Source organism: Saccharopolyspora elongata (genome assembly GCF_004348985.1).
Lineage (GTDB): Bacteria > Actinomycetota > Actinomycetes > Mycobacteriales > Pseudonocardiaceae > Saccharopolyspora > Saccharopolyspora elongata.
Window position 1 is genome coordinate 1 of the sequence record NZ_SMKW01000036.1, and the last position, 96,612, is coordinate 96,612.

The 96,612-nt window shown below is 70.4% G+C and carries 91 protein-coding genes, 2 tRNA genes and 1 riboswitch; of the genes, 34 read left to right on the forward strand and 59 right to left on the reverse strand.

Annotated elements, in window-relative coordinates:
- Positions 1–83 precede the first annotated feature (83 nt).
- Entirely contained in the window at positions 84–1,130 is a 1,047-nt protein-coding gene (locus tag E1288_RS25005) for an NAD(P)H-dependent flavin oxidoreductase (RefSeq protein WP_132489089.1), read from the reverse strand.
- Between the two features lie 187 nt (positions 1,131–1,317).
- Here E1288_RS25005 and E1288_RS25010 point away from each other — a divergent pair, with 187 nt between their 5' ends.
- Entirely contained in the window at positions 1,318–1,947 is a 630-nt protein-coding gene (locus tag E1288_RS25010; protein WP_132489091.1) for a GNAT family N-acetyltransferase, read from the forward strand.
- Positions 1,948–1,965: 18 nt separating this feature from the next.
- Here the strand turns inward: E1288_RS25010 and E1288_RS25015 are convergent, their stop codons facing one another.
- The 3 genes from E1288_RS25015 to aceA form a co-directional block, all read right to left on the reverse strand.
- Positions 1,966–2,526, reverse strand: a complete 561-nt coding sequence (locus E1288_RS25015) for a Uma2 family endonuclease (protein ID WP_132489093.1) — start codon at positions 2,524–2,526, stop codon at positions 1,966–1,968.
- A 208-nt stretch (positions 2,527–2,734) separates the two neighbouring features.
- Complete coding sequence (locus tag E1288_RS25020) at positions 2,735–3,301, reverse strand: Uma2 family endonuclease (RefSeq protein WP_132489095.1); 567 nt, start codon at positions 3,299–3,301, stop codon at positions 2,735–2,737.
- Between the two features lie 271 nt (positions 3,302–3,572).
- The gene (gene aceA / locus E1288_RS25025) at positions 3,573–4,889 is read right to left on the reverse strand and encodes an isocitrate lyase (protein WP_207954545.1); all 1,317 of its coding nucleotides are present in this window, start codon (positions 4,887–4,889) and stop codon (positions 3,573–3,575) included.
- 115 nt (positions 4,890–5,004) lie between these two features.
- Between aceA and E1288_RS25030 the strand changes: the two genes are divergently transcribed.
- Positions 5,005–6,471, forward strand: coding sequence for a helix-turn-helix transcriptional regulator (locus tag E1288_RS25030; RefSeq protein ID WP_132489099.1), 1,467 nt, complete (start codon positions 5,005–5,007; stop codon positions 6,469–6,471).
- Positions 6,472–6,564: 93 nt separating this feature from the next.
- On the forward strand, positions 6,565–7,632 hold the full coding sequence (locus E1288_RS25035; protein ID WP_132489101.1) for an isocitrate/isopropylmalate dehydrogenase family protein: 1,068 nt from the start codon (positions 6,565–6,567) through the stop codon (positions 7,630–7,632).
- Positions 7,633–7,702: 70 nt separating this feature from the next.
- Here E1288_RS25035 and E1288_RS25040 read toward each other — a convergent pair whose 3' ends face one another.
- Complete coding sequence (locus E1288_RS25040; RefSeq protein WP_132489103.1) at positions 7,703–8,830, reverse strand: aminotransferase; 1,128 nt, start codon at positions 8,828–8,830, stop codon at positions 7,703–7,705.
- A 97-nt stretch (positions 8,831–8,927) separates the two neighbouring features.
- Between E1288_RS25040 and E1288_RS25045 the strand changes: the two genes are divergently transcribed.
- Complete coding sequence (locus tag E1288_RS25045) at positions 8,928–9,503, forward strand: helix-turn-helix domain-containing protein (RefSeq protein ID WP_165968242.1); 576 nt, start codon at positions 8,928–8,930, stop codon at positions 9,501–9,503.
- 215 nt (positions 9,504–9,718) lie between these two features.
- Here the strand turns inward: E1288_RS25045 and E1288_RS25050 are convergent, their stop codons facing one another.
- Positions 9,719–10,318, reverse strand: coding sequence for a TetR/AcrR family transcriptional regulator (locus tag E1288_RS25050; protein WP_132489107.1), 600 nt, complete (start codon positions 10,316–10,318; stop codon positions 9,719–9,721).
- A 75-nt stretch (positions 10,319–10,393) separates the two neighbouring features.
- Between E1288_RS25050 and zapE the strand changes: the two genes are divergently transcribed.
- Entirely contained in the window at positions 10,394–11,446 is a 1,053-nt protein-coding gene (gene zapE, locus E1288_RS25055) for a cell division protein ZapE (RefSeq protein ID WP_235883784.1), read from the forward strand.
- Positions 11,447–11,458: 12 nt separating this feature from the next.
- Here the strand turns inward: zapE and E1288_RS25060 are convergent, their stop codons facing one another.
- Positions 11,459–11,854, reverse strand: a complete 396-nt coding sequence (locus E1288_RS25060) for a winged helix-turn-helix transcriptional regulator (RefSeq protein ID WP_235883785.1) — start codon at positions 11,852–11,854, stop codon at positions 11,459–11,461.
- A gap of 98 nt (positions 11,855–11,952) precedes the next feature.
- Here E1288_RS25060 and E1288_RS25065 point away from each other — a divergent pair, with 98 nt between their 5' ends.
- Both E1288_RS25065 and E1288_RS25070 read left to right on the forward strand, forming a co-directional pair.
- Entirely contained in the window at positions 11,953–12,777 is an 825-nt protein-coding gene (locus tag E1288_RS25065; RefSeq protein ID WP_132489109.1) for an NAD(P)H-binding protein, read from the forward strand.
- Between the two features lie 40 nt (positions 12,778–12,817).
- Positions 12,818–13,681: a haloalkane dehalogenase gene (locus E1288_RS25070; protein ID WP_132489111.1), complete on the forward strand. Its 864-nt coding sequence runs from the start codon at positions 12,818–12,820 to the stop codon at positions 13,679–13,681.
- Positions 13,682–13,734: 53 nt separating this feature from the next.
- Here E1288_RS25070 and lepA read toward each other — a convergent pair whose 3' ends face one another.
- The gene (lepA, locus tag E1288_RS25075; protein ID WP_132489113.1) at positions 13,735–15,585 is read right to left on the reverse strand and encodes a translation elongation factor 4; all 1,851 of its coding nucleotides are present in this window, start codon (positions 15,583–15,585) and stop codon (positions 13,735–13,737) included.
- Positions 15,586–15,714: 129 nt separating this feature from the next.
- Between lepA and E1288_RS25080 the strand changes: the two genes are divergently transcribed.
- Positions 15,715–16,299, forward strand: coding sequence for a class I SAM-dependent methyltransferase (locus E1288_RS25080; RefSeq protein ID WP_132489115.1), 585 nt, complete (start codon positions 15,715–15,717; stop codon positions 16,297–16,299).
- A 22-nt stretch (positions 16,300–16,321) separates the two neighbouring features.
- On the opposite strand, the gene E1288_RS25085 is transcribed toward E1288_RS25080, so the two are convergent.
- From E1288_RS25085 to E1288_RS25095, 3 genes are all read right to left on the reverse strand, one after another.
- Positions 16,322–16,711, reverse strand: a complete 390-nt coding sequence (locus E1288_RS25085; RefSeq protein ID WP_132489117.1) for a VOC family protein — start codon at positions 16,709–16,711, stop codon at positions 16,322–16,324.
- Between the two features lie 50 nt (positions 16,712–16,761).
- Positions 16,762–17,625, reverse strand: a complete 864-nt coding sequence (locus E1288_RS25090; protein ID WP_132489119.1) for an EamA family transporter — start codon at positions 17,623–17,625, stop codon at positions 16,762–16,764.
- Between the two features lie 207 nt (positions 17,626–17,832).
- Positions 17,833–18,639 (reverse strand): TSUP family transporter, encoded by an 807-nt coding sequence (locus E1288_RS25095; protein ID WP_132489121.1) that lies wholly within the window; start codon positions 18,637–18,639, stop codon positions 17,833–17,835.
- 208 nt (positions 18,640–18,847) lie between these two features.
- Between E1288_RS25095 and rpsT the strand changes: the two genes are divergently transcribed.
- Positions 18,848–19,108 (forward strand): 30S ribosomal protein S20, encoded by a 261-nt coding sequence (rpsT, locus tag E1288_RS25100; RefSeq protein WP_093271622.1) that lies wholly within the window; start codon positions 18,848–18,850, stop codon positions 19,106–19,108.
- Positions 19,109–19,179: 71 nt separating this feature from the next.
- Here rpsT and holA read toward each other — a convergent pair whose 3' ends face one another.
- Positions 19,180–20,166 (reverse strand): DNA polymerase III subunit delta, encoded by a 987-nt coding sequence (gene holA, locus E1288_RS25105; protein WP_132489123.1) that lies wholly within the window; start codon positions 20,164–20,166, stop codon positions 19,180–19,182.
- 96 nt (positions 20,167–20,262) lie between these two features.
- Positions 20,263–20,395: riboswitch (SAM riboswitch) on the forward strand.
- Between the two features lie 12 nt (positions 20,396–20,407).
- On the opposite strand from holA, the gene thrC reads away from it, so the two are divergent.
- On the forward strand, positions 20,408–21,676 hold the full coding sequence (gene thrC / locus E1288_RS25110) for a threonine synthase (protein WP_132489125.1): 1,269 nt from the start codon (positions 20,408–20,410) through the stop codon (positions 21,674–21,676).
- A 102-nt stretch (positions 21,677–21,778) separates the two neighbouring features.
- On the opposite strand, the gene E1288_RS25115 is transcribed toward thrC, so the two are convergent.
- The 10 genes from E1288_RS25115 to E1288_RS25160 form a co-directional block, all read right to left on the reverse strand.
- On the reverse strand, positions 21,779–24,130 hold the full coding sequence (locus E1288_RS25115; RefSeq protein WP_207954546.1) for a ComEC/Rec2 family competence protein: 2,352 nt from the start codon (positions 24,128–24,130) through the stop codon (positions 21,779–21,781).
- Positions 24,127–24,690 carry a ComEA family DNA-binding protein gene (locus E1288_RS25120; protein ID WP_132489127.1) on the reverse strand — a complete coding sequence of 188 codons (564 nt, stop codon included), beginning with the start codon at positions 24,688–24,690 and terminating at the stop codon, positions 24,127–24,129. Before E1288_RS25120 ends, E1288_RS25115 begins: the two co-directional genes overlap by 4 nt.
- 339 nt (positions 24,691–25,029) lie before the next feature.
- Positions 25,030–25,887 carry a DegV family protein gene (locus E1288_RS25125; protein WP_132489129.1) on the reverse strand — a complete coding sequence of 286 codons (858 nt, stop codon included), beginning with the start codon at positions 25,885–25,887 and terminating at the stop codon, positions 25,030–25,032.
- A 34-nt stretch (positions 25,888–25,921) separates the two neighbouring features.
- Positions 25,922–26,536 carry a histidine phosphatase family protein gene (locus tag E1288_RS25130; protein WP_132489131.1) on the reverse strand — a complete coding sequence of 205 codons (615 nt, stop codon included), beginning with the start codon at positions 26,534–26,536 and terminating at the stop codon, positions 25,922–25,924.
- Positions 26,533–26,931: a ribosome silencing factor gene (gene rsfS, locus E1288_RS25135; RefSeq protein ID WP_132489133.1), complete on the reverse strand. Its 399-nt coding sequence runs from the start codon at positions 26,929–26,931 to the stop codon at positions 26,533–26,535. The genes E1288_RS25130 and rsfS overlap by 4 nt, the downstream gene beginning before the upstream one ends.
- Before the next feature lie 192 nt (positions 26,932–27,123).
- Positions 27,124–27,747, reverse strand: coding sequence for a nicotinate-nucleotide adenylyltransferase (gene nadD, locus E1288_RS25140; RefSeq protein WP_132489135.1), 624 nt, complete (start codon positions 27,745–27,747; stop codon positions 27,124–27,126).
- Positions 27,748–28,033: 286 nt separating this feature from the next.
- On the reverse strand, positions 28,034–28,255 hold the full coding sequence (locus E1288_RS25145; protein ID WP_132489137.1) for a ferredoxin: 222 nt from the start codon (positions 28,253–28,255) through the stop codon (positions 28,034–28,036).
- Positions 28,256–28,283: 28 nt separating this feature from the next.
- A complete protein-coding gene (locus E1288_RS25150) occupies positions 28,284–29,489 on the reverse strand; it encodes a cytochrome P450 (protein WP_132489139.1) in 1,206 nt (401 codons plus the stop codon).
- Positions 29,490–29,570: 81 nt separating this feature from the next.
- On the reverse strand, positions 29,571–30,155 hold the full coding sequence (locus tag E1288_RS25155; protein ID WP_132489141.1) for a TetR/AcrR family transcriptional regulator: 585 nt from the start codon (positions 30,153–30,155) through the stop codon (positions 29,571–29,573).
- Positions 30,156–30,157: 2 nt separating this feature from the next.
- Positions 30,158–31,498, reverse strand: a complete 1,341-nt coding sequence (locus E1288_RS25160; protein ID WP_132489143.1) for a glutamate-5-semialdehyde dehydrogenase — start codon at positions 31,496–31,498, stop codon at positions 30,158–30,160.
- Positions 31,499–31,587: 89 nt separating this feature from the next.
- On the opposite strand from E1288_RS25160, the gene E1288_RS25165 reads away from it, so the two are divergent.
- The gene (locus tag E1288_RS25165) at positions 31,588–33,708 is read left to right on the forward strand and encodes a RecQ family ATP-dependent DNA helicase (RefSeq protein WP_132489145.1); all 2,121 of its coding nucleotides are present in this window, start codon (positions 31,588–31,590) and stop codon (positions 33,706–33,708) included.
- Positions 33,709–33,801: 93 nt separating this feature from the next.
- Here E1288_RS25165 and E1288_RS25170 read toward each other — a convergent pair whose 3' ends face one another.
- From E1288_RS25170 to E1288_RS25180, 3 genes are all read right to left on the reverse strand, one after another.
- The gene (locus E1288_RS25170) at positions 33,802–35,442 is read right to left on the reverse strand and encodes a DUF885 domain-containing protein (RefSeq protein WP_235883786.1); all 1,641 of its coding nucleotides are present in this window, start codon (positions 35,440–35,442) and stop codon (positions 33,802–33,804) included.
- Positions 35,443–35,599: 157 nt separating this feature from the next.
- Complete coding sequence (locus E1288_RS25175; protein ID WP_132489149.1) at positions 35,600–35,797, reverse strand: DUF397 domain-containing protein; 198 nt, start codon at positions 35,795–35,797, stop codon at positions 35,600–35,602.
- Entirely contained in the window at positions 35,794–36,645 is an 852-nt protein-coding gene (locus tag E1288_RS25180; RefSeq protein WP_132489151.1) for a helix-turn-helix domain-containing protein, read from the reverse strand. Before E1288_RS25180 ends, E1288_RS25175 begins: the two co-directional genes overlap by 4 nt.
- Positions 36,646–36,899: 254 nt before the next feature.
- Between E1288_RS25180 and E1288_RS25185 the strand changes: the two genes are divergently transcribed.
- The gene (locus tag E1288_RS25185) at positions 36,900–37,139 is read left to right on the forward strand and encodes a zinc finger protein (RefSeq protein ID WP_132489153.1); all 240 of its coding nucleotides are present in this window, start codon (positions 36,900–36,902) and stop codon (positions 37,137–37,139) included.
- A gap of 117 nt (positions 37,140–37,256) precedes the next feature.
- On the forward strand, positions 37,257–38,534 hold the full coding sequence (locus E1288_RS25190; RefSeq protein WP_132489155.1) for an MFS transporter: 1,278 nt from the start codon (positions 37,257–37,259) through the stop codon (positions 38,532–38,534).
- A 64-nt stretch (positions 38,535–38,598) separates the two neighbouring features.
- Here the strand turns inward: E1288_RS25190 and proB are convergent, their stop codons facing one another.
- From proB to rplU, 4 genes are all read right to left on the reverse strand, one after another.
- The gene (gene proB, locus E1288_RS25195) at positions 38,599–39,720 is read right to left on the reverse strand and encodes a glutamate 5-kinase (RefSeq protein ID WP_132489157.1); all 1,122 of its coding nucleotides are present in this window, start codon (positions 39,718–39,720) and stop codon (positions 38,599–38,601) included.
- Complete coding sequence (gene obgE / locus E1288_RS25200; protein WP_132489241.1) at positions 39,717–41,204, reverse strand: GTPase ObgE; 1,488 nt, start codon at positions 41,202–41,204, stop codon at positions 39,717–39,719. Before obgE ends, proB begins: the two co-directional genes overlap by 4 nt.
- A 203-nt stretch (positions 41,205–41,407) precedes the next feature.
- Entirely contained in the window at positions 41,408–41,665 is a 258-nt protein-coding gene (gene rpmA / locus E1288_RS25205) for a 50S ribosomal protein L27 (protein WP_132489159.1), read from the reverse strand.
- A gap of 14 nt (positions 41,666–41,679) precedes the next feature.
- Entirely contained in the window at positions 41,680–41,988 is a 309-nt protein-coding gene (gene rplU, locus E1288_RS25210; RefSeq protein ID WP_093278869.1) for a 50S ribosomal protein L21, read from the reverse strand.
- Positions 41,989–42,405: 417 nt separating this feature from the next.
- On the opposite strand from rplU, the gene E1288_RS25215 reads away from it, so the two are divergent.
- The 4 genes from E1288_RS25215 to E1288_RS25230 all read left to right on the forward strand — a co-directional run bounded on the left by E1288_RS25215 (position 42,406) and on the right by E1288_RS25230 (position 49,389).
- Complete coding sequence (locus tag E1288_RS25215; protein ID WP_207954547.1) at positions 42,406–44,106, forward strand: hypothetical protein; 1,701 nt, start codon at positions 42,406–42,408, stop codon at positions 44,104–44,106.
- Complete coding sequence (locus tag E1288_RS25220) at positions 44,103–45,080, forward strand: glycosyltransferase family 2 protein (protein WP_132489163.1); 978 nt, start codon at positions 44,103–44,105, stop codon at positions 45,078–45,080. Before E1288_RS25215 ends, E1288_RS25220 begins: the two co-directional genes overlap by 4 nt.
- 219 nt (positions 45,081–45,299) lie before the next feature.
- Complete coding sequence (locus E1288_RS25225) at positions 45,300–48,569, forward strand: arabinosyltransferase domain-containing protein (protein ID WP_456320509.1); 3,270 nt, start codon at positions 45,300–45,302, stop codon at positions 48,567–48,569.
- Between the two features lie 88 nt (positions 48,570–48,657).
- A complete protein-coding gene (locus E1288_RS25230) occupies positions 48,658–49,389 on the forward strand; it encodes a helix-turn-helix transcriptional regulator (protein ID WP_132489167.1) in 732 nt (243 codons plus the stop codon).
- Between the two features lie 288 nt (positions 49,390–49,677).
- On the opposite strand, the gene E1288_RS25235 is transcribed toward E1288_RS25230, so the two are convergent.
- From E1288_RS25235 to E1288_RS25285, 11 genes are all read right to left on the reverse strand, one after another.
- Complete coding sequence (locus E1288_RS25235) at positions 49,678–51,183, reverse strand: carboxylesterase/lipase family protein (protein WP_132489169.1); 1,506 nt, start codon at positions 51,181–51,183, stop codon at positions 49,678–49,680.
- A 22-nt stretch (positions 51,184–51,205) separates the two neighbouring features.
- Positions 51,206–51,814, reverse strand: a complete 609-nt coding sequence (locus E1288_RS25240; RefSeq protein ID WP_132489170.1) for a TetR/AcrR family transcriptional regulator — start codon at positions 51,812–51,814, stop codon at positions 51,206–51,208.
- Between the two features lie 44 nt (positions 51,815–51,858).
- Positions 51,859–52,767 carry a hypothetical protein gene (locus E1288_RS25245; RefSeq protein ID WP_132489172.1) on the reverse strand — a complete coding sequence of 303 codons (909 nt, stop codon included), beginning with the start codon at positions 52,765–52,767 and terminating at the stop codon, positions 51,859–51,861.
- Between the two features lie 91 nt (positions 52,768–52,858).
- Positions 52,859–55,843: a translation initiation factor IF-2 N-terminal domain-containing protein gene (locus tag E1288_RS25250; protein ID WP_132489174.1), complete on the reverse strand. Its 2,985-nt coding sequence runs from the start codon at positions 55,841–55,843 to the stop codon at positions 52,859–52,861.
- 167 nt (positions 55,844–56,010) lie between these two features.
- Entirely contained in the window at positions 56,011–56,805 is a 795-nt protein-coding gene (locus tag E1288_RS25255; protein WP_132489176.1) for a TIGR03936 family radical SAM-associated protein, read from the reverse strand.
- Positions 56,806–57,068: 263 nt separating this feature from the next.
- Positions 57,069–59,030: a TIGR03960 family B12-binding radical SAM protein gene (locus E1288_RS25260; protein ID WP_132489178.1), complete on the reverse strand. Its 1,962-nt coding sequence runs from the start codon at positions 59,028–59,030 to the stop codon at positions 57,069–57,071.
- A gap of 98 nt (positions 59,031–59,128) precedes the next feature.
- Complete coding sequence (locus E1288_RS25265; RefSeq protein WP_132489180.1) at positions 59,129–59,662, reverse strand: GNAT family N-acetyltransferase; 534 nt, start codon at positions 59,660–59,662, stop codon at positions 59,129–59,131.
- A gap of 5 nt (positions 59,663–59,667) precedes the next feature.
- The gene (ndk, locus tag E1288_RS25270; protein WP_101376463.1) at positions 59,668–60,078 is read right to left on the reverse strand and encodes a nucleoside-diphosphate kinase; all 411 of its coding nucleotides are present in this window, start codon (positions 60,076–60,078) and stop codon (positions 59,668–59,670) included.
- A 104-nt stretch (positions 60,079–60,182) separates the two neighbouring features.
- Entirely contained in the window at positions 60,183–60,617 is a 435-nt protein-coding gene (locus E1288_RS25275) for a type II toxin-antitoxin system VapC family toxin (protein WP_132489181.1), read from the reverse strand.
- Entirely contained in the window at positions 60,607–60,834 is a 228-nt protein-coding gene (locus tag E1288_RS25280) for an AbrB/MazE/SpoVT family DNA-binding domain-containing protein (protein ID WP_132489183.1), read from the reverse strand. The genes E1288_RS25275 and E1288_RS25280 overlap by 11 nt, the downstream gene beginning before the upstream one ends.
- A 60-nt stretch (positions 60,835–60,894) precedes the next feature.
- Positions 60,895–62,433: an alkaline phosphatase D family protein gene (locus tag E1288_RS25285; protein ID WP_132489185.1), complete on the reverse strand. Its 1,539-nt coding sequence runs from the start codon at positions 62,431–62,433 to the stop codon at positions 60,895–60,897.
- A 209-nt stretch (positions 62,434–62,642) separates the two neighbouring features.
- Between E1288_RS25285 and E1288_RS25290 the strand changes: the two genes are divergently transcribed.
- A complete protein-coding gene (locus tag E1288_RS25290; protein ID WP_132489187.1) occupies positions 62,643–63,743 on the forward strand; it encodes a zinc-binding dehydrogenase in 1,101 nt (366 codons plus the stop codon).
- A gap of 18 nt (positions 63,744–63,761) precedes the next feature.
- On the opposite strand, the gene E1288_RS25295 is transcribed toward E1288_RS25290, so the two are convergent.
- The 4 genes from E1288_RS25295 to folC are packed head-to-tail and all read right to left on the reverse strand — an operon-like array spanning position 63,762 to position 66,336.
- Positions 63,762–64,166 carry a type II toxin-antitoxin system VapC family toxin gene (locus E1288_RS25295; protein WP_132489189.1) on the reverse strand — a complete coding sequence of 135 codons (405 nt, stop codon included), beginning with the start codon at positions 64,164–64,166 and terminating at the stop codon, positions 63,762–63,764.
- A 21-nt stretch (positions 64,167–64,187) separates the two neighbouring features.
- Positions 64,188–64,433 carry a ribbon-helix-helix protein, CopG family gene (locus E1288_RS25300; protein WP_165968243.1) on the reverse strand — a complete coding sequence of 82 codons (246 nt, stop codon included), beginning with the start codon at positions 64,431–64,433 and terminating at the stop codon, positions 64,188–64,190.
- Positions 64,434–64,489: 56 nt separating this feature from the next.
- The gene (locus E1288_RS25305; protein WP_207954548.1) at positions 64,490–64,972 is read right to left on the reverse strand and encodes a DUF4233 domain-containing protein; all 483 of its coding nucleotides are present in this window, start codon (positions 64,970–64,972) and stop codon (positions 64,490–64,492) included.
- Positions 64,969–66,336, reverse strand: a complete 1,368-nt coding sequence (gene folC, locus E1288_RS25310; protein WP_132489193.1) for a bifunctional tetrahydrofolate synthase/dihydrofolate synthase — start codon at positions 66,334–66,336, stop codon at positions 64,969–64,971. Before folC ends, E1288_RS25305 begins: the two co-directional genes overlap by 4 nt.
- Positions 66,337–66,669: 333 nt before the next feature.
- Here folC and E1288_RS48960 point away from each other — a divergent pair, with 333 nt between their 5' ends.
- The gene (locus E1288_RS48960; RefSeq protein ID WP_235883788.1) at positions 66,670–66,864 is read left to right on the forward strand and encodes an SIP domain-containing protein; all 195 of its coding nucleotides are present in this window, start codon (positions 66,670–66,672) and stop codon (positions 66,862–66,864) included.
- 114 nt (positions 66,865–66,978) lie between these two features.
- Here the strand turns inward: E1288_RS48960 and E1288_RS25320 are convergent, their stop codons facing one another.
- On the reverse strand, positions 66,979–69,606 hold the full coding sequence (locus E1288_RS25320; RefSeq protein ID WP_132489195.1) for a valine--tRNA ligase: 2,628 nt from the start codon (positions 69,604–69,606) through the stop codon (positions 66,979–66,981).
- A 126-nt stretch (positions 69,607–69,732) separates the two neighbouring features.
- On the opposite strand from E1288_RS25320, the gene E1288_RS25325 reads away from it, so the two are divergent.
- Positions 69,733–72,030 carry an FdhF/YdeP family oxidoreductase gene (locus tag E1288_RS25325; RefSeq protein ID WP_132489197.1) on the forward strand — a complete coding sequence of 766 codons (2,298 nt, stop codon included), beginning with the start codon at positions 69,733–69,735 and terminating at the stop codon, positions 72,028–72,030.
- A gap of 45 nt (positions 72,031–72,075) precedes the next feature.
- Here the strand turns inward: E1288_RS25325 and E1288_RS25330 are convergent, their stop codons facing one another.
- The 3 genes from E1288_RS25330 to E1288_RS25340 form a co-directional block, all read right to left on the reverse strand.
- Positions 72,076–72,681: a YwqG family protein gene (locus E1288_RS25330; RefSeq protein WP_132489199.1), complete on the reverse strand. Its 606-nt coding sequence runs from the start codon at positions 72,679–72,681 to the stop codon at positions 72,076–72,078.
- A gap of 94 nt (positions 72,682–72,775) precedes the next feature.
- Positions 72,776–73,561, reverse strand: a complete 786-nt coding sequence (locus tag E1288_RS25335; RefSeq protein ID WP_132489201.1) for an SDR family NAD(P)-dependent oxidoreductase — start codon at positions 73,559–73,561, stop codon at positions 72,776–72,778.
- Positions 73,562–73,570: 9 nt separating this feature from the next.
- Entirely contained in the window at positions 73,571–74,629 is a 1,059-nt protein-coding gene (locus E1288_RS25340) for an SDR family oxidoreductase (protein ID WP_132489245.1), read from the reverse strand.
- 71 nt (positions 74,630–74,700) lie between these two features.
- Here E1288_RS25340 and E1288_RS25345 point away from each other — a divergent pair, with 71 nt between their 5' ends.
- Positions 74,701–75,627 carry a LysR family transcriptional regulator gene (locus E1288_RS25345; RefSeq protein ID WP_132489203.1) on the forward strand — a complete coding sequence of 309 codons (927 nt, stop codon included), beginning with the start codon at positions 74,701–74,703 and terminating at the stop codon, positions 75,625–75,627.
- A 106-nt stretch (positions 75,628–75,733) separates the two neighbouring features.
- Here the strand turns inward: E1288_RS25345 and E1288_RS50720 are convergent, their stop codons facing one another.
- Together E1288_RS50720 and E1288_RS25350 are read right to left on the reverse strand one after the other, a co-directional pair.
- Positions 75,734–75,841, reverse strand: a complete 108-nt coding sequence (locus E1288_RS50720) for an MFS transporter small subunit (RefSeq protein ID WP_456320510.1) — start codon at positions 75,839–75,841, stop codon at positions 75,734–75,736.
- Positions 75,838–77,175: an OFA family MFS transporter gene (locus E1288_RS25350; protein ID WP_132489205.1), complete on the reverse strand. Its 1,338-nt coding sequence runs from the start codon at positions 77,173–77,175 to the stop codon at positions 75,838–75,840. The genes E1288_RS50720 and E1288_RS25350 overlap by 4 nt, the downstream gene beginning before the upstream one ends.
- A gap of 105 nt (positions 77,176–77,280) precedes the next feature.
- Here E1288_RS25350 and fdhD point away from each other — a divergent pair, with 105 nt between their 5' ends.
- Both fdhD and E1288_RS25360 read left to right on the forward strand, forming a co-directional pair.
- Positions 77,281–78,117 carry a formate dehydrogenase accessory sulfurtransferase FdhD gene (gene fdhD / locus E1288_RS25355; RefSeq protein WP_132489207.1) on the forward strand — a complete coding sequence of 279 codons (837 nt, stop codon included), beginning with the start codon at positions 77,281–77,283 and terminating at the stop codon, positions 78,115–78,117.
- Between the two features lie 74 nt (positions 78,118–78,191).
- Positions 78,192–79,067, forward strand: a complete 876-nt coding sequence (locus E1288_RS25360; RefSeq protein WP_132489209.1) for an alpha/beta hydrolase — start codon at positions 78,192–78,194, stop codon at positions 79,065–79,067.
- Between the two features lie 7 nt (positions 79,068–79,074).
- Here E1288_RS25360 and E1288_RS25365 read toward each other — a convergent pair whose 3' ends face one another.
- From E1288_RS25365 to tig, 5 genes are all read right to left on the reverse strand, one after another.
- Positions 79,075–79,713: an RBBP9/YdeN family alpha/beta hydrolase gene (locus E1288_RS25365; RefSeq protein WP_132489211.1), complete on the reverse strand. Its 639-nt coding sequence runs from the start codon at positions 79,711–79,713 to the stop codon at positions 79,075–79,077.
- Positions 79,714–79,874: 161 nt separating this feature from the next.
- On the reverse strand, positions 79,875–81,155 hold the full coding sequence (gene clpX, locus E1288_RS25370; protein ID WP_132489213.1) for an ATP-dependent Clp protease ATP-binding subunit ClpX: 1,281 nt from the start codon (positions 81,153–81,155) through the stop codon (positions 79,875–79,877).
- Positions 81,156–81,385: 230 nt separating this feature from the next.
- The gene (locus E1288_RS25375; RefSeq protein ID WP_132489215.1) at positions 81,386–82,018 is read right to left on the reverse strand and encodes an ATP-dependent Clp protease proteolytic subunit; all 633 of its coding nucleotides are present in this window, start codon (positions 82,016–82,018) and stop codon (positions 81,386–81,388) included.
- 40 nt (positions 82,019–82,058) lie between these two features.
- Positions 82,059–82,685 carry an ATP-dependent Clp protease proteolytic subunit gene (locus tag E1288_RS25380; protein ID WP_132489217.1) on the reverse strand — a complete coding sequence of 209 codons (627 nt, stop codon included), beginning with the start codon at positions 82,683–82,685 and terminating at the stop codon, positions 82,059–82,061.
- A 241-nt stretch (positions 82,686–82,926) separates the two neighbouring features.
- A complete protein-coding gene (gene tig / locus E1288_RS25385) occupies positions 82,927–84,291 on the reverse strand; it encodes a trigger factor (protein ID WP_132489219.1) in 1,365 nt (454 codons plus the stop codon).
- A 191-nt stretch (positions 84,292–84,482) separates the two neighbouring features.
- Between tig and E1288_RS25390 the strand changes: the two genes are divergently transcribed.
- Together E1288_RS25390 and E1288_RS47150 are read left to right on the forward strand one after the other, a co-directional pair.
- Positions 84,483–85,439, forward strand: coding sequence for a sucrase ferredoxin (locus E1288_RS25390; RefSeq protein WP_132489221.1), 957 nt, complete (start codon positions 84,483–84,485; stop codon positions 85,437–85,439).
- Positions 85,418–85,558 (forward strand): hypothetical protein, encoded by a 141-nt coding sequence (locus tag E1288_RS47150; RefSeq protein ID WP_165968244.1) that lies wholly within the window; start codon positions 85,418–85,420, stop codon positions 85,556–85,558. The genes E1288_RS25390 and E1288_RS47150 overlap by 22 nt, the downstream gene beginning before the upstream one ends.
- Positions 85,559–85,726: 168 nt before the next feature.
- Here E1288_RS47150 and E1288_RS25395 read toward each other — a convergent pair.
- A tRNA-Pro gene (locus tag E1288_RS25395) sits at positions 85,727–85,800 on the reverse strand.
- Between the two features lie 114 nt (positions 85,801–85,914).
- On the opposite strand from E1288_RS25395, the gene E1288_RS25400 reads away from it, so the two are divergent.
- From E1288_RS25400 to E1288_RS25425, 5 genes are all read left to right on the forward strand, one after another.
- Positions 85,915–85,985, forward strand: a tRNA-Gly gene (locus E1288_RS25400).
- Between the two features lie 755 nt (positions 85,986–86,740).
- A complete protein-coding gene (locus E1288_RS25410) occupies positions 86,741–88,210 on the forward strand; it encodes an MDR family MFS transporter (RefSeq protein ID WP_132489223.1) in 1,470 nt (489 codons plus the stop codon).
- A gap of 55 nt (positions 88,211–88,265) precedes the next feature.
- Entirely contained in the window at positions 88,266–88,892 is a 627-nt protein-coding gene (locus E1288_RS25415) for a 2'-5' RNA ligase family protein (RefSeq protein ID WP_132489247.1), read from the forward strand.
- 46 nt (positions 88,893–88,938) lie between these two features.
- Complete coding sequence (locus tag E1288_RS25420; RefSeq protein ID WP_132489225.1) at positions 88,939–90,153, forward strand: GNAT family N-acetyltransferase; 1,215 nt, start codon at positions 88,939–88,941, stop codon at positions 90,151–90,153.
- Between the two features lie 67 nt (positions 90,154–90,220).
- A complete protein-coding gene (locus tag E1288_RS25425) occupies positions 90,221–90,976 on the forward strand; it encodes a hypothetical protein (protein ID WP_132489227.1) in 756 nt (251 codons plus the stop codon).
- A gap of 97 nt (positions 90,977–91,073) precedes the next feature.
- Here the strand turns inward: E1288_RS25425 and E1288_RS25430 are convergent, their stop codons facing one another.
- Genes E1288_RS25430 through E1288_RS25440 form a run of 3 tightly spaced genes read right to left on the reverse strand, consistent with a single transcriptional unit; the run spans position 91,074 to position 92,706 of the window.
- Positions 91,074–91,883, reverse strand: coding sequence for an Fpg/Nei family DNA glycosylase (locus tag E1288_RS25430; RefSeq protein WP_132489229.1), 810 nt, complete (start codon positions 91,881–91,883; stop codon positions 91,074–91,076).
- Between the two features lie 18 nt (positions 91,884–91,901).
- Positions 91,902–92,231, reverse strand: a complete 330-nt coding sequence (locus tag E1288_RS25435; protein WP_207954549.1) for a hypothetical protein — start codon at positions 92,229–92,231, stop codon at positions 91,902–91,904.
- Between the two features lie 4 nt (positions 92,232–92,235).
- Positions 92,236–92,706, reverse strand: a complete 471-nt coding sequence (locus E1288_RS25440; protein ID WP_093275003.1) for a ribose-5-phosphate isomerase — start codon at positions 92,704–92,706, stop codon at positions 92,236–92,238.
- 108 nt (positions 92,707–92,814) lie between these two features.
- On the opposite strand from E1288_RS25440, the gene E1288_RS25445 reads away from it, so the two are divergent.
- The 4 genes from E1288_RS25445 to E1288_RS47155 form a co-directional block, all read left to right on the forward strand.
- Positions 92,815–93,447, forward strand: a complete 633-nt coding sequence (locus E1288_RS25445) for a 2-phosphosulfolactate phosphatase (protein WP_165968246.1) — start codon at positions 92,815–92,817, stop codon at positions 93,445–93,447.
- A gap of 191 nt (positions 93,448–93,638) precedes the next feature.
- Entirely contained in the window at positions 93,639–94,211 is a 573-nt protein-coding gene (locus tag E1288_RS25450) for a YbaB/EbfC family nucleoid-associated protein (RefSeq protein WP_235883789.1), read from the forward strand.
- 20 nt (positions 94,212–94,231) lie between these two features.
- Positions 94,232–94,543, forward strand: coding sequence for an ESX-1 secretion-associated protein (locus E1288_RS25455; protein ID WP_132489233.1), 312 nt, complete (start codon positions 94,232–94,234; stop codon positions 94,541–94,543).
- Positions 94,543–96,612, forward strand: a 2,070-nt coding sequence (locus E1288_RS47155) for a WXG100-like domain-containing protein (RefSeq protein ID WP_456320511.1), incomplete at its 3' end; no start/stop codon positions are given. The genes E1288_RS25455 and E1288_RS47155, both read left to right, overlap by 1 nt.

Consider the following 96,612-nt stretch of genomic DNA (forward strand, 5'->3'; position numbering starts at 1 on the left):
CCACCCCACCCTCCCATTGCTGCCGCGCGGCAGTGTTCGGTTGATCGCGCCCGGTTGTCGGGCGGGCGCGATCAGCGCTGGGGTCACAGCCGGGCGCTGGCCTGCTGCAGTGCCTGGCGGGCCTCATCGGTCAGGCGGCGCACCAGTTCCGCTGCGGGCAGCGGGCGTGTTTGCGCGTAGGTTTGCCCCGCCCACAACGACATCAGCTCCGCGTCGCCGGCCTTGCCCGCGGCACCTCGCATCGGTTTCGTCAGGTTGTTCAGCTGCGGGTACGCCGCCGGGGCGTCACCGTTGTCGGCCAGGAACCGGTTCACCAGCCCCCGCGCCGGGCGGCCGCTGAACGCGCGCGTCAGCGCGGTTTCCCGTTGTCCCGCCGCGATTTCGGCGCGCTGCGTCGGCTGCGCACCCGCCTCGTCGCACACCAGGAACGCAGTGCCCAGCTGCGCCGCCACCGCTCCCGCGGCCAGCACCGCCGCGACATCCGCGCCGTGCACCAGGCCACCCGCCGCGATGATCGGCAGGTCGACCTCGGCCTGGATCAGCCGGATCGCCGCCAGCAGGCCGAACAGCTGCCCGCCGCCCGGTAGCGCCGGATCGTCGTTGAACACCGCGCGATGTCCGCCGGCCTCCATGCCCTGCACGCACAGCATGTCCGCTCCCACGTCCGCGGCAGCGCGCGCCTCCTGCGGCGTCGTGACCGTGACCACGACCTCGGAGCCCACCTCGTGCAGGCGTTCCACAATGGACCGTTCGGGCAGCCCGAAGGTGAAGGACACGACGGGGATGCGCTCGGCGATCACCACCTCCAGCTTGGCCGGGTAGTTGTCGTCGTCCCAGCTCGGCGAGCCCGCCTCGGCCCCGTGCCGCGCGGCCGCCGCCGCCACCCGCGCCGGGTAGTCGGCGAGATCGGGATCCCGACGCTCGGCCGGGACGAAGAGGTTCACCCCGAACGGCTCCGACGTGAGCGCGCGCAACGCCGCGATCTGAGCGGTCAGCGCATCCGCCGACAGGTACCCCGCAGCCAGGAAACCGAGGCCGCCCTCGGCGCTCACGGCCGCGGCCAGTTCCGGCGTGGAGGCACCACCCGCCATCGGCGCGGCGATCAGGGGAATTCGTCGCTCTGCGATCATGTTTCGACGGTAGTCCCGCCCTCACCAAGAGCGCATCAGAGCATCGCGCACACCACAGCGCCGACCGCGCCGGACCGCCGTCCCGAAGCCGCAGGCTCAACCTTGCGTGATCCGGCACTCTTTCAACGGCATTTCTCCTTTCGTTTGGGCATAACGGAGTTGAGGAGCTGATCGGAAAGGCACCCCCATGCGAACCACCACGCGCGACGGCCTCGCGCTCCGCGCCGCCAGCAGTGCAGACACCCCGGCGCTGGCCGAATTGCTCAGCGCGTCATACCGCGACGAGCCCCGGATGGCAGCGCTGCTGCCGCTCGAAGCGCAGCGAGAAACGAAGCTCCGCGCACTGTTCTCCCTTCTGCTGAACCAAGATCACCTCGATCACGGCACCGAGATCGCCGAACTGGACGGGCACTCGCACGCCGTCGCGGTGTGGGACCGGCCGGGCAGCCAAGCCGCGCCGCTCGGCCGACGCCTCATTCACCTCCCGGCGCTGCTGTCGGTGTTCCGCTGGCGGCTTCCCGAGACCGCAAGGGCGATCCAGACGTTCAACGCCACCGACAGCCACCGGCCCGACGAACCGCACTGGCACCTGGCCGCCATCGGCACCACACCGGACGCCCGCGGTCGCGGCCTCGGCAGCGCCCTGCTGAAATCCGGGCTGGCGCGTGCCGACGCCCACGACACCCCGGTCTACCTGGAAGCCACGGCGCACGCCGCGGTCGACCGCTTCGAGCGGTTCGGGTTCCGCGTGATCCACGAGTACCCGGTCGCCGGTGGCCTCACCGTTTACGGCATGTGGCGCCCGGTGACCCGCTGACCTGCGAAGACCGTTCCGTCAGGGCCGCAACCCGGCGACCAGGTCGACCGGGGCGAACCGGACCGGGAATGGTCGTTCCGGCTCGAACAGCTCGTCGCCGACCACTCGCGCCACCCGCTGGTAGTCGCTGCCGCCGACCAGCTCCCAGGCAGTCACCGACGGCACCTCGAGATCCGGATCGACCAGCCAGAAGTGCTGGGTGCCCAGCCTGGCGTGGGCGGCCTTGCGCAGGCTGATGTCGTTCAACCGGCTGCTCGGCGACGCGACCTCCACCGCCAGCACCGGTGCGGCCCGCAGGTTCCGCATCGTCAGGTCGGCGTAGCGCGCGACCAGGACGTCCGGCCGCAACTCGGTCCACAGGTCCTGACGCACCGCGAACGGCGCGGACAGCACCCGGTATTCGGGCGGACTAGCCCGGTGCAGCTGGACGAACAGCGCCCCGAGCGCCGCCTGGTGCGGCCAGCCCGGCACCGAGCCCACCAGCAGCTCGCCGTCGACGAGTTCGTACCGGCGACCGTCCTCCGGGAAAGCCTCCAGGTCCTGGACCGTGAACCGCCGCCCGCCAAGATCGATAGACATCACGTGCTCCCTCCGCTCGTGCGCCCCGAGGTTTCGGGGTCTCGCATATAAAGAGGAGCGAAGGGCCCGTACAGATACAGTCGGCGCCGATGATCACCGGATCGGGTTGTGGTCGATCATCAACAGGATCCCGCACGAGTAAGCTCTCGCCGTGCAGTGGGCGAAAACCCGATGCCCGGCCATTCGCCCACTCGCAGCCGCGGCCCCGTCAGGGACGCAAGCCGGCAACCAGGTCGGCCGGGGAGAACTTGACCTCGAACGGCCGCATCGGGTGGAAGATCTCGTCGCCGACCACGTGCGTGGGCTGCTGGTACTCGTCGCCGTCGAGCTCCCACGCGGTTAGCGTCGGCGCCTCCGAATCCGGGTCGACCAGCCAGAAGTGCGGAGTACCCAGCCGGGCGTAGGCGGCCTTCTTCAGATTCGCGTCCTTCAGCCGGCTGCTCGGTGACATGACCTCCACCGCCAGCACCGGTGCGGCGGGCAGGTTCTTCATGGTCAGGTCACCGTAGCGGGCGACCAGGACATCGGGCTGCAGCTCGTTGAAGACGTCGTGCCGCACCGCGAACGGCGCCGCCAACACCCGGTATTCCGGCGTGCACGCCTGCCGCAATCGGACAGCCAGTTCTAGAGCCGCTTCCTGGTGCGCCCAACCAGGTGCCGGGCTCACGATGAGCTCCCCGTCGATGAGCTCGTACCGGCGGCCGTCATCGGGCATCTCCTCCAGGTCGTGGACCGTGAAGGGACGTCCGCCTGCATCGATCGGCATGACAGTCATGGTCCCTCCTCTCTGTCGTCGTGTCCAAGGAACGAGCCCCGCTGCGTGCAGGGCTTCCAACAGAAAGAGGAGCGAAGGGCCTGTACAGATACAGCCGGCGCCGATGATCGCCGGATCGGGCAAAAAAAGTGGGCGGGAACCCGACGCCTGGGTTCCCGCCCACTCGCACCATCGCGATTTTCCGACACCCCGCCACAGGGCCGCTGGTGCGTCTGGGGCGTGGTCGGCGCGCTGCCCGCGCGCCGACCACGGATTCAATTGGTCAGCTGGATCAGTGGAACTGGGCGGTCTCGGTCGAACCGGCCAGCGCGGTGGTCGAGGAGTCCGGGCTCACCGCGGTGCTGATCAGGTCGAAGTAGCCGGTGCCCGCCTCGCGCTGGTGACGGGTGGCGGTGTAGCCGCGGGACTCCGAGGCGAACTCGCGCTCCTGCAGGTCCACATAGGACGTCATGCCGTCCGCCGCGTAGCCCTTGGCCAGGTCGAACATGCTGTAGTTCAGCGCGTGGAAGCCGGCCAGCGTGATGAACTGGAACTTGTAGCCCATGTGGCCGAGTTCGCGCTGGAACTTGGCGATGGTGCTGTCGTCCAGGTTCTTCCGCCAGTTGAACGACGGCGAGCAGTTGTAGGCCAGCATCTGCTCCGGGTACTTGTCCTTGACGGCCTCGGCGAACCGGCGGGCGACCTCCAGGTCCGGGGTGGAGGTCTCCATCCAGATCAGGTCCGAGTGCGGCGCGTAGGCCAGGGCGCGGGTGATGCACGGCTCGATGCCGTTGCGCACCTTGTAGAAGCCCTCCGGGGTGCGCTCCCCGGTGACGTACTGCTGGTCGCGCTCGTCGATGTCGCTGGTCAGCAGCGTCGCGGCCTGCGCGTCGGTGCGGGCGATGACCAGGCTGGGGACGCCGGCGACGTCGGCCGCCAGGCGCGCGGCGTTGAGCGTCTTGACGTGCTGGCCGGTGGGGATGAGCACCTTGCCGCCGAGGTGGCCGCACTTCTTCTCGGAGGCCAGCTGGTCCTCCCAGTGCACGCCCGCGGCGCCGGCCGCGATCATGCCCTTCATCAGCTCGTAGGCGTTGAGCACGCCGCCGAAACCGGCCTCGGCGTCGGCGACGATCGGCGCCAGCCAGTGGATGTCCTCGCTCTCACCGCCGGCGCCCTGCGGGTCCAGGGCCTCGGACCAGTTGATCTGGTCGGCGCGCTTGAGGGCGTTGTTGATCCGCCGCACGACCGACGGGACGGAGTTGGCCGGGTACAGGCTCTGGTCCGGGTAGGTCTCGCCGGCCAGGTTGGCGTCCGCGGCGACCTGCCAGCCGGACAGGTAGATGGCCTGCAGACCGGCGCGGACCTGCTGGACCGCCTGGTTGCCGGTCAGCGCGCCGAGCGAGTTGACGTAGTCGGTCTCGTTCAGCAGCTTCCACAGCCGCTCGCTGCCCTGCCGGGCGAGGGTGTGCTCCTCGCGCACGGAACCGCGGAGGCGGATGACCGTTTCGGCCGAATGCGTGCGCTCGATGCCCTTCCAACGCGGGTTGGTGTCCCAGTCGCGCTGGAGTTCTTCGGTTGCCTGCTTCGCCTGCTCGCGGATGCTCATCATGTTCCCCTTCCGGGATTGCCCTGCGGCTCGTTGATCCCAGTCTTGGCCCTGATCCAGCGAAACACGACCAGAATTCCGGGGTAATTTTTGAATTTTTTCTGCTAACATCAACGCCATGACGGAGTTCGCCACTGAAGAAGACCGCAATTTTTCAACAGAACACGACCTTCTGGTCTTCGGTCAGCGGCTGCGGCACTTGCGGCGCGCGGCCGGGCTCACCCTCGTCGAGCTGGGCGAGCGGGTCGGGCGCGCGCCGTCGCAGCTGTCGTTGCTGGAGAACGGCCACCGCGAGCCGAAGCTGTCGCTGCTGCGCTCGCTGGCCGATGCGCTGGGCACCTCCGTCGACGAACTGCTGTCGAAGAAGCCGCCGAACCGGCGCGCCGAGCTGGAGATCGCCGTGGAGAAGGCCCAGCTCGACCCGCTCTACCAGCGGCTCGGCGTGCCGCCGCTGAAGGTCGGCAAGCGCGTCCCCACCGAAGCGCTGGAACACGTCCTCGCGCTCTACGAAGAGCTCAAGCGCCGCGAGACGAAGCAGGTCGCCACGCCCGAAGAAGCCCGCAAGGCCAACGCCGAGCTGCGCGGCATGATGCGCGAGCACGGCAACTACTTCCCCGAGATCGAGAAGACCGCCGCCGGCATCCTCGACAAGGTCGGCTACCACGGCGGCCCGCTGTCGGAGGGGCTGATCCAGTCGATCGCCACGCACCTCGGCTACGGGCTGCGGTTCGTCACCGACCTGCCCCGCTCGGTGCGCTCGGTGACCGACCTGAAGAACCGGCGGATCTTCCTGCGCCGCGAATCGCTGGGCATGCACAGCCCGCGGACGATCCTGCTGCAGACCCTCGGCCACCTCAGCCTCGGCCACCGGCAGCCCCGCGACTTCGCAGACTTCCTGCGGCAGCGCGTGGAGGCGAACTACTTCGCCGCCGCGGTCCTGGTCCCGGAGCAGACGGCGGTGCCGTTCCTGCAGGACGCGAAGGCCGAGCGCGACCTCGCCGTGGAAGACCTGCGCGACGTGTTCTCGGTGTCCTACGAGATGGCCGCGCACCGCTTCACCAACCTCGCCACCCAGTACCTCGACCTCGTCTGCCACTTCGTGCGCAACGACGAGACCGGCATCATCTACAAGGCGTACGAGAACGACGGACTGGTCTTCCCCAGCGACCCGACCGGCGCCATCGAGGGGCAGCGGATGTGCCGGTACTGGGCGGGGCGGCAGGTGTTCGCCTCCTCGGACCGCTACTCGACCTACTACCAGTACACCGACAAGCCCGGTGCCACGCACTGGTGCGTCGCGCACGTCGACCCCAGCCGCGGGCGGGACTTCGCGATCACCCTCGGCGTGCCCTACACGGAGTCTCGGTGGTTCCGGGGCCGGGACACCAACAACCACTCCAAGTCGAAGTGCCCGAATGGCGAATGCTGCCAGCGCCCGCCGTCGGATCTCGCGAGCCGGTGGGAAGGCATGGTGTGGCCGTCGGCGCGGGCGCACTCGCACGTGCTCGCCGCGCTGCCGTCGGACACCTTCCCCGGCGTGGACGAGGCCGACGTGTACGCGTTCGTGGAGGCGCACCAGGGCTGATCGTCAGTCCGATGCGGACAGTCTTTTCCACGTTGCCGCGCGGCGATAACGGCTCGACCGCGCGGCACCGGGCACACGATCCGAAGGAGGAGCATGGGCTCCCGGCCGCAGTTCTCGATCGCCCTGATCCCCGGTGACGGCATCGGCCCCGAACTCGTCGAAAGCGCCGTCGAGGTGCTCCGGGCCGCCTCCGCCGACCTGCACTTCACCACCGAAGACGGCGGCGCCGGAACCTTCCGCCGCACCGGAACCGCCTTGAGTCCGGAGGTGCTGCACCGGATCCGCAACACCTACGACGGTGTCCTCAAGGGCCCGGTCGGGTTGCCCGATGTCCGCCATCCTGACGGCACCGAGGCCGGAATCCTCGGCGGGATCCTGCGCGGCGGGCTCGACACCTACGCCAACGTCCGCCCGATCACCCTGCTCCCCGGAGCTGCCACCCCGCTGCGCAGCGCCGAATCGGGCATCGACTACGTCATCGTGCGCGAGAACACCGAGGGGCTCTACCTCTCACGCGGGCGCGGCGTCGGCAACGACCGCGCCGTCGCCGACCAGCTGCTCATGACCCGGGAAGGCACCGAACGCGTCGTCCGCTTCGCATTCGAGCTCGCGCGCCGGAGAGATGGCGCGCCCGCCGACCGCGTCCGTCGCGTGACCTGCGTGGACAAGAGCAACGTGCTGCGCAGCTTCGCCTTCTTCCGGGCGATCTTCGACGAGATCGCCGACGAATACCCCGACATCGAACGGGACTACCGCTACGCCGACGCCGCCGGGCACGACCTCGTCGCCGATCCCGGGCACTTCGACGTGCTCGTCATGGAGAACTTCCTCGGCGACATCCTCAGCGACGTCGGAGCGGCGACCGTCGGCGGACTCGGCATGTGCCCGTCCGGGAACATCGGCGACCACGCCGCCTACTTCGAACCCATCCACGGCAGCGCCCCCTCGATCGCGGGGCAGGACAAGGCGAACCCGACCTCGCAGATCCTCGCGGCCGCTCTCATGCTGGAACACCTCGGGGACCGGTCGACCGCGGTGCGCATCAAGGACGCCGTCGCCCGGGCATACCGCCAGGGCGGCGTCCGGCTGCTCCCCGACGGCTGCCCCGAGGGCGGGACCGAAGCCGCCACCCGGGCTGTCATCGACGCCCTCGACGGCTGAGCCACCGCCACCTCCACGTGCCGGCACCGGGCCCTCGTTCCCCGGCTGCCCTGGCCATGAGTGAACGTGGTCATTCCTGGGCGAGTTGGTCGAGGTACTGGCCGACCAGGTGCAGGCCGGAACGCAGGGTCTGGGCGTCGTCGGCGAAGCCGATGCGTGCCGTGTGCTCGATGTCGAACGCGGCACCGGGGGTGAACATGACGCCGGTGTGCTCCAGCAGGCGGGTGCAGAACTCGTAGGAGCCGACGGGTGCGTCGTAGCGCAGCAGTGCGGTGGTGCCCGAGGCGGGTTTGACGTAACTGACGTCGTCGCGGCTGCTGACCCACTCGTCGAGGATGGCGAGATTGGTGCGGGTGATGTGGCGGGAGCGCGCCAGGATCGCTTCCTTGTTCTCCAAGGCGACGCAGGCCAGGAGGTCGTCGAGGCGCCCGACGCTGATCGTGGTGTAGTCCCGGTGGGTGGCGACCGCTCGCAACAGCCCGGTGGGGCCGACGATCCAGCCCAGGCGCAGCCCCGCCAGGGAGAAGGTCTTCGACATGCTTCCGGTGGAGATGCCGCGCTCGTACAGGTCGGCGATCGAGGTGGTGAACCCGTTGCCGTCTTGGTCGACGCCTCGGTAGACCTCGTCGCACAGCACCCACGCTCCGGCGCGCTCGGCGATCTTGGCGATGCGGTCCAAGCCGGTTTCGTCGATGAGGGCGCCGGTGGGGTTGTTGGGGTTGTTGACGGCGATGAGCTTGGTGTCCGAGGTGACCAGGCCGTCGATCTCGTCCAGATCGGGCAGCCATCCGTTCTCCTCGCGCAGCGGCAGGTGGTCGACGCGGGCGCCGTAGCTGCCGGGGATGGAGTAGTGCTGCTGGTAGGTCGGGACCACGGCCACGACGTGGTCGCCCGGGTCGACGAGGGTGGCGTGCACGAGCGCGTTCGCGCCGATCGCCCCGTGGGTGATCAGGACGTTTTCCGGGCACTGGGCCGCGTACAGGCCCGCGACGAGGCGGCGCAGGCTCGGGCTGCCTGGGATCGGCCCGTAGGTGAGCGGGGTGGCGTCCAGTTCGGCCAGCACTTCCTCGCGTCGGCCGGACAGGTCCAGCAGCTCGCCGGTGGTGAGCGAGCTGACGCATGTCTCAGCCAGGTTGTAGCGGCAGGTCTCCTCGTATTCGTTCATCCACTGCTCGACTGCGAACTCGCGGATCTTCACCTGGGCCGCCCCTTCGTCGTGTTGCCAACTCGCACGATGAGCAACATATTGCTCATTCGAGGCTCAGGCAAGGCGCGTGTGCACTATGCTGCTCATCGTGAGCAGCGAGGTCGATGTCGGCAGCAATGCCGCGCCCCAGTTCGTCACGCGCATCGGTGGGCGCATCCGGGAGCTGCGCAAACAGCGCGGCTGGACCGTGCAGCAGCTCGCCGAGGCCAGCACGGTCAGCCGGCGAATGCTCACCCAGATCGAACTCGGCCAGGCCAACCCCAGCCTCGCTACCGTCGACCGCGTCGCACGCGCCCTGGACACCGACTTCGCCGCCCTGGCCCTGCCCGATGGCGACGCGGCGGGCGTGGAGACCGAAGGAACCCTGGTGTGGCAAGCCCCGGGAGGCAGTGCCGCGCTCCTGCTCGGCGCGACGCTGGACCCGCGGGCCGAACTCTGGCGCTGGACCCTCGCTCCCGGGGAACGCTACGACGCCGAGCCCGACCGGCCCGGCGCGCAGGAGATCCACCACGTCCTCGCCGGGCGCCTGACCCTCGCGCTGGAAACCGGACCCCGGACGCTGGGGCCTGGGCAGAGCGCCGTCATCGCCAGCGACCAGCAGTACGCCTACCTCAACGACGAGTCCGAACCCGTCGTCTTCATGCGGGTCGTCACCGGCGCCTGATCGAAAGGGCCTCGGAATCCGTGCCGCAGCGCCCCGCATTCGGCAAACCGTTGCAAGACCCGAGCTCTCGCGCTGTCACCAGCCGCAATGACGAACCCGCGATTCCCGAAGGCAGCCGCGTCCTTTCCCTCATGTGGGACTGAAGTCGCGCTAACTCGCTGCCGACCAGAACCGATCCGCGATCGAGCAATGCGAAGCTCCAATGTGGACGATCTTCAGCCGCCGAGCACGCCGCGCAGGTATGCCTGCACCACCTGCGAAAGCTCCTCGATGCTGGCCGTGCTGCCGGGCTCCGGGGCATCCAGTGACCGGCTGCCGATGACCCGGTCGAACACCAGCCCCTCGCACAGGCTGACCAGACCGGCGGCGGCGAACTCCGGATCGGATGCCCCCAAGGCGATCAGCAGCTCGGCGGCCAGCGGACGGGAGAACGCCGCCCGCGCGAGCGGCTCGTGCAGCTCCGCGGCCGCGGCCACCTCCGCCACGAGCGCATACCGGGCGATCGTGTCGCTTCGGCGGGGCCCGAGCATCCGGTCCAGCTGGACCGCGATCCCGTCGGCCGCGCCGCGAACATCCGGCGCCTGATCTGAGCGCGGACCCATGATCGCGTCGAAATCCGCCCTCGCCCGCGCCGCCAACCGCGCCACCGCGGCCTCCAGCAGTGCCCGCCTCGTCCGCATGTAGTACGACGTCGATCCTCGCGGCAACTCCAGCCGGGAGTCGACGGCCAGGTGCGTCAACGCGCGAACGCCCTGCTCCGCGACGATCTCGATCGCCGCATCCGCGATGCGCGTTCGGCGGTCCTGCTCACACATCGCCCAACCTCCCCGACACCACCCGTACTCTACAGCCATAGAGCCTCTACGTTTGCAGAGTCGCGGGGAGGGAAGTTGATCCACCGAGTCGGATCACCCGGAACACTGCGTGCACGCTTCGACCTGGCGGCCGCGCAGCAAGGCTTCGAACTCGACGAAGCACAACGACCGGTCGCCGACGAGCTCGCCGCGCTCGGCGCCGAACTGCCGAAGCACTTCCACCGGCCGCGCGGGCTCTACCTGCACGGGCCGGTGGGGCGCGGCAAGAGCTTCCTGGTGAACACGTTCTTCGCCGAAGCACCCGTCCGCGGCAAACTGCGCGTGCACTTCCACGACTTCTTCGACCGGCTGCACCGCACCGCCGCCCGGCACCGCTCGTCGAGCGGATCGAGCGCGGTGGACGCGGCGGTGGCCGAGCTGCTCGACGGATGCCGGCTGGTGTGCTTCGACGAGTTCCACGTGCACGATCCCGGCGACGCGGGGCTGATCACCCACCTGCTGCGCGCCCTGCACGCACGCCGCGTCACGCTCGTGACCACGTCGAACTACCCGCCGGACGGGCTGCTGCCCAACCCGCTGTACCACCACCTGTTCCTGCCCGCCATCGAGCTCATCGAGGCACACCAGGAAGTCATCGCGCTCGCGGGCCCCACCGACTACCGGACCACCAACCGGCAAGGGCGCTTCGCCGAAGGCACCTGGCAATGGCCGGGGAGCGAATGCCCGCCGCCGGGCGGCGAGGAGCAGAGCACGCTGCTCATCAACGGACGGAACCTCCGCGCACTGGCCGTGCGGAGCCGGCTGGCGTGGTTCGACTTCCACGAGCTCTGCGCGACGCCCACCTCGACGCGCGACTACCTCGCCCTCGCCGAGCGGTTCGACACCTGGGTGATCAGCGGCATGCCCAGGCTCGCCGACTGCGGACCGGACGCCCGTCAGCGCTTCGCCAACGTCGTGGACGTGTTGTGCGACAAGGACATCACCACGCACGTGCTGGCCGATCACAGCATCGCCGGAACGCTGGCGGACGGCACCGACGTCGCACGCACCGCCAGCCGACTCGCCCTGCTCAGGCCGATCCCGCTCAGCCAAGCGGCAAGCGACGCCGCCGTTCCCGCGAGGTCGTAGCCAGCCCTCGGATCACGCGCGGATCTGCTTCCTGGCGTCGTAGTCCTGGCGGGCCCGTTCGACCTCGTCCAGGTTGACCGACCATTCCGCGAGCGCGGCGAAAAGCGGCGCCAGGCTGCGCCCGAGTTCGCTGATCTCGTACTCCACCCGGGGCGGGACCTCGGCGTAGTAGCAGCGCACGACGAGACCATCCCGCTCCAGGGCGCGGAGCCGCTGGGTCAGCACCTTGGGAGTGATCAAGGTGATCCGGCGTTGCAGTTCCACGAACCGCTGCCGGCCGTACTCGTGGAGCGCCCACAGGATCGGCGTGGTCCACCGGCTGAAGACGATGTCGACCACCGGCGCGATCGGGCAGGCGTTCTCCGGAGCGACCTCTCCGCCACCACGCAGTCGTGTGTCCTCCCGCACATTTCCCCCTCTCGCCCAATACTTTCCTCTAGGTACCTACTAGCCCTTCGATAGTAGCTTCGCCGGGTCAACGCAGGAACTCGGAAACGGAGCACGAAATGATCGTGGTGACCGGAGCGACCGGGAACGTCGGGCGACCGCTGGTGCAGTCCCTCGTCGCAGCGGGCGAGGAAGTGACGGCGGTGTCCCGCCGGATCTCCGCCCAGGACGTGCCGGCGGGCGTGCGGCACCAACAGGCCGACCTGGCGGATCTGGCGAAGCTCGAAGCCGCCGTCGATGGGGCCACTGCCCTTTTCCTGCTGACCTCCGGCGATTTCGCCGGAGCCGGTGGCAGCCTCAACACCGTCCTGGAAGTCGCGCGGGCCGGCGGAGTTCGGCGGGTCGTCCTGCTGTCCTCGCAGGGCGTCAGCACCGGGCACCACTCGCCGGTGTTCGAGGACGCGGTCAAGCGGTCGGGCCTGGAATGGACCTTGCTGCGGCCGGGGAACTTCGCCTCCAACGCCTTCCAGTGGGCCGAAACGGTCCGCGCGCAGCGAGCGATCGCCGCACCGTTCGGCGATGTCGGACTGCCCGCCGTCCACCCGGCCGACATCGCCGAGATCGCTGCCATCGCACTGTGCGATGGCCGCCACGCCGGCCACTCATACGCCCTGACCGGGCCGGCGCCGATCACTCCCCGGCAGCAAGCCGCGGCGATCGGCGAGGCGTTGGGCGAGCCGGTGCGGTTCGTCGAGCAGACCCGGGCGGAAGCCAAAGCCCGGATGATCCGCTCCATGCCCGAACCGGTCGTCGACAGCACCCTCGACATCCTGGGCACGCCGGGCGTCCTGCAGCAGGTCAGCCCCGACGTCGAGCGGCTCCTCGGCCGGCCTGCCCGCACCTTCGCGGAGTGGGCGGCGAACAACATCGCGGCCTTCGAGTGACCGCGACCAACACGATCTGAACCGCCACGGAGACAACACCTTGCCTGTCGCACGCGTTCTCGACTCGACCATGTTCTACCGGGAGACCGGCACCGGTGTGCCGATCGTCTTCCTGCACGGCAACCCCACCTCGTCATACCTGTGGCGGCGAGTCCTGCCGGCCGTGGGCGATCCCGGTCGGCGGCTGGCGCCGGACCTCATCGGCATGGGCGACTCGGGCAAGCCCGGCATCGACTACACCTTCGACGACCACGCCCGCTACCTGGACGCGTGGTTCGATGCGCTGGACCTCGACGCCGTCGTCCTAATCGGACACGATTGGGGCGGCGCGCTGGCATTCGACTGGGCCGCGCGCCATCCCGGCCGGGTCCGGGGCGTCGCGTTCACCGAGACGATCGTGAAACCGATGTCCTGGCAGGAGTTCCCGGCGGCGGGCCGTGACCTCTTCCGCTCGTTCAAGACCCCGGGCGTCGGCGAGGAGATGGTTCTGGACGGCGACCTCTTCGACGGGCTGCAGGGCACCGTCGCCACCCGGCTCGACGCCGAGACCCTCGATGCCTACCGCAAGCCCTACGCCACTCGCGACAGCCGCCTGCCGTTGCTGCGCTGGACGCGCGCGATGCCGCTGGGCGGGGAACCCACCGACGTCACCGCCAGGGTCCGCGACTACGACGAGTGGCTGGCGACCAGCGCCGACGTGCCCAAGTTGATGCTCACCTTCGAACCCGGACCAGGAACGATGATGACCCCGCAGCTCATCGACTGGTGCGCGACGAACATCGCCAACCTGGACATCGCCCACCGCGAACTCGTCGCCGGTCACCACACCCCGGAGGACCACCCCGAAGCGATCGCCACCGCAATCGCGTCCTGGCTGGACGAACACGACCTGCGGACGGCATAGCAGGCGCCCCCCCCGGTGACGGCACTCCGATCGCCGGCACCGGGGGCCGCGCGCTACTTCTTGCCCTTGGCCTTGTCGTCCTTGGCCTCGTCGGTGGACAGCGCCGCCACGAAGGCTTCCTGCGGGACCTCGACGCGGCCGATGGTCTTCATCCGCTTCTTGCCTTCCTTCTGCTTCTCCAGCAGCTTGCGCTTCCGGCTGATGTCACCGCCGTAGCACTTGGCGAGCACGTCCTTGCGGATCGCGCGGATCGTCTCGCGGGCGATGATCCGCGACCCGATCGCCGCCTGGATCGGCACCTCGAACTGCTGCCGCGGGATCAGCTCGCGCAGCTTCGATGCCATCTTCGTGCCGTAGGCGTAGGCGGCGTCGCGGTGCACGATCGCGCTGAACGCGTCCACCGGCTCGCCCTGCAGCAGGATGTCGACCTTTACGAGGTTCGACGCCTGCATGCCCGACTCCTCGTAGTCCATCGAGGCATAACCGCGGGTCCGCGACTTCAGCTGGTCGAAGAAGTCGAACACGATCTCCGCGAGCGGCAGCGAGTAGCGCAGCTCGACCCGGCTCTCCGACAGGTAGTCCATCCCGGACAGCTGCCCGCGCCGGCTCTGGCACAGCTCCATGATCGTGCCCACGAACTCCGACGGCGCGATGATCGTGCACTTGGCGACCGGCTCCAGGACGTCCTTGATCTTGCCCTCGGGCCAGTCGGACGGGTTGGTCACCACCAGCTCCGACCCGTCCTCCATCTCCACGTGGTAGACCACGTTCGGCGCCGTGGAGATCAGGTTCAGGTTGAACTCGCGCTCCAGCCGGTCCCGGGTGATCTCCAGGTGCAGCAGGCCGAGGAAACCGCAGCGGAACCCGAAGCCCAGCGCCCCGGAGGTCTCCGGCTCGTAGGTCAGGGCGGCGTCGTTGAGCTGCAGCTTGTCCAGCGCCTCGCGCAGCAGCGGGTAGTCCGTGCCGTCCACCGGGTAGAGCCCGGAGTACACCATCGGCTTCGGCTCGCGGTAGCCGCTGAGCGGCTGCTCCGCGCCCTTGCGCTCGGCGGTGATCGTGTCACCGACCTTGGACTGTCGGACGTCCTTCACCCCGGTGATCAGGTAGCCGACCTCGCCGACGCCGAGGCCCCCCGACGGCTTCGGCTCCGGCGAGATGATGCCGACTTCCAGCAGCTCGTGGGTCGCGCCGGTGGACATCATCCGGATCCGCTGCCGCGGGGTGATCTTGCCGTCGACCACCCGGATGTAGGTCACCACGCCGCGGTAGGTGTCGTAGACCGAGTCGAAGATCATCGCGCGCGGCGGCGCGTCGGAGACGCCCTGGGGCGCCGGGATCTGCCGCACCACCTCGTCGAGCACCGACCCGACGCCCTCACCGGTCTTGGCCGACACCCGCAGCACGTCCTCCGGCTCGCAGCCGATGATGTGCGCCAGCTCGGCGGCGTACTTGTCGGGCTCGGCGGCCGGCAGGTCGATCTTGTTGAGCACGGGGATGATCTGCAGGTCGTGCTCCATCGCGAGGTACAGGTTCGCCAGCGTCTGCGCCTCGATGCCCTGCGCGGCGTCGACCAGCAGCACCGCGCCCTCGCAGGCCGCCAGCGACCGGCTGACCTCGTAGGTGAAGTCGACGTGACCGGGGGTGTCGATCATGTGCAGCACGTGGTCGACGCCGTCGGAGGTCCACGGCAGGCGCACGTTCTGCGCCTTGATCGTGATGCCGCGCTCCCGCTCGATGTCCATCCGGTCGAGGTACTGCGCCCGGTACGCGCGCTCCTCCAGCACACCGGTCAGCTGCAGCATGCGATCGGCCAGCGTCGACTTGCCGTGGTCGATGTGCGCGATGATGCAGAAGTTCCGGATTCGCTCCGGGGGCGTGAACGTGGTGTCGGCGAAACTGCTCACTCAGTGTTCCTCGCGGATGTCGACTGGTGCGGGGTTCACCCCATCGTCCCATGACACGCCTGGTACTCGGCGTCCAACTCCGGGTCATCCCCGATGCGAGCACCGGCTCCGGGCTGCTGAGCTGGTCCTATGGGTCATTTCGCCGGTTTCGTCCTGGATCGTGCGTTCGGTCACCCGCGCGGTCTGCTGGGTGCCGCGGGCGGCGCGCTGATGGCGCGCGGCAACGCGGCGGCCGAGCGCCAGGTGGTGCGGTTGGCCAAGCTGACCGGCGCGGAAGATGTCCTGGTGATCGGGCCCGGGCCCGGCGTGGGACTGCGGGCGGCGGGCGAGCGGGCGGCGCGGGTGGTCGCGGTCGAGCCGTCGGCGCCCATGCGGCAGGCATCCTGCCGCCGGTGCGCGGAGCTGCCCAACGTCGCCGTCGGGGACGGCACCGCCGAAGCGACCGGGCAGCCGGACGCCGCGTTCGACGTGGTGCTGAGCGTGAACAACGTCCAGCTGTGGCCGGATCGCGCCGCAGCGCTCGCCGAACTGCACCGCGTGCTCCGGCCCGGCGGTGTCCTGCTGCTGTCGACCCACGAGCGCTGGCTGCCCGGCGGCCGGGCCGGTCTCCACACCGACGTCCAGGCCGCGGGCTTCGCCGACGTTCAGACCTGGGCCTGGCAACCGGACCACGGCACCACCCAGGCCCAAACCCGGGCCATCCGGCCGGAATAGGGCCGCCGACGGGTGCCGGCGATCACTCCGGAGCGGGATCGCGGGAGTCGGTCCGGATCGGGTGGTCGGCCGGGATTTCGACCAGCACGATGCGCATCCCGTCCGGATCGGCCACCCAGCCCTCATCGAGGCCCCACGGCTGCCGCGCCGGCTCCGCCAGGACCGTCACGCCACGGCCCCGGAGCCGCTCGAACTCCGCCCGCACGTCCCGCACCTGCAACCAGAGCACCTGATCCGGGCTCGGACCCGGCCCGCCCGTGCCGGAGATCTCCAGAAAACCCTGCCCCAGGAAGAAAACCGTGCCACCGGGGAACTCCCGCGAGACGGCCAGCCCGAGCACATCGCGGTAGAACCGCAACGACCGCTGCCAATCCCGCGGCCGGAGGATCAATCGGCTGTTCAAGACCTCCATGCCCCGTTTCTACCCGTGCGGACCGGCGTCCGCCGAGCAAGCCGAGGTCATCAGGCGATACCGAGGAGCACCACGCCGGCCAGGACCACCACGGCACCCGTCATCCGGCGCGTCGGCTGGGCTTCGCCCAGGAGCCGCCAGGCCAGCAGGCCCGCCAGGACGATGCTCAGCTCCCGGGCCGGGGCCACCAGGCTCACCGGGGCGAGCTGCATCGCGAACAGGACGAGGATGTACGCCAGCGGCGACAGCAACGCCACCGCCAGGATCTCGCGGCGGTGCTCCCGCCACGTGCGTGCGATCTGGGTCCGCCGGGTCGCCGCGTACGGGCTGAGCATCACCGAGCGGGCGAGGTTGCTCGTCCAGTCGAACACCAGCGGAGACAGCGCCAGGCCTGTCACCGCGTGCGCGTCCCACACCGTGTAGATCGCGATCAGCGAGCCGGTCAGCAGGCCGAAACCGACGCCCGCCAGGCTCGCTCCAGAACGCGGCACCCCGTCGGACAGGCCGATCACGAAAACCCCGGCGACCACCAGCAGCCCGCCGAGCACCCCGAGCCAGCCCGGGCGCTCCCCCAGCACCAACACCGCGATGATCATCGCTAGCATCGGGCCCGTGCCGCGGGCCAGCGGGTACACCACCGACATATCGCCGACCGCGTAGCCGCGCTGCAGCAGCAGGAAGTACGCCAGGTGCACGACCGCGCTGACCAGCACGCCCAGCAGCCAGTCGCCCAGCACGGGCATCCCGGTCCAGAACAGCGATGCCGCCGCCACCGGCAGGTACAGCACGGCGCTGCACGTCGCGGTCAGCCACACGAACCCGGCACCGGCCGACCCGGCGCGCTTGGCGAAGAAGTTCCACCCCGCGTGCGCGAACGCAGCGGTGACGACGAGAAGAATGGCGGCCAGGCCCATGGGAACCCTCTCCGTGCCACGCGGGCGCGCGGCATCCGGGTTCCTCCAGGCTTTTGTCCCGTCAGATGTGCGACCGCATTCCTTCCGCGATCGCCGGTGCCGCTCGGACCGGTCCCCCGCGCTCCTAGTTGTGGTGACCTGCAGCGGAGCGGGAGCGGAACCCTAGGCACAACCAGGAGTTGATATTACCCCGTCCGATTCCCGCGTCTACACGCCGGCGGCGAGCTTCCAGCCGAGGCTGATGACGAGCCCGACGACCACCGTCAGGAAAACCCGCCGCACGAAACCGGATCCGCGCTTCGCGGCGACCATCGCGCCCAGGACGCTGCCCGCCATGTTGCTCGCGGCCATCACCAGCGCCAAGCCCCACAGCACCTTTCCCGCCGGGATGAAGAACGCGAGCGCGCCGATGTTCGTGGCGACGTTGACGACCTTCGCCGTCGCCGATGCCGTGACGAACGCGAAACCGACCAGGCCGACGAGCAGGAACACCAGGAACGAGCCGGTGCCGGGCCCCGCGATGCCGTCCCAGAAGCCGATCAGGGCGCCGCCGGCGAGCATCACGAGCAGCTGCGCGCGCCGCTCGAAGCGCGGCGCATCGGACGAACCCAGCTCGGGCTTGCGCCAGGTGTAGATGCCGACGACGGCCAACGCGACCAGCACGATGACGTTGAGGACCTGCGACGGGAGCGCATCGGCCAGGACAGCTCCGCCCAGCGACCCGAGCAGGGCGACGATCGCCATCGACAGCGCGGCCTGCCAGTCGATCGGCGTCCGCTTCGCGTAGGTCCGGGCGGCGGCCGTGGTCCCGGCGATCGCCGCCACCTTGTTGGTGGCCAGCGAGTAGATCACCTCGCCGCCGGGCAGGAGCAGCAGCATCGCGGGCAGCTGGATCAGGCCGCCACCGCCCACGATGGCGTCGACCGCCCCGGCCAGGAATGCGGCGCAGCAGAGGAACAACAGCCCGGCCAGGGAAAGTTCCGCGAATCCGGGCCAGTTCAACGCATCGAGCACGAAGAGTGACCCTATGGTCCGCAGGCGCGGGATCCGAGCCGATGTGACCGCCGTCGCCCGGTCCCGCCCGCCACCTTCGACGCAGGTGACCGCTGTTAACATGGACGACCGTGCCGTGCGGCATTCCGCCGTGGAGGAAATCTGCCCTGGGGCAGCGCCGACAACAGTGCGGCACGATCGATTCAACAGACTGAGAAGAGGCGCCACAGTGGCCAACATCAAGTCCCAGATGAAGCGGATCAAGACCAACGAGCTGGCCCGGCAGCGGAACAAGGCCGTGAAGTCCGCGGTCAAGACCGCCATCCGCAAGTTCCGCGAGGCCGCTGACGCCGGCGAGAAGGACAAGGCCATCGAGCTGCAGCAGGCCGCCAGCCGCGCGCTGGACAAGGCCGCCAGCAAGGGCGTCATCCACAAGAACCAGGCCGCGAACAAGAAGTCCGCGCTGGCGCAGCGCGCCAACCAGCTCTGAGCTGAGGCCGAGCTTCCGGCCCCCTTCCCGCCACGGGGAGGGGGCCGTTTGCGTTCACGGGAAAGCGCGGGTCACGAACGCTGGTTGCGGAGCTCCACGAGCCGGAGGACGGTTCGCTCAAGGGCGTAGGTGGCGTCGGCGGCCATGCCCTTGACCCCGGCGTTGACCTCCGCGACCGCCTGCAGCGCCTGCGCGAGGCTCGACGCGTTCCAGCCACGGGACTGCGCCAGCGCCTTCTTCACCTTCCACGCGGGCATGCCGAGCTCGCCCGCGAGCCGGAACGGGTCGTTCCGGCCGCCTGCGGCGGCGACCCGGCCGATAGTGCGCACCGAATCGGCGAGGGCATCGGCGATCAGCACGTGCGGAACGCCGAGCTGCACGGCCCACCGCAGGGCCTCCAGCGCCGCCGCCCGATCACCGGTCACCGCCTTCTCCGCGACCGCGAACCCGGTCACCTCCGCGCGCCCGCGGTGGTAGCGGCGCACCGCCGTCTCGTCGACCTTGCCGCCGGTGTCGGCGACCAGCTGCGTCGCCGCGGCCGACAGCTCGCGCAGGTCCGAACCTACCGATTCGATCAGCGCGGCCACGCCGGCCGCATCGGTCTTCCCGCCGGCCCGGCGCACCTCGTCGCGGACGAACGCCTCTCGCTCGGCGGGCTTGGTGATCTTGTTGCACTCGGTGACGCGCGCGCCGAGTTTGCGCAGCGCATTGGGCAGTTCCTTGGCGTGCTTCGACCGGCCGCCGCCGGTGTGCACGACGACGAGCGTGACCCCGTCCGCCGGCTGCCGGGCGTACGTCAGCAGCGCTTCGGCGATCTCCTTGCCCGCGTCCTGCGCGGACTCCACGGCCAGCACCCGGCCCTCGGCGAACAACGACGGGCTGAGCAGCTCCGCCAACTCCGGAGGAGTGAGTTCGCTCACCTTCACGCGGCGCAGCTCGGCCTCCGGGTCCACGGCGCGGGCGGCTCCGACGGCCGCCCACAGCGCGCGTTCCACCAGCAGTTCTTCGTCGCCGATAACCAGATGCAGCGGATCGGGGACCACGGCCGGTGCACTCATACACGCATCGTCGCACGCACCCGCGACGGTCCCGCCATCTGGATCGTGCTGGCCAGAACCCGGCGCGGTCCACTAGCGTTGCCGGCACAACCGAATAGCTCATCCAGAGGGGCAGAGGGAACGGCCCGATGAAGCCCCGGCAACCGTTCGTCAGCGAATCGTGATTTCACCCGCGAGGTCTCTGACGAAAGCGGTGCCAATTCCGACCCGTCCGCGGGACAGATGAGGAGAGGACCTCGCGATGACTGCTGCCGCCCATGCCCAGAATTCGGCGAAGAAGACCTACGACCTGGGCAATGCCGTCGAACTGGTGTCCAAGGAAGAGGGCCACCGGCAGCCGCTGGCCCCGGAATTCGTCTCCTTGGAAGACTTCTCCCCGCTCGAGGTCGCGTACGACTTCGGCCGGATCCGCCGCGAGGACATCGAGGCCGGCCCGCGTTCCATCTGGCGCTACAAGCAGCTGCTCCCGGTTCCCTCCAACGTCGAGGAGCACCCGAACACCGACCCGGGCTGTACCCGGCTGATCCGGGCCGACAACCTCGCGAAGGCGTTGGGCGTCAAGCGGATCTGGATCAAGGACGACACCGGCAACCCCACCCACTCCTTCAAGGACCGCGTCGTCGCGGTGGCGCTGGCCGCCGCACGCGAATTCGGCTTCAAGGTGCTGGCCTGCCCCTCCACCGGCAACCTCGCCAACGCGGTGGCCGCAGCCGCGGCCCGCGCCGGCTGGGACTCGGTGGTGCTGGTGCCCAAGACCCTGGAGCGCGCCAAGATCCTGATGAGCGCGGTCTACGACGGTTCGCTGCTGGCCGTCGACGGCAACTACGACGACGTGAACCGGTTGGCCACCGAACTCGCCGCCGAGCACGAGGACTGGGCGTTCGTCAACGTCAACGTGCGGCCCTACTACTCCGAAGGCTCGAAGACGCTGGCCTTCGAGGTCGCCGAGCAGCTCGGCTGGCGCATCCCCGAGCAGATCGTGGTGCCGATCGCCTCCGGCTCGCAGCTGACCAAGGTCTACAAGGGATTCAACGAGCTCGGCCAGGTCGGTCTGGTGGAGCCGAGCCCGGTGCGGATCTTCGGCGCGCAGGCCACCGGCTGCTCCCCGGTGTCGACGGCGTACAAGAACGGCCACGACGTGGTCCAGCCGGTGCGGCCGGACACCATCGCCCGGTCGCTGGCCATCGGCGCTCCCGCCGACGGCCCCTACGTGCTCGACATCGTGCGCAAGACCGGCGGCGCCATCGAGGACGTCACCGACGACGAGGTCCGCGACGGCATCCGGCTGCTGGCGCGCACCGAGGGCATCTTCGCCGAGACGGCCGGTGGGGTCACCGTGGCCACGGCGAAGAAGCTCATCGAGGCGGGCAAGATCGACCCGGATGCCGAGACCGTGCTGCTGATCACCGGTGATGGCCTGAAGACCCTGGACGCGGTGCAGGACCAGATCGGCCCGAAGGCCACCGTCGCGCCGACCACCGAAGCGGTCAACCAGGCGCTCGGCCTCTGAGCCGACCCGGCGACCTGATTCGAGGGCGCGGCGTCACCGCACGGCGGTGGCGCCGCGCTTTCGTCCACAAGGGACGAACACGGGTGCTCGGGTCGCCTCGTCCTACGACTCGCCTGCGCGCAGCGGGTCGCCCCGGGCTACGTAGCGGGGGCCCTGCGGGCCGGGCAGGATCGCGATATCTCCTTCCTGGTCGGTGCGCAGCACTTTCGTGCCCGCACGGATGAGGTTGTCGACGATGAACGGGCTGGGGTGCCCGTAGGTGTTGCCGGCGCCGACGCTGATCACGGCCAGCCTCGGGCGCACTGCTTGCAGGAAACGCGGTGCGGTGTAACGGGATCCGTGGTGCGGGACCTTGAGCACATCGGCCCGGAGATCCGCACCGGAGGACACCAGCCGCCCCTGCCCGGGCAGTTCGACGTCGCCGGTGAGCAGGACCCGACCGGCCGGGGTGGTCGCCAGCAGCACGATCGACGCGTCGTTGGCGTCGTCGGCCGACTGCGTGCGGGCCAGCACCGGGTCCGGGCCGAGAACGTCCAGGACCAGCCCCGGCCAGGCCGCGCGCTGACCGGACAGCAGCGGCACGACCGGAACCCGGTGCGCGCGGGCATCCCTCGCGACGTCGTCCATCGCCCACGCCGGCTGCCGCAGCGGGCCGATCGCGACCGCGTCGACGGGGATCTTCCCCATCAGCGCGGCCAGCCCGCTCACGTGATCGGCGTGCAGGTGGGTGAGCACCGCCAGCGGGATCCGGCGAATCCCGAGCCTCCGCAGGCATTCCGCGGCCCGTTGCGGATCCGGCCCGGTGTCGACCACCACCGCCTCGTTCGGGCGGCCGGTGGCCAGCACCAGCCCATCGCCTTGGCCGACGTCGCAGGCGACCACGCTCCAGCCCGGCACCGGCCAGCCCGGCAGCACGGTGCGCACCGGCACCACGACCAGCACCACGAGCAACAGCCCCACCGCGACCACCAGGCGAATCCGCTTGCCGCGCAAGGCGATCAGCCCGACCGCCGCGATCACCGCGAGCGCGATCCCGCCGACGGTGCCCGATGGCCAGTCGAACGCCGCGCCGGGAACCGCTGCGGCCCGCTCGGCGACCAGGATGATCCACTCCAGCTCCGGCGCCGCCAGCCGGCCGAACACGCCGGCCGACCAGGCCGATACCGGCGCCACCACGGTGGCCAGGACGCCGAACACCGTCGCCGGTGCGACGACGGGCCCGGCCAGCATGTTCGCCGGCACCGCCACCAGGCTGACCTCGCCGGAGAGCGCCGCGATCAGCGGAGCCGTGACGACGTGCGCCGCCAGCGGCACGGCGATCGCCTCCGCCAACCCGATGGGCACTCCCCTCACCCGCAGCGCCAATGACCACACCGGTGCCAGCAGCACCAGCCCGGCAGTGGCCGCGACCGACAACGCGAATCCTGCGCTCGTTGCCAGGTCTGGCAGGAGCAGCAGCAAGCCGATCACGCTCGCGGACAGCGCCGGCAACGCCGACCGCTGCCTGCCCAGCACCAATGCGAGCAACGTGATCGCGCCCATCACCGCCGCGCGCAACACGCTCGGTTCCGGTCCGGCCAGGACGACGAACCCGACGAGCGCCCCGCCCGCACCCACGGCCGACATGACCGGCCCCGCGCCGACCAGGTGCAGCAGCACCAGCACCGCGCCGCACACGATCGCTAGGTTGGCGCCCGAAACCGCCGTCAGGTGGGACAGCCCGGCGGTCTCGAAGTTCTGCTCCACCTCCGGCGGCAGCCGCCCGGTGTCGCCGACCACCAGCCCCGGCAGCAGCCCCGCGGCGGCCGGGCCGAGCACGTCGGCCGAGACCCGCCGCAGGCCGTCCCGCAAGTCCTCCGCGACACGCTGCCAGCCCGGCGCGGCCACGACGTCGGCCGGTGGGCCGAACACCTGGAAAGCCGCGACCGTGAGCTCGCCGGCACGCGGCGGGGAGACCTTGCCGGTCGCCGTAACCTGTTGCCCGGCAATGAGGTTCCGCCACTGCTCAGTCGGGACCAGCAGCACCACCGATCCGTCTGCCAGCACCCGACGCCCGGCCAACTCGCCTGCCTGCAACTCGGCGCGGACCAGCGATCTGTCCGCCGCTCGCCGGGCTCCGAAGGACGCACCGCGCAACGGAGCCGGCGCGCTCGTCAGCGTGACTCGCAGCGTCGCCCGTTCGCCGTGTCCGGCGGCCAGCCGCACCGGATGGTGCTCAACCGCGTGGACGCGAACCGCGATCCCGGTGGCGGCAACGCCCGCCAGCAGCAGGACCACGAGAGCACCCCTGGCGACCGGCCGGGCGCGTACCGCCTTCCACACCAGTGGCGCGGCCAGCAGGGCGAGCAACGCCACGACCGCGGCCGGAGCCCAACCCGCCAGCAATCCGGTCAACGTCACGGCCCAGACCGCGAGCGCGGTCGGGACCAGGCGCAGGTCGAGTCTCGCGATCACACCCGCACCACCTCCCGCAGCCGGTCGAACCGGGTTTCGCCGATCCCGCCGACCTCCTTCAGCTGCTCCACCGAGTCGAAGCGGCCGTGTTCGGCCCGCCACTGCACGATCCGCTTGGCGGTGACCTCGCCGATGCCTGGTAGTTCATCGAGTTCGTCCTCCGTCGCGATGTTCAGGTCGACCTTTCCGTCGCCGCCGGGTTGTCCGGGCTGCGGCGCCCCCGGCACGGCGACGTAGAGCTGCTCGCCATCGGTCAGTCGGCGAGCCAGGTTGAGACCCGTCAGGTCCGTGTCCGGCAGCGGACCACCGGCCGACGCGACGGCGTCGGCCACCCGGGCGCCGGGCGGCACGGTGACCAGGCCCGGGCGAGCCACCCGGCCGACGACGCTGACGACGAGCTCCGGCGGCGCCGCCGTCGCGACCGGGGCCGGCGGCGGCACGATCGGCGGCGGCGCGGGTTCCGCCGTGGGCTGACCGGACCACGTCGCGGCCACGATGCAGACCAGCACCACCAAGGACACCAGGGCGAGCGCGAGCACACCGATTCGACCGGGGTCCACTCTGGACCTCAGCAGGGGCTCTGGTAGCCATCTCTCGGCCAGCCGCCGCCAAGGCGAGCCGGATCCGGTATCCGGTGGCGGCGCCGAGTAGTTCGGACCGGCGCGCTCCGCCGGATCATCACGGGACGCATGCCGCCGAAGGGTCTGCAGCCTGCTTCGCGGATCTAGTTCCTCGAATTCGTCTGCTCTGGAACGAAAACTCCGGATGTCAAACATGCGGTCGACGGTAGAGCAGACGAAAGTCGTTCCGCAGCTTTATTTTTCGCGGATAAGACCACTGTGGATCAGATCAGCGATGGATTCAGCTCGAAGGTGTGGAATCCGCCAGTCGAAAGGTTTTCAGGCGTCCGAACGCCACCCGTTCGGGAGCACCACGACACCCACCGCGCCCGGTCCGATGTGCGCGCCGATCACCGCGCCCACCTCCGAAACGACGCAATCCACCGAGTCACCGAGCTCGGCGCGGATCTGACCGGCGAGCCGCTCGGCGCGCTCCGGCGCGGCCAGGTGGTGCACCGCGATCGCGGCCCGAGAACCCGCCGCGCGCAACGAAATCTCCAGCAACCGGGCCATCGCCCGGGTGGTCGTGCGCACCTTCTCCAACGCGTCGATGCGACCGTCGTGCACGTGCAACAGCGGCTTTATGGCCAACGCGGTGCCCAACACCGCCGCAGCGGTCCCGATCCGCCCACCACGCCGCAGGTATTCCAAGGTCTGCACGGAGAACAACGTCGTCGTGCGCTCGGCGGTCGAAACCGCGACGCGCTCCACCTCGGTCAGCACAGCACCCGACTTCGCCGCCTCGGCGGCCGCGAGCACCGAAAAACCCAGCCCCATGGCGGTGGACCGGGAATCGACGACCCGGACCCGCTCGGGATCGACCTCGCGAGCGGCCAGCCGCGCCGCGTCCCAGGTGCCCGACAGCTGCCGCGACAGGTGCACCGCCACCACGCCGTCGGCACCGCCGTCCAACGCGTCCTGATAGGCCTGCGCCAGTTCCTGCGGCGTCGCACCGGCAGTGGTGACCCGGTGCTTGCGGTCGAAAGCGCGCGCGAGATCGCCGGGACCGAAATCCGACTCGTCGACCGCGGCGGCCCCATCCACGCTGACGTGCAACGGAACGGTCCGCACCGCGTACTGCGCGGCGTATCCCGCCGGCAGGTACGCCGTCGAATCGGTGACGACTGCAATGGGCACGCCGCAACCCTACGACGTCACGGGCAGAACGCGATCAGCCCTCGACCCCGGCGTTGAAGGCGACCAGCCGCCAGCGGCCGTCATCGCCGCCGCGCCGCTTCAGCACGACCCAGTGGCAGTTGCCGATACCGCCCAGACCCGGCCACAGGTCCAGCGGCAGGCCGACCAGCTTGGCGGTCAGCGCGGTGATCAGCCCGCCATGGGCGCACAGCAACGCGGAGCCTCGCGGCCGGCCGTCGAGCTCCTCGACGACCTCCAGCGCGCGCTCGGCCACCTCGACGCGGGACTCGCCGCCCGGCGGCGCCCACGTCGGGTCGGCCCGCCACGTGCTCAAAGCCCCAGGCCAGCCCCGCTCGACCTCCGCGACGCTGAGCCCCTGCCACTCCCCGAGGTGCGTCTCGCGCAGCCGCTTGTCCAGCCGCACCGAAGCCCCGCTGACCTCGGCGAACGCGGCCGCCGTCGTGCGGGCCCGGTTCAGGTCGGAGCTGAGCGCGGTGTCCGGGGCGAACCGGGCGATCGCCGGCGCCGCGCGCCGGGCCTGCTCCTGGCCGGTCTCGGTCAGCGAGCTGTCGAGATGCCCCTGCATGCGGCCCGTGGCGTTGTAGTCGGTCTCCCCGTGCCGCCAGAGCACCAGCTGGTCGAGGCTCACGCTTCGGCGTCCGGCGAGTCCGCCTCGGCGGGCGCGTTCTGGTCCTCGAACTCGATCCGCGGGCAGTCCTTCCACAGCCGTTCCAGCTGGTAGAAGGCGCGCTCGTCGGAGTGCTGGACGTGCACCACGACGTCGACGAAGTCCAGCAGGACCCACCGGCCCTCGCGCGCGCCTTCGCGGCGCACCGGCTTGGACCCGGCGGCGCGCAGCTTCTCCTCGACCGCGTCGACGATCGCTTCGACGTGCCGCTCGTTGGGCGCGGATGCGATCAGGAAGCAGTCGGTGATGACCAGCTGCTCGGAGACATCGAGCAGGACCACGTCGGTGGCCTTCTTGTCCGCCGCGGCCTGCGCCGCGATCAGAGCCAGCCGTCGGGCGTTCTCGGTGGCTGCCACGTCACTCCTCTCGGGTGGGTCAGGTGTGCGACCCACGCCGGGTAGAGGATAGCCAGCCCGCCCCACACCAGGCCGAACCCGTCTCCACGGCCACCGGGCCGCGACATCCGTCACGCCCGAAGCGCGCCACTTCCGGGAACACCAGAAGTCCCACCTGGTCAAACAGGCGCGGGAACCGGAGCTCACCGCCGGTCAGGACGGCGACGCCGGTCCCCACTCGGTTCCGGAGTCGTCCCGGTACAGGCCTCGCTTGGTGATGTACTGCACGATTCCGTCCGGGACCAGGTACCAGACCGGCAGGCCCGCCCGGACCCGGTCCCGGCAGCCGGTCGACGAGATCGCCATCGCCGGGATCTCCACCAGCGACACCGCCCCCGCGGGCAGGTGGGCGCCGTTGAGCGAGTAGCCGGGCCGGGTCACGCCGATGAAGTGCGCCAGGTCGAAGAGCTCTTCGACCCGGTGCCAGGACAGGATCTGCTCCAGCGCGTCCGCACCGGTGATGAAGTACAGCTCCGCGTCCGGGAACTGCTGGTGCAGATCCGTGAGGGTGTCCGCGGTGTAGGTCGGGCCGCTTCGGTCGATGTCGACGCGGCTGACCAGGAATCGCGGGTTGGACGCGGTGGCGATCACCGTCATCAGGTAGCGGTCCTCGGCGGGGCTGACCACCTCGTGGCTCTTCTGCCAAGGCTGGCCGGTGGGCACGAAGACGACCAGTTCCAGGCCGAACTGGGCCTGCACCTCGCTGGCCGCGACCAGGTGTCCGTGATGAATGGGATCGAAGGTGCCACCCATGACCCCGATCCTGCGACGAGACATAGCTGCCAAGCCTAGGAAGTCGACGTCCTGCGGTGGTCGGCGGGGCGTGCGTCGTACATCACCCCGGCTGTGGGGCCCGGCTCGCACTCCCCTGCGAACCGGGCCTCACGCCACGCCGACCGTGGAGCCCGGCCCACGCTCCCCCCTGAGCCGGGCCCCACGGCCCTGCACGACCCTCGGCGGCTGGGGGCCCACCTCGGGTCGCCGGCGCTGCCGTTTCTCAGGCGCGCACCGGTGTGACGCGCGGACCCGGGCACCCATGACGCGGACACGAATGTGTCCTACGTCACTCTTCCGGGGCTACTACGTCGCCGGTCTCGGCGTCCTTGACCAGGATCGCCTCCACGGGGCAGGACTCCGCCGCGTCGACCACCTGATCGGCCGGGTCCACCGCCGCGTTCCTGGCGCAGCCGTATCCGTCCACCAGCTCGAAGTGATCAGGCGCGACACCGGCGCACATGCCGGAACCGATGCAGGTGTCCGCATCGACCTCGATCGTCCAGCTCATTGCCCACCTCTTCCAGTTATGAGGGAGATCACTCGACACCTTGCCACGTCAGCACCATCCGCTGGGGCCCCCGGACGAGCATTCCGCTCTTCCACTCGACGTCTGCCGCGGACGTCGCGAACCGCAGCCCCGGCAGCCGGGTCAGCAGCGTGCGCAGCGCGACCTGCAGCTCCAGCCGCGCGAGCTGGGCGCCGAGGCAGTGGTGCGGGCCGTGCCCGAAGCCGAGGTGCGTCGCCTCCCGGCGGGTCAGGTCGAGCTGCTCGGGATCGCTGAACACCGCCTCGTCGCGGTTCGCGGCTGACGCGCTGACCATGACCGGCTCGCCGGCCCGCACCAGCACGCCGCCCAGCTCCACGTCCTCGGTGGCGTATCGCGGGAAGCCGGCGCCGACGCCGAGCGGCACGTAGCGCATCAGCTCCTCGACGGCCTGCGGCACCGCGTCGAGGTCCGCGCGCAGCTCGGCGAGCTGCTCCGGGTGCGTCAGCAGCACGTAGACGAAGTTCGGGATCTGGGTCGCGGTGGTCTCGTGACCGGCCACCAGGATCCCCGCCGCCAGCCGGACGAGTTCGTCCTCGGACAGCTTGTCCTGCTCGTCGCGGGCCGCGATCAACGCGCTGAGCAGGTCGTCGGCGGGTTCCTCGCGGCGTTGGGCGATCAGCCCGGCGATGTAGCCGAACATCTTGTCGATGTAGTCGGTCACCTGCTCCGGGGTGAGCTTCGTGGTGGACAGGAACGCGTCCGACCACACCCGGAAGTCCCCGCGGTCGGCGTAGGGCACGCCGAGCAGTTCGCAGATGACGGTGATCGGCAGCGGCAGCGCGAATTCCTCGACGAGGTCGGTGGGGCCGCCTCGTTCGATCATCCGGTCCACCAGGCCGTCGGCGATCTCCTGGGTCCGCGGCCGCAGCTGTTCCACGCGACGCGCGGTGAAGGCCTTCGCCACCAGCTTGCGGAGGCGGGTGTGGTCCGGCGGGTCCATGCTGAGCAGTCCGCCTTGCGGGCTGTTCGGCCGCAGCCTCGGCTCGTCGTGGTCGAGTGCGGCGGCGCGGCTGAAGCGCGGGTCGCCCAGCACGATCTTGGTGTCTTCGTATCGGGTCGCGAGCCAAGCCGTCTCGCCGTAGGGCAGCTGGACCCGGGTCAGCGGTTCCTGCTCGCGCAGGCGGGCGTAGATGGGATCCAGGTTCAGCTTGTCGGCCGCGCTGAAGGGATAGGTCCTCGGCTCCGTGGTGGTCATGCACAGCTCCCGGTGGACGTGATGTAAGCAGGCGCTTACATCATCACCGTACGCGGGCCCCGGCGCAGGTGCACGCCTTGATCACCTTTCGTCCGGAAGGTCCGTTCGTTCCAGCAGAACGGAAATCCCGCGCGCCACGTGCCGCGCGACCGCGTCGGGGTCGGCGTCCGCCAACGGGGACTTGCCCAGCACCGAGCGGACCATGCCGATCCCGAACAGCCACGCCAGCACCAGATCCGCGCGCAGCTCGGCGTCCGGCGCGTCCGTGAGCTCCGCCAGGCGGGCCGCGTAACGCGCGCCCAGCTCCTCGCGCAGCACGTGCGCGGCGCGCTCGTCGCTGTAGGAGCGCAACATCGCCGCGATCGGATGCTCAGGACCGCTGAGCTGGTCCGCTGACAAGAGGTTGCCGAGGATCCGCAGCGGCAGCTCCTCCGGCGGCTGCGCTTCGAGCAGCCGGGTGCTGTCGTGGCTGAGCACCGCAGCGAAGAGCTCCTGCTTCGAGCCGAAGTAGCGGAACAGCAGGGCCTGGTTCACCCCCGCCCGCGCCGCCACGTCGCGCACCGTGGTCGCGTTGAAGCCGCGCTCGGCGAACAGCGCCGACGCGGCCTGCAACAACGCGTCCTTGGTGGCGGCCGAGTCACGTTTGCGGCGCGGCGCCTGGGTCAAGGTCAGCTCCCCGGGCAGGAACTGGTGCTCGACGGGGCGGAGCCCGGCCGCACGTGCCCGTCGCCGAAGGCCAGCCACTTCGTGGACGTCAGCTCCGGCAGGCCCATCGGCCCGCGGGCGTGCAGCTTCTGGGTGGAGATGCCGATCTCGGCACCCATCCCGAACTCGGCGCCGTCGGTGAACGCGGTGGAGGCGTTGACCATCACCGCCGCGGCGTCCACCTGGACGGTGAACTGCCGGGCCGCGCGGACGTCGCTGGTCACGATGGCCTCGGTGTGCCCGGAGCCGTGGGCGCGGATGTGCTCGACGGCGTCGGGCAGCGAGTCGACCACCGCCGCCGCGATGTCCAGCGACAGGAACTCGGTGTCCCAGTCCTCGTCGGTCGCCACGACCACGTTGGAGCCGCCGACGGCGACGACGCGCTCATCGCCGTGCACCGTCACGCCCGCGCCGTGCAGCCCGGCGAGCGCCCGGGGCAGGAACTCCTCGGCGATGTCCTTGTGCACCAGCACGGTTTCGGCCGCGTTGCACACGCTCGGGCGCCGGGCCTTGGAGTTGAGCAGGATCCGCAGCGCGGTGTCGATGTCCGCGGTCGCGTCGACGTACACGTGGCAGTTACCGACGCCGGTCTCGATCGCGGGCACCGTGGCGTTCTCCACGACGGCGGAGATCAGCCCGGCTCCGCCGCGCGGGATCACCACGTCCACCAGTCCCCGCGCGGTGATCAAGTGCTGCACGGACGCCCGGTCGTGGCACGGCAGGAGCTGCACGGCGTCGGCAGGCAGGCCGCGCTCGCGGACCACGTCGGCGAGGATCGACACCAGCACGGTGTTGGAGTGCTCCGCCGAGGACGAGCCCCTCAGCAGCACCGCGTTGCCCGCCTTCAGCGTCAGGCCCGCGGCGTCCACGGTGACGTTGGGACGACCCTCGTAGACGATCCCGACCACGCCGAGCGGCACCCGGACCTGCTGCAGCTGCAACCCGTTGGGCAGCACGCTGCCGCGCACCACCTCGCCCACCGGGTCCGGCAGGCCGGCGACCGTGCGCAGCCCGTCGGCCATCGCCTCGACGCGCTCGGGGCTCAGGCTCAGCCTGTCGATCAGGCTCTCCGGCATCCCGGACTCGCGGCCCGCGGCGACGTCCCGGTCGTTGGCGGCGAGGATCTCCGGCGTCCGCCGCACCAGCTCGTCGGCCATCGCGTGCAGCAACGCGTCCTTGTCGCCCCGGGTGGCCTGCGCCAGCTCGGCCGCCGCCCGCTTGGCGCGCTGCGCCGCGTCGCGAACCTGCTCCCGCAGCTCGTCGCCGGACACCTTGCCTGTGATCGTGGACTCGGTGGTGGTCACCCGCCCAGACTAGTCCGTTCGGGCATCGTCCCGACATCGGATTTCACCCCGGACGTGCGACGTCGTGGGCATCGGGTAGGAATCGGTGCGTGGACGAAAACGCGCTGCGCGAACTCGCCGACGACCGACTCCGCGCGCTGGCCGGCCCCGACGCCGCGCTGCGCGAGGACCAGTGGAGCGCCATCCGCGCCCTGGTGCTGGAACGCCGCCGCGCGCTGGTGGTGCAGCGCACCGGGTGGGGGAAGTCCGCCGTCTACTTCATCGCCACCGCGCTGCTGCGCGAGCTCGGCGAGGGTCCGACGGTGATCGTTTCGCCGCTGCTCGCGCTGATGCGCAACCAGGTCGACGCGGCCGCGGCCGCCGGGGTGCACGCCGCCACGATCAACTCCGCGAACCCCGACGAGTGGGCCGACATCGAGGAGCAGGTCGCCGCCGGCGAGGTGGACGTGCTGCTGGTCAGCCCGGAGCGGCTGAACAACCCCGACTTCCGCGACACGATCCTGCCCGAGCTCACGCAGACCGCGGGCCTGCTGGTGGTGGACGAGGCGCACTGCATCTCCGACTGGGGCCACGACTTCCGCCCGGACTACCGGCGGCTGCGGACGCTGCTCACGGAGCTGCCGGAGGGCGTCCCGGTGCTGGCGACCACGGCCACCGCGAACGACCGAGTCGTGCAGGACGTCTCCGACCAGCTCGGTGTCGGCGGCGAGTACACCGACCCGCAGGAAACGCTGGTGCTGCGCGGCACGCTGGACCGGGAGAGCCTGCGGCTGGGCGTCGTCCGGTTGCCCTCGGCGGAGGCGCGGCTGGGGTGGCTGGCGAGCCACCTGAAGGAGCTGCCCGGCTCCGGCATCATCTACACGCTGACCGTGGCGGCAACCGATGAGATCGCCGCCTACCTGCGCGATCAGGGCTACGAGGTGGCGTCCTACTCGGGTCGCACCGACCCCGCCGAGCGGCAGCAGGCCGAGGCTGACCTGCTGGCGAACCGGGTCAAGGCGCTGGTCGCGACCTCGGCGCTGGGCATGGGTTTCGACAAGCCCGACCTCGGGTTCGTGGTCCACCTGGGCGCGCCGTCCTCGCCGATCGCCTACTACCAGCAGATCGGCCGCGCCGGTCGCGGCGTGCAGCGGGCCGAGGTGCTGCTGCTGCCCGGGCCGGAGGACCGCGACATCTGGAGCTACTTCGCGTCGCTGGCGTTCCCGCCGGAGCCGACGGTGCGCGCGGTGCTCGACGCGCTGGCGCAGCACGAGCGCATGTCGACGGCCGCGCTGGAACCGCACGTCGAGCTGGGGCGCACCCGGCTTGAGATGGTGCTGAAGGTGCTGGACGTCGACGGGGCCGTCCGCCGGGTGAAGGGCGGCTGGGAGGCCACCGGAGAGCCGTGGCACTACGACGCCGAGCGCTACGCCCGCATCGCCGCGGAGCGGAAGTCCGAGCAGCAGGCGATGCTCGACTACCTCGGCACGTCGTCGTGCCGCATGGAGTTCCTCCGGCGGCAGCTCGACGATCCAGCGGCCGAACCCTGCGGCCGCTGCGACAACTGCACCGGCTCCGGCTATTCCGGGGACGTCGACGACCAGGCCGTGGAGCAGGCCGGGGAGCGCCTGCGGCGGCCCGGCGTGGAGGTTTCGCCGCGCAAGATGTGGCCGAGCGGCATGGACTCGCTGGGCGTCCCGGCCGCCGGCAAGCTGACCGCCGGGGAGCAGGCCACCACGGGCCGGGCGATCGGGCGGCTCACCGACATCGGCTGGGGCAACCGGCTGCGCGAACTGCTCGCCACCGGCGCGCCCGACCAGGAACTTCCGGACGACCTGTTCCAGGCCGGGATCAAGGTGCTGGCCGCGTGGGAATGGGCGCAGCGCCCGGTGGGCGTGGTCGCGCTCGGTTCGCGGACGCGCCCCCAGCTGGTGCGCAGCCTGGCGGAGCGGATCGCCACGATCGGGCGGCTGCCGCTGCTCGGCGAGGTGCTGACGAACCCGAACACGACGCCCCGGCGGGCCACGAACAGCGCGCAGCGGGTGGCTTCGCTGTGGCAGCAGTTCAAGGTGCCCGAGGAACTCTCCGCCAAGCTGTCCACACTGGACGGGCCGGTGCTGCTGATGGACGACTACGCCGACACCGGCTGGACCGTCACCGTCGTCAGCCGCCTGCTCCGCCAGGCGGGCGCCCCCGCGGTCCTCCCCTTCACCCTCGCCACCACTTCGTGAGCGGATCCAGACGCTGAGCCGCTGCTCAAGACCCGTGCGTACTTTGTGTTGCCACAGCAGCACAAAGTACGCACGGGCGGGCAGTCCTGCGCTTCATCCCCGCGCTCGCACCCATCCGGCGATGACCTCGTCCAGGACCGGCAACGGCAGCGGGCCGTTGCCGATGACCACGTCGTGGAACGCTCTGAGGTCGAATGCCGGACCCAGCTGCGCTTCGGCCCTGGCGCGCAGCCGCTGGATCTCCAGACGGCCGACCAGATAGGACAGCGCCTGCCCCGGATTTTCGATGTACCGGTCGGTTTCCGACTGGATCTCGACCTCCGGCATCACCGTGTTCGCCCGCAGGAAGTCCACCACCTGCCGACGACTCCAGCCGAAGGCGTGCAGCCCGGTGTCCACCACCAGCCGAGCCGCGCGCATCGAATCCATCGCGAGCATGCCCAGCCGGGCGATGTCGTCGGAGTACAGACCGGCCTCGTCGGCGAACCGCTCCGCGTACAGGCCCCAGCCCTCCATGAACGCGTTGATCCACGCGGCCCGCCGGATTAGCGGCACCCCGGTCAGCTCCTGCGCGAGGGTGATTTGGAAGTGGTGCCCCGGAACGGCTTCGTGGAACGCCGTCGCCTCGGCCAGGAACCGGGGGCGCTCCTCGGCGCGGTAGGTGTTGGCGTAGTAGATCCCCGGCCTGGAGCCGTCCAGCGGCGCCGGGAGGTACGCGGCCGCGGTCGCACTCGCCTCACGGTCCGCCGGGACGGCTTCCACCCTGCACCGCTGCGACGGCTGCCGCCCGAACCACTTCGGCGCCGCCTCTTCGGCGCGGCCGATCGCCGCCTGGGCCGCCCCGAGCAGCTCGGCGGCGTCATGCCAGCGCAACGCCGGATCGGTGCGCATCCGCTGCTGCACCTCGGCGGCGGTTCGCAGGCCGAATTCCCGCGAACCGATTTCCGCGTATTCCTCGGCAAGTCCTTCGATCGCCGCGAGCCCGGCGCGGTGCAGGTCCTCCGGGGTCCAGTCGACCGTGGTGTGCATCCGGGCCAGTGCCGCGTAAGTCTCCGCCCCGCCCGGCAGCCAGCACAGCCCCGGCCGGTCGTCGGGCCGGCCGTGCGGCTGGATCTCGGCGTGCAGGACGTTGCGGTACGCGGCGAACGCCGGCCGGACCGCGTTGGCGAGCAGTCGATCCCGCTCGTCGGCGCTGCGCAACGGGGCCTGCCGTAACGGATCGCTTTCCGGAGCCGACAGGTAAGCGTCGAGGTGCGCGACCGCATCCCGGACGCGGTGCGCGACCGGCGTCCGCCCCGCCGCCACGCCGTGGCGGTGCCGATCCGCCGCTTTGGCAAGGAAATCGGGGATCGCGGCAAGCCGGGTCAGGAAGTCCTGTTCCTGCTGCGGCCCGGACGGCCGCACTGCGGGCAGGAGTTCGAGCAGCTTGGCGATCGGCGAGACCAGCAGGTCGTGCATGGTGTGTTCGACCAGCCGCGCGCCGAGCCGCGTCGCGACCGCCTCGGCCTGCTGCACCACCACACCGCGGGTGATCCGGTCTTCGGGCGGCGGATCGAGCGAGCGGGCCGCGGCGGCGATGCGCAGCGCGCGCTCCCGGATCGCGGACTCCGCGGACTCGTCGAGATCGCCCAGTCGGTGGTCGATTCCCGGTATTCCCTGCAGGAGTTCGTTCAGCGGATCCTCATCCGCCAGGATCTCGATCAGCTCGTCGGCGAGCTCGCGCGCGGTGTTCACCGGACCAGTCTGCCTGATGCGGCAACGCATTCGGCGAATTCGGCCAACGGGTGCAATTCACCCGAAGTAGGTCATGAAAAGGTACGAAGGCGAACGAAATGCGGAAAACCGGCTCGGTGCCCTCGAACCGACGCCGAGGGCACCGCAGGAATCGACGTCAGGAATCGAATCGTCCGGCGCGCACCCCGGCGACGAACGATCTCCATTGACCGCCCGAAACCGCGAAGTACCCCGCAGCCCGGTTCTTCGAATCCCGGACGGCCGCGCCGTCACCGAAGCGGCCGACCTCGACGCAGTCGCTCACCTGCGCCGACCGGCTCGACTTCCGCCAACCAACCGGCTGTGCCGTAGTCACGCAATGGCCTCCATCTCGTTCGCACACTTGGCGATGAACCCGATCGATTCGTCGTGATCCATCGCGAACGAGAGCAGGGTAGTGATCGCGTCCAGGTATTCCTGCGCTAGTCCGGGGTTGTACAGAAAGGCAGCGGATCGGTAGTGCTCCAAGTGGACGATCGGCTGCGCCTTCGGGAATTCGAACACCACGAACGGGCCGACGTGACCGGGATGCCAGGACGTCGAACCGCTCGCCACGACGCGGACTTCGATGTTGGACCATTCCGCCAGTTCCGCGACCTTGCGGAGCTGGTCGGCCATCACGGCGTGCCCACCGATCGGTTCCCGCAGCGCGTGTTCGCTGATGATCGCCGTCAGGTGCGGGCCGTTGCGCGCGGAGAGGATCTCCCGGCGGCCGACGCGCATCAGCACCAGCTTCTCCACCTCGCCGACCGGCCTGCCGCGCATCACGGCACGCGCGTAGTCGGAGGTCTGCAGCAGGCCGGGAACCAGCCCGGTGGCCACATTGGTGATGCGGGTGGCGGTGCGCTCGAACTCGATCAGCGCGGTCAGCTCCTGCCGCACGCCGGCGCGATCCGCGGTGAGCCAGTTCGGCACGTCGGCGTCGCGCGCCATCTCGACGAGTCGATCACGTTCGGTAGCCGAAACTCCCAGCGCCGTCACGAACGCGGCCACCACTTCCGGCGGCGGCACGGACTTGCCCGTCTCGTACCGCATCAGCTTGACGTGATTGGTGTCGAGCTCCTGTGCCAGCGCGCGGAGGCTCTTGCCGACCAGTTCCCGGGCTTCGCGCAGCTCAGCCCCGAGCGCACGGGCTTTCGGCGTGCCGCCAGTGGTACGGGTCATGAAACATAGCGAAACAGAATTCGGGTCTGGTAACTACTACCTGTTCAGGTAATTGGCCAGCCGTTTCAGTACCACCAGAATGGTACGTGCGACGACGACGTCCGATCAGGAAGGCACCGGCCAGTCTCGCAGCCGCCCGGCTCGTCCTCGGTGTCCAGCACCGCGATCCCGGCGGCGTCGTACCCCCGGAACCGGCTGCCGGACGCGACAAGCGGCGGACGCCTCAGTCGAGTTGGAACAGGCGGTGATCTTGCATGCCTCACCCGTTTCGCTGGCAACCCGGCGATGGGCAGCGCCACGCCACGCAGAAACCCCGGCCCCGTGGCGGTTTTCCGGTGGACGCGCAGGTCGAGACGCTGTGCGGCAGGGAGATCACCGTGGACAACTCCGACGTCGCATGGCTGTGGACGACGTGCCCGGAGTGCAACCGGTTCGCGCACGAGCTGACCGGTACTCCGATCGCGCCCTGTAGTCCAGGTCCTCCCACAGGGTGAATTGGGATCTTCCGTACGGGCGACCCAGACCGTACTGTGTCGTCACCCGTACGAAGCCCGGAGAACAACAGCACATCTCCGGCGCACGGGCGTCCTGCCACGACACCGGAGGATGCGATGGCGCACGAAGCGGCGACGGCCGAGGATTCCCGACTACCCATCCGAACCCTGGTCGCCGCCAGCATCGGCAACGCGGTCGAGTGGTACGACTGGACCATCTACACCGCCTTCAGCGTCTACTTCGCCGCGGCGTTCTTCCCCGGTGAGCTCGCGCTGATCAACACACTGGCCACGTTCGCGCTGGCCTTCTTCTTCCGCCCGCTCGGCGGCTGGCTGCTCGGGCGGTTCGCCGACCTCCGGGGCCGCAAGACGGCGATGCTGGTGACCATCTCGCTGATGGCCGGTGGCTCGCTGATCATCGGCCTGCTGCCGACATTCGAGTCGATCGGCTGGGCCGCGGCGATCCTGCTGGTCCTGGCGCGCATCGGGCAGGGCCTCTCGCTCGGCGGCGAGGTGTCCAACGCATCGGCCTACCTGGCGGAGATCGCCCCGGCCGCCAAGCGCGGCCGCTACTCGGCGTTCTTCTACATCTCGACCGGCTCCGCGCTGCTCGTCGCCTCGCTGCTCGGCTACGCGCTGACGGCGCTGCTCACCGAGGAGCAGCTCACCGACTTCGGCTGGCGGATCCCGTTCCTGATCGGCGGCGTGCTCGGGCTGCTGGGCATCTGGTTGCGCCGCACGCTCGAGGAGACCGAGCAGTTCGAGGACAACCGCGCCAAGGCCAAGGCGCTGAAGAATCCGCTGTGGATGACGCTCAAGTACCACCCCAAGGCGGTCGGCCAGCTGGTGGGCTTCAGCATGCTGTCCACGCTCTGCTACTACACGTTCTTCAGCGCGCTGACGCCGTTCGCGGTGAAGACCCGGCACGCTGATGCCACCGACGTGTTCCTAGCGCTGTCGATCGCCACCGCGCTGTTCATCGCGCTGCAGTACCCGATGGGCGCGCTGTCGGACCGCATCGGGCGAAAGCCGCAGCTGCTGGTGTGGTCGGCGGCGATCGCGGTCCTCATCGTGCCGCTGTCCACATTGGTCCGTCCCGGGCTGGGCGGCCTGCTCGTGGTGTTCTGCGTGGGAATCGCGTTGTACACCGCGATGACCTCGATCGCTCCGGCGATCATGTCGGAGCTGTTCCCGACCGAGCTGCGCGGCCTGGGCATCGGCGCCTGGTACAACCTCACCGTCGCGATCTTCGGCGGCACCGCGCCGCTGGTGATCCAGACGCTGGCGCGCTACGAGCTGTCGACGATGTTCTTCTGGTACATCGCAATCGCCTCGGCGATCGCGTTCTTCGTGATCCGCACACTGCCCGAGACCAAGGGCACCGAGCTCCGCTGATCTCGGCCCGGACGACGAAGGGCACCTCCGGTCGGAGGTGCCCTTCACTTCGGGGAAATCGTCCTCAGCGGAGCGGGACGAGGTCGTCGGCGTGGACCACCTCTCGGCGTTGTTCCGCCGGCAGCTCGTGCGTCGAGCGGCCGATCAGGTCCGGCAGTTCAGCCGCGTCGTAGGCGACCACGCCGCGGCCCACGACCTTGCCCGCCGGGTTGACCAGCTCGACCACGTCGCCACCGTCGAACGCGCCCTCCACCGCCGTGATGCCCGCCGCCAGCAGGGAACGGCGGCGCTTGACGACCGCCGCCACCGCACCGTCGTCCAGCCACAGCCGGCCGTTGGCCCCGGCCGCGTGCGCCAGCCAGAAGCGGCGCGCCGAGAGCCTGCTGCCGGTCGCCGCGAAAGCGGTGCCGACATCGGCCGGGCCGAGCGCGCGCTCGGCCAGCGCGGCGGAGGTCAGCAGCACCGGAATCCCCGAGGAGCAGGCGACCCTCGCCGCCTCCACCTTCGACGCCATGCCACCGGTGCCTAGCCCGGACGCGCCGGTGCGGCCGGCGTGCACGCCCGCCATGTCCGCGTCGCCGTTGACCTCCCGGATGGCAGAAGCGTCGCCGCGGCGCGGATCGCCGTCGTACAGGGCATCCACATCGGACAGCAGGACCAGCGCGTCGGCGCCCACCAGGTGCGACACCAGCGCGGCCAGCCGGTCGTTGTCGCCGAAGCGGATCTCGTGCGTCGCGACCGTGTCGTTCTCGTTGACCACCGGTACCGCGCCGAGGCCGAGCAGCCGGTCCAAGGTGCGCTGCGCATTGCGGTAGTGACCGCGGCGCACCACGTCGTCCGCGGTCAGCAGCACCTGCCCGACCGTCAGGTCGTAGCGCGAGAAGGACTCCGCGTACGCGTGCGCCAAGGCCTGCTGGCCGACGCTCGCCGCCGCCTGCTGGGTCGCGAGGTCCTTCGGCCTGCGGCTCAACCCCAGCGGCGCGATGCCCGCCGCGATCGCTCCCGACGACACCAGCACCACGTGACCGCCGGCGGCGACCCGCCGGGCCACGGTGTCGACCAGCGTCGCCAGCCGCTCCGCGTCCAGGCCGCCCTTCGTGGTGGTCAGCGACGACGACCCGACCTTCACCACGACGCGCTGCGCCGCGGCGACCGCCTTCCTGGTCGCCGAGAGCTGATCGCTCACCGGCCGTCCTCCTCGACGTACTGGCCGAACTCGTCCAGCGCGCTGCGGCGCGCCTTCTTCGCCGCCTTGCGGTCGGACGCCGAGATCCGGTCGTCGTGGTCGATGCGCAGGTCGGTGCCCCGTCGGCCGAGCACGCCCGCCACGCCGGCCGGCGTGGACGGCTCCCAGTCGAAGGTCATGTTGCCGATGGTCACCTGGCTGCCGGGCTTCGCGCCCCGCTTGGCCAGGGCCTCCTCGACGCCGAGCTTCGCCAGCCGGTCGGCGAGGAAGCCGATCGCCTCGGTGTTGCCGAAGTCGGTCTGCCGCACCCACCGCTCCGGCTTCTCGCCGCGCACCACGAACGCGTCCTCGAACTGGGGATCGGGTTCGACAGTGAAGTTGCCTGCGTCGACGGCCGCGGGCCGGACCACCACTCGCGCCGGCTCCGGCGGCGGCAGCTGCGCGCGGTAGCGCTCGACCTCGGCGGCCATCGCGAAGCTCAGCTCGCGCAGCCCTTCGCGGGACGCGGTGGACACCTCGAACACCGGCCAGCCGCGCGCCTCCAGGTCCGCCTTGACCAGCTCGGCCAGTTCGCGGGCCTCCGGCACGTCCATCTTGTTGAGGACGACCATCCGCGGGCGGGACTCCAGGTCCTGGCCGCCCTGCTCGGCCTTCAGCGCCGGGGTGTACTGCGCCAGCTCGTTCTCCAGCGCGTCCACATCGGACAGCGGATCGCGGCCGGGTTCGAGCGTGGCGCAGTCCACCACGTGCACCAGGACCGCGCAGCGCTCGATGTGGCGCAGGAAATCCAGGCCCAGGCCGCGGCCCTCGCTGGCGCCCGGGATCAGCCCCGGCACGTCCGCCACGGTGAACACCGTCTCGCCCGCGGTGACCACGCCGAGGTTGGGCACCAGCGTGGTGAACGGGTAGTCGGCGATCTTCGGCCGCGCCGCGGACAGCACCGAGATCAGCGACGACTTGCCGGCCGACGGGAATCCGACGAGGCCGACGTCGGCGACCGACTTCAGCTCCAGCACCAGGTCGAACTGCTCCCCCGCCTCACCGAGGAGCGCGAAGCCGGGCGCCTTGCGCGCCTTGGACGCCAGCGCGGCGTTGCCCAGCCCACCGCGGCCGCCCGCGGCGGCGACGAAGGTGGTGCCGACGCCGACGAGGTCCGCCAGCACCTCGCCGTCCTCGGTCATCACCACGGTGCCGTCCGGGACCGACAGGACGAGGTCGCCGCCCTGCGCGCCGTTGCGCATGCTGCCCTGGCCCGGCTTGCCGTTGGCCGCGCGGGCGTTCGGGCGGTAGTGGAAGTCGAGCAGGGTGTGCACGTTGGGATCCACGACGAGCTGGACGTCGCCGCCCTTGCCGCCGTTGCCGCCGTCCGGCCCGCCCAGCGGCTTGAACTTCTCCCGGTGCACCGAGGCGCAGCCATGCCCGCCGTCGCCTGCCGCGACGTGGATGGTCACGCGGTCAACGAACCGCGACACGAATGCCTCCAGGAAACTCCGGCCGAGCCCGGCCCGGCGTAAAACTGTCTGGGGCGCCTCGCACGTGAACGCGCACGTCACCCACCTCGATGGTGCCGCGCGAGACGCGTTGCTGCCGGGAGGCGTGACCACCCGCACAACGAAAACGACGAGGGGCGGGCCGGACTAGCCGGACCCGCCCCTCGTCGGGAACTACTTCGCAGCCGAGAGCCGGATCAGGCCTCGGCCGGCAGCACGCTGACGGCCTTGCGGCCGCGGTAACGTCCGAACTCGACGGTACCGGCGGACAGCGCGAACAGGGTGTCGTCGTTGCCTCGGCCAACGTTCAGGCCGGGGTGGAACTTGGTGCCCCGCTGACGGATCAGGATCTCGCCGGCCTTGACGACCTGGCCGCCGTAGCGCTTCACCCCGAGGTACTTGGGGTTAGAGTCGCGGCCGTTCCGAGAGCTGGATGCGCCCTTCTTGTGTGCCATGACTACTCAGGTCCTCACTTCGTGATGCCGGTGACCTCAACGCGGGTCAGCTTCTGACGGTGACCCTGGCGCTTGTGGTAGCCGGTCTTGTTCTTGAACTTGTGGATGCGGATCTTGGGGCCCTTGGTCTGCTCGACCAGCTTGCCGGTCACCGACACCTTGGCCAGCGCGTCGGCGTCGGTCGTGACATCAGAGCCATCGACGACCAGAAGCGCCGGGAAACTGACCTCGGAGCCCAGCTCGCCCTCGAGCTTCTCGACCTCGACGACGTCCCCGACAGCCACCTTGTACTGCTTGCCGCCGGTCTTGACGATCGCGTACATGAGTCGGAAGTCTCCTGCTGCTCGGTTTCGCTACTTCACCAGGTCTGCGGCGGACGTCCACCTCGACCGCGTGGGACGAGGATTCCTACCACGCCGCCGGTGCAGCGCCTCGGTGGGTTCCTGTCTCGGCAGCCGAGCCGCACGGGCGATCGCATTCGAAACAGGCGTTTTATCTCTCCGCCCGTCCGGCGGCGAGAAGTTCTCACCCATCATACAGACCGCTTTCCGGACCCCGATCGACCGGGGGCGTACCGCGGGAGGAACCGGCCACGAGGGCCGATGACGAGCGAGCCGCGACAGCGTACGACCGCCGGAACCGCGTGGTCAAATCCAGCCACGGTCGCCGTCTGATCTGCCAGGCTCTGACCTGCGCTTGCTACGGTGAGGCGCTATTGATCGGAACTGGGGAAACAAAGCGTGACTGACATCGCATCGGAGACCGACCCGGGCGAGCGCGCCACCCCCGAAGCCCCCATTCCAGGCCCGGTGCGGCGGTTCGGCCCCGTGCTGCTCGGCCTGTCGGCGATCGTCCCGCCGCTGATGATGCTTCGGGAAGTGCTGCGCTACCCGCAGATGCACTTCTACGACTACTGGTGGGTCCTGCTCGACCTCACCGACGACGACGGCTCGTTGCGCCCGGAGGCGCTGTTCGGGTTCCGCAACGAGCACCCGTTCGTGCTGCCCAGCCTGCTGTTCTGGCTCAGCGCCCGGTTCGGGCACGGCCTCAACCAGCCGCTCGGGCTGGTGATCATCGCGTTCGGGGTCGCCAGCGTCCTGCTGGTGTGGGCGATGCTGCCGAAGTCGCTGAACCCGTGGCAGCGGGCCGGGCTGGTGGCGGCCGCCGCCACGCTGGTGTTCAACCCGCACGGCATCCACAACTACGTGCGCTCGATGAGCGGGGCGTCCTGGATCCTCGCGCTGATGCTGGTGCTCGCCGCGCTGCTGGCGATGCAGCGCGAACACCGGGTGCTCGCGATCGTGTTCGGGCTGCTGGCGTCGATCAGCTACGGCACGTCGTTCGCGGTGTGGCCGGCGCTGGCGCTGGTGGCGTGGCTGCGCGGGGACCGCCGCCGCTGGGTCGCGACGCCGCTGGTGGTCGGGTTCCTCGTGGTGGCCTCGTGGCTGGTGCTGCGCGGCCCGCAGGGCGGTGGCGGCGCTTCGCCGACCGACGATCCGGCGCAGGCGCTGCTCGCCGGGCTGAGCATGCTCGGCATGGTGTGGACCGGCACCGAGCCGTCGATCGCGCTGATCGCGGGCGTGGCGGGCCTGGCCGTACTCGTGCTGCACGTCCGGCAGACACGCGAGGAGTTCCGCAGCGCCGCGCCGTGGTGGGGGCTGGCGGTCTACGCGGCCGGCTGCGCGGTGATGATCTCCGGCTCGCGGGCCGCGTTCGGCGAGGCCGCCGGGCTGCAGAGCCGGTACAACAGCATGACCGCCGCGCTGTGGATCGCGGTGCTGGTGATCGTGGTCGCCTGGCCGCGCTGGCCGAAGGTCCGCACCGTCGCCGTGGCGGGCACGGTGCTGGCCACCGTCGCACTCGGCGCTCCCATGGCGCAGAGCGTGCGCTCCGATGCGCCGAACCAGAACCTGCTCGCCATCGCCGCGCGCATCGGCCACCCCGACGCGTTCGAGGACCGGTTCCCCGAGCCGGACCGCCTGCTGCCGCGGCTGCAGGCGCTCGGGCACTACCCGTTCTCCGGCGAGTTCACGCTCGGCTGCCCCGACGGCCTGGAGATCGGCGACCGGGTCAGCACCGCGGACTGGCGGACGCCCAGCGACGGCGCGCTGCGCGAGCCGCGCCCGGACGGCCGCGACGTGGTGCTCAACGTGGAGACCGACCAGATCCAGGGCGGGGCCCGGATGCTCAAGGGCTGGGCGATCTCCGGCATCGAGCGGGCCGACTGCGTCGCCGTGCTCGACCAGACCGGCACGGTCATCGGCGGCGGCGTGGTCGACATCCCGCGCTCGGACGCGGAAGCCCAGACGCCCGGCATCGAGATCGGCCTGGGCTTCGAGGCGGTCGCCCCCGCGCAGCCCGGGCCGGTGCGCGTCGCCTTCCACTTCCCCGACGGCTGGTGGATCCGGCCCCTCACGGAAAGCCCGCAGGTCAAGTCATGACGGAAGCCGCACCGGAAGTCGAGGTCTCGCTGCTGGCCCCGGCCAAGAACGAACGGGAGAACCTGCCCCGGCTGTTCGCCGAGATCCGCGACGCTATGCAGCAGCAGCCCCGGAGCTGGGAGCTGCTGGTCGTCGACGACGGCAGCACCGACGACAGCTGGCAGGTGATCGCCGAGCAGGCGCGGCAGGATTCCCGGTTCCGCGGCATCCGGTTGCGGCGCAACTTCGGCAAGGCCGCGGCGCTGGCCGCGGGCGTCGCCGAGGTCCGCGGGCGGTTATTGGTGACGCTGGACGCCGACCTGCAGGACGACCCCGCCGAGATCCCGCGCCTGCTCGACGAGCTCGACGACGGGGCCGACCTGGTCGGCGGCCACAAGGCGCAGCGGCAGGACCCGCTGGGCAAGCGGCTGCCGTCGAAGGTGTTCAACTGGGTCACCGGGCTGATCACCGGCCTGAAGCTCGCGGACCACAACTGCGGGCTGAAGGCCGCGCGCACCGAGGTCTACCGGCGCGTGCCGCTGTACGGGGAGCTGCACCGCTACATCCCGGCGCTGGCGCACCAGCTGGGCTACCGGGTGCGCGAGCTGGCCGTGCACCACCGGCCGCGGGTGCACGGCAAGTCCAACTACGGGTTCGAACGGTACGTGCGCGGCGCGCTGGACCTGCTCACGGTCGTCGCGCTCACCCGCTACGGGCGGCGCCCGGCGCACCTCTTCGGCGGGCTGGGGCTGCTGGCCGGGACGATCGGCACGCTGATCCTGCTCTACCTGACCGGGGTGTGGGTGTTCACCGAGCAGTCGATCGGCACCCGTCCGCTGCTGACGCTGGGCATCCTGCTGGAGATTTTCGCTGTGCAGATGATCTCCGTGGGCCTGCTCGCGGAGCTGGTGCTGCACCGGACCGGGCGGGACCGGGATGTGGATGTGCTGGTGGCCGATCAGACGACGACCGAAAACCCGGCGCAGTCCGCCTGATCGTGTTCGGGTCGCTGTGCGGACTCGTTTCCGGAACTGTTTCGCGCGGCGGGGGCGCTCGCGGAGGCGGACCAAGCCGCAGCGTCGCTCCAACAACGAATGCCGCGCGCCGCCGCGGCAAGACCGACGCTATTGCACCCCAGCACACCCACCCGCTACGACCAGGCAGAACGCGCGGCACCGCGGGCATGCAAATGCGGTCCGGCGGACGCGCGAGGGGTGCGCACAAGTGCGGGCGATCAGCGCCCGTATGGTCTCCACGTGCACCCAGGGTCGGCGAAAAAACTTCGGCTGTACGCCTCGCTGCTCGGGCTCGTCGGCACCGTGCTGGCGTTGCTCGTGCCCTTCCTACCTGTCAATCACGATGTGGTGACATTACGGTGGCCAACCGCTGAAGGCACCAGATCGGTGTCCGCTCCGTTGGTCGCCTACTCACCGCTGTGGCTCGACACGAAGGTGCCGTGCGCGGCCGCGCGCAGCCTGGACGCGCGCACCGCGGGGCCGGCGATCCTGCTGAGCACCAATCCGCCGTCCTCGGACTACGGCAGGCTGACCGGGCTGACGCTGCAGGTCGACGAGGGCCAGGCCGCTCTGTTCTCCAAGGGGCGGCAGATCAGTACGGTGCAGCTGCCCGCCGGCGCGTGCTCGATCGACGTGCGCGCGGACGCCGATGGCACCACCGCGAGCATCGACGGGCAGGCGTGGGCGCGCATTCTCGGCGATCAGCGCCCGCAGCTGACCGGCATCTACTCGTCGCTGGACAACGCCGTGGACGACGTGCGCGGGCTGTCCTTCGAGGCGCGCGTCGACAACCGGTTCAGCAGCTACGCGACGCCGCTCAAGCTCGTGGTGATCGCCCTAGCCGTGGCCGCGTTCATCGGTTCGGTGCTCTGCCTGCGGAAGCTGGACACGCGCGCCGGCCGTCGCGCGCCGCGGCTGGCCCCGCTGCGCTGGTGGAAGCCGACGTTCCGCGACGTCTCGGTGTTCGGCGCGCTGGGCCTGTGGTGGCTGATCGGCGCGATGACGTCCGACGACGGTTACGTGCTGAGCATGGTGCGGTCGGCCGAGAGCGCCGGGTACGTCAGCAACTACTACCGCTGGTTCGCCAACCCCGAGTCGCCGTTCGGCTGGTTCTACGAGTTCTACGCGCTGTGGGTGCAGATCTCGACGGCGACGCCGTGGGTGCGGCTGCCCGCGCTGCTGATGGGCATCGTCAGCTGGTTGCTGATCAGCCGCGAGGTGCTGCCGAGACTTGGCCAGCAGGTGCGGCGCAGCAACGCCGCAGGCTGGGCCGCCGCCGCGGTGTTCCTGGCGTTCTGGCTGCCCTACAACAACGGGCTCCGGGCCGAGCCGGTCGTGGTGCTGTTCTCGCTGCTGGCGCTGTGCGCCGTCGAGCGCGCCGTGGCGACCGGCCGGCTGATGCCCGCCGCGCTGGGCCTGGTCGGCGCCGCCCTATCGGTGGGCGTCAACCCGCACGGCCTCGTCGCGGTGCTGCCCTACATCGCCGCGATCAAGCCGCTGTACCGGCTGGTCCGCAAGCGGGCCCAGGATTTCGGCTGGTTGCCGGTGCTGGCGCCGATCTCCGCTTCCGGGTTCGTGATCCTGACGCTGGTGTTCTACGACCAGACCTGGCAGTCGGTCATGGACGCGATGGAGCTCAAGACCACCTTCGGCCCGAACGGCCGCTGGTACGAGGAGCTCAACCGCTACAGCCTGCTGTTCAGCCAGAGCCCGGACGGCTCGCTGACCCGACGGTTCCCGGTGCTGCTGGTGATCCTCTGCCTGGCCACCTGCGCCGTGGTGCTGCTGCGGCGCGGCCGCATCCGCGGTGCCGGGCTCGGCCCGAGCCGGCGGCTGCTCGCGGTCACCGCGATGTGCTTCGCGGTGCTCGCCCTGACCCCGACCAAGCACACCCACCACTTCGGCATCTTCGCCGCCTTCGGCGGTGCCCTGGCGGCGCTGACCGCGCTGGCCACCAGCACCACCGTGCTGCGCTCCCGCCGCAACCGGGCCGCCTTCGTCGCCGGTCTGATGGTGATCCTGGCGTTCGCCTCCACCGGGCCGAACGCCTGGTGGTACGTCTCGGGCTGGGGCGTTCCGTGGTTCGACAAGCCGCCGTCGATCAGCGGGCACAACTTCAGCACGCTGTTCCTGGTGTTCGCCGCGATAGCGGGCGTGATCGCGCTGATCGAGCACCTGCGCATCGACGAGAACAACCCGAAGATCGTCGACGAGCGCTGGGACAGCCCGGAGAAGCGCAGCCGCGCCCTGCGGCTGGGCACCGCACCGTTGTCGCTGCTCTGCGCGCTGATGGTGTTCGGCGAGCTCGCCGCGTTCGGCAAGGCCATCCAGGAGCGCGGCGACAGCTACAGCCTGTCCACGGACAACGTCAAGCAGCTCACCGGCACCAGCTGCGGGTTGTCGGACTACATCGGGGTCGAGACCGATCCGCAGGCCAGCGTCCTGCCGGTGGCGCCCGACCAGCCCTCGGTGGTCGCGCCGACCCGGGACCCGGCGGTGCCGGTGCCGCCGCGCCGTCTGGCCGGCCGGGAAACCGCCGAGCAGTACCTGCAGCCCAAGCAGGTGGGCTTCACCCGGCCCGGCGTGCCCGCCAGCGACGGCGTCGACTCGGATGCGCCGAGCTGGAAGCCGCCGCACCAGTTCGGCGGCGACAACGCGCCGGCCTGGGGCAGTTTCGACGAGGCCGGCACCAACACCGGCGAACTGCGCACTCCCTGGTACGACATCCCGGATTCGGCCCGCAACGGCGAGGTGCCGATGGCGGTGAGCCTGGCGGGCGCGGAGACCGGCGCGAACTTCGTGGTCCTCGAATTCGGCAAGGACACCGATCGGGGCTTCGAGATCACCGGCCGCTACACCGTGGAGCAGGGCCCGCCGCCCGGGTGGCGGGATCACCGCTACATGCTCGGCGCCGAGGCCGAGGGCGCGACGAAGATGCGGCTGATCGCCGTCGACCAGGCGCTGGGCCGGGAAGGCTGGATCGCGGTGACCGCGCCGCGGGTGCCGAAGCTGACGAACATGACCGAGGTCATCGGGAACAGCGCGACGTTCGTCGAGTGGCCGGCCGCGCTGGTGCACCCGTGCCTGCGGATTTCCGGTCTGTACAACGGGATCGCGGAGATGCCGCAGTTCCGGGTGTCGGCCGGCGAGGAGGTCCGGGACGTCGGTGAGGGCTGGTCGTCGCCGGACGCCGGCGGGCCGTTCGGCTGGCTGACGATCGCGTCCAGCGTCCGCGAGCTGCCGACCTACCTGCGCAACGATCCGCAGCAGGACTGGGGTTCGTTGTACGTGGTGCACCCGTACGACGCGGATGCGCTGCCCGCGCAGGCGGCGATCGAGGTGCATTCGGAGACCCACTGGGGCACCTGGTCGCCCGGCCCGCTGACGCAGGCCCTGGAGCTGCCGGGCGACATGCCCAGCTCCGACGACCGCACGGACATCCCGACGTTCGACGACAAGCAGGACTGACCCGGGCAGCAGGGCCCCGCCGACCGAACGAGCCGGTCGGCGGGGCCCTTCGCGTTCCGGTGTTGGGGTCGATGGGCATCATGGGGTCGTGAGCCGGTATCGGGAGCGGCCGCCGGTCGGCGCGCTGACCGGGGCGATCGCCTGCGTGTGGACGCACGGGGCGGACGCGGACTGCCACGTGCAGCGGGTGGTCCCGGACGGCTGCGTGGACCTGATCTGGATGGGCGATCGCCTCGACGTGGTCGGGCCGGACACCTCCGCCCGGCTCGCGGAGCTGCCGCCGGGGAGCCGCATCACCGGGATCCGGGCCAGGCCCGGCGCCGCCCGGCTGCTGCTGGGCGACATTCCGCCCACCGAGCTGCGCGATCTGCAGGTCGACGGCCTGGACTGCTGGGGCGCCTCGATCCGGTACGCAGTGGACAGGATCAGCGAGGCGCCGGAGCAGGCGGGGCGGGTTCTCGAGGAGTTCGCCTGCTCCCGGTTGTCGGAGTACCGGCCCGATCCGGCGCTCGCGGCCGTCGTCGCGGCCCTGGACTCGCCTGCCCCGCTCGCGGTTCCGGCTCTCGCCGACACCCTCGGGTTGTCCGAGCGCCAGCTGCGGCGACGCGTCACCGCCGCCGTCGGCTACGGCCCGCAGACCCTCGCCGCGGTGCTCCGCTTCCAGCGGGCGGCGCGGCGCGGCACCGGCCCTGGCGGGCTCGCGGAGCTCGCCCACGTCACCGGCTACGCCGACCAGGCGCACCTCACGCGCGAATTCCGCCGCCTGGCCGGCGTGACCCCGGGTCGGTACTTCAGCCCGCTTCCGCACAACCACCCGTGAGTACTTCTGGTCGCTGTAGAGCCTGTTTCCGAACTTGCTCTGCGTGGCGGTGCGGGTAGCGGAACCTCAGAGGCCTTCTCGCTGTGGGATCCCCGACTCATGAATGCCAATTCACCACGTCGGGGCTGTCCTCGCGAGAAGACCCCTGAGAACCCGCAGCGGTGCAAGCTGCGTAGGTGGGCTAAGCGGCTTCGCCGCTTCAAATACAAACCCCGCGCTACCACACCTCACACCACGACATCCAAAACAGCCTCTATAGCAACCAAAAGTAGACACGGCACGGGACGATCAGCCTCGGTCGGCCAGAGCCCTCCAGAACTCCAGGCGGTGCTCGGCGGCGAAGCCGGTCCCGGCAATCTGGTCCGGGTGCAACGACTGCACTCGCGGCTCGGCGGCCGAGAACCGCGGCCAGCCGGGCAGATCCGGCCCGTTGGGGTCGCCGCTGCGCGCGAAGTTCGCCCAGTAGCGGTTCATCGTCGCCGCCAGCCGCCGCTGCGCGTCGTTCAGCGGCGCCGGCTCGCCGAGGTCGAACTGGTAGGGCACCTCGGCGGAGTGGTGGGCGCCCGGCGGGAATCCAGGCGGGAACGGCACGACCGGCGGCGCGTCGCGGTCGGCGAACTCGTAGACGTAGGTGGCGGTGTCCACGCTCAGGGCGTGCGCGAAATCCCACACCGAGCGCGCCCACGCGCAGTCGCCGACCACGTCCGCCCACGCCACGCTCGGCGTCGGGTACGCCCCGGCGGGGTACTGCTGCGCGACGTCGTCCGCCGCGGCGTCGAAGGCCTCGACGAGCAGCTTGTCGTAGCCGTCGGCCGTGATCGGCTGACCGGCTGCGTCCCAGAACAGCGCCGTGAACAGCCGGGCCTCGTCCCGGGTTCCGCCGGTGAGGACCGGGACCCGGTGGAACCGCCCGGCGGGCAGCGCCTGCGTCGGTGATTCCGGCAGCACCGCACCGCCGAACGCCGGCCTGCTGAACACCGACGACACGTTGACCAGCTGCTCGACCGAAACGCGGCGCAGCTGCTCGATCGCCGGCCCCTGCCCTGGCCGCACCCAGCCGAGCTCGCCGACCAGGTGCTCGGCCAGGGCTTCGAGTTCCACTGTGGACAACCACATCGTCGGCAGGTCCGGCGAGCCCGGCGCCCAGCCGTTGGCCGGGGCCTGCAGCAGCGCGAAGCCGCTCTGCACGATCGCCCGGTGGAACAGCCCGGCCGAGCCGGGCGCTACCAGGTGCGCGCTGACGTTGAGCCCGCCGTAGGACTCGCCGAACAGCGTCACGTTGCCCGGGTCTCCGCCGAACTCGCCGATGTTGCGCTGCACCCAGCGCAGCACCGCCTGCTGGTCTTCGAGGCCGAAACCGCCGCCTCCCGCCAGGCCCGGGTAGCCGAAGTTGCCGAAGATGCCCAGCCGCGAATTCGGCGTGACCACGACGACGTCCTCGGCGGTGGCGAGCCGGTGAGCGTCGAAGATCTCGCCCTCGCCATTGGCCCCGCCGCCGCCGTGCAGCCACACCATCACCGGCTTGCGGCCGCCGCTACGGGGCGCGGTCACGTTCAGGAACAGGCAGTCCTCGTCCAGGCTCGCGATGTCGGCGAAGTCCTGCGGGAGCTGCGGGCACGGGTTTCCCGGCTCGGTCGCGTCCCGCACGTCCGGCCACGGCTCGACGGGCTGCGGCGAGCTCCAGCGCAGCTCGCCGACCGGCGGCGCGGCGTAGGGAATCCCCTGGAAGAGCCGGTGCTCCTCGAAGGTCAGGCCGCGCACGCGACCCGAGTCCAGCTCCACGATGTCTTCCACGGCACCTCCGTGCGTTGCCGGCTCACCCGGACCGGGTGGCCAGGTCGAACATGGTCGCGAGCTCGCGGGCGTAGCGGTCGGCGTCGGCGTCGGGTTCCACCCCGAGGCGCAGTGCGACGCCGTCCAGCGCGTGGCGCAGCGCCACGGCCATCACGTGCGGGTCGAAGTCCCGGAACTCCCCCGTCAGCTGGCCGGCGCGGAGCATTTCCCGCAAGCCTTCGAGTTCCCGCCGGTGCGGCAGCGCCGCGTCGTCGCCGCGCTCGTTCAGGAAGATCTCGGTGAGCGCCCGGATCTTCCGGTGGTGCGCGCGGTAGAAGTCCACACTGGACTCGATGAACGCCCGGAGCCGGCCGCGCGCCGTGCCCGCAGCCTCGATGCGCTCCCCCACCAGCTCCTCGGCCGCCGCGTAGACGTCGGTGACCACCTGCTGCATCAGCTCGGCCTTGCTCCGGAAGTGGTAGGAGATCATCCCCGTGCTGCTCAGGCCCGCCCGCTTGGCGATCTGCCCGAACGACGCGCGCGAGTATCCGAGCTCGACGATCGTGTCGATGGCGGCCTCGACGATCTGCGCCCGCCGGCCCCGCTCGGTAAACGACCGTCCTTGCTCACCTGAGCCGGAATTTGCTCGCATGAGCAAAACCTAGCACAGGCGAGCAAGAATGGGAGCGCCGCGGATCAGACTTGGTCGTAGGCGCGGAGGGTGCACAGGGCATCGATGGCCACCCGCGGCCGCCCCTCCAGGCGGGTGCCGGGCGCCCACGCGCGCCACCGGATCGGCCAGCCGCCGTCGTCCTCCTGCAAGGCCGCGAGGTGGTCGAGCCCGCGGGCCATCTCGTCGTCGGAGAACCACGAACGTGCCAGGCTCGTCGGCTCCGGCGCGTAGTCCCAGACGCAGTGCAGCTCGCCGGGCGCGTAGCCGGGAGGCACCTGAGCCCGTTCGGGATGCTGCGGATCGAGCAGCACGAACCCCTTCTCCCGCACGAGCGCGCCCAGCTTCCCGGCCGCGGCACGTGCCCGATCGCGATCCGGCACGTGGTCGAGGAACGACACCGCGGCCTGCACCTCGTAGGGGTGGCTCTCGGTCAGCTCCTCGATCCGCCGCCAGCAGAACTCGGTGGCCCCGGTCAGCCACGGGTGCTCGATCCGGTTCTTGTGCAGCAGGGCCGCGAGCAGGCCGGTGGAGAGCAGGTTCCCCTCGGGCTCCTCGACGATCGGAATCCACGGCGCGTGCGGGTAGTCCCGCAGCCGCGTGTCGCCTCCAGGCACGCCGCCGTCCGGGCGCGTGATCGACATCAGGTAGTCGCAGACCCGCGCCACCGCGGCCCCGTCGCAGGCCCCGACCTCGTCGAGGATCATCAGCGCTGTGAAGGTCTGCAGCGGCTGGCTGAGCGGGCCGCGCGAGTCGGGCTCCAAGGCGTAGCCGTAGCCGCCGTCCGCGCAGCGGTAGGCGTCGAGCGCGGCCAGCACCCCGTCGGCGCTTCCTCCGGCGAACAAGAACTCGAAACGGCGTTGTTCCAGCACGCGCGCGGTCAGCCAGACGAACCGCTCGACGGCGGCCACGCGCTCTTCGGTGCATCGAATCATGCACCGAAGATAAGAAGAATGGCCGAGCCGTTCTTGAACGAATCGGCCATTCCGCGAATTTCTCTGCCTTCGGTGGCAGCCCCGGACGGGGCTACTCCACGGGCGGCCCCGCCGGGCGGGACGCGGACCGGCGAACCCGCCGCACTGGAGCGGCCGGAGCGACGCTCGGCAGGCCGTTCTGGGCGGCCTCCTGCGGCTCGGCCGGCTTGCTGACCACCAGCGGCGTCGCCGCCGCGCCGGCGCTGCCGGCGGCCCGCGTCGCCTTGCGCCGCGGGCGACCGTTCGCCGCTGCCGGCTTCGCCTCGGGCTCGACCGCCTTCGGCTCGACGACCGGCTTCGCCGCCTCCGCCTTCGGCTCGACGACGGGCTCCGGCTTCGGCGCCGCCGGCTCGGCCTTCGCCGCCGGCTTCGGCTCGGCCTTCACGGCCTCGACGGGCTCCGGCTTGGTCTCTTCGGCCTTGACGGCCTCCGCCTTCGGCTCCTCGGCCTTGGCACGCTCGACCTTGGGCTCTTCGACCTTCGGCGCCTCGACCTTGGGCTCTTCGGCCTTCGGTGCCTCAACCTTGGGCGCCTCGACCTTCGGCTCTTCAACCTTCGGCGCCTCGGTCTTGGGTGCCTCTGCCTTGGCCTCGGTGCGAGTCTCCTGCTGGGCGGGCTGCTCGTGCTCGTGCTGCTTGCCCCGCTGCCGGTTCCGCCGGGCACCGTTGTTGCCGCTCGGCTGCCCGTTCGGGTGCGTGACCGGTTCGGTCGAGACGAGCAGGCCGCGGCCGCGGCAGTGCTCGCAGGTGCTGCTGTAGGCCTCCAGCAGGCCGGTGCCGACCCGCTTGCGGGTCATCTGCACCAGGCCCAGCGAGGTCACCTCGGCGACCTGGTGGCGGGTGCGGTCCCGGCCCAGGCACTCGGTGAGGCGGCGCAGCACCAGGTCGCGGTTCGACTCCAGCACCATGTCGATGAAGTCGATGACGATGATGCCGCCGATGTCGCGCAACCGGAGCTGCCGGACGATCTCCTCGGCCGCCTCCAGGTTGTTGCGGGTGACCGTCTCCTCCAGGTTGCCCCCGGAGCCGGTGAACTTACCGGTGTTGACGTCGATCACCGTCATGGCTTCGGTGCGGTCGATCACCAGGTAGCCGCCGGAGGGCAGCCAGACCTTGCGGTCCAGGGCCTTGGCGATCTGCTCGTTGATCCGCTGCTCGGTGAACACGTCGTTCTTGCCGACGTGCTTGGACAGCCGCTGCGCCAGGTCCGGCGCGACGTGCTTGACGTAGGCGTCGATGGTGTCCCAGGCGTCGTTGCCCTGGACCGTCATGGCCGAGAAGTCCTCGGTGAACAGGTCGCGGACGACCTTGATCAGCAGGTCCGGCTCCTCGTAGAGCAGCTGCGGGGCCTGCGCGCCCGGGGTCTCGGCCTTCTCCTTGATGACCTCCCACTGCGCCTGCAGGCGCCGCACGTCGCGGTCCAGCGCCTCTTCGCTGGTGCCCTCGGACGCGGTGCGGATGATCACCCCGGCGTTGTCCGGCACGATCCGCTTGAGGATCTCCTTGAGCCGCTTGCGCTCGGTGTCCGGCAGCTTGCGGCTGATGCCGGTCGCGCCGCCGCCCGGCACGTACACCAGGAATCGGCCGGGCAGGCTGATCTGGGTGGTCAGGCGCGCGCCCTTGTGGCCGACCGGGTCCTTGGTGACCTGCACCAGGACGCTGTCACCGGTCTGCAGGGCCTGCTCGATGCGGCGGGCCTTGCCGGCCAGCCCGGCGGCGTCCCAGTCCACCTCACCGGCGTAGAGCACCGCGTTGCGGCCGCGGCCGATGTCGACGAACGCCGCCTCCATGCTGGGCAGCACGTTCTGCACGCGCCCGAGGTAGACGTTGCCGACCAGCGAGCCGGAGCCCGACGAGGTCACGAAGTTCTCGACGAGGACGTTGTCCTCGAGCACCGCGATCTGCGTCTGGTCGCCGTTCTGCCGGACGACCATCTTGCGGTCCACCGACTCCCGGCGGGCCAGGAACTCGGACTCGGAGAGCACCGGGGCCCGGCGGCGACCGGCCTCGCGGCCGTCCCGGCGGCGCTGCCGCTTGGCCTCCAGGCGCGTCGAGCCCTTGACCGCGCGCACCTCGTCGTCGCTGCTGTCCTGGCGGGTCTCCGCGGCCGGCTCGCGCACGTGCACGACGGTGTTCGGCGGGTCGTCCTCGCGGGCGCTGCTCTCGTCGTCCGAGGAGCCCTTGCGGCGACGGCGGCGACGGCGACGGCGGTTGGAGTCGCCCGAGCCGTCAGCCTCGGCCGACTGCTCCTCGGCGGCTTCCTCCGCGGCCGGTTCGGCGGCCTCGGCGGCGGTCTCCTCGGCGGTTTCGGTCTCTTCCTCGCCCGACTCGGACTCGGCACCACGACCACGGCCACGGCCCCGGCGGCCGCGACGACGACGGCGCCGACCAGCGGGCTCGCTCTCGTCGTCGGTCTCGGCGGCGGTCTCGGCGGGCTGCTCGGCCTCGGTCGCCTCGGGCTCCTGGCTCGCCTCCACCGGCTCCGGCTCGGCCTTCGGCACCTGCCGCGACTCGGGCTGGGGCGCGAGGAACATCGCCTCCGGCGCCGGCGCGGCGAACAGAGGCGTCAGCCCCGGTGCCGCGGGCGTGCCGGCGGCGGTCCCGGCACCGGCGGACGCGAAGTCCGCCGCCGGCACCGCGGGCTCGACAGCGGGCTGCGCCTCGGCCGCGGGCTGCGTCTCAGCTGCCGGCTGCGGCTCCGGCTCGGCCTGGGCTGCGGCTTCCGCCGGGGCCTCTGCCTGGGGTTCCGGCTCGGTCTGCTCCGGCTCGGCCGCGCTCTCCGACTCCGCCACCATCTCGGGGTGCAGGGCCTGCACCACCTGCAGGGCGACGTCGCGGGTGATGTTCGACTGGGCGCTGCGAACCGATTCGCCGATCGATTCCAGCGTCGTGATGATCTCCCGGCTGCTGGCGCCCAGCAGCTTGGCCAGTGCGTGCACCCGGAGCTTGGCGGGCAGCTCGATCGTGCCCTGCTCGTCGCGGGTAGGTGTGGGCGATTGCCCGCTGGGGCTTCCAGCGGGCGTATCCATGTTCAACATCCAGCTCCTCCGCCCCCGGGCGCGTCCGGGTGGACGCGGCCGCACAGAGGCATGTGCGATCTTCGGTCTCCGCCGCCCGCAGGCGACGGCAATTCTGGTGTTCCCTCCGCCCCGGGCCCTTCAGGCCGGGAAGTCACACGGCGGGTCGACGACGTCCGCGCCGCCCGTCACCCCGCCGCGGGCTCTCCCGCCGGAATCCGGCCGCCGCCTGAGGCCCGGGCCAACGGGTCGACAATCCCTCCCCCGTCGTCGAGCCGACCCTGCTCCAGCCGGGTCGCTCTCGCGACGGCCGACGGTGCCAGACCGGCGACGACACGCAGGGCGCTCAGTACGTCGTCGGGTCGTACGACCGGTGTTGTCTGCCGCACGACCGTTACAAGTATCCCATACGGTTCGGATGCCTTCGGCCAATCGTCCACCTGGGCGGTCGACGCGGAATTTTGATCACTCTCCGCGACGACCGGTCGGCCGTCCTGCACCTCCGCGCTGACCAGCGCGGCCCGCGCATCGATGGTGCGGCGACCGTCCTTGGTCATCCGCTCCACCAGCGCGGTGTCGGCCGCCATCAGCGCCGTTGCGGCGTCGCGCAGCTCGGCGACGTCCGTGCCGGGGAGATCGATCCGCCATCGGCTCACCTGCAGCCGGTCCGCGAGCGGACCCGGCTCGGCCTCGACCGCGTCGAGCACGTCGATCCCGTCCGGCAGCGCGGCGTTGAGCTCGGCGGACAGCGTCGCCGGGTCGAGCCGCTCGACGAGCTGGAGCTCGACGTACTCGGCCACGCTGGACACGCCGGTGGGCACCGCACCGGCCCAGGACACCTTCGGGTGCGGGCTGAAGCCCTGGGAATACGCCATCGGTACCCCAGCCCTCCGCAGCGCGCGTTCGAAGGTGCGCGCCACATCGCGGTGCGAGGTGAAGCGCAGCCGCCCCCGTTTGGCGTAACGCAGGCGCAGCTTCTGCACCGGTGGCGCCGAGGGATTGGGGTGATCTCGCCGACTCAGGATGCCCTCCCCGACCAATGATCGTCATCGGCGGTCCTCGTCGACCGCTCCGATGTCGATGCTTGCGTGCTCAACCGCCGTGTGACAACACCTGCGGTTCATATTTCGAAGGACCGTACCCCGGCCACCACCCCGGTACCGAGCCTCCGCCGGGATGTGCGAGGTTGCGGCCAGAACTTCGCACACCCCGCATTAGAGTCCCTTGACCAGGGAAAATGTGGGGATTAGCCGTTGAAGACCGGGTTGCGAACCGGGGAGCCCTGCCCGACCGGAGAGATCGGCAGCAACTTCCGCCCGGTCGGACCGACCTCGATGTCGGTGCCCATCGTCGGGCACACGCCGCAGTCGAAGCACGGCGTCCACCGGCAGTCGTCCTGCTCGCGGGCGTCCAGCGCGTCCTGCCAGTCGGCCCACAACCACTCCTTGTCCAGCCCGGAGTCGAGGTGGTCCCACGGCAGCACTTCTGTCTCGCCGCGCTCGCGGGTGGTGAACCAGTGCACGTCCACGCCCAGCGGTTCGAGCTCGGCGGCGGCGCAGGACATCCAGCGCTCGAACGAGAAGTACTCGTTCCAGCCGTCGAACCGGCCGCCCTCGCGCCACACCCGCTCGATGACCCGGCCGATCCGGCGGTCACCGCGCGACAGCAGTCCCTCGACCATCGTCGGCTTGCCGTCGTGGTAGCGCATGCCGATGTTGCGGCCCAGGCTGCGGTCGGTGTTGATCTCCTGGCGCAGCTTGCGCAGCCGCTCGTCGATGGTGTCCGGATCGCACTGCGACGCCCACTGGAACGGGGTGTGCGGCTTCGGCACGAAACCGCCGATCGAGATCGTGCAGCGGATGTCCTTGCGGCCCGAGACCTCCCGGCCGGCCCGGATGACCTGCTTGGCCATCTCGGCGATCTGCAGCACGTCCTCGTCGGTCTCGGTCGGCAGCCCGCACATGAAGTACAGCTTGACCTGTCGCCAGCCGTTGGCGAACGCGGCGGAGACGGTGCGGATGAGGTCCTCCTCCGACACCATCTTGTTGATCACCCGCCGGATCCGCTCGCTGCCGCCTTCCGGCGCGAACGTCAGGCCCGAGCGGCGGCCGTTGCGGGACAGCTCGTTGGCCAGGTCGATGTTGAAGGCGTCCACCCGGGTCGACGGCAGCGACAGCCCGGTGTTGGTGCCCTCGTAGCGGTCCGCCAGACCCTTGGTGATCTCGGCGATCTCGGAGTGGTCGGCCGAGCTCAGCGACAGCAGGCCGACCTCTTCGAAACCGGTGGCCTCCAGCCCACGCTGCACCATCTCGCCGATGCCCTCGATGGACCGCTCCCGCACCGGCCGGGTGATCATCCCGGCCTGGCAGAACCGGCAGCCGCGGGTGCAGCCGCGGAAGATCTCCACGCTCATCCGCTCGTGCACGCTCTCGGCCAGCGGCACCAGCGGCTTCTTCGGGTACGGCCAGTCGTCGAGCTCCATGGTCGTCCGCTTGAAGACGCGGTACGGCACCCGGTCGCGGTTCGGCACGACCTCGGAGATCGCGCCGTCGGGGCCGTAGGTGACGTCGTAGAACTGCGGCACGTACACGCCGCCGGACTCGGCCAGCCGGAGCAGCAGCTCCTCGCGGCCGCCCGGCCGCCCCTCGGCCTTCCAGCGCCGGATGGCCTCGGTGATCTCCAGGACCGCTTCCTCGCCGTCGCCGAGCACCGCGGCGTCCAGGAAGTCGGCGATCGGCTCGGGGTTGAACGCCGCGTGCCCGCCGGCCAGCACGATCGGGTGATCATCGGTGCGATCGACCGCGTGCAGCGGGATGCCCGCGAGGGCGAGCGCGCCGAGCATGTTGGTGTAGCCGAGTTCGGTGGCGAAGCTGAGGCCCAGCACGTCGAACGCGCCGACCGGCCGGTGGCTGTCCACGGTGAACTGCGGGATGTCGTGCTCCCGCATCAGCTCCTCGAGGTCCGGCCACACCGCGTAGGTGCGTTCGGCGAGCACGTCCGGCTGCTCGTTGAGGATCTCGTAGAGGATCTGCACGCCCTGGTTGGGCAGCCCGACCTCGTAGGCGTCGGGGTACATCAGGCACCACCGGATGGCGGCGTCGTCCCACGCCTTCGCCGTCGCGTTGAGCTCCCCACCCACGTACTGCACGGGTTTGGAGACGCGCGGCAACAGCGGTTCCAACCTGTCGAAAACGGACTCAACACGCACGCGACCAGGGTAGAGGTCCGCCCCGAATCGGGAGACCGGGGGCGATTTCAATGGAAATCGGACCTCCGACTTCCATTGAAATCGCGCAACACCGGTGCTCAGACGTCTCGGGTGAACCAGATTTCGTCGCGGTCGTCGCCGGTGGCGACCCGCACCGCGCCCGGCCAGCGGCCGCGTTCGACCCAGCCGTTGGCCTCGTAGAAGCGCTCCAGGTCGTGCCCGCTTCGGGTGACCAGATCCAGCTTCTCCAGGCCGATCGCCCGCGCCTGCACCAGCACGGCGTCGAGCAGCCGCTTGCCCCAGCCCTGGCGCTGCAGGGCGGGGTCGACGGCGAGCCAGGCGAGCTCACCGGTGTGCCTGCGCACCGGCAGCTGACGCTGCCGCAGCACCCCGAGCCCGACCAGCACGTCCTGCCGGCCGATGGTGATCAGGTGCGCCCGCTCGGCCTGGACGTCCTCGACCAGCGCGGCGGCCGCCGCGCGCAGCCGCTCGACCGGGTCGGTCGGGCTGAAGCCGACCGCGCCGCCTGCGGCGGTGACCCGCTCCCACAGGTCGGCGAGCCCGTCCACCAGGCCCGGGTGCGAGGCGTCGACCCGGTGCGGCCCGGTCACGTCGACGCCGGTTCCGGTCACTGCGCTCAGATCTCCGGGAACCACAGCTTGAGCTCGCGCTCGGCGGACTCGACCGAGTCGGAGCCGTGCACGAGGTTGTACTGGACCTCCAGGCCGAAGTCGCCGCGGATGCTGCCCGGCGCGGCCTTGTCGACCGGGTCGGTGCCGCCGGCCAGCTGGCGGAACGCCGAAATCGCGCGCGGCCCCTCGACGCACGCTGCCACGACCGGGCCGGAGGTGATGAACTCGATCAGGCTGCCGAAGAACGGCTTGCCGTCGTGCTCGGCGTAGTGCTGCTCGGCGAGCTGGCGGTCGACGTTCTTCAGCTCCAGCGCGACCAGCTTCAGGCCCTTGCGCTCGATGCGGCTGATCACCTCGCCGACCAGGCCACGCTCGACGCCGTCGGGCTTGACCAGGACCAGGGTGCGCTCGCTCACGGTTGTTTCTCCTTCGCTGACTGCGGCGCCGGATGTGGACACGCGCCGCGCCGGATTTGTCCGCCAGGGTATCGATGCAGGTGACACCCCTGGCGCGGGGGCTTTCACTCCTCCGGCGAGATCAGCTGCACGGTCGGGAAATAGGTGCGGTACCGGCGCGCATCACGGGTCAGGAGCCGGAGCCGACTCACCGCCGCGTGCGCACCGATGTAGAAGTCGGGCAACGGCGACGGCTTCTCACCTCCTCGTCGGCGGTAGTCCTGGAAGCACTTTCCTGCCAGGAACGCCGCCGACCACGGCAGAGGCACTCGAACGTAGAGGTCGTCCGGGAGCACGGCGTCGAGCTCGTCCAGCGTCGAATACCCGACCGAGACCTCGGAATAGACGATCGGGTTGATCACGACAGCGCCGTGCTCGCCCACGTCCTTCAGTTTCTGTTCAGACCACTCTGCCCACTGCGGATCCTTGGTGATCACGTCGAGAAAGACGTTGGAATCGACCAGCGTGACGGGCGGGCGAGCCGCCGACTCACTCGCCACGGGTCAGCTCCATGATCTCGTCGGTCGTCATCTCACCGTGCCCGCTGCCGCGCAGCAGATCGACCATCCGTTGCCCACGGCTGGGCACCGAATGCGCGCGCGTCAGGACTAACGCATTCCCCTCCAATCTGATCTCGATCTGATCGCCCGGCCGGAGCCCCAGTTCTCGGCGCAGGTCGATCGGGATGGTCACCTGTCCCTTCTCCGTCAGCTTCATGGAAGTAAGAATACGGCTTTTCCTACTTCTACTGCTACGGAATAACTCGATCGTGGCTGGTCAGCGCTGCGGGTCGAGGGTCTTGGCCCAGAGGGAGCGGCCGGACTGGTCGCGGAGGTCCACGGTGAGCCGCCCCGTGCGGCCGTCGATGTTGACCTCGCCGAAGTGCTGGAAGCCCTCCAGCGGGGACGCGCCCTGGCGGGTCGGGGCGTTGACGAACACCTGCTCCGGACCGAAGGTCGGGTCGAGCTTGTTCGGCCCGAACGCGCCGGCGTGCAGCGGGCCGGAGACGAACTCCCAGAACGGGTCGAACCCGGCGAAGGACGCGCGCTCCGGCACGTAGTGGATCGCCGCCGTGTAGTGCACGTCGGCGGTCAGCCAGACGGTGTTGCGGACCGAGCGGCGGCTGATCTCCTGCAGCACCCAGGCCAGCTCCGCCTCGCGCCCGTTGGGCGCCCCAGGCAGGCCGTTGGCCACGGCCTCGATCTTGTCGCCGTCCGGCACGACGATGCCGATCGGCATGTCCGAGGCGATCACCTTCCAGGTCGCGCGGGACCGGGCGAGCTCGTCGACGAGCCAGCGCGCCTGGCGGGCGCCGAGGATCCGCTCCGGCGTGGTGCCCGCCGAGTTCGGGTCGCGGTAGCTGCGCATGTCGAGCACGAACACGTCCAGCAGCGGGCCGTGCGAGACCTTCCGGTACACCCGGCCGTCCACCGCGTCCTGGCGGCGGACGGGCTGCCACTCGTGGAAGGCCTGGAACGCCCGCGCGGCGAGCACGTCGACGCGCTTCTCGGTGTACTGGTCGAGGTCCAGGATCTCGCCCGGGTACCAGTTGTTGGTGACCTCGTGGTCGTCCCACTGCACGAGCTGCGGGACCTGCGCGGCGAAGCGCCGCACGTTCTCGTCGAGCAGGTTGTAGGCGAACTGCCCGCGGTATTCGGCCAGGGTCTCGGCGACCTTGGACTTCTCCTGGGTCACGACGTTGCGCCACACCCGGCCGTCGGGCAGCGTGACGGACTCCTTCAACGGACCGTCGGAGTACACGGTGTCGCCGCTGTGCAGGAAGAAGTCCGGGTTGCGGGCGGCCATCGCGTGGTAGATCGTCATGCCGCCGACGTCCCGGTTGATGCCCCAGCCCTGCCCCACGACGTCGCCGGACCACAGGAAGCGCACGTCCCGCCGGTTGCGCGGCACGGTGCGGAAGGTGCCGGTCAGCGCCTCGCTCTCGACGCGGCCGTCCAGGTCCTCGGCGATCACGCGGTAGTACGCCTGCTGCCCCGGCGGCAGCCCGCCCAGCCGGACCTCGCCGGTGCCGTCGGTCTCCGGGGTCAGGACCGGACCTGGGATCCGCCGCGCGCCGCGGAAGTCGGCGTGCCGGGAGACCTCCACGAACATCCGCGACGGCCGGTCGGCGCGGGTCCACACCACGGCCCCGTCCGGGCGCGGGTCCCCGAGCTGCACGCCGTGGGTCAGCACCGGGCGACCGCCGCTCGCGAACGCGGGCGCACCGGACAGGAACAGGCCGGTGGCGGCGAGGCCGGTGGCGGCGGCGCCGCGGAGCAGGGCGCGCCGGTTCAGCTGGGCAGGTTCGGGAGTCATGCCGCCGGTTCTATCCGTGGCAGGAGGCTGGTGGATCACCGCTGGTCGACGCGCAGGTGAAGAGTTCGTGCCGGGCGACCGCAAGCGCACGGGCGGTGCCGGGCCGATCATCGGCGGCGCGGGTTTCCCACGTTCGCGCCTGGTGCCCGGCGGGCCGGCGCGATAGCTTCACGGGCAAACCGACTGGCCGGTCTGACTTGGAGGTCCGGATGCGCGCCGCCGTGCACACCGCCGCGAACCAGCCGATGCGGATCGAGGAACTCGCCGATCCCCGGCCGAAGGCCGGCGAGGTCGCCATCGACGTGCGGTCCTGCGGGGCCTGCCACACGGATCTGCACGTGCTCAAGGGAGAACTGCCGTTCCCGACGCCGACGGTGCTCGGGCACGAGGTGGCCGGCGTGATCGCCGAGCTCGGGCCGGACGTCACCGGGCTCGAGGTGGGCGACCGGGTGGTGACCAGCTTCATCATGCCGTGCGGCCAGTGCGAGCAGTGCGCGCGCGGCAACGAGGAGATCTGCCGGAAGTTCTTCGAGTTCAACCGCGGCAAGGGACGGCTCTACGACGACGAGACCCGGCTGTTCCGGCCGGACGGCGAGCCGGTCTGGATGTACTCGATGGGCGGCCTGGCGGAACGCTGCGTCACGCCTGCGACCTCGGTCTACCGCGTGCCGGACGGCGTGGAGCTCAGCGACGTCGCTTCGGTGGGCTGCTCGACGATGACCGCGTACGGCGCGCTGCGCCACGCGGCGAACGTGCAGGTCGGTGACACCGTGGCGGTGGTCGCGGCGGGTGGCGTCGGCTCGGCGCTGATCCAGCTGGCGGCGGTGTTCGGCGCTTCGATGATCATCGCGGTGGACATCAGCGAGGAGAAGCTGGCCGGGGCGCGGAAGCTGGGCGCGACGCACGTGGTCAACTCCGCCGAGGCGGACGCGCCCGCGGCGATCCGCGAGCTGACCGGCGGGCGCGGCGTGGACGTCGCCTTCGAGGCGCTGGGCGCGGTGCCCACCTTCGACATCGCGCGCGACTCGGTCGTCGAAGGCGGCCAGGTCGTGGTGGTCGGCATCGCCGCCCGGGGCACGACCGCGGAGTTCGACCTGGCGACCATCGCCCGGCGGAAGCTGCAGATCAAGGGCTCCTACGGCGCGAAGCCGCGGCGCGACATGCCGGTGCTGCTCGACCTGGTGGCCCGCGGCCTGCTCCGCCCGCAGGACGCGATCAGCCGCCACTACCCGTTCGAGCAGGTCCAGGACGCCTACGACGCCCTGAAGCGCGGCGAAACCGTCGGCCGAGCCGTCATCGACATCGGCTGACGAGTCCAGCCCTCGGGCCTAGTCCAGGGGATGCCTCCAGCGCAGTCCCGGGTAGCGCGCGAAGCCCCGGTCCGCGGTGATCCACTCGCAACCGCGCTCGATCGCGATCGCCGCGAGATATGCATCCGGGACCAGATTGCCCTTCGCGTCCGCCTTGCGGCAGAGCTCGGTGAAGATCTCCCAATGGCGCGGACCCGGTTCGACCTGCACGAATGCGGGCGACGTACGAATCGCGGCGATGATCTCCAACGCTTGCTCCGGCGCCAAGGGCCGGTTCCAGATCTTGTGGTTGGTGATGATCCGCAGGTAGCCGCTGAACACCAGCGCTGGAATGCCGACCGGAGCGGGCCCTTGCAGGGCATCCTCAAGCCAAACGCGGTACTTCTCGTGGTCCGGCAGGGCCGCGTTCTGAGCGTTGAGCAGGAACGTTGACGCCGCAAGCGATCACTCGCCGCGCTCCATGAACTCCAGCAGGGTGGCGTTGTCGTTCACATCGACGCCCGGCTTCGGTTCACCCAGGCCGAATGTCGGCAGCCGAAACCGCCCCTTCGGGGCGCCTTCCTGCGCACGCCGCAGCTCGCCCATCCGGACGTCGTCTTCGATCAGAGCGCTCACCGTGGTGTGCTGGCGTGCGGCACGCAGCTTTAACCGGGCGAGCAACTGATCATCAATCGTGATGGTCGTCCGCATGCACCGAAGCATGTCGCGGTTGCACCCGGATGCACCACCCTCGATCAGGTGGAATGTCAGTCGGTCTGCTCGGGCGGGTAGCCCGGCGGGTGGCCGAGCTGGTCGTAGAGCTGGCCTTCGCGCATGCGCCGGGCGACGTCGTGGCGCAGGTACAGCATGTAGGCCCAGACCGCGGCGAACACCGCGCCCATGATCCCGACCGCCGGGTGCACGAAGAAGCAGAGCACCATCGCGACCTGCAGGGCCAGCGCGACGCCGAGGCCCCACGGGCGGCGCTGCACGAACGCCGCCGCCAGCATCAGCACCGACAGCACCGCCACGATGGTGAAGCCGATGCTGGAGACGCCGCTGCCGAGCTTCCAGACCACCGGCAGCGCGAGCATGAACGCGATGAACTCCAGCACCAGCGTGCCCGCCATGATCCCGCGCAGGCCCTTCCACGGGTCGCGCACGCCGGGCGGCGCCTCGGGCAGGCCCTTGTCCGGTTCGGGATTCGGCTGATCGGTCACGACGGCTCCAGTGTCTTGCGGTTCGCTCACGCGGGCTCCTTGCCGAACAGGGCGCGCGCCTCGCCGGCGGTCACCACGGACCCGGTGATCACGACGCCGCCCCCGGAAACCGATTCGCCGGGCTCATCGGTCTCCTCGGCCAGCTGGATCGCGGTCTCCACCGCGTTGTCCAGCCTGGGCTCCACCACGATCCGGTCCGGACCGAAGATGTCCTTGGCCACGCCCGCCAGCTCGTCCGGGTCCATCGCCCGCGGCGAGGAGTTCGTGGTCAAAACGATCTCCTCGACCACCGGTTCCAGCTCGGTGAGGATGCCGCGCGCGTCCTTGTCGCCGAGCACGGCGACCACCGCGACCAGCTTGCGGAAGGAGAACTCGGAGCTGAGCGCGTCGGCGAGGGCTCGTGCGCCGTGCGGGTTGTGGGCCGCGTCGACCAGCACCGTCGGCGCCGCGCGGACCCGCTCCAGGCGCCCGGGCGTCACGACGTTCGCGAACGCTTCGCGGACCCGCTCGACGTCGAGCTGCCGGTCGGCACCGGCACCGAAGAACGCTTCGACCGCCGCCAGCGCCAACACGGCGTTGCGCGCCTGGTGTTCTCCGTGCAACGGCAGGAAGATCTCGTCGTACACACCGCCCAGGCCCTGCAGCCGGAGCAGCTGACCGCCGACGGCGACGGTCCGCGAGAGGACCCCGAACTCCTGGCCCTCGCGGGCGACCGTGGCGTCCACCTCGGCGGCCCGCTCCATGATCACCTTCTGCGCCTCGGCGGGCTGCGCCGCGACCACCGCGATGGAGCCGGGCTTGATGATCCCGGCCTTCTCCCCGGCGATCGAGGCCAGGTCGGTGCCGAGGTAGTCGGCGTGGTCGAGCGCGACCGGGCAGACGACCGCGATCTTCGCGTCGGCGACGTTGGTGGCGTCCCAGCTGCCGCCCAGGCCGACCTCGATCACCGCCGCCTCCACCGGGGCGTCGGCGAAGGCCGCGAACGCCATCCCGGTGAGCACCTCGAACTTGCTCATCCGGACGTCGCTGCGGGAGTCCACGATGGACACGTACGGCGCGACGTCGCGGTAGGCCTCGACATAGCCCTCGGGGCTGATCGGCGCGCCGTCGATGCTGATGCGCTCGGTGGCCAGCTGCAGGTGCGGGCTGGTGTAGCGGCCGGTGCGCAGCCCGAGGCCGCTCAGCAGCGCGTCCGTGATGCGCGACGTCGACGACTTGCCGTTGGTGCCGGAGATGTGCACGACCGGATAGCTGTGCTGCGGGTCGGCGAGCAGCTCGGTGAGCGCCCGGATCCGGTCGAGCGATGGTTCGATCTTGGTTTCCGGCCAGCGTTCGTTGAGCTCGGCCTCCACCACGCGCAGTTCCTGCAGCGCGGCGGGATCAGTGCCGGACAAGTGCTCACTCCCCTGCGAACGGCGAAACGACGAGGTCAGTCTACGTCTCGCCGGTTGGCCGACCGGCGAAGACCCGCTCCGCCGGCTCCCGGTTCCCGAAATCCGCGATCTTGACCCGCCGAACATCCAGCAAGGTTAGGTATAGCTAAGTTACAGAGGAGTTGAGCATGGCCCGAACCAACCTGGCCACGAGGCGGATCAAGCCGGAGCACAGCGAGCTGCTCACCCTGCGGGTCATCCGCCGGGAGCGGGTCTCGCCGCACTTCGCGCGCGTCACGCTGGGCCGCGGCGACGCCGAGCGGTTCCGCTACATGGGCTTCGACCAGTTGGTTGGTGCGGGACAACCCGGGCAACACCCCGGGGCGAGCGGCGCTGGCCGCGGCCGAGGCGTTGCCCGCGCCCGCCGAGAGCACCTACGGCTGGGTGGTCGGCGAGTCCGAGCTGGCCGCGGCACTGCGCCGGCACTGGGTCCGGTCGGGCCTGCCGAAGAGCAACATCATGTTCTGCGGCTACTGGCGAATGCCGTGACCGCGCACGCGTCCCGGAAAGGCGAAAGCGGCGATTTCGCGAGAAATCGCCGCTCCTCGTGCCTGCCGGGTGGCGATTTCGCGCGAAATCGCCACCCGGCGAGCTCGAAACCGGTCAGGCCCCCGGCAACGCGGCCAGGCGCGCGTTGATGCGGGCGATGTCGGCCTGCGCCGTCTCGCGGCGGGCCTTGATCTTTTCCACCACGTCGGCCGGGGCCTTGTCCAAGAACGCCGGGTTGTTCAGCTTCTTGTCGGTGCCCGCGAGCTCCTTCTCCGCCACGGCCAGGTCCTTGGCCAGCCGCTTGCGCTCGGCGGCCACGTCGACCGCGCCGGAGAGGTCCAGCTCCACCGACACGTTGCCGCCGGCCAACCCGACCTCGATCGACGCCGACGAGGTGAAACCGTCGGCCGGCTCGGTGACCCGAGCCAGCGACTGCACCGCGGGCACGTGGTCCGCCAGCCCCAGCTCCGCGATGCCGCCGAGCTTGGCCGCGACCCGCTGCCCCGGCTTGAGGCCCTGGTCGGACCGGAACCGCCGGATCTCGGTGATCAGCTTCTGCGCCGCCGCGATCCGCTCCGCGGCGGCGGGGTCGGCAACCGCCCCGGACGCCTTCGGCCAGTCCGCGATCACCACGGACTCGCGGCCGGTCAACGCGGTCCACAGGGTCTCGGTGATGAACGGGATCGTCGGGTGCAGCAGCCGCAGCAGCACGTCGAGGACGTACCCGAGCACCTCGCGGGTCCGCTCCGCCCGCTCGCCGTCCAGCTGGACCTTGGACAGCTCCAGGTACCAGTCGCAGAACTCGTCCCAGGTGAAGTGGTAGAGCGCCTCGGTCGCCTTGGCGAACTGGAAGTCCTCCAGCAGCTCGTCCACATCGGACACCAGCTGGTCGACGCGGTCCAGGATCCACCGGTCCGCGTCGGTGAGCTCGCCGCGGTCGGGCAGCCGCTCCGGCACCTTCGCGCCGTTCATCATCGCGAACTTGGTGGCGTTGAACAGCTTCGTGCAGAAGCTGCGGGACGCCGCCACCCATTCCTCGCTGATCGGCGAGTCGGTGCCGGGGTTCGCGCCGCGGGCCAGGGTGAACCGCAGCGCGTCGGTGCCGTAGGTGTCCATCCACACGAGCGGATCGACGGTGTTGCCCGCGGACTTCGACATCTTCTTGCCGTGCGCGTCGCGGACCATGCCGTGCAGCGCGATCACCTTGAACGGTTCCACGCCGTCCATCGCGTAGAGGCCGAACATCATCATCCGGGCGACCCAGAAGAACAAGATGTCGTAGCCGGTGACCAGCACGCTGGTCGGGTAGAACTTCCGCAGGTCCGCGGTGTCCGCCGGCCAGCCCATCGTGGAGAACGGCCACAGGCCCGAGGAGAACCAGGTGTCCAGCACGTCCTCGTCCTGGTGCCAACCCTCGCCCGACGGCGGCTCCTCGTCCGGCCCGACGCAGACGACCTCGCCGCCCGGCCCGTACCAGATCGGGATGCGGTGGCCCCACCACAGCTGCCGCGAGATCGCCCAGTCGTGCAGGTTGTCGACCCAGTCGAAGTAGCGCTTGGTCATCTCCGGCGGGTGCACCGCGACCCGGCCGTCGCGCACCGCGTCGCCGGCGGCCTTGGCCAGCGGGCCGACCTTGACGAACCACTGCAGCGACAGCCGCGGCTCGATCGGCTCCTTCGACCGCGAGCTGTGCCCGACGCTGTGCAGGTACGGGCGCTTCTCCGCGACGATGCGGCTCTGCTCGCGCAGCGCCTCGCGGACGGCGGCGCGGGCCTCGAAGCGGTCCATGCCGTCGAACTGCGTGCCGGTGTGGGCGATCCGGCCCTGCTCGTCCATGATCGTCAGCATCGGCAGGTCGTGCCGCTTGCCGATCTCGAAGTCGTTCGGGTCGTGCGCCGGGGTGACCTTGACGGCGCCGGTGCCGAACTCCGGGTCCACGTGCTCGTCGGCCACGATCGGGATCTTGCGCCCGGTCAGCGGCAGTTCGATCTCGGTGCCGACGAGGTGCTTGTAGCGCGCGTCGTCGGGGTGGACCGCGACGGCGGTGTCGCCGAGCATCGTCTCGATCCGGGTCGTGGCGACCACGATCGCGTCGTCGCCGTCGCCGTAGCGCATGGAGACGAGCTCGCCCTCGACCTCCTTGTGCTCCACCTCGATGTCGGAGATCGCCGAGCGCATCTGCGGCGACCAGTTGACCAGTCGCTCGGCCCGGTAGATCAGCCCGTCGTCGTAGAGCTTCTTGAAGATCGTCTGCACCGCGCGGGAAAGCCCGGCGTCCATGGTGAAGCGCTCGCGGGTCCAGTCCACGCTGTCGCCGAGGCGGCGCATCTGGGACAGGATCGCCCCGCCGTGCTTCTCCTTCCACTGCCACACGCGCTCCAGGAACGCCTCGCGGCCCAGTTCGCGGTGGTCGACGCCCTCCTCGCGGAGCTGCCGCTCGACCAGCGCCTGCACCGCGATGCTCGCGTGGTCCATGCCCGGCAGCCACAGCGCCTCGTAGCCCTGCATCCGGCGACGCCGGGTGAGGATGTCCATCAGGGTGTGCTCGAAGGCGTGCCCGATGTGCAGGCTGCCGGTGACGTTCGGCGGCGGGATGACGATCGAGAACGGCGGCTTGTCGCTGTTCGCGTCGGCGGTGAAGTACTCGGCGGCTACCCAGCGCTCGTACAGCTCGGCCTCTACGTCGGCCGGATTCCAGGTCGACGGAAGTTCACGTTGCTGAGCGTCATGGGTCTGTGTCACGCACCGGATTCTACGAGTGCCTGTTCAGCGCGTTTTCCGGGCATTGGGGTGCGCGTCGACCAGCGCGGTTGTGACTCCCACCACCCCGCCCGTGCTCGCCTGCGCGCCGTGGCGCACGCTAGGCGCATGTCGCGTGGAGCGCCCGAACAGGACATCGACGAGAACGGCCTCCGAGTCGGTCCGCCCGGCCACGCCGCGGCGGGGGTGAAGGGCGTTCTGGTCTCGCTGCAGCGCAGCTGGGAGCAGATGGGCCTGACCCGCACCGTGCGGACGTTGCCGCTGCTGAACCAGCGCGCGGGCTTCGACTGCCCCGGGTGCGCGTGGCCGGACCCGCGCGAGGCCGAGGGCGACAAGCGGAAGCTCGCCGAGTTCTGCGAGAACGGCGCGAAGGCGGTCGCCGAGGAGGCGACGACGCGGCGGGTCGGGCCGGAGTTCTTCGCCCGCCACCCGGTCGCGGAGCTCGCCGAGAAGACCGACTACTGGCTCGGCCAGCAGGGCAGGCTGACGCAGCCGGTGATCCTGCGCGACGGCGACAGCCACTACCGGCCGATCGGCTGGGGCGAGGCGTTCGAGGTGATCGCGGCGGGCCTGCGCGGGCTGGCCTCGCCCGACGAAGCGGCCTTCTACACCTCGGGCCGCACCAGCAACGAAGCGGCGTTCCTCTACCAGCTGCTGGTGCGCAGCTTCGGCACGAACAATCTGCCGGACTGCTCCAACATGTGCCACGAGTCGTCCGGGTCGGCGCTGACCGAGACCATCGGCATCGGCAAGGGCTCGGTGTCGCTGTCCGATGTGGAGCACGCGGACCTGGTGCTGGTGGTGGGCCAGAACCCGGGCACCAACCACCCGCGGATGCTGTCGTCGCTGGAGAAGGTCAAGCAGCGCGGTGGGCGGATCATCGCCGTGAACCCGCTGCCGGAGACCGGGCTGATGCGGTTCAAGAACCCGCAGAACGTGCGCGGCGTGGTCGGCGACGGCACCCAGCTGGCCGACGAGTTCGCGCAGATCCGCATCGGCGGCGACCTGGCGCTGTTCAAGGCCCTCAACGCGCTGGTGCTCAAGGCGGGCGCGGTGGACCAGGAGTTCATCGACGCGCACGCGCACGGCTTCGACGAGTTCGCCGCCCAGGCCCGGGAGGTCGACTGGGAGGCCACCGCCGAGGCGACCGGGCTGGACCGCGAGCAGATCGAGCGGATCGCCGAGATGCTGATCTCCTCGCAGCGCACGGTGGCCTGCTGGGCGATGGGCCTGACCCAGCAGAAGCAGGGCGTCGCCACCATCCGCGAGATCGTCAACCTGCTGCTGCTGCGCGGGATGATCGGCAAGCCGGGCGCCGGTGTGTGCCCGGTGCGCGGCCACTCCAACGTGCAAGGCGACCGGACGATGGGCATCTGGGAGAAGATGCCGGAGCAGTTCCTGGCCGCCCTGGAGCGCGAATTCGGGGTGCCGGTGCCGCGGGAGCACGGCCTGGACACGGTGGACACCATCCGCGCCATGCAGGCCGGCCGGGTCAAGGCGTTCGTGGGGATGGGCGGCAACTTCGTCTCCGCGACGCCGGACACCGACGCGACCATCCGGGCGCTGCGCGGCTGCGAGCTGACGGTGCAGGTGTCCACGAAGCTCAACCGCTCGCACGTCGTCCCCGGCCGCACCGCGCTGATCCTGCCCACGCTCGGCCGCACCGAACGCGACGCGCAGGGCACCGGCGAGCAGTTCGTGACCGTCGAGGACTCGATGTCGGTGGTGCACGCCTCCCGCGGGCGGCTCGCGCCTGCATCCGAGCACCTGCTCTCCGAGGTCGCGATCATCTGCCGGCTGGCGCGCGAGCTGCTCGGCCCGGACCACCCGGTGCGCTGGGAGTCCTTCGAGCGCGACTACGACGTGGTCCGGGATCACATCGCGCAGGTGGTGCCCGGCTGCGAGGACTACAACCGGCGGGTCCGCGAACCGGACGGCTTCGTGCTGCCGCACCCGCCGCGCGACAGCCGCACGTTCCCGACGGCGACGGGCAAGGCGAACTTCACGGTGAACGTCCCGGAGCCGATCCGGGTGCCCGCGGGGCGGCTGCTGCTGCAGACGATGCGCAGCCACGACCAGTACAACACCACGATCTACGGGCTCTCGGACCGCTACCGCGGCATCGAGGACGGCCGCCGCGTGGTGCTGGTCAACGGCGAGGACATCGCGGAACTCGGCTTCGCGGCGGGAGATCTGGTGAACGTGATCTCGGAGTGGACGGCGCCGGACGGCTCGGTCGAGGAGCGCCGCGCGGAGCGCTTCCGGATCGTCGCCTATCCGACCGCCCGGGGCTGCGCGGCGGCTTACTACCCGGAAGCCAACCCGTTGGTGCCGCTGAACTCGGTGGCGGAGAAGTCCAACACGCCGGTCTCCAAGGCGGTCGTCATCCGCCTCGAACGAGCCTGATGGGCTCGTGGGTGGCCCTCCCGGCGGGAGAGCCACCCACGAGAACTAGCCGCACTGCCAGAGGAAGCGGCCCTGGCCGGTCTTCTCGTCGATGAAGGCGTAGGCGACGCCCGCGTCGCCGAGGTTCATGTCGAACGGTTCGTCCGCGCTGTCCAGCTGCGCCACGAACCGCCAGGTGCCGGGTTCGTCCGGCCACTCCTCGCCCTGCAGCCAGACCGGTTCGCCCCACAGCCGGCTGCGCAGGTCGTCGTCCTGGTCGTCCACCGCATCCGGGTCGTGCGGGGCCAGTTCCGCGTGGTGGTCCGGGCCGAACGTCGGGCCTCGGCGGATGCTGGCCACCTGGTAGAACTCCGCCGGCTCGCCGGGCTGGGCGAAGAAGGCGTTCTCGCCGGCAGTCGAGTCGTAGGTGCCGTCGACGAACTCGTCGGAACCGTCCTCGGTCATGAACAGGTAGCCGAGCCGGACTTCCTCGCCCGGCAGGCGGATCTGGCCGATGAACCGCATCGGGCGGCCGGTGTCGGCGGACAGCGGCCAGGTCGGGTCGGCCAGCCACACCGGCTGGCCGCCGAACTTCGTGATCGGTTCGGTGATCGGTTCCGACGCCTCCACGAAGCGCAGGTTCTGCCGTTCGAGCGGAGTGCTGGTGGCCATCGCGTTCCTCACTGTGCGGGGTGCCTCGCCGACGGTAGCGCCACCGGCCGTCGGCGCGGGACCGATCGCCCCGAAACCACCGCGCACGCCGGTGTCACAGCTGGCGGAGGGCTCCGCCGTCGACCGCCCACTCCGCGCCGGTCACCTGGGCCGCCAGCGGGGACAGCAGGTACGCGATCACCCGGGCCACGTCGTCCGGGGTTCCCAGGCGCCCCGTCGGCAGGCCGCGGACGTCCCGCACGAAGTGCTCCACCGCCTCCTCCACCGGCAGGCCGAACCGGTCCGCCAGCTGCGCCGCGAAGCCACCCGGCGCGTCCCACAGCCAGGTCCGGGTCGGGCCCGGCGCAACGACGTTGGAGCGCACACCGCGCGGGCCGAACTCGATCGCCAGCGCCTTGGACACCGACAGCATCGCGGTCTTCGAGGCCGCGTAATCGATCAGCGGAACGTCCGTCAGGCGCGCCGCCTCGCTGGTCACGTGCACCACGCTGCCCGCGCCCTGCGCCAGCATCGCGGGCAGCGCCGACCGGGTCATGCGGATCGCCGAGTGGAAGTTCAGCTCGAAGGTCCGCTTCCACTCCTCGTCGGCGACGTCCAGGAAGCCGGTGCGCGACCGCAGCCCGCCCACGTTGTTCACCAGCCCGTCCAGGCGGCCGTGCCGCTCCAGCGCGGTCGCCACGACCCGCTCGGCGGCGTCCGGGTCGGTGATGTCCGCCGCCACCGCGCTGATCCCGCTGCCGAGCGCGCAGATGCCGTGCGGTTCGCGCGCCACCCCGACGACTTTCGCGCCCTCCGCCGCCAGCAGGCGGACGGTCGCCTCGCCGATGCCCGCGGAGGCACCGGTCACCACGAAGACCTTGTCGGCCAGTTGCAGATCCATCAGGACTCCTCAGGGAATGACGCGGCGGGCGCGCAGGTCGTCGAAGATCTCCAGGAACATCGCCTCGGTGTCGACGAACTCGTGGAACCCGAACCGGCGGGCCTTGGATCCGTCGGCGAACATGTCGTAGTCCCAGGAGAAGACGAAGTCGCCGAACCCCCAGGACGAAACCTCCTGGTACGCGTGCGGTTCCAGGCCGTGCTCGGCGACCATCTGCTGCCACAGCCCGGCCTTGTCGGCCATCACGTCGCTCAGCGACATCGGCAGCGGGTCGGCGACCTCCAGGCCGAAGTGCGCGGCGATCTTCGGCCACAGCTCCCGCCAGCGGAACAGATCGCCGTTGTTGATGTTGAACGCCTGGTTTTCCGCCCGCTCCGAGATGGCGGCCCAGACCGTCGCCTTCGCCAGCAGGCCGGCGTCGGTCATCTCCAGCAGCGAGTCGTAGGCGCCGGGCTTGCCGGGGAACCGCAGCGGCAGGCCGAGTTCCTTCGAGATCGCCGCGTAGACCGCGATCACCATCGCCAGGTTCATCGGGTTGCCGAGCGCGAATCCGGCCACCACCGACGGGCGCAGGGCCGTCCAGGTCCAGGCCTTGCCGCGCTGGCGCTGTTCCAGGAACTGCTGCTGGGAGGCCATGAACTCGGGCGGCATCGGGCGGGCGTCGGTCTCGCGGGCCGGCGTCTTGAACGGCCCGAGGTGCGCGCCGTAGACCTTGTAGCCCTGCATGAGGCTGACGTGCCGGAGGCCGGGCGCGACGGCTTCGACCGCGTCGACGACGTTGGTCAGCATCGCCATGTTCGGCGGGACGAGTTCGGCCCAGGTCGGGCGGTCCTGGTAGGCCGCGTAGAACACGTGCGTGACGCCGGTGAGCTCGCGCAGCTTCGCCCGGGTGTCCTCCGGGTCGAGCAGGTCGACGGCCACGTACCGGACCCGCTCGGTGTTCTCGCCGCCGCGCCGGGACAGCCCGATCACGTCCCAATCGGGCAGCGTGGCCAGGTGCTCGACGAGGTTGCGGCCGATGACCCCGTTGGCCCCCACGACCAGGGCGACCTTGGTGTTGTGCTCCATGCCGACAACACTCGTCGCCATCGAACCATAAATCCAAGGCTTGTTCTTTCTGCCAGTGATAAGTTCTGTTCATGCCAACGCTGCGGCAGTTCGAGTACCTGGTCACGGTGGTGGCGGAGGGGTCGTTCACCCGCGCCGCGGAGCTCCTGCACGTCACCCAGCCCGCGCTGTCGCACCAGGTGCGCGCGCTGGAGCGGGAGGTCGGTGGCCCGCTGCTGGAGCGCCTGCCGCGCGCGGTGCGGCTGACGCCGATGGGCCGCGCGATGCTGCCGCACGCCCGCGCGGCGCTCGCCGACGCCGAACGCGCCCGGCTGGCGGCCCGGCAGGCATGCGGGCTGGAGAGCGGCGAACTGCAGCTCGCGACGGTCTACTCGATCAGCCTCGGCGTGCTGCCGCCGGTGCTGCGCGCCTGGCGCCGCGAGCACGCGGGTGTCCACATCAGACTCTTCGAGCACCGGCACACCGACGAGCTCCGCGCCGCGATGACGGCCGGGCAGGCCGATCTCGCGGTGGGGCCGCCACCGTCCGATTGGGACGGTCCTGTGCACACCTTGGGAGTGGAGGAGTTCGTCGTCGTGCTGCCGACGGATGATCCGGTCGTCGGCGAGGGCGCGACTCGCATCGAGCTCGGGGCGCTCGCCGACCGTGGATGGGTGCACTACAGCCCGGAGAACGGGCTCTCCGACGTGCTCGAACAGGCCTGCGCCGGCGCCAGCTTCCAGGCGCGGGCCGCGATCCGCACCGAGCAGACCGCAGCGGCCCCCATGCTCGCCGCCGCCGGGCTGGGCCCCGCGCTGGTTCCGGCGAACATCATCCCGCCCCGCTTCGACGGCGCGCTGCTGCGCCCCGACCCGCCCGTGCACCGGACCCTGACCGCCTACACGCGCAGCGGCCCGGACCCGCTCACGTCGGCCTTCGTCGACACCCTCGCCCGCAAGGCCGCGGTCCTCCCCGACCACGTCCGCCGCCGCCTCACATCCGCGAAAAATGGCTCCTGACCAAGGGAAACACCGGCCCGTAGCGCGTCGGGGTCTCCCCACCGTCGAGGATCGGCCGCGATGCGCTACGCCCTCTACCTCCCGCCCTTCGGCGAGCTCGACCGCGTTAGCCAGTGAAGAGCTGGGTGACTTTCTGGACGAGTTCGTAGACGCCGTAGGCGAACGGCAGGCCGACCCACGCCCACGCGAGGACGAGCAGTGCTCGGCGGTTCATCGCGCACCTCCGGTGGCCGGTTCGTGGAACCTGGGATGGACCGGCCGCACCAGCTCGTTGGCCACGAACCCGACGACCAGCAGGCCGATCATGATGTACAGCGAAGTCGTGTACAGGTCCGGTCCGGTGGCGCCGGCCGCCTTGCGGACGTCGGCGATCGCGTTGACGATCAGCGGCCCCAGCACCCCGGCCACCGACCACGCCGTGAGCAGCCGGCCGTGGATCGCGCCCACCTGGAGGCCGCCGAACAGGTCCTTCAGATAGGCCGGCACCGTCGCGAAACCGCCGCCGTAGAACGACAGGATCAGCATCGCGCACAGCACGAACACCGGCACCCCGGTCGCGCCGAACAGCATGATGCCCAGGTACAGCAGCACCCCGCCGCCCAGGTAGAGCCGGTAGACGTTCTTGCGCCCGATGATGTCCGATGTGGACGACCAGACGAACCGCCCGGCCATGTTGGTCAGCGACAGCAGCGCGACGAACCCGGCCGCCGCGCCCGTCGCGACCGGCGTCGAGCTGTCCGCGAAGAAGCCGACGATCATCGGCGACGCCTTCTCCAGGATGCCGATCCCAGCGGTGACGTTGCAGCACAGGACCACCCACAGCAGCCAGAACTGCGGCGTGCGCATCGCGTTGCGGGCCGTCACGTTCGCCGTGGTGATCATCGGGCCTGCCGTCCGCTGCGGCATCCCGGCCGGCCGCCAGTCCGGCGGCGGCACCCGGACCAGCAGCACGCCCAGCGACATGAACACCGCGTAGGCCAACCCGTGCACCAGGAACGTCAGCGCGATCCCGGAACTGCCGCCGCCGAAGGACTCCAGCATCTGCGCGGACCACGGCGAGGCGATCAGCGCGCCGCCGCCGAAACCCATGATGGCGATGCCGGTCGCCATGCCCGGCCGGTCCGGGAACCACTTGATCAGCGTCGACACCGGCGAGATGTAGCCGATGCCGAGCCCGATCCCGCCGACGAACCCGTACCCGAACACCACCAGCCAGTACTGGCCGGTCGACACCCCGAGCGAGGAGAGCAGGAACCCGGCCGAGAACCAGGTCGCGGACACCGCCATCGCCCATCGCGGGCCGCGGCGCTCCACCAGCGTCCCGCCCAGCGCGGCGGACAGCCCGAGCATCACGATGGCCAGCTGGAACGGCAGCGCACTGAGCGTCCCGGACAGGCCGAGGGCGTCCTCCAGCGGCGGTTTGAAGACGCTCCACGCGTAGACCTGCCCGATCGACAGGTGCACCGCGAGCGCAGCGGGTGGGACCAGCCACCTGTTCCAGTCGCGAGGTGCGACGATTCTGTTGGGGGCGAGCAGGTCTGCGACCATGGGACCTCCCCGATGCGGCGTTGATCACAGCGCGGCTGAGCATACGGTGTACAAGGGCGTTCGGACGAGGACGATTTCGCCGATGCGGCCGGTAGGGAGGGCCCGATGGGACGCGTCACCGTGCGACGACCGGTGCTGAAGATCGCCGCCGACGGCAGCCGGAGCCGGCCGGACACGCTGGCCGCCGAGGAGCCGCTGGAGATCCGGGTCAACGGCGCGCCGCTCTCGGTCACCATGCGCACGCCCGGCCACGACGTCGAACTCGCGCACGGGTTCCTGCTGACCGAAGGCGTCATCCACGACAAGGCCCAGCTGTCCACGGCCCGCTACTGCGACAGCCCCGGCCCCGACGGCCGCAACACCTACAACGTGCTGGACATCCTGCTCGCCCCCGGCGTGCAGCCGCCGGACGCGTCCGTGACGCGCAACTTCTACACCACGTCGTCCTGCGGGGTGTGCGGCAAGGCCGCGCTGGACTCCGTCCGGCTCAGCACCCGGCACTCCCCCGCCGACGACCCGCTGACGCTGGACACCGACACCCTCACCGCACTCCCGGACCGGCTGCGGGCCGCACAGCGCGTCTTCGACACCACCGGCGGGCTCCACGCTGCGGGACTGTTCGACTCCGACGGCGGGCTGCTCGTGGTGCGCGAAGACGTCGGCAGGCACAACGCCGTCGACAAGGTCCTCGGCTGGGCCGTGCTGGCGGACCGGGTGCCGCTGACCGGCTGCGTGCTGCTGGTGTCCGGCCGGGCGTCGTTCGAACTCGTGCAGAAGGCCGCGATGGCCGGGGTGCCCGCGCTCGCCGCGGTGTCGGCGCCATCGTCGCTGGCCGTGGACCTCGCGGCCGAGCAGGGCATGACGCTGATCGGGTTCCTCCGCGGCCGCACCATGAACGTCTATACCGGAACCGAACGCATCGTGACGAAGGACATCGCCTGATTGCGTTCTACTCGGTTGGTGCCGGCGCACCCCGTTGGCACGATGAAAGCCGGACAGCGAAAACGGGAGGGCGCATGGGCGACGGTGAACCGCGCGGCCGCATGCTCGGCAGGCGCAGCGTCCTCGCCTCCGGCGTCGCCGGGCTGGCCGCGCTGAGCATCGGGCTGACCGCCGACCTCGACACCCGCCCGGCGGTGCAGTACATGGACGAGTCGAACGTGCTCGTCGAGCAGGTGCACTCGCAGGCCCGCAACTGCCCCGTCCACCTGGTCACGATGTTCCCGAAAGGCGTTGCGCGCGAAGGGCTTCCGGTCTGCCTGATGCTGCACGGCCGGTTCGGCGACGCGCGCAAATCCGCGGGCGGGCTGCCGACCTGGCTGTCCGACGCGGTGGCCGCGCGCCGCATCCCACCGTTCGCGTTCCTGGCCGTGGACGGCGGCGGGAACAGCTACTGGCACCGGTGGCCGGGCGACGACCCGATGTCGATGCTGCTCGACGAGGTGCCGCGCTGGCTCGCCGAACGCCGCCTCGGCGGCCCGAGCGGCCAGCCGTTCGCGGCGGCCGGCATCTCGATGGGCGGGTTCGGGGCACTGCTCTACGCCCGCCGCCGGCTCGAACAGGGCAATCCGCTGTCGGCCGCCGCCGTCGTCTCCCCCGCCCTGATCACCAGCTGGCGGGAGATGAGCAAGCGACGCGCCTTCGCCAACGAGGCCGAGTGGGCCGCGATGGACCCGCTCCGGCACATCGACGAGCTCGGCGACGTGCCGCTGGGCGTGTGGTGCGGCACCGAGGACCGGTTCATCGAGGGCACCCGCCGCTTCATCCGCGCGGCCCGGCCCGAGTACGCCTCGACCACCCCGGGCGGGCACAACAGCCGCTACTACCGGAAGGCCTTGCCGGAGGTCGTCGACTTCGTGGGCGGCCAGCTCGCCAGGTCGCGCAAGAAGTGAGGGCCGGTCACACCAGCCGCAGGCGGTCCTGGGACGGGCCCGCGGTGTAGGTGTCGGTGTCGAAGCGGTCGTTCAGCGGCACCGAGCCGTACAGGGCCCAGCGCAGCACCGAAGGCCAGGGGCCGTAGCCCGCGTCGGTGTTGAGGTGCTCGCCGTCGAGGATCACGTCCATCTCGACCTGCAGGTCCGCGGCCAGCGCGTGCGCCCGGTACATCGACAGGTACGGGTCGCCGGTGCCCACCACGAGCCGGGTGATCCCGGCGGCGCGGCGCAGTGCCGCGGCGTCCGTGGGATAGGGCGTGATGTCCTGGGCGTCGGGGTGCCGCCAGTCCAGGGCGGGCGGAGACACCAGCAGGACCCGGTCCGCGCGCCGGTCCCGCCCGGCGATCGTCGCGGCGTGGTGCAGCCACAACGCCACCCCGCAGGAATGCGCCGCCACGACGAGCTCGGCCTCCCGCGGCACGGCCTCCAGCCGCTCCCGCAGCACCGGCAGCCACCGGTCGAGCACCGGCCGGTCGGGATCGGGCAGGCTCGGCAGGTCCACCCGGACACCCTGGTCGCGGAGCTGCGCGGCGAGCCAATGCTGCCAGTGCCAGGGGCCGGAACCGGTCATCCCGTGAATCAGCAGGACATGCATCTCGCTCATGGCACCGTCCCCGGAATCGTTCGTCTGGTCGCAACCAATGATCATCTAACCGCGCCGGATCCGCAGCGAGTGACCACGGGTGGCGGATCAGTGCAGAACGATCCGGGAAGCGGGCGACCTCCGGCGCCCGGCAGAGCTGCTCGACACGAACCGACCAGGGCTCAGGCGGACTTCTCGCGGCGCTCGCGGCGAGTGGCCTGGCGCGCGACGATCGTCGGGTTGACGTTCTCGCGGACCGTCTGCTCCGTGATGACGACCTTGGCGACGTCCGAACGGCTCGGGATGTCGTACATCACCGGCAGCAGGACCTCCTCCAGGATCGCGCGCAGCCCGCGCGCGCCCGTGCCCCGCAGGATCGCCTGGTCGGCGATGGCCTCCAACGCGGTCTTGGTGAACTCCAGCTCCACGTTGTCCATCTCGAACAACCGCTTGTACTGCTTCACCAGCGCGTTGCGCGGCTCGGTGAGGATCTGCACCAGCGACGGCTTGTCCAGGTTCGTCACGCTGGCCACCGTGGGCAGCCGACCGATGAACTCCGGGATCAGCCCGAACTTGATGAGGTCCTCGGGCATCACGTCGGCGAAGTGGTCGGTGGTGTCGATCTTGGCCTTCGAGCGCAGCTCCGCGCCGAAGCCGACGCTGTGCTTGCCGACCCGCTCCTCGACGATCTTCTCCAGCCCGGCGAACGCGCCGGCCACGATGAACAGCACGTTCGTCGTGTCGATCTGGATGAACTCCTGGTGCGGGTGCTTGCGGCCGCCCTGCGGCGGCACGCTCGCGGTGGTGCCCTCCAGGATCTTCAGCAGCGCCTGCTGCACACCCTCGCCGGACACGTCGCGGGTGATCGACGGGTTCTCGCTCTTGCGGGCGATCTTGTCGACCTCGTCGATGTAGATGATCCCGGTCTCGGCGCGCTTCACGTCGTAGTCGGCCGCCTGGATCAGCTTGAGCAGGATGTTCTCGACGTCCTCGCCCACGTAACCGGCTTCGGTCAGCGCCGTCGCGTCGGCGATCGCGAACGGGACGTTGAGCATCTTGGCCAGCGTCTGCGCCAGGTAGGTCTTGCCGCAGCCGGTGGGGCCGAGCATCAGGATGTTGGACTTGGCCAGTTCGACGGCCTCTTCACCACGGCTCTCCCGGCGCTCACCGGCCTGGATGCGCTTGTAGTGGTTGTAGACCGCGACCGACAGGTTCCGCTTCGCCGGGTCCTGCCCGATGACGTACTGGTCGAGGAACTCGTGGATCTCGGCCGGCTTCGGCAGCTCGTCGAGCTTGACCTCGCCCGCCTCGGCCAGTTCCTCCTCGATGATCTCGTTGCAGAGATCGATGCACTCATCGCAGATGTACACGCCGGGGCCGGCGATGAGTTTCTTCACCTGCTTCTGGCTCTTCCCGCAGAAGGAGCACTTCAGCAGGTCGCCGCCGTCACCGATACGTGCCATGACCGCTGACCCCGTCCCCTCCGGCGCGCCGTCCGGTAGCGCGCCTGACCGTATGTGCCTTCGACGGTACCTGGCGTTCCCCGGGTTCGGGGAGACTCACAGTGTCCGCCATTGCCGAGCGTGGTGTGACCAGCACCTCGTCCGGCGTGTCGTGCATGACGGCCGGGCGTGGCGCAACCACCACGCCCGGCCGCCCGCCCCGCCCTCGCGAGCGGAGCCGTGCAATCTCCTTACGCCTTCTGCGTCGAGAGCTTGCGGTAGGGCACGACCTCGTCGATCAGGCCGTACTCGGCGGCCTGGTCGGCGGTCAGGATCTTGTCCCGGTCGATGTCCTCGCGGATCTGGTCCACGGACCGGTTGGTGTGCCGGGCCAGCGTGGTCTCCAGCAGGTCCCGCATCCGCAGCACCTCCGCGGCCTGGATCTCCAGGTCGGAAACCTGGCCCTGGATGCCCTCCACCGAGGGCTGGTGGATCAGCACGCGCGAGTTCGGCAGCGCCTGGCGCTTGCCCTTGGTGCCGGCCGCCAGCAGCACCGCCGCGGCTGAGGCGGCCTGGCCGAGGCAGATGGTGCGCACGTCAGGACGGACGTACTGGATCGTGTCGTAGATCGCCATCAGCGCGGTGAACGAACCACCGGGCGAGTTGATGTAGATCTGGATCTCGCGGTCCGGGTCGTCGGACTCCAGGAACAGCAGCTGCGCCATCACGTCGTTGGCGGACGCGTCGTCCACCTGGACGCCGAGGAAGATGATCCGTTCCTCGAACAGCTTGTTGTACGGGTTCGACTCCTTGACGCCGTACGCGGTGCGCTCGACGAACGAGGGCAGCACGTAGCGGGACTGCAAAGACTCGTAAGGGTTCACGACGGGTGACTCCTCGTTGCTAGGTCTCGGGCGGGGATGATCAGCTGCTGGGCAGATTAGCGGCGCTCGCCACGTGGTCCACGATCCCGTAGTCGCGGGCCTCCTCCGCGGTGAACCAGCGGTCGCGGTCCGCGTCCTGCACGATCTTCTCCACCGTCTGACCGGTCTGCTCGGCGATCAGCTCGGCCATTTCCTTCTTGTGCCGGGAGAACATCTTGGCCTGGATCTCGATGTCCGAAGCCGTACCACCGAGGCCGGCCGACGGCTGGTGCATCATGATCCGCGCGTGCGGCAGCGCGAAGCGCTTGCCCTTGGTGCCCGCGGACAGCAAGAACTGCCCCATCGAAGCGGCCATGCCCATCGCCACGGTGGCCACGTCCGGCTTGATCAGCTGCATGGTGTCGTAGATCGCCATGCCCGCCGTCACCGAGCCGCCCGGCGAGTTGATGTAGAGCGAAATGTCCCGTTCCGGGTCCTCCGCCGCCAGCAGCAGCAGCTGCGAGCAGATCTGGTTCGAGATCGAATCCTCGACCTGGGAGCCGAGGACGATGATGCGCTCCCGCAGCAGCCGCTCGTAAACCGAGTCGTTGAGCGAGAGCCCGTTCGTCCCCGTCCGCATGGACGGCGACCGCGCGTCGGACGTCGGAACAGTCAGGTGCTGCGTCACGTCACGTCTCCCTGCCTTCTCCCACAATGGGCCCTTGTCCACCGGGGCCACATCGGCCACTCCGCCCACTTCCACAGTGGACCGGCGCGACCGACACGTCGGGCGCGGCCCCAGGCGTTGTCCTCTTCCCTCTCGGGCGATCCGCTACAACCGACCCTAACGAACGTGGGCGGCACCAGCTTCCCAGTACCACCCACGTTCGCTTAGAGCATGCTTTTAAATTGTCCGCCCGAGAGGTCGGTCACTCCGCCTTCGCGGTCTCGGCCGCCTCGTCCGACTCGGACTCCTGCGGGCCGAACAGCTCGTCCAGGTCCAGCTCGTTGCCGGCCTCGTCGGTGACGGTGGCCTGGCGCACGACCGAGAACAGCGCCTTGCTGCGGCGCACGTCGGCGTACAGCGAGCCGAGCTGGCCCGACTGCTGCGCCTGCTGCACGAACTGGTCCGGGCTCATCCCGAAGCGCTGGGCTTGGTAGATGATCCGCTGGGTGAGCTCGTCGTCGGAGACCGAGACGTCCTCGGCGTCGGCGATGGTGTCCAGCACCAGCTGGGTCTTGACCGCCTTCTCCGCCTCGGTGCGGGTCTCCGCGTCGAACTCCTCGCGGGTCTTCTCCTGCTCCCCGAGCCACTCCTCGAAGCGCGCCTCGTCGTGGTCGAACGGGTGCACCGCGTCGTGCTGGCGCACCTCGATCTCCGACTCGACGACCTTCTCCGGCAGCGGCACCTCGATGGTCTCCAGCAGCGCGTCCAGGACCTTGTCCCGGGCCTGCATGCCCTGCTGCATCTTCTTGACGCGGCCCAGGCGCTCCCGCAGGTCGGCGACGAGCTCCTCGACGGTGTCGAACTCGCTGGCCATCTGGGCGAACTCGTCGTCGGCCTCGGGCAGCTGGCGCTCCTTGACGGAGTTCAGCACGACCGAAACCTCGGCGTCCTTGCCCGCGTACTCGCCGGCCACCAGCTTCGTGGTGAACGCCTTGGTGTCGCCCTCGCTCGCGCCGATCAGCGCGTCGTCGATGCCCTCGATGAGCTGGCCCGAGCCGATCTCGTAGGACAGGCCGCTGGTCTTGGCGTCCTCGACGTCCTCACCGTCGACGGTGGCGGACAGGTCGATGCTGACGAAGTCGCCTTCCTGCGCGGGGCGCTCGACCCCGGCCAGGGTGCCGAAGCGGGCGCGCAGCGAGTCGAGCTGCTCGGTCACCTCTTCCTCGGTGACCTCGACGTCGTCGACGCTCACCGACAGCTCGCCGAACGCGGGCACGGTGATCTCCGGGCGGACGTCGACCTCGGCGGTGAACGCGATCTCGGCGCCGTCCTCGATCTTGGTCACCTCGATGTCCGGGCGACCGAGGGTGCGCACCTCGCTGCTGTTGACCGCCTCCAGGTACTTGGCCGGAACCGCTTCGTTGACGACCTCGTCGAGCACGGGGCCCCGACCGATGCGGCTCTCCAGCACCCGCGCCGGGACCTTGCCCGGCCGGAAGCCGGGGATGCGGACCTGCTGGGCGAGTGCCTTGTACGCGCGGTCGAAGTTCGGCTTGAGCTCGTCGAACGGCACCTCGACGTTGATCCGGACGCGCGTCGGGCTCAGGTGCTCGACGGTGCTCTTCACGTGGTCTCCTAGTGCGAACGTGCTTGATTCCCGGCGCTGCCAACGGGCGCGGCATACCACCACGTCCAACGATGCCGGGCTGACCTCCGAGTCTATTGCTTCCCGCCGGGACACACGGCCCGGGGTTGCCACAACCCGCGTTGGACAGCCTCACCTAACCATCGGGCGGCCATCCGTGCTTGAGTGGAAACGTGCACCACACCGCAGCCGACGCGGCCACCTGCGCCGCCCTGTCCGAGACGTTCGCCGAGCCACTGCCCGGTACCGCCGCGGTGGCAGGCAGCTGGCTGTGCCTGGAACAGCGCGGCCCCTGGGGCCACAACGCGCTGGTCCAGAGCCACCTGGACCCCGAGCTTGGGCGGGCGCTGTCCGCGCGGACCGACGAGCACGGCGTGCGGATCCAGCTCATCCGGCAGCCCGGCCGGCACGCGGACACCGCCGACGGGCAGCCGCGCCGGGTGTTCCTCGCGCACACCGCCCCAGGCACCGGCTGGCTGCGGACCACGACCGTCGACAACCCCGCCGACCTGCTCGAACTCGACTTCGGCCGGATCGCCGCGGGCCACCACGACGGCTGGGGCCGGCCCGTTGCCGACCCGCTGCTGCTGGTGTGCACCAACGGCCGCCGCGACCGGTGCTGCGCACTGCTCGGCCGCGAGCTCATCACCGAACTCGCCGGCCGGCACGACGGCTCGATCTGGGAATCCACGCACACCGGCGGACACCGCTTCGCGCCCGCCGCGGTCGTGCTGCCCAGCGGCTACACCTACGGGCGACTGACCGCGCCCGCCGCCGAAGCGGTGCTGTCCTCCGCCGCGGCCGGCAAGGTCGTGCTCGACCACTGCCGCGGCCGGTCGTCGTGGACCCGCGCCGGCCAAACCGCCGAACTCGCCATCCGGGAGCACATCGGCGAATACCTCGCCAACGCCCTGCGCGTCACCGCCGAGGAGAACGGCCAGGTGACGATCGGTCACCAGGACGGCCGCAGCTGGCAGGTCGAGGTCCGCGAACACGAACTCGACCCACCGCGCCCCAACAGCTGCGGGAAGAAAGCGGTCCGCCCCACCACCTGCACCGCCGAAACCATCAACGGCCGGCCAACGCACCCGCCGCAGAACCCAACCGCGTGGGCGTCACCGCGGTCATGATCCCGTCCGGCGGCGCCAACTCTGGCGTACCCGGCGGCCCCGGCACGCACAACGACACCACGACCAGGAACGCCACGACGGCGCCCAGCACCACGCACACCGCCAAGGCAGGCGGCTGAACGCGGAACCCGGCCACACTCCAATCGCGCACGACGGAGGAATCGGCCACCCGCGACGGAGCGTTACGAACCACAGCCACCCGCTGCGACGCACATCACCACGCGCAACCCGCCGACGGGCAAAAGAAAACCGGCCACCCACCTGCAGGCGAGCGGCCGGCCGCGACGTCGGGGTGGCGGGATTTGAACCCACGACCCCTCGCACCCAAAGCGAGTGCGCTACCAAACTGCGCCACACCCCGTCCGACGTGCGGCACACCCGGAAAAACCGGGTGCGTTGCGAAGAGCCTATCGCGACCCGCTAAGCTGTGGCACGCAAGGTCGCCCAACCCACGAAGGTCAGGCGAAACCGGCACGCGGGCGTAGCTCAATGGTAGAGCCCCAGTCTTCCAAACTGGCTACGCGGGTTCGATTCCCGTCGCCCGCTCCGAGTTGGGTTTGTTGTGTCTGGTGGTTGCACCACCAGACCTTTACTCTTCGCCTTTGTCGTGGGGGGCCGAGCCCCCCACACCCCCCACGGTGCGGGGTCTTCTCTATCTTTGCTCCTCGTCTTTGGGGCGTTCCCGGCCTGGGTTTCCGACCAGCCTTGCTGCTTCGCGGCCGAAGCAGGACATCACCTCTGCCTCTTCCTTGACAGATGGTGGCGCCGCTTCGGGGCTTCCCTAGCAGTTGGTGGTGCCGCTTCAGCAGTCGGTGGTGCCGCTTCAGCAGTCGGTGGTGCCGCTTCAGCAGTCGGTGGTGCCGCTTCGCGGCTGGCGTTGGTGTCGTGCCGCTTCGCGGCTGGCGTTGATCGTGCTCTTCTCTGTCCGGGTGGCGTTTTCGCGCGAAATCGTCGCTCACTACGCCTGGCTCGCGCCGGTTTCGCGCGAAAACGGCGGGCTCTTCCTGCAGCTTGCTCGACCTTCGCCGCCCCTGTGGATCGGCCCGCGGGCCCTCGGCGTTGATCTTCGTTCCGTCGCCGGGCTGCTTGTCCGCCGGGTCGTCTTTGGGTTGGGGGTTTGTGGTTGTTTGGGTTGTTCGGCTTGGTCTTGGGGTTTTTGGGGAATAAAAAGGCTTTGGGTTTTGTCGGGGGGTTGCGGGAGGCTTGGGGCTTGTCGGGCTGGCCGCGTTGCGGGTGGGTGGTCCGGCGGTCGGCCCTTCGGCCGGGGTGGCGGCTTCTCTTCTTTCGATCTTGGGGGTTTTGTGCGGCGGCTCGAGTACAAGTGGTTGGTCGGCATCACCTTCGTGCTGGCGCTGATCATGCAGATCCTGGACGTCACCATCCTCAACGTCGCCCTGGCCACCCTGGGACGGGAGTTCGAGGTCGATGCCGCTGCTCTGCAGTGGGTTCTCACCGGCTACATGATCAGTCTCGCCGTCTTCATCCCCTCCTCCGGTTGGATCGCCGACCGGTTCGGCAGCAAGCGGACCTTCCAAGCCGCCGTCGTGATCTTCACCTTCGCTTCCGTGCTCTGCGGCGTGTCCACCGAGATGTGGCACCTCATCGCCGCCCGGGTGCTCCAGGGCGTCGGCGGCGGCATGCTGGTGCCCGTCGGCCAGGCGATGCTGTTCCGCGCATTCCCGCCCAACGAGCGCGCCAAGGCCGGCGCCGTGCTCTCCATCCCGATCACCGTCGCCCCCATGCTCGGGCCCGTGCTCGGCGGCCTCCTCGTCGAATACGCCAGCTGGCGCTGGATCTTCTTCATCAACGTTCCCGTCGGGGCGCTGGCGCTGCTGTTCACCGTTCTCTTCCTGAAGGAGGAGGCACGCCGCGATCCCGGCCGGTTCGACCTGCCCGGGTTCGTGCTCGCCGGTGCCGGGCTCGCCACGCTGCTCTACGGCCTCGACCAGGGCGCGCAGCTCGGCTGGGGCGAACCGCAGGTCTGGCTGAGCCTCATCGCCGCGGTGCTGCTCATCGGCGGACTGGTCTGGCGGGAGCTGACCGTGCGCGCCCCGATGCTCGACCTCCGGCTGCTCACCGACCGACTGTTCCGCACCGGCAACCTGCTGCTGCTGTGCCAGACCGGCGCGATGTTCGGGGTACTCTTCCTCATCCCGCTGTACCTGCAGAACCTGCGCGGGGTCTCGCCCATGCACGCCGGGCTCGTGCTGATGCCGCAGGCCATCAGCATGCTGATGACCACCCAGGTGATCAGCCGGATCTACGGCCGCGTCGGGCCGAAGCGGCTGATCCTGGCCGGGTTCGCCGTGCAGGTCGTGATCGGCATCGGGTTGCAGCTGCAGGGCGTCGACACCTCGCTGTGGTTCCTCGTCGCGTTGCTCGCGGTGCAGGGCGTGGCGATGGGGCTGCTGATGACCCCGGTGCAGACCGCGACCTTCGCCCGGATCTCCGGCCCCGCCATGGGCCAGGCCAGCTCGATGTTCAACGTCAGCAGGCAGGTCGCCACCGCGCTGGGCACCGCGATCGTCGCGACCGTGCTGGTCGTGCTGACCGAACGCGGCATGTCCACAGTGGATCCCGCTGCGGTCGGTCAGGTCGCCGCGGCGCACCTGGGCGCCTACCACGGCGCATTCCTGGTCTCGGTGGTCTTCGCCGGGCTGGGGTTGCTGCTGGGGCTGGGCGTGCGAGACTCCGACGCGGCGGCCAGCTTGGACGCTCCGGCCGCGAAGGCACGGCAGGGTGAACGCGAGCCCTCGGAAACCGTGAGATAGCTCAAGCTCGCCCCACGCCCGGACCGGCCCGGGCAGTATGTGAGGGGTGACCGACATGCCACACGCCGATCAGGTCCGCAATCACGCCCGCTGGCGCCCGGGCTGGCGCGCCGGGCGCACCGGCTACGCGTGGCTGCTGCCGCTGGCCGACCAACCCGGGCTGCGCAAGCTGGTGAACGACTACCAGTACGCCCTGCGCGACCTGCCGGGCTTCGACCTCGTCCCGCTGGAATGGATGCACATCCTGGTGCAGGAGATCGGTTTCACCGACGAGATCGGCGAAGCCCGCATCGAGGCGCTGCTGGCCGCGGCCCGGCCGCGGCTGGCGTCGGTGCTGCCCCTGACCCTGGCGTTCCACCACGCCGTGGTGCTGCCGGAGTCGCTGGCGCTGCCGGCCGAACCGCAGTCGACGGTGCTCGAACTCCGCGCCGCGGTGCGGGAAGCGACCGCCGAGGCCATCGGCGAGACGCCGCTGCCCGCGGAGCCCGAGGACGTCGACAAGCACGTGAGCCTCGCCCACTCCACCACGGACGGCCCGGCCATCTTCGCCATCGCCACGCTCAGCGCGACCGCGGTGGAGCCGACCACGGCGAAGGTGCCCTCGCTGTCGCTGGTCAAGCTCAACCGGGACCACTCGTGCTCCGAGTGGGAGACCATCGCCGAGGTCCCGCTCGGCGCCTGACCGAAAACGGGTCGCACGAAAGGCTCGTCGACGGTAGGAACGCCACATGGCGGACCTCACCACGAGAAAACTTTCGACCGGCGACTACGAGAGCTTCTTCGCGGTGTTCACCGCGGCCTTCCTCGACGACAGCCGGGACCCCGCGATGGAGCGCTACCGCGAGGTCTTCGACCCGTCGCTGGCGCACGGGACCTTCGACGGCGACGAGCTGATCGGCGTCGCCGGGCGGTTCGCGCTGGACATCACCGTGCCCGGCCCGGCGCGGCGCCCGGTCGCGGCCATCAGCGCGGTCGGGGTCAAGCCGGGCCACCGGCGGCGCGGCGTGCTGACCTCGCTGATGCGCGCCCAGCTCGACGATCTGCACGACCGCGGTTCCGGGCTCGCCGCGCTGTACGCCTCGGAAGGCGCCATCTACGGCCGCTTCGGCTACGGCCTGGCCAGCTACGAAACCCGCCTGAGCCTGCCCCGCGGCGCCGCATTTCTGTCCACTGTGGACGTAGATGAGCGGCGGGTCCGGGAGGTCGACCGGGAAACCGCGCTGGAGTTCGCCCACCGGCGCTACCCGGAGGTGGCCGCCACCCGGACCGGCTGGCTGTCCCGGGGCGATGGCTCCTGGGAAGTCCGGATGATCGACGACCGCGCCGAGCGCGGCGACCTGGGCCGGGCCAGGTTCGCGCTGCACCCCGACGGCTACGTCATCTACCGGCCCAAGCCCGAGTGGACCACCCGGGGCCCCGCCTACCAGCTGCAGGTGCTGGAACTCGTCGCGGCGACCCCGCAGGCCTACGCCGCGCTGTGGCGGTACCTGCTCGACATCGACCTGGTCGGCGAGGTGAACTGGCCGAAGGCCGCGCTCGACGAGCCGGTGGTGGGCATGCTCGCCGACCCGCGCGCGGCGAGCAGGCAGATCCTCGACGGGCTGTGGGTGCGGCTCGTCGACATTGACCGCGCGCTGCCCGCGCGCCGGTACTCGGCCCCGGTGGACGTCGTGCTCGACATCACCGACCGGTTCTGCCCGTGGAACGCTGGCCGGTGGCGGCTGACCGCCGGCTCCGACGGCGTCGGCAAGCTCGCCCGCACCGACGACCCCGGCCAGCTCGGTTTGGACGTCACCGACCTGGCCGCGGCGTACCTGGGCGGGAACACGCTGGCCGGCTTGGCGCGCTCCGGGCGGGTCACCGAGCTCGCCCCCGGCGCGTTGCTCGAAGCCTCCCGCGCGTTCGCCACCGAGGATGCCCCGCACTGCCCGGAGAGCTTCTGACCCGACTGAATCCCGTTCCGGCGGCGTACTGTCGAAATCGACGCGTCCGCCGGAACGGGAGGCACGGGTGACCGCAACCATCATCATCGTGATCGCCCTCGTGGTGATCGTCGCCGCGGTCTGGTGGTCCCGCCAGAAGGCCGTGGCGCACCAGCAGAAGCAGCTGGAGGACGCAAAGGCCGAAGCGCGGCGCTGGGTGGAGCGGTTGGGCGGGCAGGTGCTCAACCTGGTCGGCACCAACGAGGCGGCCAAGCAGGCCATCGCCGACGCGGCCGAACGGCACGGGGCGGCGATCTCCCAGCTCGACCGGGCGAACACCGCCGCGCAGGCGCGCCTGACCACGGAGTCCGCGCTGGAAGGCCTGTACTACGTGCGGGCGGCACGGGTCGCGATGGACATGGACCCGGGCCCGGAGCTACCCGACCTGTCCGGCCAGCACGGCGCGGGGAAGGTCACCGAGTACCGCGACGTCGAGGTGGAGGGCCGGCACCAGGTGGCGTCGCCGAACCCGACCGAGCAGACACCGCACTACTACCCGGGCGGCACGGTCGCCGGGCGGCCGGTGCCGCAGGGCTGGTACAGCGAGCCGTGGTGGAAGCCGGCGCTGGTCGCGGGCGCCTGGGGCGTGGGCTCGTTCGTGCTGATGAGCGCCCTGTTCGGCGGCATGGCGGGAGTCCCGGCGGAAGCCGCGTACGCGGAGGGCTACCAGGACGGCCAGGGAGCCGACGGCGACCAGGGCTTCGACGGCGGCGACCAGGGCGACGCCGGCGGCTTCGACGCGGGCGACGCGGGCGGCTTCGACATGGGCGGCTTCGACATCTGACGGTTCCGATGCCGCCGGCGACGACCCGCAATTTCAATGGAAATCGAAGGTCTGATTTCCATTGAAATTGCGCGCCTCCCAGGAGGGGAGGTGGTGGTCAGGTTTCTTGGCAGGTGGGGCACCAGTAGAGCTTGCGGGCCGATAGGTCCGCCATCGCCACCGGCGTGCCGCAGATCAGGCAGGGCATCCCCGCTCGCCGGTAGACGTAGACCTCGCCGCCGTGCCGGTCCTGCCTCGGCGCCCGGCCCGTGACCTCCGGCAGGTGCTCCGGGCGCACGGTGTCGATGCGCCCCACCCGCACCCCGTCGGCCATCAGCTCGACGAGGTCGGCCCAGATCGCCTCCCACTGCTCGCGCGCGAGCGAGCGGCCCGGCGTGTACGGCGGAATCCCGTGCCGGAACAGCACTTCCGCCCGGTAGACGTTGCCGACGCCGGCCAGCACCTTCTGATCCATCAGCAGCGCGGCGATGCTGGTGCGGGAACGCGAGATCCGCTGCCACGCCCGCTCGGGATCGGCGTCGCGGCGCAGCGGGTCCGGCCCCAGCCGACCGCGCAGCGCGGCGACCTCCTCGCCGGTCAGCAGCTCGCACGCGGTGGGCCCGCGCAGGTCCGTCCAATGCGTGCGGCCGACGATGCGCATCCGCACCTGGCCGCGGGGCTCGGTCAGCGGGAGCTCGGACTCGGTGAACGTGCCGTACAGCCCGAGGTGCACGTGGACGACCCGATCCGGGCCGTAGAAGTGGAACAGGTGCTTGCCGTGCGCCTCGGCCCGCTCGAACACCGAGCCGGTCAGCAGCGAGGCGCTGGTGGCGAACCGCCCCTGCGGGCTGCGCACCTGGACCTCCGTGCCGGCGAACAGGCCGCCGTGCAGCCCGGCGAGCCGGTGCAGCGTGTGACCTTCAGGCATGTCAACAGTCCGTCCGCGTCAGGCGAGGATCCACAGCACGACCGACTCCACGAGGTAGGCCGCCACGCACCACAGCGCGACGAACAGGCCGCGCCGGACCGGTCGGTCGGGATGCCGGAACACCGCCCCGGCCACCAGCGAGGCGCACACCGCGAGGACGCCGCCCACGATCAGCCACAGGCCCACCCCGAGCAGGCAGTCGGGCTCGGTGCAGGTCGCGCCGGGGCCGCCGGCGAGGACGGGCGCGAGCGCGCGCTGCCCGAAGAAGAGCACCAGCACGCCGACCGCGGCTCCCGCTGCTGCCACCAGAGGTGTCAGCAGCGCCGCGGTCGGACGTGCCGGTGCCATGGGATCAGTTGCCGGGCAGGGCCGGGGGCTCGCCGGTCTTCTCGTAGTCGGTGAGCAGGTCGATCCGGCGCTGGTGCCGGCCACCCTCGAAGTCGGTGGTCAGGAACGCCTCGACGATCTGCTCGGCCTCGTCGACGGTGTGCATCCGCGCACCGATGCCGGCCAGCAGCGCGTTGTTGTGCTGCCGGGCGAGCTTCGCGGTCTCGACGCTCCAGGCCAGCGCGGCGCGGGCGCCGGGGACCTTGTTCGCGGCGATCTGCTCGCCGTTGCCGGATCCGCCGAGGACCAGCCCGAGGCTGCCCTCGTCGGCGACGACGCGGCGGGCGGTCTCGACGCAGAACGGCGGGTAGTCGTCCTGGGCGTCGTATTCCGCCGGACCGATGTCGGTCACGTCGTGACCCTTGTCGGTCAGCCACTTGACGAGGTGGTTCTTGAGTTCGTAGCCGGCATGGTCGGAGCCGATGTAGACGCGCACGCGGGCAGTCTGCCAAACGGCCCACCTCCCCCGCACACCCCGGTTACGCTACCGGCCGTGACCAGCATCGATGTGCACACCGACTGGGCCCTGCCCGGTCTGCGCGCCATGGCGGACGACCCGGTGCTCGTGGTGGTCGACGTCCTGTCCTTCTCGACGGCGGTCGACGTGGCGACGAGCACCGGCGCCCGGGTCATGCCGCTTCGCTGGCCGGACGGGTCGGCGCCCGAGGACGTCGTGCTCGCGCGCCCCCGCAGCCTCGACGAGTGGTCGCTGAGCCCGTCGTCGCTTCGCACCCTGACACCGGACGTGCTGCTGGGGCTTCCGTCGCCGAACGGCGCGACACTGTGCGCCGAGGCCCTCGCCACCGGGGCCACCGTGTTCGCGGGCTGCCTGCGCAACGCGGAGGCCGTGGCCCGCGCGGCGGCGCAGGTGGGCGGCCCGATCGGAATCGTCGCCGCCGGGGAGCGCCGGGACGACCAGCTGCGCCCGGCGATCGAAGATCTGCTCGGCGCGGGCGCGATCATCTCGGCGTTGCCCGGACGGCGCTCTCCCGAAGCCGAGCTGGCCGCGGCAGCGTTCCAGACCGTGGCGGGCGAGATCGGCGCCATGCTCGCCGACTGCGAGTCCGGCCGCGAGCTCGCGGAATGGGGCTTCGCGCACGACGTCGCGCTGGCCGCCGAGGTCAACTGCAGCCGACGGGCGCCGGTGCTGCGGAACGGGATCCTGACGGCCGGATGAGGCGCCTTCGCCGTCCACACAGGACGACCGGGCCACGACGAACCCATCGAGCTGCTTTCGCGCACGTTTTTTAGACCAATCGAATTAATGAACTGATCTGTTCGGCCCATTTGTGTCGCTTGGTGGATCCGAACAGTTTCCCCACACGTCATTCTTTCCGGAACAGGGGGGGTTCTGCCGGGGGAGGACGCGTGGTTGAAGACATCGGCGCCGCCGAGCGCATGGTCCAGCAATGGCAGGAACGTGCCGCGGAGAAGGCCGAGAAGTTCGGCCGGATGCAGCAGGAGATCGAGCAGATCGCGGTGACCGAGATCTCACGCGACGGAGCGATCCAGGTGACCATCGGCTCGAACGGCATCCTGCAGAGCCTGCAGCTCTCCGAGAACGCCAGCAAACGCCCGATGGCCAAGCTCGGTGCGGAGATCATGCGCGCGGTCCAGGCTGCACAGGCCAAAATCCCCACGCTGATGCAGCAAGCGGTGTCCAACACCGTCGGACTCGACGATGTCGCCGCGCAGCACGTCCTGACCCAGGCGCGCAAGAACTTCCCGGAGCCTCCGGAAGACGAACCGGACGCCCCGCGCTCACACGGCCACGAAGCGCAGGAACTGCAGTTCGGCACCGCAGACGACTACGAGGAACCGGCGAATCGCCCCACGCCTCCGGCGGCCCGGCCCGCGCCGCCGCAACAACGGCAACCGGCCCGCCGCCGCCCGGACGACTTCGACGATGGGGACTTCAGCAACCAGTCCTTTCTGCGCTGAAACACTGAGGGGAGCAGACGATGGGCGACCAGATGAACGTCGTCACCGAAAACCTGCGCGCACATTCATCCAAAGTGGATGGTGTCGCGGACAAGCTGCAGACCGCGGTGGACGCGGCGCAGCAGGTGACGATGAACGACGACGCCTACGGCATCATCTGCCAGCCGTTCGCCATGCTGCTGCAGCCATTCGAGGAAAACGGCGTCGAGGCCCTGAGCAAGGCCGTGGAATCGATGCAGGAAATCGCGGAGAACGTCCGCAGCACAGCAGAGGACTACCAGTCCATCGATGACGCCAACAGTGCCGCGATCGGCGGGATCGAGGTGCAGTGATGGCCGGCAACGACCTGGTGGTCACCGAAGACACCATGCAGAAAGACCCGGGCGAGACACCCGACGCGATCAAAGGCATCGGCCTGGCCGAGTCGGGCTACGACCTCTACCAGGGGATCAGCGAAGGCAGCTGGGTCGCGGCCGGGCTGGGCGCCGCCGGCCTGGCGATGGAAGCGGTCAGCATGGCCGTGGACCCGATCGGCACGCTGATCTCCTACGGTCTGTCCTGGCTGATCGAGCACGTGCAGCCGCTCAAGGAGGCGCTGGACTGGTTCGCCGGTGACCCCGACGGCGTCAAGGCCTACGGCCAGACCTGGGGGAAGGTCAGCGAGCACGTCAAAGCGGCCGTGGAGGAATACAAGGCGGCGGTCCAGAGCGACACGGCCGACTGGCAGGGCCAGGCCGGCGACGCCTACCGCAAGCACGCGAACGAGAAGGCGGACGCGGTCGCTGCCGCGGCCGAGATGGCCGGGACGATGAGCACCGTCGTCACGATCATGGGCGAAGTTGTTTCATTCGTGCGCGAGTTCGTCCGCGACCTGGTCTCCGAAACCATCTCCGCGATCATCACCTACGCGCTGGAAGCGGTGTGCTCGTTCGGCCTGGCCACGCCCGTGATCATCGCGCAGGTGACAGCGAAGATCGCCAAGGTCACGAAGCTGATCGGCGACAAGGTGACCGCGCTGATCAAGACGATCAAGAACGTGTCGCCGAAGATCGGCAAAGCGATCGAGATCATCGGCAAGGTCATCAAGAAGCTGGCCGGCGGCGGAAACATGCCGGAAAAGGTGTGGAAGAAGTTCGACGACGCCTTCGGCACCAACATCGTCGGAAAGCACAACGCCAAGTACGGCGGAGGCTCCTCCGGCGGCGGAGGCGACGGACCCGACGGAAGCGGCGGCTCGGGGTCGGATGGCTCCGGCTCTGGCGATTCGGGGTCGGGTTCCGGTGACTCCGGTTCGAGCTCGGATTCCGGTTCGGGGGCCCCCGGATCAGGTTCAGGAGACTCGGGATCTGGCCCCGGTTCGGGCTCCGGCTCCGGCTCCGGCTCCGGCTCCGGAGATTCTGGCTCTGGAGAGGGCGGTTCCGGATCGTCGAGCAGCGGTTCCGGATCGGGCAGCGGCTCTGGATCGGGCAACGGATCGAGCCCGGACAGCGGTTCCGGCGGGTCGAGCCCGGACGGTTCCAACTCTGGCAACGGGTCTGGCGGTTCCGGAGCCGACGGCGGGAGCACGTCCAGCGGCGCGGGATCCGACGGTGCCGGGTCGACGAGTTCGGGAAGCGGGGGGTCCAGCCCCGACGGCGGATCGGGCAGTCGCGGTTCCAGCCCCGACGCGGGCGGGTCGAGCCCGAGCAGTTCCTCGCCGGATGGCGGCTCGGGCAACGGCACAGGCGGCTCGTCCACCGACACCAGCGGTTCCGGGGCCGGTTCGTCCAGCTCGTCACCGGATGGCGGCAGCTCGGCGGGCGGTGGAACCGGCAGTCCCGACGGCAGCGCAGGCGGCTCGCCCAACGGCACCTCGTCGGGCGGGTCCTCCCCCGACGCGTCCGGTTCCCCGGGTAACGGGGCGTCGCCGAACGGCGGCCATACGGCGTTCTCCGGCGACCTCAGCAGCTCCCCCAACGGCGGCTCCAGCCCCGACTCCGGTGGCTCGCCGAGCGGTGGCAGCCCCGGCTCCGGTGGCAGCCCGAGCGGCGGAACGACCGGCGGTGCTTCGGGCGGCGGTTTCTCCGGCGGCGGATCGCACTCCCCGTCGCACAGCCCGAACACCCCGGCCAGCACCACGTCGTCCTCCAATGTGGACGCCCCGCCTGCTCAGGGAGCTCCGTCCACCGCGCCCCCACCGAACTCACCGTCGCCGAACCAACCAGGCGGCAGCCCAGGAACGGCCAGTAGCCCAATGGGCGGCGGCATGGGGGGAAGCCCCGGCGGCGGAACTCCCGGAGGCACCTCAAGCCCCGGCGGCGGCCGCCCGGGCAGCGGAGGCGGCTGGACCGGCACGCCCGGCAGCCCCGGCGCAGCAGGCCGGCCCCCGTCCACCCCGGACGCTGTCTCTTATACACAACTG

Excerpts from the sequence above, each read along its gene's own strand:
- E1288_RS25080 (WP_132489115.1), top strand. The coding sequence starts at position 15,715 with ATGGGTCATTTCGCCGGTTTCGTCCTGGATCGTGCGTTCGGTCACCCG.
- E1288_RS25340 (WP_132489245.1), bottom strand. The coding sequence starts at position 74,629 with ATGGAGCACAACACCAAGGTCGCCCTGGTCGTGGGGGCCAACGGGGTC.
- E1288_RS25065 (WP_132489109.1), top strand. The coding sequence starts at position 11,953 with ATGATCGTGGTGACCGGAGCGACCGGGAACGTCGGGCGACCGCTGGTG.
- E1288_RS25325 (WP_132489197.1), top strand. The coding sequence starts at position 69,733 with ATGTCGCGTGGAGCGCCCGAACAGGACATCGACGAGAACGGCCTCCGA.
- nadD (WP_132489135.1), bottom strand. The coding sequence starts at position 27,747 with ATGTCTCGTCGCAGGATCGGGGTCATGGGTGGCACCTTCGATCCCATT.
- E1288_RS25010 (WP_132489091.1), top strand. The coding sequence starts at position 1,318 with ATGCGAACCACCACGCGCGACGGCCTCGCGCTCCGCGCCGCCAGCAGT.
- rplU (WP_093278869.1), bottom strand. The coding sequence starts at position 41,988 with ATGTACGCGATCGTCAAGACCGGCGGCAAGCAGTACAAGGTGGCTGTC.
- E1288_RS25300 (WP_165968243.1), bottom strand. The coding sequence starts at position 64,433 with ATGCGGACGACCATCACGATTGATGATCAGTTGCTCGCCCGGTTAAAG.
- rpmA (WP_132489159.1), bottom strand. The coding sequence starts at position 41,665 with ATGGCACACAAGAAGGGCGCATCCAGCTCTCGGAACGGCCGCGACTCT.
- E1288_RS25245 (WP_132489172.1), bottom strand. The coding sequence starts at position 52,767 with ATGATTCGATGCACCGAAGAGCGCGTGGCCGCCGTCGAGCGGTTCGTC.
- E1288_RS25435 (WP_207954549.1), bottom strand. The coding sequence starts at position 92,231 with ATGGCACCGGCACGTCCGACCGCGGCGCTGCTGACACCTCTGGTGGCA.
- E1288_RS25420 (WP_132489225.1), top strand. The coding sequence starts at position 88,939 with ATGGCGGACCTCACCACGAGAAAACTTTCGACCGGCGACTACGAGAGC.
- E1288_RS25350 (WP_132489205.1), bottom strand. The coding sequence starts at position 77,175 with ATGGTCGCAGACCTGCTCGCCCCCAACAGAATCGTCGCACCTCGCGAC.
- E1288_RS25085 (WP_132489117.1), bottom strand. The coding sequence starts at position 16,711 with ATGGAGGTCTTGAACAGCCGATTGATCCTCCGGCCGCGGGATTGGCAG.
- E1288_RS25180 (WP_132489151.1), bottom strand. The coding sequence starts at position 36,645 with ATGACCCGTACCACTGGCGGCACGCCGAAAGCCCGTGCGCTCGGGGCT.
- E1288_RS25335 (WP_132489201.1), bottom strand. The coding sequence starts at position 73,561 with ATGGATCTGCAACTGGCCGACAAGGTCTTCGTGGTGACCGGTGCCTCC.
- E1288_RS25360 (WP_132489209.1), top strand. The coding sequence starts at position 78,192 with ATGGGCGACGGTGAACCGCGCGGCCGCATGCTCGGCAGGCGCAGCGTC.
- E1288_RS25280 (WP_132489183.1), bottom strand. The coding sequence starts at position 60,834 with ATGAAGCTGACGGAGAAGGGACAGGTGACCATCCCGATCGACCTGCGC.
- E1288_RS25035 (WP_132489101.1), top strand. The coding sequence starts at position 6,565 with ATGGGCTCCCGGCCGCAGTTCTCGATCGCCCTGATCCCCGGTGACGGC.
- E1288_RS25015 (WP_132489093.1), bottom strand. The coding sequence starts at position 2,526 with ATGTCTATCGATCTTGGCGGGCGGCGGTTCACGGTCCAGGACCTGGAG.
- E1288_RS25290 (WP_132489187.1), top strand. The coding sequence starts at position 62,643 with ATGCGCGCCGCCGTGCACACCGCCGCGAACCAGCCGATGCGGATCGAG.
- E1288_RS25145 (WP_132489137.1), bottom strand. The coding sequence starts at position 28,255 with ATGAGCTGGACGATCGAGGTCGATGCGGACACCTGCATCGGTTCCGGC.
- thrC (WP_132489125.1), top strand. The coding sequence starts at position 20,408 with ATGACTGCTGCCGCCCATGCCCAGAATTCGGCGAAGAAGACCTACGAC.
- fdhD (WP_132489207.1), top strand. The coding sequence starts at position 77,281 with ATGGGACGCGTCACCGTGCGACGACCGGTGCTGAAGATCGCCGCCGAC.
- E1288_RS25185 (WP_132489153.1), top strand. The coding sequence starts at position 36,900 with ATGCCTCACCCGTTTCGCTGGCAACCCGGCGATGGGCAGCGCCACGCC.
- E1288_RS25455 (WP_132489233.1), top strand. The coding sequence starts at position 94,232 with ATGGGCGACCAGATGAACGTCGTCACCGAAAACCTGCGCGCACATTCA.
- E1288_RS25220 (WP_132489163.1), top strand. The coding sequence starts at position 44,103 with ATGACGGAAGCCGCACCGGAAGTCGAGGTCTCGCTGCTGGCCCCGGCC.
- E1288_RS25445 (WP_165968246.1), top strand. The coding sequence starts at position 92,815 with ATGGCGGACGACCCGGTGCTCGTGGTGGTCGACGTCCTGTCCTTCTCG.
- E1288_RS25345 (WP_132489203.1), top strand. The coding sequence starts at position 74,701 with ATGCCAACGCTGCGGCAGTTCGAGTACCTGGTCACGGTGGTGGCGGAG.
- E1288_RS25090 (WP_132489119.1), bottom strand. The coding sequence starts at position 17,625 with ATGGGCCTGGCCGCCATTCTTCTCGTCGTCACCGCTGCGTTCGCGCAC.
- E1288_RS25030 (WP_132489099.1), top strand. The coding sequence starts at position 5,005 with ATGACGGAGTTCGCCACTGAAGAAGACCGCAATTTTTCAACAGAACAC.
- aceA (WP_207954545.1), bottom strand. The coding sequence starts at position 4,889 with ATGATGAGCATCCGCGAGCAGGCGAAGCAGGCAACCGAAGAACTCCAG.
- holA (WP_132489123.1), bottom strand. The coding sequence starts at position 20,166 with ATGAGTGCACCGGCCGTGGTCCCCGATCCGCTGCATCTGGTTATCGGC.
- E1288_RS25285 (WP_132489185.1), bottom strand. The coding sequence starts at position 62,433 with ATGACTCCCGAACCTGCCCAGCTGAACCGGCGCGCCCTGCTCCGCGGC.
- E1288_RS25050 (WP_132489107.1), bottom strand. The coding sequence starts at position 10,318 with ATGTGTGAGCAGGACCGCCGAACGCGCATCGCGGATGCGGCGATCGAG.
- E1288_RS25415 (WP_132489247.1), top strand. The coding sequence starts at position 88,266 with ATGCCACACGCCGATCAGGTCCGCAATCACGCCCGCTGGCGCCCGGGC.
- E1288_RS25250 (WP_132489174.1), bottom strand. The coding sequence starts at position 55,843 with ATGTTGAACATGGATACGCCCGCTGGAAGCCCCAGCGGGCAATCGCCC.
- E1288_RS25150 (WP_132489139.1), bottom strand. The coding sequence starts at position 29,489 with ATGACCACCACGGAGCCGAGGACCTATCCCTTCAGCGCGGCCGACAAG.
- E1288_RS25240 (WP_132489170.1), bottom strand. The coding sequence starts at position 51,814 with ATGCGAGCAAATTCCGGCTCAGGTGAGCAAGGACGGTCGTTTACCGAG.
- E1288_RS25365 (WP_132489211.1), bottom strand. The coding sequence starts at position 79,713 with ATGAGCGAGATGCATGTCCTGCTGATTCACGGGATGACCGGTTCCGGC.
- E1288_RS25430 (WP_132489229.1), bottom strand. The coding sequence starts at position 91,883 with ATGCCTGAAGGTCACACGCTGCACCGGCTCGCCGGGCTGCACGGCGGC.
- E1288_RS50720 (WP_456320510.1), bottom strand. The coding sequence starts at position 75,841 with ATGAACCGCCGAGCACTGCTCGTCCTCGCGTGGGCGTGGGTCGGCCTG.
- clpX (WP_132489213.1), bottom strand. The coding sequence starts at position 81,155 with ATGGCACGTATCGGTGACGGCGGCGACCTGCTGAAGTGCTCCTTCTGC.
- E1288_RS25005 (WP_132489089.1), bottom strand. The coding sequence starts at position 1,130 with ATGATCGCAGAGCGACGAATTCCCCTGATCGCCGCGCCGATGGCGGGT.
- E1288_RS25330 (WP_132489199.1), bottom strand. The coding sequence starts at position 72,681 with ATGGCCACCAGCACTCCGCTCGAACGGCAGAACCTGCGCTTCGTGGAG.
- E1288_RS25020 (WP_132489095.1), bottom strand. The coding sequence starts at position 3,301 with ATGACTGTCATGCCGATCGATGCAGGCGGACGTCCCTTCACGGTCCAC.
- E1288_RS25190 (WP_132489155.1), top strand. The coding sequence starts at position 37,257 with ATGGCGCACGAAGCGGCGACGGCCGAGGATTCCCGACTACCCATCCGA.